General features: G+C 70.3%; 115 protein-coding genes and 2 pseudogenes (1 of these 117 cut by a window edge). 58 read left to right on the top strand and 59 right to left on the bottom strand.

Features of this window, described 5'->3' with window-relative positions; translation table 11 throughout:
• A protein-coding gene (locus tag POF73_RS25690) for an MDR family MFS transporter (RefSeq protein WP_272119585.1) crosses the window boundary here: on the top strand, positions 1 to 272 show its end. Its footprint begins 1,027 nt before the window's first position; the window shows 272 of its 1,299 coding nt (coding positions 1,028-1,299); the start codon falls outside the window, past its left edge; the stop codon is at positions 270 to 272.
• Between the two features lie 35 nt (positions 273 to 307).
• On the opposite strand, the gene POF73_RS25685 is transcribed toward POF73_RS25690, so the two are convergent.
• Positions 308 to 733 carry a DUF2000 domain-containing protein gene (locus POF73_RS25685; RefSeq protein WP_272119583.1) on the bottom strand — a complete coding sequence of 142 codons (426 nt, stop codon included), beginning with the start codon at positions 731 to 733 and terminating at the stop codon, positions 308 to 310.
• 49 nt (positions 734 to 782) lie between these two features.
• Between POF73_RS25685 and POF73_RS25680 the strand changes: the two genes are divergently transcribed.
• Positions 783 to 1,589: a helix-turn-helix transcriptional regulator gene (locus POF73_RS25680; protein ID WP_272119581.1), complete on the top strand. Its 807-nt coding sequence runs from the start codon at positions 783 to 785 to the stop codon at positions 1,587 to 1,589.
• Here the strand turns inward: POF73_RS25680 and POF73_RS25675 are convergent.
• The 3 genes from POF73_RS25675 to mshA all read right to left on the bottom strand — a co-directional run bounded on the left by POF73_RS25675 (position 1,568) and on the right by mshA (position 5,227).
• Positions 1,568 to 3,274, bottom strand: coding sequence for a glycosyl hydrolase family 28-related protein (locus POF73_RS25675; RefSeq protein WP_272119579.1), 1,707 nt, complete (start codon positions 3,272 to 3,274; stop codon positions 1,568 to 1,570). The two genes, POF73_RS25680 and POF73_RS25675, sit on opposite strands and share 22 nt — an antisense overlap.
• Before the next feature lie 113 nt (positions 3,275 to 3,387).
• Positions 3,388 to 3,897, bottom strand: a complete 510-nt coding sequence (locus POF73_RS25670; protein WP_272119577.1) for a YbjN domain-containing protein — start codon at positions 3,895 to 3,897, stop codon at positions 3,388 to 3,390.
• On the bottom strand, positions 3,890 to 5,227 hold the full coding sequence (gene mshA, locus POF73_RS25665) for a D-inositol-3-phosphate glycosyltransferase (protein WP_272119574.1): 1,338 nt from the start codon (positions 5,225 to 5,227) through the stop codon (positions 3,890 to 3,892). Before mshA ends, POF73_RS25670 begins: the two co-directional genes overlap by 8 nt.
• A gap of 263 nt (positions 5,228 to 5,490) precedes the next feature.
• Between mshA and POF73_RS25660 the strand changes: the two genes are divergently transcribed.
• The 3 genes from POF73_RS25660 (at position 5,491) to POF73_RS25650 (ending at position 9,182) form a co-directional block, all read left to right on the top strand.
• Positions 5,491 to 6,309, top strand: a complete 819-nt coding sequence (locus POF73_RS25660) for a class I SAM-dependent methyltransferase (RefSeq protein WP_272119572.1) — start codon at positions 5,491 to 5,493, stop codon at positions 6,307 to 6,309.
• Positions 6,310 to 6,488: 179 nt separating this feature from the next.
• Positions 6,489 to 7,595, top strand: a complete 1,107-nt coding sequence (locus POF73_RS25655; protein ID WP_272119570.1) for a C40 family peptidase — start codon at positions 6,489 to 6,491, stop codon at positions 7,593 to 7,595.
• Between the two features lie 282 nt (positions 7,596 to 7,877).
• Entirely contained in the window at positions 7,878 to 9,182 is a 1,305-nt protein-coding gene (locus POF73_RS25650) for a PP2C family protein-serine/threonine phosphatase (RefSeq protein ID WP_272119568.1), read from the top strand.
• 112 nt (positions 9,183 to 9,294) lie between these two features.
• Here the strand turns inward: POF73_RS25650 and POF73_RS25645 are convergent, their stop codons facing one another.
• The 3 genes from POF73_RS25645 to POF73_RS25635 all read right to left on the bottom strand — a co-directional run bounded on the left by POF73_RS25645 (position 9,295) and on the right by POF73_RS25635 (position 11,366).
• Positions 9,295 to 9,627, bottom strand: a complete 333-nt coding sequence (locus POF73_RS25645; protein ID WP_272119821.1) for a DUF2516 family protein — start codon at positions 9,625 to 9,627, stop codon at positions 9,295 to 9,297.
• 141 nt (positions 9,628 to 9,768) lie between these two features.
• Positions 9,769 to 10,458, bottom strand: coding sequence for a hypothetical protein (locus tag POF73_RS25640; RefSeq protein WP_272119566.1), 690 nt, complete (start codon positions 10,456 to 10,458; stop codon positions 9,769 to 9,771).
• 209 nt (positions 10,459 to 10,667) lie between these two features.
• Positions 10,668 to 11,366, bottom strand: a complete 699-nt coding sequence (locus POF73_RS25635; protein WP_272119564.1) for a helix-turn-helix domain-containing protein — start codon at positions 11,364 to 11,366, stop codon at positions 10,668 to 10,670.
• 676 nt (positions 11,367 to 12,042) lie between these two features.
• On the opposite strand from POF73_RS25635, the gene POF73_RS25630 reads away from it, so the two are divergent.
• Entirely contained in the window at positions 12,043 to 13,026 is a 984-nt protein-coding gene (locus POF73_RS25630; RefSeq protein ID WP_272119562.1) for a hypothetical protein, read from the top strand.
• A gap of 541 nt (positions 13,027 to 13,567) precedes the next feature.
• Positions 13,568 to 14,308: a VOC family protein gene (locus tag POF73_RS25625; RefSeq protein WP_272119560.1), complete on the top strand. Its 741-nt coding sequence runs from the start codon at positions 13,568 to 13,570 to the stop codon at positions 14,306 to 14,308.
• Between the two features lie 180 nt (positions 14,309 to 14,488).
• Here POF73_RS25625 and POF73_RS25620 read toward each other — a convergent pair whose 3' ends face one another.
• Positions 14,489 to 15,307: a DUF899 domain-containing protein gene (locus POF73_RS25620; RefSeq protein ID WP_272119558.1), complete on the bottom strand. Its 819-nt coding sequence runs from the start codon at positions 15,305 to 15,307 to the stop codon at positions 14,489 to 14,491.
• Positions 15,308 to 15,730: 423 nt separating this feature from the next.
• On the opposite strand from POF73_RS25620, the gene POF73_RS25615 reads away from it, so the two are divergent.
• Positions 15,731 to 16,984 (top strand): ATP-binding protein, encoded by a 1,254-nt coding sequence (locus POF73_RS25615; RefSeq protein ID WP_272119556.1) that lies wholly within the window; start codon positions 15,731 to 15,733, stop codon positions 16,982 to 16,984.
• A gap of 184 nt (positions 16,985 to 17,168) precedes the next feature.
• Here POF73_RS25615 and POF73_RS25610 read toward each other — a convergent pair whose 3' ends face one another.
• Complete coding sequence (locus tag POF73_RS25610) at positions 17,169 to 18,002, bottom strand: NmrA family NAD(P)-binding protein (RefSeq protein ID WP_272119554.1); 834 nt, start codon at positions 18,000 to 18,002, stop codon at positions 17,169 to 17,171.
• Positions 17,999 to 18,427 carry a nuclear transport factor 2 family protein gene (locus POF73_RS25605; protein WP_272119552.1) on the bottom strand — a complete coding sequence of 143 codons (429 nt, stop codon included), beginning with the start codon at positions 18,425 to 18,427 and terminating at the stop codon, positions 17,999 to 18,001. The genes POF73_RS25610 and POF73_RS25605 overlap by 4 nt, the downstream gene beginning before the upstream one ends.
• Before the next feature lie 94 nt (positions 18,428 to 18,521).
• On the opposite strand from POF73_RS25605, the gene POF73_RS25600 reads away from it, so the two are divergent.
• From POF73_RS25600 to POF73_RS25590, 3 genes are all read left to right on the top strand, one after another.
• The gene (locus tag POF73_RS25600) at positions 18,522 to 19,112 is read left to right on the top strand and encodes a TetR/AcrR family transcriptional regulator (protein ID WP_272119550.1); all 591 of its coding nucleotides are present in this window, start codon (positions 18,522 to 18,524) and stop codon (positions 19,110 to 19,112) included.
• 138 nt (positions 19,113 to 19,250) lie between these two features.
• Positions 19,251 to 20,165 (top strand): NAD-dependent epimerase/dehydratase family protein, encoded by a 915-nt coding sequence (locus POF73_RS25595; protein ID WP_272119548.1) that lies wholly within the window; start codon positions 19,251 to 19,253, stop codon positions 20,163 to 20,165.
• Positions 20,162 to 21,106, top strand: a complete 945-nt coding sequence (locus POF73_RS25590) for an RNA polymerase sigma-70 factor (RefSeq protein ID WP_272119546.1) — start codon at positions 20,162 to 20,164, stop codon at positions 21,104 to 21,106. Before POF73_RS25595 ends, POF73_RS25590 begins: the two co-directional genes overlap by 4 nt.
• Before the next feature lie 171 nt (positions 21,107 to 21,277).
• Here POF73_RS25590 and POF73_RS25585 read toward each other — a convergent pair whose 3' ends face one another.
• Complete coding sequence (locus POF73_RS25585) at positions 21,278 to 21,634, bottom strand: winged helix-turn-helix transcriptional regulator (protein WP_272119544.1); 357 nt, start codon at positions 21,632 to 21,634, stop codon at positions 21,278 to 21,280.
• Positions 21,635 to 21,685: 51 nt separating this feature from the next.
• Between POF73_RS25585 and POF73_RS25580 the strand changes: the two genes are divergently transcribed.
• Positions 21,686 to 22,579, top strand: a complete 894-nt coding sequence (locus POF73_RS25580; protein WP_272119542.1) for an NAD(P)-dependent oxidoreductase — start codon at positions 21,686 to 21,688, stop codon at positions 22,577 to 22,579.
• Positions 22,580 to 22,810: 231 nt separating this feature from the next.
• Here POF73_RS25580 and POF73_RS25575 read toward each other — a convergent pair whose 3' ends face one another.
• The 8 genes from POF73_RS25575 to POF73_RS25540 form a co-directional block, all read right to left on the bottom strand.
• A complete protein-coding gene (locus POF73_RS25575) occupies positions 22,811 to 23,434 on the bottom strand; it encodes an RraA family protein (RefSeq protein WP_272119540.1) in 624 nt (207 codons plus the stop codon).
• Between the two features lie 79 nt (positions 23,435 to 23,513).
• Complete coding sequence (locus tag POF73_RS25570; protein WP_272119538.1) at positions 23,514 to 25,532, bottom strand: HelD family protein; 2,019 nt, start codon at positions 25,530 to 25,532, stop codon at positions 23,514 to 23,516.
• 79 nt (positions 25,533 to 25,611) lie between these two features.
• Entirely contained in the window at positions 25,612 to 26,232 is a 621-nt protein-coding gene (locus POF73_RS25565; RefSeq protein WP_272119536.1) for a TetR/AcrR family transcriptional regulator, read from the bottom strand.
• A gap of 9 nt (positions 26,233 to 26,241) precedes the next feature.
• Positions 26,242 to 27,318, bottom strand: a complete 1,077-nt coding sequence (locus tag POF73_RS25560) for an aminoglycoside phosphotransferase family protein (protein ID WP_272119534.1) — start codon at positions 27,316 to 27,318, stop codon at positions 26,242 to 26,244.
• Entirely contained in the window at positions 27,275 to 28,060 is a 786-nt protein-coding gene (locus POF73_RS25555; protein WP_272119532.1) for an HAD family hydrolase, read from the bottom strand. Before POF73_RS25555 ends, POF73_RS25560 begins: the two co-directional genes overlap by 44 nt.
• A complete protein-coding gene (locus POF73_RS25550; protein WP_272119530.1) occupies positions 28,050 to 29,273 on the bottom strand; it encodes a phosphotransferase family protein in 1,224 nt (407 codons plus the stop codon). Before POF73_RS25550 ends, POF73_RS25555 begins: the two co-directional genes overlap by 11 nt.
• Before the next feature lie 74 nt (positions 29,274 to 29,347).
• Positions 29,348 to 30,169, bottom strand: a complete 822-nt coding sequence (locus POF73_RS25545) for a GntR family transcriptional regulator (RefSeq protein WP_272119528.1) — start codon at positions 30,167 to 30,169, stop codon at positions 29,348 to 29,350.
• Between the two features lie 406 nt (positions 30,170 to 30,575).
• Positions 30,576 to 31,454, bottom strand: coding sequence for a GntR family transcriptional regulator (locus POF73_RS25540; protein WP_272119525.1), 879 nt, complete (start codon positions 31,452 to 31,454; stop codon positions 30,576 to 30,578).
• Between the two features lie 174 nt (positions 31,455 to 31,628).
• Here POF73_RS25540 and POF73_RS25535 point away from each other — a divergent pair, with 174 nt between their 5' ends.
• Positions 31,629 to 31,817: a hypothetical protein gene (locus POF73_RS25535; RefSeq protein WP_272119523.1), complete on the top strand. Its 189-nt coding sequence runs from the start codon at positions 31,629 to 31,631 to the stop codon at positions 31,815 to 31,817.
• A gap of 11 nt (positions 31,818 to 31,828) precedes the next feature.
• Here the strand turns inward: POF73_RS25535 and POF73_RS25530 are convergent, their stop codons facing one another.
• The gene (locus tag POF73_RS25530; protein WP_272119818.1) at positions 31,829 to 32,668 is read right to left on the bottom strand and encodes a winged helix-turn-helix domain-containing protein; all 840 of its coding nucleotides are present in this window, start codon (positions 32,666 to 32,668) and stop codon (positions 31,829 to 31,831) included.
• A gap of 261 nt (positions 32,669 to 32,929) precedes the next feature.
• On the opposite strand from POF73_RS25530, the gene POF73_RS25525 reads away from it, so the two are divergent.
• A complete protein-coding gene (locus POF73_RS25525) occupies positions 32,930 to 33,115 on the top strand; it encodes a hypothetical protein (protein ID WP_272119522.1) in 186 nt (61 codons plus the stop codon).
• A 155-nt stretch (positions 33,116 to 33,270) separates the two neighbouring features.
• On the opposite strand, the pseudogene POF73_RS25520 reads toward POF73_RS25525, so the two are convergent.
• Positions 33,271 to 34,283, bottom strand: a pseudogene (locus POF73_RS25520) (sterol carrier protein domain-containing protein).
• Between the two features lie 155 nt (positions 34,284 to 34,438).
• Complete coding sequence (locus POF73_RS25515; protein WP_272119520.1) at positions 34,439 to 35,056, bottom strand: RsiG family protein; 618 nt, start codon at positions 35,054 to 35,056, stop codon at positions 34,439 to 34,441.
• 158 nt (positions 35,057 to 35,214) lie between these two features.
• Here POF73_RS25515 and dtd point away from each other — a divergent pair, with 158 nt between their 5' ends.
• On the top strand, positions 35,215 to 35,640 hold the full coding sequence (gene dtd / locus POF73_RS25510; RefSeq protein ID WP_272119518.1) for a D-aminoacyl-tRNA deacylase: 426 nt from the start codon (positions 35,215 to 35,217) through the stop codon (positions 35,638 to 35,640).
• Positions 35,641 to 35,662: 22 nt separating this feature from the next.
• Here the strand turns inward: dtd and ygfZ are convergent, their stop codons facing one another.
• From ygfZ to POF73_RS25495, 3 genes are read right to left on the bottom strand one after another with little or no spacing between them, the layout of a single operon-like run.
• Positions 35,663 to 36,628 (bottom strand): CAF17-like 4Fe-4S cluster assembly/insertion protein YgfZ, encoded by a 966-nt coding sequence (ygfZ, locus tag POF73_RS25505; RefSeq protein WP_272119516.1) that lies wholly within the window; start codon positions 36,626 to 36,628, stop codon positions 35,663 to 35,665.
• A gap of 10 nt (positions 36,629 to 36,638) precedes the next feature.
• The gene (locus POF73_RS25500) at positions 36,639 to 37,076 is read right to left on the bottom strand and encodes a Fur family transcriptional regulator (RefSeq protein ID WP_272119515.1); all 438 of its coding nucleotides are present in this window, start codon (positions 37,074 to 37,076) and stop codon (positions 36,639 to 36,641) included.
• A gap of 16 nt (positions 37,077 to 37,092) precedes the next feature.
• On the bottom strand, positions 37,093 to 37,668 hold the full coding sequence (locus POF73_RS25495) for an FABP family protein (RefSeq protein WP_272119513.1): 576 nt from the start codon (positions 37,666 to 37,668) through the stop codon (positions 37,093 to 37,095).
• Between the two features lie 229 nt (positions 37,669 to 37,897).
• On the opposite strand from POF73_RS25495, the gene POF73_RS25490 reads away from it, so the two are divergent.
• Positions 37,898 to 38,260, top strand: coding sequence for a DsrE family protein (locus tag POF73_RS25490; protein WP_272119511.1), 363 nt, complete (start codon positions 37,898 to 37,900; stop codon positions 38,258 to 38,260).
• An 85-nt stretch (positions 38,261 to 38,345) separates the two neighbouring features.
• Here the strand turns inward: POF73_RS25490 and POF73_RS25485 are convergent, their stop codons facing one another.
• From POF73_RS25485 to POF73_RS25455, 8 genes are all read right to left on the bottom strand, one after another.
• Positions 38,346 to 38,612 (bottom strand): DUF3099 domain-containing protein, encoded by a 267-nt coding sequence (locus tag POF73_RS25485; RefSeq protein ID WP_272119509.1) that lies wholly within the window; start codon positions 38,610 to 38,612, stop codon positions 38,346 to 38,348.
• 114 nt (positions 38,613 to 38,726) lie between these two features.
• Positions 38,727 to 39,017, bottom strand: coding sequence for a DUF1416 domain-containing protein (locus POF73_RS25480; RefSeq protein WP_043502058.1), 291 nt, complete (start codon positions 39,015 to 39,017; stop codon positions 38,727 to 38,729).
• A 62-nt stretch (positions 39,018 to 39,079) separates the two neighbouring features.
• Positions 39,080 to 39,919, bottom strand: coding sequence for a sulfurtransferase (locus tag POF73_RS25475; RefSeq protein WP_272119502.1), 840 nt, complete (start codon positions 39,917 to 39,919; stop codon positions 39,080 to 39,082).
• A 128-nt stretch (positions 39,920 to 40,047) separates the two neighbouring features.
• Positions 40,048 to 40,155 (bottom strand): Ms5788A family Cys-rich leader peptide, encoded by a 108-nt coding sequence (locus POF73_RS46300; RefSeq protein WP_351714517.1) that lies wholly within the window; start codon positions 40,153 to 40,155, stop codon positions 40,048 to 40,050.
• Between the two features lie 207 nt (positions 40,156 to 40,362).
• The gene (locus POF73_RS25470; RefSeq protein ID WP_272119816.1) at positions 40,363 to 41,100 is read right to left on the bottom strand and encodes an LmeA family phospholipid-binding protein; all 738 of its coding nucleotides are present in this window, start codon (positions 41,098 to 41,100) and stop codon (positions 40,363 to 40,365) included.
• A gap of 180 nt (positions 41,101 to 41,280) precedes the next feature.
• On the bottom strand, positions 41,281 to 42,558 hold the full coding sequence (locus POF73_RS25465) for a hypothetical protein (RefSeq protein ID WP_272119500.1): 1,278 nt from the start codon (positions 42,556 to 42,558) through the stop codon (positions 41,281 to 41,283).
• 2 nt (positions 42,559 to 42,560) lie between these two features.
• A complete protein-coding gene (locus POF73_RS25460) occupies positions 42,561 to 42,815 on the bottom strand; it encodes a MoaD/ThiS family protein (RefSeq protein ID WP_272119498.1) in 255 nt (84 codons plus the stop codon).
• A 37-nt stretch (positions 42,816 to 42,852) separates the two neighbouring features.
• Complete coding sequence (locus POF73_RS25455) at positions 42,853 to 43,767, bottom strand: alpha/beta hydrolase (protein ID WP_272119496.1); 915 nt, start codon at positions 43,765 to 43,767, stop codon at positions 42,853 to 42,855.
• 171 nt (positions 43,768 to 43,938) lie between these two features.
• Here POF73_RS25455 and POF73_RS25450 point away from each other — a divergent pair, with 171 nt between their 5' ends.
• Positions 43,939 to 44,718, top strand: a complete 780-nt coding sequence (locus POF73_RS25450; RefSeq protein WP_272119495.1) for a winged helix-turn-helix transcriptional regulator — start codon at positions 43,939 to 43,941, stop codon at positions 44,716 to 44,718.
• A 127-nt stretch (positions 44,719 to 44,845) separates the two neighbouring features.
• Positions 44,846 to 45,868 (top strand): LacI family DNA-binding transcriptional regulator, encoded by a 1,023-nt coding sequence (locus tag POF73_RS25445; protein ID WP_272119494.1) that lies wholly within the window; start codon positions 44,846 to 44,848, stop codon positions 45,866 to 45,868.
• Between the two features lie 15 nt (positions 45,869 to 45,883).
• Here POF73_RS25445 and POF73_RS25440 read toward each other — a convergent pair whose 3' ends face one another.
• The 5 genes from POF73_RS25440 to POF73_RS25420 all read right to left on the bottom strand — a co-directional run bounded on the left by POF73_RS25440 (position 45,884) and on the right by POF73_RS25420 (position 50,005).
• Complete coding sequence (locus tag POF73_RS25440) at positions 45,884 to 47,956, bottom strand: pectinesterase family protein (RefSeq protein WP_272119493.1); 2,073 nt, start codon at positions 47,954 to 47,956, stop codon at positions 45,884 to 45,886.
• Between the two features lie 123 nt (positions 47,957 to 48,079).
• A complete protein-coding gene (locus POF73_RS25435) occupies positions 48,080 to 48,448 on the bottom strand; it encodes a hypothetical protein (RefSeq protein WP_272119491.1) in 369 nt (122 codons plus the stop codon).
• Between the two features lie 59 nt (positions 48,449 to 48,507).
• Entirely contained in the window at positions 48,508 to 48,951 is a 444-nt protein-coding gene (locus POF73_RS25430) for a hypothetical protein (RefSeq protein ID WP_272119490.1), read from the bottom strand.
• 154 nt (positions 48,952 to 49,105) lie between these two features.
• Positions 49,106 to 49,630: an AAA family ATPase gene (locus POF73_RS25425; protein ID WP_272119489.1), complete on the bottom strand. Its 525-nt coding sequence runs from the start codon at positions 49,628 to 49,630 to the stop codon at positions 49,106 to 49,108.
• A 30-nt stretch (positions 49,631 to 49,660) separates the two neighbouring features.
• On the bottom strand, positions 49,661 to 50,005 hold the full coding sequence (locus POF73_RS25420) for a hypothetical protein (protein WP_272119487.1): 345 nt from the start codon (positions 50,003 to 50,005) through the stop codon (positions 49,661 to 49,663).
• 428 nt (positions 50,006 to 50,433) lie between these two features.
• On the opposite strand from POF73_RS25420, the gene POF73_RS25415 reads away from it, so the two are divergent.
• The 8 genes from POF73_RS25415 to POF73_RS25380 all read left to right on the top strand — a co-directional run bounded on the left by POF73_RS25415 (position 50,434) and on the right by POF73_RS25380 (position 59,195).
• Positions 50,434 to 51,252 carry a helix-turn-helix domain-containing protein gene (locus POF73_RS25415; protein ID WP_272119485.1) on the top strand — a complete coding sequence of 273 codons (819 nt, stop codon included), beginning with the start codon at positions 50,434 to 50,436 and terminating at the stop codon, positions 51,250 to 51,252.
• A 2-nt stretch (positions 51,253 to 51,254) separates the two neighbouring features.
• On the top strand, positions 51,255 to 51,458 hold the full coding sequence (locus POF73_RS25410; protein ID WP_272119483.1) for a DUF397 domain-containing protein: 204 nt from the start codon (positions 51,255 to 51,257) through the stop codon (positions 51,456 to 51,458).
• A 53-nt stretch (positions 51,459 to 51,511) separates the two neighbouring features.
• Positions 51,512 to 52,240, top strand: a complete 729-nt coding sequence (locus POF73_RS25405) for an ABC transporter ATP-binding protein (RefSeq protein ID WP_272119480.1) — start codon at positions 51,512 to 51,514, stop codon at positions 52,238 to 52,240.
• 92 nt (positions 52,241 to 52,332) lie between these two features.
• On the top strand, positions 52,333 to 53,379 hold the full coding sequence (locus POF73_RS25400) for an ABC transporter permease (protein WP_272119478.1): 1,047 nt from the start codon (positions 52,333 to 52,335) through the stop codon (positions 53,377 to 53,379).
• Positions 53,380 to 53,784: 405 nt separating this feature from the next.
• Positions 53,785 to 55,320, top strand: coding sequence for an aminotransferase class V-fold PLP-dependent enzyme (locus POF73_RS25395; protein WP_272119476.1), 1,536 nt, complete (start codon positions 53,785 to 53,787; stop codon positions 55,318 to 55,320).
• A 38-nt stretch (positions 55,321 to 55,358) separates the two neighbouring features.
• Entirely contained in the window at positions 55,359 to 57,098 is a 1,740-nt protein-coding gene (locus POF73_RS25390; RefSeq protein WP_272119475.1) for a benzoate-CoA ligase family protein, read from the top strand.
• A 1-nt stretch (position 57,099) separates the two neighbouring features.
• Positions 57,100 to 58,395, top strand: coding sequence for a wax ester/triacylglycerol synthase domain-containing protein (locus POF73_RS25385; protein WP_272119473.1), 1,296 nt, complete (start codon positions 57,100 to 57,102; stop codon positions 58,393 to 58,395).
• Positions 58,392 to 59,195 carry an SDR family oxidoreductase gene (locus POF73_RS25380; protein WP_272119471.1) on the top strand — a complete coding sequence of 268 codons (804 nt, stop codon included), beginning with the start codon at positions 58,392 to 58,394 and terminating at the stop codon, positions 59,193 to 59,195. Before POF73_RS25385 ends, POF73_RS25380 begins: the two co-directional genes overlap by 4 nt.
• Before the next feature lie 21 nt (positions 59,196 to 59,216).
• Here the strand turns inward: POF73_RS25380 and POF73_RS25375 are convergent, their stop codons facing one another.
• From POF73_RS25375 to POF73_RS25355, 5 genes are all read right to left on the bottom strand, one after another.
• On the bottom strand, positions 59,217 to 60,683 hold the full coding sequence (locus tag POF73_RS25375; protein WP_272119469.1) for a sensor histidine kinase: 1,467 nt from the start codon (positions 60,681 to 60,683) through the stop codon (positions 59,217 to 59,219).
• A complete protein-coding gene (locus tag POF73_RS25370; RefSeq protein WP_272119467.1) occupies positions 60,680 to 61,417 on the bottom strand; it encodes a response regulator transcription factor in 738 nt (245 codons plus the stop codon). Before POF73_RS25370 ends, POF73_RS25375 begins: the two co-directional genes overlap by 4 nt.
• Positions 61,418 to 61,496: 79 nt before the next feature.
• Positions 61,497 to 61,703: a hypothetical protein gene (locus POF73_RS25365; RefSeq protein WP_272119465.1), complete on the bottom strand. Its 207-nt coding sequence runs from the start codon at positions 61,701 to 61,703 to the stop codon at positions 61,497 to 61,499.
• Positions 61,704 to 61,739: 36 nt separating this feature from the next.
• A complete protein-coding gene (locus tag POF73_RS25360; RefSeq protein WP_272119463.1) occupies positions 61,740 to 62,843 on the bottom strand; it encodes a S1C family serine protease in 1,104 nt (367 codons plus the stop codon).
• A gap of 97 nt (positions 62,844 to 62,940) precedes the next feature.
• A complete protein-coding gene (locus POF73_RS25355) occupies positions 62,941 to 63,564 on the bottom strand; it encodes a TetR/AcrR family transcriptional regulator (RefSeq protein ID WP_272119461.1) in 624 nt (207 codons plus the stop codon).
• 91 nt (positions 63,565 to 63,655) lie between these two features.
• Between POF73_RS25355 and POF73_RS25350 the strand changes: the two genes are divergently transcribed.
• Entirely contained in the window at positions 63,656 to 64,993 is a 1,338-nt protein-coding gene (locus POF73_RS25350; protein ID WP_272119458.1) for an alpha/beta fold hydrolase, read from the top strand.
• A 259-nt stretch (positions 64,994 to 65,252) separates the two neighbouring features.
• Positions 65,253 to 66,029, top strand: a complete 777-nt coding sequence (locus tag POF73_RS25345; RefSeq protein WP_443049651.1) for a carbonic anhydrase — start codon at positions 65,253 to 65,255, stop codon at positions 66,027 to 66,029.
• Positions 66,030 to 66,066: 37 nt separating this feature from the next.
• Here the strand turns inward: POF73_RS25345 and POF73_RS25340 are convergent, their stop codons facing one another.
• From POF73_RS25340 to POF73_RS25315, 7 genes and pseudogenes are all read right to left on the bottom strand, one after another.
• Positions 66,067 to 66,465 carry a hypothetical protein gene (locus POF73_RS25340; protein WP_272119456.1) on the bottom strand — a complete coding sequence of 133 codons (399 nt, stop codon included), beginning with the start codon at positions 66,463 to 66,465 and terminating at the stop codon, positions 66,067 to 66,069.
• Positions 66,462 to 66,749: a hypothetical protein gene (locus POF73_RS25335; protein ID WP_272119455.1), complete on the bottom strand. Its 288-nt coding sequence runs from the start codon at positions 66,747 to 66,749 to the stop codon at positions 66,462 to 66,464. Before POF73_RS25335 ends, POF73_RS25340 begins: the two co-directional genes overlap by 4 nt.
• Positions 66,750 to 66,827: 78 nt before the next feature.
• Positions 66,828 to 67,388 (bottom strand): annotated as a pseudogene (locus tag POF73_RS46295) (ATP-binding cassette domain-containing protein); the annotation flags it as partial.
• A gap of 166 nt (positions 67,389 to 67,554) precedes the next feature.
• Entirely contained in the window at positions 67,555 to 67,707 is a 153-nt protein-coding gene (locus POF73_RS46290) for a hypothetical protein (RefSeq protein ID WP_443049650.1), read from the bottom strand.
• A 101-nt stretch (positions 67,708 to 67,808) separates the two neighbouring features.
• Positions 67,809 to 67,940: a hypothetical protein gene (locus POF73_RS25325; protein WP_272119453.1), complete on the bottom strand. Its 132-nt coding sequence runs from the start codon at positions 67,938 to 67,940 to the stop codon at positions 67,809 to 67,811.
• A 179-nt stretch (positions 67,941 to 68,119) separates the two neighbouring features.
• A complete protein-coding gene (locus tag POF73_RS25320; protein ID WP_272119452.1) occupies positions 68,120 to 69,349 on the bottom strand; it encodes an LmeA family phospholipid-binding protein in 1,230 nt (409 codons plus the stop codon).
• A gap of 92 nt (positions 69,350 to 69,441) precedes the next feature.
• Positions 69,442 to 71,256, bottom strand: coding sequence for a bifunctional metallophosphatase/5'-nucleotidase (locus POF73_RS25315; RefSeq protein WP_272119450.1), 1,815 nt, complete (start codon positions 71,254 to 71,256; stop codon positions 69,442 to 69,444).
• Positions 71,257 to 71,456: 200 nt separating this feature from the next.
• On the opposite strand from POF73_RS25315, the gene mshD reads away from it, so the two are divergent.
• The 12 genes from mshD to pstB all read left to right on the top strand — a co-directional run bounded on the left by mshD (position 71,457) and on the right by pstB (position 84,180).
• On the top strand, positions 71,457 to 72,383 hold the full coding sequence (gene mshD, locus POF73_RS25310) for a mycothiol synthase (protein WP_272119448.1): 927 nt from the start codon (positions 71,457 to 71,459) through the stop codon (positions 72,381 to 72,383).
• A 104-nt stretch (positions 72,384 to 72,487) separates the two neighbouring features.
• Entirely contained in the window at positions 72,488 to 72,874 is a 387-nt protein-coding gene (locus POF73_RS25305; RefSeq protein ID WP_272119446.1) for a GntR family transcriptional regulator, read from the top strand.
• Positions 72,871 to 73,758, top strand: a complete 888-nt coding sequence (locus POF73_RS25300; RefSeq protein ID WP_272119444.1) for an ABC transporter ATP-binding protein — start codon at positions 72,871 to 72,873, stop codon at positions 73,756 to 73,758. The genes POF73_RS25305 and POF73_RS25300 overlap by 4 nt, the downstream gene beginning before the upstream one ends.
• Complete coding sequence (locus tag POF73_RS25295) at positions 73,755 to 74,759, top strand: ABC transporter permease (protein ID WP_272119442.1); 1,005 nt, start codon at positions 73,755 to 73,757, stop codon at positions 74,757 to 74,759. The genes POF73_RS25300 and POF73_RS25295 overlap by 4 nt, the downstream gene beginning before the upstream one ends.
• Positions 74,756 to 75,649, top strand: a complete 894-nt coding sequence (locus POF73_RS25290) for a hypothetical protein (protein ID WP_272119440.1) — start codon at positions 74,756 to 74,758, stop codon at positions 75,647 to 75,649. The genes POF73_RS25295 and POF73_RS25290 overlap by 4 nt, the downstream gene beginning before the upstream one ends.
• A 150-nt stretch (positions 75,650 to 75,799) precedes the next feature.
• Positions 75,800 to 78,175 (top strand): RNA degradosome polyphosphate kinase, encoded by a 2,376-nt coding sequence (locus tag POF73_RS25285; RefSeq protein WP_443049649.1) that lies wholly within the window; start codon positions 75,800 to 75,802, stop codon positions 78,173 to 78,175.
• The gene (locus POF73_RS25280; RefSeq protein WP_272119436.1) at positions 78,156 to 79,346 is read left to right on the top strand and encodes a CHAD domain-containing protein; all 1,191 of its coding nucleotides are present in this window, start codon (positions 78,156 to 78,158) and stop codon (positions 79,344 to 79,346) included. Before POF73_RS25285 ends, POF73_RS25280 begins: the two co-directional genes overlap by 20 nt.
• Before the next feature lie 55 nt (positions 79,347 to 79,401).
• Positions 79,402 to 79,827 (top strand): NUDIX hydrolase, encoded by a 426-nt coding sequence (locus POF73_RS25275; RefSeq protein ID WP_272119434.1) that lies wholly within the window; start codon positions 79,402 to 79,404, stop codon positions 79,825 to 79,827.
• A gap of 246 nt (positions 79,828 to 80,073) precedes the next feature.
• Positions 80,074 to 81,195 (top strand): phosphate ABC transporter substrate-binding protein PstS, encoded by a 1,122-nt coding sequence (pstS, locus tag POF73_RS25270; protein ID WP_272119432.1) that lies wholly within the window; start codon positions 80,074 to 80,076, stop codon positions 81,193 to 81,195.
• 101 nt (positions 81,196 to 81,296) lie between these two features.
• Positions 81,297 to 82,301: a phosphate ABC transporter permease subunit PstC gene (gene pstC / locus POF73_RS25265; protein ID WP_272119429.1), complete on the top strand. Its 1,005-nt coding sequence runs from the start codon at positions 81,297 to 81,299 to the stop codon at positions 82,299 to 82,301.
• The gene (gene pstA, locus POF73_RS25260) at positions 82,298 to 83,356 is read left to right on the top strand and encodes a phosphate ABC transporter permease PstA (RefSeq protein WP_272119427.1); all 1,059 of its coding nucleotides are present in this window, start codon (positions 82,298 to 82,300) and stop codon (positions 83,354 to 83,356) included. Before pstC ends, pstA begins: the two co-directional genes overlap by 4 nt.
• 47 nt (positions 83,357 to 83,403) lie before the next feature.
• A complete protein-coding gene (gene pstB / locus POF73_RS25255) occupies positions 83,404 to 84,180 on the top strand; it encodes a phosphate ABC transporter ATP-binding protein PstB (protein WP_272119425.1) in 777 nt (258 codons plus the stop codon).
• 111 nt (positions 84,181 to 84,291) lie between these two features.
• Here pstB and POF73_RS25250 read toward each other — a convergent pair whose 3' ends face one another.
• Positions 84,292 to 84,471 carry a hypothetical protein gene (locus tag POF73_RS25250; RefSeq protein ID WP_272119423.1) on the bottom strand — a complete coding sequence of 60 codons (180 nt, stop codon included), beginning with the start codon at positions 84,469 to 84,471 and terminating at the stop codon, positions 84,292 to 84,294.
• 126 nt (positions 84,472 to 84,597) lie between these two features.
• Here POF73_RS25250 and POF73_RS25245 point away from each other — a divergent pair, with 126 nt between their 5' ends.
• The gene (locus POF73_RS25245) at positions 84,598 to 85,437 is read left to right on the top strand and encodes a hypothetical protein (RefSeq protein WP_272119421.1); all 840 of its coding nucleotides are present in this window, start codon (positions 84,598 to 84,600) and stop codon (positions 85,435 to 85,437) included.
• 110 nt (positions 85,438 to 85,547) lie between these two features.
• Entirely contained in the window at positions 85,548 to 85,736 is a 189-nt protein-coding gene (locus POF73_RS25240) for a hypothetical protein (protein WP_272119419.1), read from the top strand.
• A 23-nt stretch (positions 85,737 to 85,759) separates the two neighbouring features.
• On the opposite strand, the gene POF73_RS25235 is transcribed toward POF73_RS25240, so the two are convergent.
• Complete coding sequence (locus POF73_RS25235; RefSeq protein ID WP_272119417.1) at positions 85,760 to 86,137, bottom strand: metal-sensitive transcriptional regulator; 378 nt, start codon at positions 86,135 to 86,137, stop codon at positions 85,760 to 85,762.
• A gap of 236 nt (positions 86,138 to 86,373) precedes the next feature.
• On the opposite strand from POF73_RS25235, the gene POF73_RS25230 reads away from it, so the two are divergent.
• From POF73_RS25230 to POF73_RS25220, 3 genes are all read left to right on the top strand, one after another.
• Positions 86,374 to 86,994 (top strand): DUF47 domain-containing protein, encoded by a 621-nt coding sequence (locus POF73_RS25230; protein ID WP_272119415.1) that lies wholly within the window; start codon positions 86,374 to 86,376, stop codon positions 86,992 to 86,994.
• Between the two features lie 9 nt (positions 86,995 to 87,003).
• Positions 87,004 to 88,002, top strand: a complete 999-nt coding sequence (locus tag POF73_RS25225; protein WP_272119413.1) for an inorganic phosphate transporter — start codon at positions 87,004 to 87,006, stop codon at positions 88,000 to 88,002.
• Between the two features lie 343 nt (positions 88,003 to 88,345).
• Complete coding sequence (locus tag POF73_RS25220; protein ID WP_272119410.1) at positions 88,346 to 89,920, top strand: FAD-dependent oxidoreductase; 1,575 nt, start codon at positions 88,346 to 88,348, stop codon at positions 89,918 to 89,920.
• Between the two features lie 234 nt (positions 89,921 to 90,154).
• Here the strand turns inward: POF73_RS25220 and POF73_RS25215 are convergent, their stop codons facing one another.
• From POF73_RS25215 to POF73_RS25200, 4 genes are all read right to left on the bottom strand, one after another.
• Positions 90,155 to 90,865 (bottom strand): phosphatase PAP2 family protein, encoded by a 711-nt coding sequence (locus POF73_RS25215; protein ID WP_272119408.1) that lies wholly within the window; start codon positions 90,863 to 90,865, stop codon positions 90,155 to 90,157.
• Positions 90,866 to 91,061: 196 nt separating this feature from the next.
• The gene (locus tag POF73_RS25210) at positions 91,062 to 92,006 is read right to left on the bottom strand and encodes a C40 family peptidase (protein ID WP_443049652.1); all 945 of its coding nucleotides are present in this window, start codon (positions 92,004 to 92,006) and stop codon (positions 91,062 to 91,064) included.
• A gap of 113 nt (positions 92,007 to 92,119) precedes the next feature.
• Positions 92,120 to 93,847, bottom strand: coding sequence for a serine/threonine-protein kinase (locus POF73_RS25205; protein ID WP_272119404.1), 1,728 nt, complete (start codon positions 93,845 to 93,847; stop codon positions 92,120 to 92,122).
• Between the two features lie 22 nt (positions 93,848 to 93,869).
• Positions 93,870 to 94,679: a trypsin-like serine peptidase gene (locus tag POF73_RS25200; RefSeq protein WP_272119402.1), complete on the bottom strand. Its 810-nt coding sequence runs from the start codon at positions 94,677 to 94,679 to the stop codon at positions 93,870 to 93,872.
• Positions 94,680 to 94,847: 168 nt separating this feature from the next.
• Between POF73_RS25200 and POF73_RS25195 the strand changes: the two genes are divergently transcribed.
• The 4 genes from POF73_RS25195 (at position 94,848) to POF73_RS25180 (ending at position 98,134) form a co-directional block, all read left to right on the top strand.
• Entirely contained in the window at positions 94,848 to 95,096 is a 249-nt protein-coding gene (locus POF73_RS25195; RefSeq protein WP_272119400.1) for a DUF397 domain-containing protein, read from the top strand.
• A complete protein-coding gene (locus POF73_RS25190) occupies positions 95,093 to 96,646 on the top strand; it encodes an RNA polymerase subunit sigma-70 (protein ID WP_334313619.1) in 1,554 nt (517 codons plus the stop codon). Before POF73_RS25195 ends, POF73_RS25190 begins: the two co-directional genes overlap by 4 nt.
• A 143-nt stretch (positions 96,647 to 96,789) precedes the next feature.
• Complete coding sequence (locus POF73_RS25185) at positions 96,790 to 97,611, top strand: SDR family oxidoreductase (RefSeq protein ID WP_272119398.1); 822 nt, start codon at positions 96,790 to 96,792, stop codon at positions 97,609 to 97,611.
• Between the two features lie 175 nt (positions 97,612 to 97,786).
• Positions 97,787 to 98,134 carry a DUF1330 domain-containing protein gene (locus tag POF73_RS25180; protein WP_272119396.1) on the top strand — a complete coding sequence of 116 codons (348 nt, stop codon included), beginning with the start codon at positions 97,787 to 97,789 and terminating at the stop codon, positions 98,132 to 98,134.
• A gap of 80 nt (positions 98,135 to 98,214) precedes the next feature.
• On the opposite strand, the gene POF73_RS25175 is transcribed toward POF73_RS25180, so the two are convergent.
• Together POF73_RS25175 and POF73_RS25170 are read right to left on the bottom strand one after the other, a co-directional pair.
• Positions 98,215 to 98,982 carry a PIG-L family deacetylase gene (locus POF73_RS25175; RefSeq protein ID WP_272119394.1) on the bottom strand — a complete coding sequence of 256 codons (768 nt, stop codon included), beginning with the start codon at positions 98,980 to 98,982 and terminating at the stop codon, positions 98,215 to 98,217.
• A gap of 80 nt (positions 98,983 to 99,062) precedes the next feature.
• Positions 99,063 to 100,010, bottom strand: a complete 948-nt coding sequence (locus POF73_RS25170; protein WP_272119391.1) for an oxidoreductase — start codon at positions 100,008 to 100,010, stop codon at positions 99,063 to 99,065.
• 90 nt (positions 100,011 to 100,100) lie between these two features.
• On the opposite strand from POF73_RS25170, the gene POF73_RS25165 reads away from it, so the two are divergent.
• The 7 genes from POF73_RS25165 to POF73_RS25135 all read left to right on the top strand — a co-directional run bounded on the left by POF73_RS25165 (position 100,101) and on the right by POF73_RS25135 (position 108,358).
• The gene (locus POF73_RS25165) at positions 100,101 to 100,703 is read left to right on the top strand and encodes a TetR/AcrR family transcriptional regulator (RefSeq protein ID WP_272119389.1); all 603 of its coding nucleotides are present in this window, start codon (positions 100,101 to 100,103) and stop codon (positions 100,701 to 100,703) included.
• Between the two features lie 398 nt (positions 100,704 to 101,101).
• A complete protein-coding gene (locus POF73_RS25160) occupies positions 101,102 to 101,410 on the top strand; it encodes a hypothetical protein (protein WP_055624817.1) in 309 nt (102 codons plus the stop codon).
• 189 nt (positions 101,411 to 101,599) lie between these two features.
• Entirely contained in the window at positions 101,600 to 102,430 is an 831-nt protein-coding gene (locus POF73_RS25155; protein WP_272119382.1) for a hypothetical protein, read from the top strand.
• Entirely contained in the window at positions 102,420 to 103,745 is a 1,326-nt protein-coding gene (locus POF73_RS25150) for a hypothetical protein (protein WP_272119380.1), read from the top strand. Before POF73_RS25155 ends, POF73_RS25150 begins: the two co-directional genes overlap by 11 nt.
• Positions 103,742 to 105,298, top strand: coding sequence for an SCO6880 family protein (locus POF73_RS25145; protein ID WP_272119378.1), 1,557 nt, complete (start codon positions 103,742 to 103,744; stop codon positions 105,296 to 105,298). The genes POF73_RS25150 and POF73_RS25145 overlap by 4 nt, the downstream gene beginning before the upstream one ends.
• Before the next feature lie 6 nt (positions 105,299 to 105,304).
• Positions 105,305 to 106,720: an ATP-binding protein gene (locus POF73_RS25140; RefSeq protein WP_272119376.1), complete on the top strand. Its 1,416-nt coding sequence runs from the start codon at positions 105,305 to 105,307 to the stop codon at positions 106,718 to 106,720.
• A gap of 18 nt (positions 106,721 to 106,738) precedes the next feature.
• Positions 106,739 to 108,358, top strand: a complete 1,620-nt coding sequence (locus tag POF73_RS25135; protein ID WP_272119374.1) for a type IV secretory system conjugative DNA transfer family protein — start codon at positions 106,739 to 106,741, stop codon at positions 108,356 to 108,358.
• A 7-nt stretch (positions 108,359 to 108,365) separates the two neighbouring features.
• On the opposite strand, the gene POF73_RS25130 is transcribed toward POF73_RS25135, so the two are convergent.
• The gene (locus POF73_RS25130) at positions 108,366 to 108,929 is read right to left on the bottom strand and encodes a GNAT family N-acetyltransferase (RefSeq protein ID WP_272119373.1); all 564 of its coding nucleotides are present in this window, start codon (positions 108,927 to 108,929) and stop codon (positions 108,366 to 108,368) included.
• An 86-nt stretch (positions 108,930 to 109,015) separates the two neighbouring features.
• On the opposite strand from POF73_RS25130, the gene POF73_RS25125 reads away from it, so the two are divergent.
• The gene (locus tag POF73_RS25125) at positions 109,016 to 110,275 is read left to right on the top strand and encodes a sensor histidine kinase (protein WP_272119370.1); all 1,260 of its coding nucleotides are present in this window, start codon (positions 109,016 to 109,018) and stop codon (positions 110,273 to 110,275) included.
• Positions 110,272 to 110,949 (top strand): response regulator, encoded by a 678-nt coding sequence (locus POF73_RS25120; protein WP_272119368.1) that lies wholly within the window; start codon positions 110,272 to 110,274, stop codon positions 110,947 to 110,949. The genes POF73_RS25125 and POF73_RS25120 overlap by 4 nt, the downstream gene beginning before the upstream one ends.
• Positions 110,950 to 110,986: the final 37 nt, after the last annotated feature.

The following is a 110,986-nucleotide window of genomic DNA, read 5'->3' as shown; positions in this document are numbered from 1 at the left end:
GCTACCAGGGCATGTACACCCTGTCCTGGTCCGTCGCCGCCCTCGTCGCCCCCCTCATGTCCGGTTACGTCATCGACCACTACGGCGCCGAGTGGCTGTGGGGCCTGTGCGCGGTCGTCGGGACGGTCGCGGCGGTCGGATACGGCGCCCTGATGCACCGCCTGCCGGCCGAGGCCGAGGCGGGGTCGGAGGCATCGGCCGACGGGGGCGCATCCACCGCGGCCAAGGCCAAGGCCAAGCCCGAGGCCGAGGCCGAGGCCAGCCCCGCCTGAACAGGGGCGGCGTCCCTCACGGGTGCATCCCCGCATCACGGATGCATCCGCGCCCCCTTCATCACCTTGTCCACCGCGTTCCTCGGCCCGTACACCGCCAGCCCCACCAGATCCAGCTCCCCCGTGCCCACGGCCCGCACCGCCGCCCGGTTGTCGCGGTCGTTGCCCGTCGTGAACAGGTCGGAGGTGAACACCGCGCGCGGGAGGGAACGGGACAGCACGCGCGCGTGGGCCGTCGTCAGGGTCTCCTTCGTGCCCTCGAAGACCAGGACCGGCTGGCGGAACATCGGCAGGTAGGGGACGCCGTCCGCGTCCTCGTAGGGGGCGCCGATCACTTCAGGCAGCTGCGTGCCCAGGCCGCTGACCAGGAACGCGGTGACGTTCAGTCGCTGCCAGGTCTCCAGGTCCTCGCGCAGCAGGACGGCGATCTTCGTGTCGAAACGGATGGGTTCAGTGCTCATGGGACGAGACTGCCGACCGCTGTCCGACACCGTCTTGTACGTTCTTTGCATGGCCGCCGCTCGGAACCGCCGGGAAGTCTCCGCGTGGCGCCCCTCCGTCCCGGGCGTCACCGAGGTGTTCCACGCCCACTTCACCGAGTACGCGTATCCAATGCACGTCCACGAGGCCTGGACGCTGCTGATCGTCGACGACGGCGCCGTCCGCTACGACCTCGACCGGCATGAACACGGCACCCCGCACGACACGGTCTCCCTGCTCCCGCCGCACATCCCCCACAACGGCTCCCCCGCCACCCCGCACGGCTTCCGCAAGCGCGTCCTGTACCTGGACGGCACCCGGCTGGGCGACGATCTGATCGGCCCGGCGGTCGACTCCCCCGACCTGCGCGACCCGGTGCTCCGGCGACGCGTCGGCCGGCTGCACACCGCCCTCGCCCACCCCGGTGACGAGTTGGAGGCCGACAGCAGGCTCACCCTCATCGGCGACCGGTTGCGCACCCACCTGCGGCCGAGGACGGTCACCGACGTCCCGCGCCGCGACCCGGCCCTCGCCCGCCGGCTGCGCGAACTCCTCGACGAGCGTGTCGTACAGGGCCTCGCCCTCGACGAGGCGACCGGGCTGCTGCACGCCCATCCCGCCCATCTCGTACGGTCGTTCAGCACCGCGTACGGCATCGCCCCGCACCAGTACCTGATGTCCCGCCGCGTCGACCGCGCCCGTCGGCTGCTCCTGGAGGGCCGGTCGCCGGCCGAGGTGGCAACGGCGACCGGGTTCTACGACCAGTCCCATCTCACCCGGCACTTCCGGAAGTTGGTGGGGGTACCGCCGGGGCGCTATCGCGACAGCGCGCGCTGAGCGTCGTACAGATTGCGCGGGCGTACGGCGTCCGTGGTGCCGTACAACTCCAGGCGGGAGTGGAGGTCGCCGGGGAGGTCGGGTACGTCGATCTGGTCGAAGTCCGTGACCTCGTTCAGGCCCACGGTGGCGGAGTACGGTGCCAGGCCGTCGAGGCGGATCATGCCGGCCCGGCCGTTCGTCACCCGGACGTTCCAGTGCGTGAAGCGCGCGCCGAACAGCGGGCCCGCGCTCGCGTCGCCGCCGTGGCGGCCGTCGTTGTGCACGGTGATGTCGGTGCGGACGTTGGCGAACGGCAGGCCGCGGTGGCTGTCGAAGGTGCCCATGCGCATGTCGCCGCGTGACCAGACGTTGCGGGAGGACAGACCCTCGACGTTGATGCCGTGGAGCTGAGTGTTCGAGGGGGCCGGTGTCGTGCGGGCCTCGATCGTGAAGTCCTCGATCAGGTTGTCGTGCGAGCCCTCGCGGCAGAAGTAGGGGTGGTGGGCGCCGCGGCCCGCCACGCGCGTGTGCCGGAGCGTACAGGCGGAGGCCGCGACCAGGCCGAAGCCGTTGTCGACGTGGCGGACGGTGACGTCGTCCACCCAGCAGTCGTAGGCGCACTGGAGGACTACGCCGTTGTGGCCCTTGTCGAGGAGGTGGGGCTGTTGGGGAGTCTCCACTGCCTCCAGGGTCAGGCCCTCGACGCCAGATCCCGTCAACTCGGGGGTGTGGGTTGTGAGTTGCGGGGTCCACTCCGGGCGCAGGTCGAGCGGGAGCGGGCGTTCGAGGGTGATCTCGCGGCCGTTGATCCGGGTGATGCGGACCGGCCATTCGTAGGGGACGTATGACGTCAGCTTCGTCTTGTCGTCCCAGGTGTACGCCTCGGGTCCCGGGCCGCCGCCGCACATGTGCTCCAGGAGGGTGTGGCCCGCGTCGTCGGCGAGGCGGAGCAGGACCAGGGCGCCGGGGCGCAGCGTTGCAGGGAGCGGCGAAGTGGGCGGGACCGTCACGGTCCTGTCGCCCTGCCGGGCGGGGGCCAGCGTCGCGAGCGGGCGCCACTCGTCGCGTCGGTTGCCCGTCCAGCCCTCGAAGGGCCAGGTCTTCGCCCTGATCGCGGCGACGAGGGAGTTCCAGCGGGCCTCGGGGGCCAGCCAGAGCAGGCCGCCCGCCCAGGACCAGGCCGACTTGTCGCCGCCGTAACGGGAGCCGTAGGGGCCTATCAGGTCGGTGAGGCTGTGCGTCGCGTGGAGCTTCGTGCGGGTGCTGCCCGCGCCGCGGAGGACCACGTTCGAGTGGCCGACGCGGATCACGTCGTCGATGCGGAACGTGCCGGGCGGGATGGTCACCGTGCCACCGCCTGCCCTTCCGGCGGCGGCGATGGCACGGTTGATCGCGGGGGCGGAGTCGGTCGCGCCGTCGGGGGTGGCGCCGAAGTCGCGGACGTCCGCGATGACGCGGCGGCGGGGGAAGCGGCGCGCTCCGCTGCGACAGCCGGCTCGGCCGACGTAGGGGATCTGGGGGTGGGTGAAGGGGGCGCGGGTGAACTCGTGCCAGAGGGGCGGGACTTCGGTGCGGTGGGGCGGGACTTCGGCGGCAGCCGCGCGGGACGTGCCCGTCGTCGCGCCGAGTGCCACGGCTGTGGCTCCGCCGAGCAGGGTTCGTCTGGTGAGATGCGCGTTGCCCATGTCCGTACGCCCTTCCATGCGGCTCTTCATGGATGTGAACGACGTTCAGAAGTGCGGTGGCCGTGAGCATGCCACGGCACCTCGGGGGCGTGGAAGGGGTTGCGCGGGGTGAGTTGGTTCGGACTTTTACGTCACTCGGAAGGACGTTGGGTCAGGTGAGTGAACGCGTCCAGGTTGCGTGTCGACTCGCCGCGTGCCACCCGCCACTCGTACTCCTTGCGGATCGCGGAGGCGAAGCCGAGTTCGAGGAGGGTGTTGAAGGCGCCGTCCGCCGCCTCCAGGACCTGACCGAGGAGGCGGTCGATCTCGTCGGGGGTCACCGCGGCGAGCGGGAGTCTGGCGGTGACGTAGACGTCGCCGAGCCGGTCCACCGCGTAACTGACGCCGTACAGCTTGAGGTTGCGCTCCAGGAGCCAGCGGTGGACGCCGGGTTCGTTCTCGTCGGGGTGACGGATGACGAAGGCGTTGAGGGAGAGGGAATGGCGGCCGACGATCAGGGAGACCGTGGTCGACAGCTTGTGCGTGCCGGGGAGCTTGACGACGTAGTTGCCGGGAGCGGGGCTCTCCCACTCCAGGTCGGCGTCCTTCAGGGCTCCCTCGACGACCTGCGCCGTCTTCTGTACGTCGGGTGCGTCAGCCATGGTGGGAGCGTACGCGACGCCGGTGGGCATGAACTGCGGCGATGTAGACGTCCGCGGTGGCGGCGGCCGAGGCGTCCCAGCCGAAGGACTGGGCGTGCCGGGCGGCCGCGTCGCCCATGCGCGGGGACAGGTGCGGGTCGTCGGCGAAGGCGTGCAGCACGCGCGCGTACTCGGCCGGGTTGTGGCCCTGGACCAGGAATCCGGTGTGTCCGTCCCGGACCGCGACGGGCAGGCCGCCGACCGCTGCGGCCAGTACGGGTGTGCCGGCCGCTTGCGCCTCGATGGCCACCAGGCCGAAGGACTCGCTGTACGACGGCATGACCAGCAGTGATGCCGCCCTGAACCAGTCCGCGAGCTGCTCCTGGCCGACGGGTGGGCGGAACCGTACGACGTCCGCGATGCCCAGGCGGGCGGCGAGCTTCTGCAGGCCCTCCGGCTTGGCGAGGCCGCTGCCGCTGGGACCGCCGACGATCGGGACGAGGATGCGGGAGCGCAGCTCGGGGTGCTCGTCGAGGAGGACCGCCACGGCTCGGAGGAGGATGTCCGGGGCCTTCAGGGGCTGGATGCGGCCCGCGAAGAGGGGGATCAGGGCATCCTGGGGGAGGCCGAGGCGGGCGCGGGCCGCGGCTCGGCCGTCGGCGGGCGCGAAGCGGGTGAGGTTTACGCCGGGGTGGACCACGGCGACCTTGTCGGGGGTGGCCGCGTAGTGGCGTACGAGTTCGTCCGCCTCTTCGGCCGTGTTGGCGATCAGGCGGTCCGCCGCCGCGACGATCTGGGTCTCGCCGATCACCCGGGCCGCCGGTTCGGGGGTGTCGCCGTCCGCGAGGTTGGCGTTCTTGACCTTGGCCATGGTGTGCATCGCGTGCACCAGCGGGACGCCCCAGCGCTGGGCGGCCAGCCAGCCCACGTGGCCGGAGAGCCAGTAGTGGGAGTGGACCAGGTCGTAGTAGCCGGGGCGGTGGCCGGCCCAGGCCTGCATGACGCCGTGGGTGAAGGCGCAGAGCTGGGCGGGGAGGTCCTCCTTGGCGAGGCCCTCGTAGGGGCCCGCGTCCACGTGGCGGACCAGGACGCCGGGGGACAGCTCGACCACCGGGGGGAGGTCGGTGGCCGTTGTGCGCGTGAAGATCTCGACCTCGATGTTGATCGCGGCGAGGCGCTGTGCCAGCTCGACGATGTAGACGTTCATGCCGCCCGCGTCGCCGGTGCCGGGCTGGTGGAGGGGTGAGGTGTGCACGGAGAGCATGGCTACGCGGCGGGGGCGGCGGTGGAGCCTGAGCCGCGGGTGGGCGGCCGGGGAGCGTCGCCCGAGCCTGCTTACGTACTGGCTCACGTGGCGTTCCTCCTTGGCTGCGGGCATGCCTGGCGGAGGGTGTGGGGCCCTCCACGGGGGTGCAACAGTGGAGGGAGGGGTTCCCATTCCGGGCGGGGTGGTTTTTGCCTAGGAATTACCGGGGGTCGCTCAACTGTTCGGACGCGAGGTGCGTTGGGGTTGCGTTGGGGTGCCTGGGCTTGCATGCCTTCGGTGGCCTGCCGCCCTTCGGTGGGGGTTCGCGTTGCGCTTTGCGGTCAGAGGGTGCGCATACCCTCGTGTGTATGACAGCCCGCGCCTCCGCCCGCCCCGTGGGAACGGTTACGCGCGGGACCACCAATCCCAATCGGCTGCGCCGGATGGATCGGTGGATCGCCCATGTGCATGGGGCCGAGCTTCGGCGGGCCGTCGATCCCGTTGCCATTGATCTTGGGTACGGCGCCGCCCCTTGGACGGCCGTCGAGCTGCTCGGGCGGCTACGTTCCGTCGCGCCCCGCGCGCGTGTCGTCGGCGTGGAGATCGAACCCGCTCGGGTCGCCGCCGCGAAGCCGTATGAGCGGGAAGGGCTTGTCTTTCGGCACGGGGGGTTCGAGATTCCGGTTTCTCGGCGGCCGGTGCTTGTGCGGGCCGCGAATGTTTTGCGGCAGTACGAGGAGGGGGAGGTCGCCGGGGTCTGGGAGCGGTTGTGCGGCCGGCTGGCGCCTGCTGATCCGGGGAGTGGGTCGCGTGGAGGGCTGCTTGTCGAGGGGACCTGTGATGAGGTCGGGCGGCGGCATGTGTGGGTCGCGCTGGGGCCGGAGGGGCCTCGGACGGTGACCTTCGCCGCGCGGCTGGGGTCGTTGGGGCGGCCGTCGGATCTTGCCGAGCGGCTGCCCAAGGCTCTTATTCATCGCAATGTTCCCGGTGAGCCCGTGCATGCGTTTCTGCGTGACTTCGACCGGGCGTGGGCCGCTGCCGCGCCCTATGCGTCCTACGGCGCCCGGCAGCGCTGGATACGGGCGGTGCGGGATCTCGCGGGCGACTGGCCGGTGGCGGACGGGCCCGGACGGTGGCGGCAGGGGGAAGTGACCGTGCGGTGGGAGGCGTTGGCACCCCGGGCCTGACGCTGTGAGCTGCGGGGAACGATCTCCGCGAGTCGTTCGTCACAAAGGCGGGGAGTTCGGCGTACGACGGATGGAATGGGGGAGGGAGTCACTGCCTCTGTCGTTTTGCGCCACGGCATGGCACGATCCCCCAGGCGTCCGCATGTTACTGACGGTAAATCAGGTTTGGGGGCAGGGGTATGGGACCGGACAGGCGCACCCTCTCACTGGGCAGGCGCAGCGTCCTAGTGGCCGTGACCGTCGTCTGCGCGGTCACCGTGCTGGCGGCGCCGGGTACGGCGTTCGCGGCACCCGAGCCCAGCCCCTCACCGAGTGCGTCGCCCGCCAAGTCCCCGACTCCCGTGTCGAACAAGGACCTTGAGGCCGTCCGCGAGAAGCTGGAGAAGCTCTACCACTCCGCGGCCGTCGCCACCGACGAGTACAACGCCGCCGAGGAGGCGGCCGACAAGCAGTCCGCCCAGATCGTCGCGCTGGCGAAGAAGATCGTCCAAGGGCAGGAGCGGCTGGCCGAGTTGAAGAAGCGGGCCGGCGCCGCGGCCGCCGCCCAGTACCGCTCGGGCGGGCTGTCCGACGAGACCAAGCTGATGCTCAGCGACGATCCGCAGGAGTTCCTCGAAGGCGCCGGCCGGGTGCTGCAGGGTGAGCGCGCGACCAAGGGGCTGCTGGGCGAAATGACCCGCACCCAGCAGGACTTGGAGCAGTACGCCAAGGACGCCTCCGCCCAGTGGCAGAAGCTGGAGGCGGGCCGCAAGACGAAGGCTGCCGCCCAGAAGAAGATCGAGAAGCAGATCAAGGCGGCCGAACAGCTCGAATCCCGGCTGGAGAAGGAAGAGAAGGAGCGCCTCGCCGAGCTGGAGAAGGAGGCCGCCCACAAGGCGCAGACCGCCTGGCTGGACTCCGGCATCCTGGACGACATCAAGGGCAAGGCGTCCGAAGAGGGACGCAAGGCCGTCGAGTACGCCACGGAGCAGTTGGGCAAACCGTATGAATGGGGCGCCGAAGGGCCCAAGACATACGACTGCTCAGGGCTGACGTCACAGGCCTGGGCCAGCGCCGGGCAGGGGATTCCGCGGACCTCGCAGGAGCAGTGGAAGCAGCTGAAGCGCATCGACGTCGAGGACATGCGCCCCGGCGATCTCATCATCTACAACGCCGACGCCAGTCATGTGGCCATGTACATCGGCGACGGCGCCATCATCCACGCCCCGCGCCCCGGGCGGACGGTGACCGTCGCGGGGGCCGGGTCGATGCCGATCCTCGGGGTGGTTCGGCCCGATGCGGGGTGATTCAGGGGGGCTTGTGATGGGCGAATGGTGACTCGCGCCACGTGACCCACCCCACGCCTCATCCCTGTGCAAACCCGGCGTGGACGTGACGTTCGTCATCCCGACCCCTCGGCCACCCTGTCCAACTGCGGTAGGGAACGCGGCATATGACAGCGGCTGGTGTCCAGGCGGCGTGCCTCACACCATTCCGTTGCGGCGCCGACTACCGCTATGGTCCCCGTCGGTGGATCGAGGTCCCTCGTTGCCACCACGCCCTCAGGGGGAGGGAAGGAACTCAAGACGATGCCCCTACCCATACCGCGGCAGAGAGCCATCCCGGCCGTGGAGAGTGGTCAGGCGCCGGCCGCGTCCCCAGGCGGCACCTCCAAGGAAGAGGCTCCGCGTAAGGACGAGACGGTCGAGAACACCACCCACACCAACCTGACGCTGCTGCTGATCGAGGACGATCCCGGCGGATCCGCGCTCGTGCCCGAGATGCTCGACTCGACCGGCAAGCCGATCCGCGTGCGCACCGCCCGCAACCTCACCGAGGCCGAGCGGCTGCTCACCGACGACGTCCACTGCATCCTGCTGGACCTGGCACTGCCGGCGGCCGGCCGAACCGGTGACGAGGACGAGCTCGGCGTGCTCAAGCACGTCCTGGAGCTCGCGCCCCGGCACGCCGTCCTGGCCCTCACCGCCTCCGGCGACGCCGAGCGCGGCGCCGAGGCCGTGCGCGTCGGCGCGCAGGACTACCTCTTCCGGGACGAACTGGACGCACGGCTGCTGAGCCGTGCGATCCGCTACGCCGTGGAGAGGAAACGTTCCGACACGGCCGAGCGGCGCCTTGCCGAGGGCCGGATGCGGGCCCAGGAGAACCGGCGTCTGGAGCGCGGGCTGCTGCCCACGCCCCTGCTGGAGGGCTCGTCGCTGCGGTTCGCCGCGCGGTATCGGCCGGGGCGCTCGCGTGCGCTGCTGGGCGGAGACTTCTACGACGTCGTCCGTACGGCCGACGGCACCGTGCACGCCATGATCGGTGACGTCTGTGGGCATGGGCCCGATGAGGCGGCCCTCGGCGTGGAGCTGCGGATCGCCTGGCGGGCGCTGACCCTGGCCGGGCTGTGCGGGGACGAGCTGCTGGGGACGCTGCAGAAGGTCCTTGAGCACGAGCGTGCCGACGACGAGATCTTCGCGACCCTGTGCACGGTGGACATCGCACCGGACGGCCGACGGGCCGGGCTGTGCCTGGCGGGGCATCCGTCGCCGCTGCTCGCCCGGGCCGGGCGGCCGGCGCAGCTGCTGCCGTACGACAACAACGGTCCCGCACTCGGTCTGCTGCCCGGCGCACGCTGGCCTCGTATGGAGGTGAAGCTGGGGGCGGAGTGGAGCCTGATGCTCTACACCGACGGCTTGATCGAGGGGCGTGTCGGCGAGGGGCGGCGGGAGCGGCTCGGGCAGGACGGCATGGTGGAGATGGTCCGCCGCCAGCTCTCCGAGGGGTTGAGCGGGGAGGCGCTGCTGCGGGCCGCTGTCAATGAGGTGCGGGACCTCAATGGTGGTGAGCTGACGGACGACGTGGCCGTGCTGCTGCTCGACCGTGGGGCATGAGGCGGGGACTCGCCGTTGGAGGTTCCTGCCTGTATGCCGTCTGCGGGTGCGTTGTGGCTGGTCGCGCAGTTCCCCGCGCCCCTTGAGGGGCGCTGCCGTGCAGCGGCACTGATCAGCGGCCGCCGTTCCACGGGCCGTACGGGCCGTCGCTGCTGGAGCCTCTCCGGCTGCGGCCGCCGCCCGGGAGGCTCTTGATCGCGGGGCGGACGTCGACCATGTACACGATCGTCGCGATGAGGCCGATGATCGGCAGGAACGACAGGATGTTGAAGATCAGGTTCACCACGAAGGCGATGCCGAGGATGATCATCCAGAACGGCTTGGTCTGCTTGTCGGCCGCTCGGTAGGCGTCCTCCCGGCGCATGGCCGCGTCGATCAGCGCGAAGCCGCTGAAAAGGATCAGGGCCATGCTCAGCAGCCACATGAACCCCGCGAAGCCCTGCATCAGCACAACGTCCACCACCCGATTCGGCTCGTACCTACGCGGTCACCGTACCCGCAACCTCAGGACCGCTACCCGAACAACGGGCCGAGCACTCCGTAAGTGCCCGGCCCGTGTCGAACAGCCCCGTTTCACCCGTACGTGCTACTTGGCGGGCGGCGTCGTCTTCTTGGCGGTGGTCTTGCGGGCCGTGGTCTTCTTGGCGGTGGTCTTCTTCGCCGGAGCCTCGGCGGCGGGCTTGGCCTCGGCGGACTGCGGCCCGGCCTTGTCCTCCTTGACCTCGACCGGCTCGGCCTTGGGCTCGACGGCCACGGCCAGCTCCTCGATCTCCTCGGCCGCCTCGCCGCGCCAGGTCCTCACGGCCTGCTCGCCGTGCTCGGCGACCTTCTCGTAGGTCTCGCGGGCCTTCACGGCGTACTCGGCGGCGACGCCGACACCGCGCAGCGCGATGTCCTGGGCGGTCTCGCCGAGCTTCTTCAGGTCGGCGTCGAGGCTGCTGCCGAACTTCTTGAAGTCCGCGTCGAGGCTGCTGCCGAGCTTCTTGATGTCGGCGTCCAGGCTGGTGATGAACTCGTTGACCTTGGTCTGGATGCTCTCCTGGGCCTCCTTGGCCTTGGCACCGGCCTCCTTGGCACGGGCCGTGGCCTTCTCCTGGACGGCCTTCGGGTCGGTGCCGCGAACGGCCTCGATACGAGCCGGCGCCTCGGCGCGCAGCTGCTCCACCAGACCGGGCACCTTCTTGGCCTGCTGGTAGGCGAGGTCGGCCGTACCGGCGGCGAAGTAGAGCGGGGTCGGGTCGCTGAGGGTCTTACGCAGGTCGTCGGCGATGGCCATGGTGATGGTCCTCCCGGGTTGCTTTCAGGTGAGGGTTTTGGATCCCGCGGTCGGCCGGACGGGTACCCGAACAACGCCGGACGAGTGCCGTGCGGCTGCTCGCCGATGCGCGCCGGTCGGTGCCGGTGCGTGCCGTGCATGCCATTCGAGCCATGCGTGCCGTGCGTCCGTTGTGCGGTGGCACTGGGCGCGCGTACGGCGGTGCATCGTCAGCCGGCCGACTGCTGTGGGCTGGTCGGGTTCTCCGGGTCGGCGTCGCTGCCGTCGGACGTACCGGTCGTGCGGGTCTTGCGGGTCTTGCTCGTGTTGCCGGTCTTGCTGGTCTTGCTCGTCTTGCTGGTGGTGCGGGTGCGGCGCGTGGCGGACTTGCGGCCGCCGTCGGCCGCGCCGTTCGTGCCGTCCGCGCCATCCGTGCGGGCTGTACGGGTCGTGCGGCCGCGGCGTACGGCGGTGTCGCCGCCCTGGGCGTCCACCGCTCCGTCGCGGTGGTCATCGCTGTCCCGGGTGCCCGGTTCCGAGCCGAGGGTCTCGGCCGGCACGACTGCCTCGGGGGGTATCCCGAACCCGTTCTCCTTGCGGAAGGATTCGTAGATCTGGAGCAGCACCTGCTTCTGCCGCTCGTTCAGCGTGGGATCGGCGAGGATGACGGCGCGCGTCTCCACCTCGTCCCGGTCCCGCTCGGCGTCGAGGATGCCGGCGCGCACGTACAGCGTCTCGGCGGAGATCCGCAGCGCCTTGGCGACCTGCTGCAACACCTCCGCGCTCGGCTTGCGCAGCCCGCGCTCGATCTGACTCAGATACGGATTGGACACCCCGGCGGCATCGGCGAGTTGCCGCAGTGACAGCTGCGCGTTGCGCCGCTGCTCACGCAGATAGTCGCCGAGATTGCCGACGTTGAGCGATGCCATGCCTCTACCTTGCCGCACCCTCGCTAACTATTGCAAGCACCCGCTTGCAAAAGTGCGCCACGCCACGACCGCACGGCCGCCCCGTAAACGACTTCAACGCCGCCTGCTTGCTCGCCCGCGAGCACGGGCCTGCTCCAGAGACCGAGCGGACGTGTGGGAAACGTTCGCCCAAAACGTTTCCCACACGTGCCCTACTTGCCCGCACTCCCGATCAGGCACGTGACCTGCATGCCTACCTTTCGACCCCCAGACAAGTCTCGCGGTGGCCGGAAACTGACCACTCGCGAGAGTGGTTGAGCCGGTGAGCCGTTTTTCGCAATTGAGGCAGGGGAGCCTGCACCGGTCCTGACCGTCTCCCATGAGCCAGTCCTCCCTCTTGCGTCCAGGAGGCCTCCTGCGCTCCATCCCATCCGGCGTCTGCGGCCGACCACGGCCTCAAGGTCCAGGTGAGGTGGGCCTCGCTTTCTCTGCACCAACATGCTGCCCCCACCCGCGGGGCCCCGCCCTGGTGGCGGGCTCGGCGCCGCGAGCACGGGCGTCCGGGCCGGACCAGCGGTTTCCGGCACCGCACGACAACATCACCGACCCCAGGAGAGAGATCATGACGCCTCAGCATGCGACACCAATCCCTGACATCCCGGGCGGCACGAGATTTGCCCGTCCGGTCGTCTCAGCAGTGGCAACCATCGCGATGGCCGGTGCACTGCTGGTGCCCCTGGGGCAGTCAGCGGCGTACGCCGCTGACTGTGCCAAGACCTACACCACTCCTGGCACGTACAGCTGCACCATCCCGCAGGGCGTCACCGAGGTCACCGTCAACCTCGTCGGCGCCGGTGGCGGTGGCGGCGGGGCCGGAGGCTGGGGGCAGGCCGGCGCCAATGGTTCCTCCGCCATCGGGGGAGGCGCCGGCGGGGCCGGCGGCGGGGGCGGCAGCGGAGGCTATGTGTACAGCTGCGTGATCGATGTGTCCAGCAACAAGTCGCTGACCGTCATGGTAGGTGCCGGTGGCTCAGGCGGCGGCGGAGGCCAGAACGGTGTCCGGGGCGGCAAAGGCGGAGCGTCGGCGCCACGCGTCGGCGGCATGACCAGGATCAAAACCCCTGACGGCACCGAGTTGGCCACCGCATACGGAGGCGGCATCGGTGCCGGCGGCGGAGGCGGCGCCCCCGGCGTCGGCGATCAGACCGGTACAGGAGGGGGCGCAGGCGGCGGCAGCAGCCCCGGCAGCCCTGGCACGGAAGGTGTGGCGGGCAAGGGCGGCGAAGGGTACAGCGGCGGCGGTCACGGCGGCACCGGACAGAGCTCCAGCGACGGTGTTACCCACGGCGGCGCCCGCGGAGATGGTCTGGGCGTCGACGTATACGGGGCTAATTGCAGGGGCAAGAGCGGCAGCGGGACCCCGGGCAATCGAGGCGGCGACGGTGCTGGGTACAGCGGCGTCAACCCAGGCGGCGCCGGTGTCAGCCCTGGCAACTCCTACGCTCCGCCCATCCCCGCGCAGTGCAGCGGCTTTGGAGGCGGTGGGGGCGGCGGAGGCGCCGGCGGCGCCGGCGGCAAGGGCGCCTCCGGCGGCACCGACGGCCAAAGGGCTGGCGGGGGAAGCGCCTTCGGCGGCGCGGGCGGATCCGGCGGCAACGGCTGCGCCCTGCTGTCCTGGTGAACACAAGGCCGACCTGCTGAGCGCAACACCGCTTCCTCCAGCAGATCACCGATTCGCATGCCCGATCCGGACCGTGAGGGGGTGCCCGTACAGGCGCCCCCTCACCCGCGCGGGTAGGTAGTACCTGGGTTCTTCTCCGGCGCGACGGCTTCGCCGGGTATCGCCCTCTCACGTCAACTCGACGCCATCGCCACCCTTCTCGACAACCGTCTCCAGGCGGTGAGCATCCGCAGACAAGACGGACGGCCGGCCATCACCATTCACGCGCTCGACAGCCCGCCGCCGGAGGCTGCCACCAGCGCGGCCTTGATCGCACTGGCTTCCCAAACCCTCACCGCTCCCCAGGCCGCCAAGACCATGAACGAGCCAGCGTCATCCACTCACTGCGGGCCACTGCACTGAGCGAGTACGCCTCCAGGCTCGCCACCTACAGTGACGAGGATCTCCTCGCCAATTGAAACGCTCACCCGCCAACTCAAGCACTCATCCGCCAACTCAAGCGCTCAGTCACACCACGTCGCGGGTGCCTAGGATCGTCGGCATGGCGCTGCGACCCGTGCATGTGATCATCAAGGCCCTCGATGCCGCGGCGGTCGGCCGGTTCTGGGCGGAGGCGCTCGGCTGGAGTGCCCACAGCCCCGGCGTGACCACCTACGTCGGGCCCGCCGGCGGGCTCGTCTGGCCGGATCCGGTCGTCATCGGCATCGATGTCGTTCCTGTCCCGGAACCCAGGACAACGGCCAAGAACCGTATGCATCTCGACCTCGCCACCACCTCCGCGACCCATCAGGCGGAGTTGGTCGCACGTCTGGAGGCCCTCGGTGCGACGCCCGCCGACGTGGGCCAGGGCGACGTACCGTGGACGGTCCTCGCCGACCCCGAGGGGAACGAGTTCTGCGTGCTGGAGCCTCGGGAGATCTACCGGGACACCGGGCCGGTCGCCGCGGTGGTGGTCGACTGTGCGGATCCGCGGGCCATGGCGCGGTTCTGGGGCGAGGCGCTGGACTGGGCCCTGCACGAGGTGGCCGACGAACACGCGTCGTTGCGCTCCGCCAAAGGGGTCGGCCCGTATCTGGAGTTCCTCCGCACGCCCGGTGCGGAGACCGTGCCGGACCGCGTCCACCTTGACCTGCTGCCGTACCCCGGTGACGACAAGGCGGCGGAGGTGGCCCGGCTGCGGGCCCTCGGCGCCACCGACCTCGACGTCGGCCAGGGCGACGTCCCGTGGACGTGCCTGGCCGACCCGGAGGGCCACGAGTTCTGCGTCCTCGCCCCGTCCTGACGCGGGTCCTCGACGACACCCCGGCACCCCGACGCCCCAACACCCCGACGGCTGAACGCATGCGCCTCGACCGGCGCCCAAACACCTTGTGCCGACGGCGACGGCGACGGCGACAGCGACAGCGACAGCGACAGCGACAGCGAAGGCGAAGGCGAAGGCGCGTCAGTGGCGTCGTCGGCGTCAGTGGTGGTTGCCGTGTCGGCCGAGGGTCTGTACGGGGGTGGCGCCGGGGCGGGTCCACTGGGGGACGGGGCGACTGGTCGGGCCCCAGGCGGCGTTGGCGTCCGCGTCCGAGCGCCAGTACCAGCAGATCGGTGCGCCGTGCCCACCGACCGGGGCGCCGGCCTCAGGGGCCTCGGGCCAGCCCTCGGGGTCGTCCTCCCACGCCTCGCGGCGGCCGTAGGGCGTCATGTCGAGCAGGCCGAGGGAGCCGTTGGCGCACTCGTTGCCGCGGCCGGTCGTGGAGTAGGTGAGGAAGACGCGGTCGCCGTCGCGCAGGTAGCAGGTGAGGTAGCCCATGTCGCCGCCGGCCGGTCCGTCCACGCCGCGCACCGAGTACCAGGGCTGGGTGTAGCCCATGAACTCGACATAGGAGGCCACCTCGTTCCAGGCGCCCGTGGTCAGGATGGCGAACGAGACGCCGCGGGCGTTGAGGTAGACGGCGTCCTTCAGGTGCCAGGCCGTGGTGGTGCAGCCCTCGCACTGGCCCTGGTGCGGGGCGCCGTCGTACCACATGTGCTTGTAGACCACGAGCTCGTCGCGGCCCTGGAACAGGTCCAGGAACGGAACCGGGCCGTCGGGTCCGACGACCTCGACCGTCCCGTCGAACTCCACCATCGGCAACCGGCGGCGGGCCGCGGCGATGGCGTCGCCCTCCCGGGTGTGGGCCTTCTCCCGGACCAGCAGCTCGTCACGGGCTGCCTGCCAGGTGGCCAGGTCTACGACGGGCGGGCGGCCGGGCAGCGCGGCGGCGTTGGGCTCGTCGGGCGTGGGCGTCATGGCTTCCTCCGTGGTGTGCTTTGTGGGCGGCGTCTTGTACGTCGTGTCGGGCAGCGCGCTGACGACGTCCCGTGACGTCCTTCAACTTCGTACGACGTCCCACGACGTCCTACAGCGGTCCATCACTACAGACTCGCGCCCCCGCCCGAACTCATCGGCCGACTCGCTGTGAGGGCGCCTGCCGCATGCCGGAATCGGCGGCCTCAGGGGCGTCCGGAACGGGGGCGTACACGGCCTCGGCGGGGCATCGGGGGCCGCTTCGGGTGTGGTGCGTGCTCGTTGGTCGGCCATCCCCCGGCAGGGCCTCAACCGCCCGTCCACGGGCTCAGCGAAACGGCCCTGACCTGGCGTTTTCCTGAATTCTTTCTAGGCTGGGGAGATCTGCCGGACGCCATGGGAGGGGTCTTCGTGAGTGGGGATGGCATGGAGTACGACGCTGCCCGGATCGAGGTGCTGGAGGGGCGGGAGGCCGTTCGCAAGCGGCCCGGGATGTGGGTCGGCTCGGTCACGGAACGCGGCCTGCATCAGCTGGTGTTCGAGGTCGTGGGCCGGGCGGTGAACGAGGTGTCGGCCACGGGTGCCGGTCGCGCGGGAGCCGGTCGCGTCGACGTCACACTCATGTCCGACGGCGGTGTGCGGGTCGCCGACGACGGGCCGGGGGCCGCCTTCGAGGCCCCGGCCGCCGGGGACGTCGGCAGCCCGGGTCTCGAAGCGCTGCTGACCAGCATGTGCGCCGGGTCCGAGCCCAGTGGCCAGCACCTCGTAGGCGTGGGCCATTTCGGTGTGGGGCTCTTCGTGGCCAACGCGCTGTCGAGCTGGCTGACGGCGGAGGTGCGGCGCGAGGGGGTCCGGCGGACGCAGGAGTACGCGCGCGGTGTCGCTCTCGCCCCGCCCGCTCTCATCCCGACCGCCCTCACCCCGCCCGCTCTCACCCCGACCGCTCTCACCCCGCCCTCCGCCACGGGGCCCGCGACCGGCAGTGGGACCACTCTCGCCTTCTGGCCCGATGCCGGGATCTTCGAGACGACGTCGTGCTCGTTCGCCGTGCTGGCAGAGCGTTTCCGGCAGGTGGCCTTCCTCAACCGGGGGCTGGAGATCTCGCTGACGGACGAACGCCCGGCGGGAGGGGCCCGGGTGGTGCGGTTCCGGTTCCCGGACGGGGTACGGGACTTCGTGTCCGCCCTCGACGCGGAGGCGGGGGCGTCCCTCCATCCGGACGTCATCGGCTTCGAGCGGGAGGACCCGCGGATGGCGGGGACGATGGAGGTGGCCTTCCTGTGGAGCGGTACCCGCTGGAACGGTTCCCGCGAGGAGCGGGTGCGCGGCTTCGCCAACAGCCGGGCCACGCCCCAGGGCGGCACGCACGTGGACGGCTTCCGCGACGGGGTGGCGGCCGCGGTCACCTCGTACGCGCGCAAGCGGGGGCTGCTGACGGCGGTGGAGGTGGGTCCCGGTCCCGTGGCCGACCGGATCGGCGAGGGTCTGACGGCGGTCGTGTCGGTGAAGCTGGACCGTCCCGAGTTCCTCGGCGCCACCATCGGCCTGCTGGGCAACCCCGAGGTGCGCGCCTGCGTCGGGGAGGCCGTACGGGAATGTCTCGACGGCTGGTTCGAGGAGCACCCGGAGCGGGCCGCCGAGATCGTCGACCGGATCGCCCGGGGCACCACCCAGGACTGAACAGCGGCGGTGAGCAGCGGCAATGAACAGCGGCAATGAACAGCGGCGGGCGACCCGGCCTTCCAGCAGGAGCCTTCACCGGCGTCCGAAAGGCCCCACCCGCACCGAACCGCACCACCACCCGCACCGCACCACCCCCGCACCGCCTCTCACCCGCACCGCCTCTCACCCGCACCGCACCTCCTCACACGCGACCCGACGGCCGTCCGGTCACCTGCTCCACATGAGTACGGAAGCTGCGCGGCGGGCGGCCCGTGACGCGGAGGACGGTGTCGGTGGTGCGGTCCTCGGCTCCTTCGGCGATGGATCTGTCCATGCCCGCGAGCATGGCCGCGAACTCGGGAGGCATCGACCGGGCGAGCTGATCGCGGAGCTGTTCGTACGTCAACTGCCGGTGCGTGACGGTGCGGTCGGTCACCTCGCCGAGGATGGTCGCGACGTCGGTGTGGCTGAGCGCCTCCGGGCCGGTGATGACCAGATCGGTGTTGGGGGCGTGGACGTCGGTGAGCGCGTGCGTGGCCACGGCCGCGATGTCGTCGGCGTCGACGAAGGCCACGCGCCCCGCGCCCGCCGCCGTCCGGATCGTCCCCTCCTCGCGGATGCTCCGGGCGTGCAGATGGTCGCCGGTGAAGTTCTGCATGAACCAGGACGGCCGTAGTACCGCCCACTCGTCGAACAGGGCGGGCAGCGCCTGGTGCACCTGGCCCACGGCCGGGCCTCCGGCGGGGATCGCCGAGGAACTGAGCAGTACGGCTCGGCGCACTCCGCAGGCCCGGGCCCGCTCCAGGAAGGGAAGCATGATGTCGGCCGGGGTCGCGGAGGCCAGGGGCGGGACGAGGTAGACGTGATCCGCGCCGGTCAGGGCCTGTTCATGGGTCGAGCGGTCGAACCAGTCGAAGCGGACGTCGAGTCGGGCCGCCTTGACCCGGTGCCCTCGGGCGGCGACGCCCCGGGCCACCCGGCTGCCGGTGGTGCCGGTGGCCCCGAGGACCAGGACGGTGACGGGCGGCATGGTCATCGGTCCCCCCGCGTGAAGCCGGCGGCGCCGCTCTGGGGAATGCCGAGCGGGTTCCAGTAGTCGCGGTAGTGCGTGATACGGCCGTCCGCGACCGAGACAACGGCGACGTAGGTCATGTCGAAGGGGTCACCGCTGGGGACCAGCCGCCCGACCCCGCGCATCTCGACCACGATCGTCTCCGGGTCGAGGGTCTGGTGGATCTTCAGGTCGGGGAAGTCGTGAAGGTCGATGTGGTCGGGGTAGTCGCGCATGTAGTCGAACACGGCGGCCTTGCCCTCCAGCCGCCGCGGCCACCCCTCGGGAGCGAACGGGAACTCGAAGACACCGTCCTCGTCCCACAGGTCGACCCAGGCGGGGATGTCCTTGTCGAGCAGCAACTGCAGGCCGTGGCGGTACAGGTCAGCCGGTTGCGCGAGCGTGGGCATGCGGGCTCCTTCCGATACGATACGGACCACGGGTCCGCTTAACGCTTCGCCACGATACGGACCCCGGGTCCGTTTATGCAACCGGAGGAACACCGTGCCCGAACGCAAGCCCCGCGCGGACGCCGTACGCAACCGTGAGGCGGTTCTCGCGGCCGCCGACCGGCTCTTCGCGAGCTGCGACCGGCCCGAGCAGGTGACCATGGCCGACATCGCGGTCGCGGCCGGCGTCGGCAAAGCGACCCTCTTCCGCGGCTTCACCGATCGCACCGGACTGATCCGCGCGCTCTACGAAGCCCGGCTCGAACCCATTCGCCAGGCCATCACGGACGGCCCGCGCCCGCTCGGACCGGACACCCCGCCGATGGAACGCGCCCTCGCACTGCTCGACGCGGTCCTGTGCTTCAAGCTCGACCACCGGCACCTCTCCCTGGCACTGGAAGCGGCGGGCACCGACAGCCCCTACAGCGCGGAGCACTACGACTGGTGGCACGGCACACTCCGCCGCGTACTGGAGCGGCTCCCCGGCTTCGACGGCGGCGACTTCGCGGCACACGCCCTGCTCGCCGCCGTCCGTGCCGACCTCGTCGACCACCTGGTCGACCGAGAGCACATGCCCCGCGAGCGGCTGCGAGCCGACCTGGCCGCCTTCGTGACGCGGGTCCTGACCACCGCACCATCCCCGTGACCGACCGCCACACCGCCCCCGTGACCGACCGCCACACCCGCCGGTGACCGACCGCCACACCACCCTCATGTCACAACCGCCCGCCCTGTCTCGTCCCAGGTTTCAGAGACAGACTTCGGCATCGGGAAGGTGAGGGACATGCGGGTGTTCGTGGCAGGAGGGACCGGGGCTCTGGGCAGGCGGCTGGTGCCGCAGCTCGTGGCGCGGGGGCATCAGGTGACGGCCACCACGACGAGCGCGGCCAAGCTGGGGCTGCTGGAGGAGCTGGGCGCACAGGGCGTGGTGATGAACGGGCTGGACGGGATGTCGGTCGGTGAGGCCGTGGCCGCGGCGCGGCCGGACGCGATCGTGCATGAGATGACCGCGATCTCCGGCAAGGCCGACATGCGGCACCCGGACCGGTCCTTCGCCACCACCAACCGGCTGCGCATCGAGGGGACGGACCATCTGCTGGCCGCCGCCGAGGCAACCGGGGTATCCCACGTCGTCGTGCAGAGCTTCGCGCAGAGCTACGGGCCCGGCACCGGGCTGCTGACCGAGGAGGACCCGATCGACCCGGGCACGGGCACGATGGCGCAGCGGATCTCGGCGGGTGTCCTGCACATCCAGGACGTGGTGACCAAGGCCGGCGGCACGGTCCTGCGCTACGGCGGCTTCTACGGGCCGGGCGCCAGTGACGACGTGGTCGAGTTCGTGCGCAAGCGGAAGTTCCCGCTCGTGGGGGACGGCAGCGGCTGGAACTCGTGGGTGCACCTCGACGATGCGGCGAGCGCCACCGTCCTCGTCGTGGAACAGCAGGCGAGGGGCGTGTTCAATATCGTCGACGACGAGCCCGCGCAGGTCCGCGACTGGCTGCCGTATCTGGCCGCGGCCGCGGGGGCGAAACGGCCGATGCGGGTTCCCAGGTGGCTGGCCAAGCTGCTGGCCGGGGAGTTCGCGGTGACCCTGATGACCGAGGGCCGCGGCTTCTCCAACGCCAGGGCCAGGCGGGAACTCGGCTGGGAGCTGCGCTACCCGTCGTGGCGCCAGGGTTTCAAGGAGGAACTGACGTGACCCGAACAGAAGAAGGCGTCTCCCGGACCCAGGAGTTCGAGGAGCTACGGCCGATGCTGTTCGCGATCGCCTACCGCATCCTCGGCAGCGTCAGTGAGGCCGAGGACGCCGTCCAGGAGAGCTGGCTGCGCTACGAGACCTCCCCGACCCGGCCCGCCTCGCCCAAGGCGTTCCTCTCGGCCGTGGTGACCCGGATCTCGATCGACGTGCTGCGCTCGGCCCGCGTCCGACGGGAGACGTACGTCGGGCAGTGGCTGCCCGAGCCGCTGCTCAGCGACCCGTACGAGGACCCGGCGCGCTCGGCGGAGCTGGCCGACTCGGTGTCGATGGCGGCCCTGCTGCTGCTCGAACGGCTCAGCCCGCTGGAGCGCGCGGTCTTCGTGCTGCGCGAGGTGTTCGGGTTCGGCTTCCCCGAGGTCGCGTCGGCGGTGGACCGCTCGGAGGCGGCGTGCCGTCAGCTCGCGGTACGGGCGCGACGGCACATGGCCGCCGGGCGCCCCCGTTTCGAGGCGGACCGGCGGGAACGGGAGGAGCTGGCGGCACGGTTCTTCGACGCGCTGCGGGAGGGCGACGTCGACGGGCTGCGGGCGCTGCTCTCCGCCGACGTCCAGCTGGTCGGCGACGGCGGCGGCAAGGCACCGCAGCTGGCCAGGAGCATCTTCGGCGCCGACAACGTGGCCCGGGTGCTGGCCTCGAACTTCCCCTTGCTGATGCGGATCGACGTGACGATGGAGCCGCACGAGGTCAACGGCCAGCCGGGCGCCGTACTCCGCGACCGGGACGGCAAGGTGGTCAACGCCTTGGCCCTCGATGTCCTCGACGGCCGTATCCAGATGGTCCGCTCGGTGCAGAACCCCGACAAGCTGGGCCATGTGGGCCCGGTCGCGGACCCCTGGGCGGTCGCCCGCGAGGTGAAGGAGGCCCGCCGGCCCAGGACTTGAGCACCACCGGCACACCCGGGGGCCCACGAGTACCCACTTATTTGTGGGTACTTGGCACCGGCCGCCAAACGTCCGAACCTGGATGCGGGTGATCGACAAGGCACCCGCACCGCATCAGTACACACACCCCATCAGTACACACACCCCATCGGACGGAGGTGACCACCCGGATCAGGCCGACCGGCTCTCGCCCTCGCTCTCGGCCATCCTCTCCAGACGTCGATGCCCCCACTCCGACAGCGGAGCCACGGCCTCGGCCAGGTCGCGGCCGAAGTCGGTCAGGGAGTAGACGGTCTTCAGCGGCAGGACGTCGTACACCTTCCGGTGCACCAGCCCGTCCGCCTCCATCTCACGCAACGCCTGCGTCAGCACCTTCTCGCTGAGGCCCGGCAGCCGACGGCGCAGTTCCGCCGGACGGCCGGGGCCGTCCTCCAGCAGCCACAGCAGCGACGTCTTCCACTTGCCGTCGATCACGGCGATCGCGGCGGTCACCCCGCACACGTTCGGGTCATGGCGTCGATGCGACATTTCCCCACCCCTTTTGTCATCAATTATCGCCACCTTACAAGGAGTTGAGTCATGCCCACCCACGACCACGAATCCGCCGTCACCGTCCTCGGTCTCGGCCCGATGGGCCGCGCCCTGGCGGGTGCGTTCCTGGACGCGGGGCTGCGGGTCACCGTCTGGAACCGCACGCCCGGGCGGGACGGGGAGCTCCTCGACCGTGGTGCCACGTCGGCCGCGTCCCCGGCGGAGGCGGTCGCCGCCAGCGCGCTGACCGTCGTCTGCGTGGTGAACTACGACGCCGCCGACGCCGTTCTGCGGCAGGACGCGGTGACCGACGCGCTCAAGGGCCGTACGGTCGTGAACCTGACCGCCGACACCCCGGCCCGCGCCCGGGACACGGCCGAGTGGGCCGCCGCGCACGGCGTCCGCTACCTGGACGGCGCGATCATGACGCCGACCACGACGATCGGCACGGCCGACGGGGTGTTCATCCACAGCGGCCCCGAGGAGCTCTACCGCGAGCACCGGCCCGTCCTCGACGCGCTCGGCGGCACCCACACCCACCTCGGCGAGGACATCGGCCGCGCCGCCGCCTACGACATCGCCCTGCTCGACATCTTCTGGACGGCGATGGCCGGCTACGCGCACGCCGTGGCCGTGGCCCAGGCCGAGGGCATCACCGCGCGGGAACTCGCCCCGTTCGCCCAGGGCATCAGCGCGATCCTGCCGGCGCTCTTCGAGGAGTTCGCGGGCGACGTCGACGACCGCACCTACTCCGGCGAACTCAACCCCATCACGTCCGCCGTCTCGACCATGGCCCACATCGTCGAGGCCTCCGAGTCCCACGGCATCGAGGCGAACGTGATCCGCGCCGCCGAAGGCCTGGCCCGCCGCGTCGTCGCCCTCGGCCACGGCACGGACGGCTACATGCGCGTCGTCGAACTCCTGGGCCGCGCCCGGCGATAGCCCACTCCTCCAGGGCGGCCAGGTGCCGGCCGGTGAGGGCCGCGCCCGCGTCATCCCCCAGGTCCGCGGCCCACACCGGCCACCTCGAACCCCCAGGTCCGCGGCCCACACCGGCCACCTCGAACCCCCAGTCCTCGAACCCCCCAGTCCTCCCCCTCCAGTCCTCGCCCCCCAGTCCTCGAACCCCTCAGCCCTCCCCCTCCAGTCCTCGCCCCCCAGCCCTCGAACCCCTCAGCCCTCGAACCCCTTCTCCGCGAGGATCTTGTCGATCCGCGCCCGATGCGCCGCTTCCCAGTCGTCCAGGGTCTCCGCGGCCTCCTTGGCCAGCTTGGCCCGGGCCGCCGCGAGCACCTCGTCCCGGCGGGCGGCCGGCACGACCACGACGCCCTCCTCGTCGGCCACCACGATGTCCCCGGCGTCGACCGACACGCCCCCGCACCGCACCCGCTCGTTCAGCGGCCGTACGACGGACTTGCCGCCCGGGATCGGGATGACGCCGCGTGCGAACACCGGGAACTCGATCTCCCGTACCTCCGCCAGGTCCCGGATCAGCCCGTCGGCGACGAACCCGGCGACGCCACGGCGGTGGGCGACGGCGCAGACGTTCCCGCCGGCCAGCGCGTAGTCCAGGTCGCCCGACTCCACCACGACGACCGATCCGGGCTCGGCGCGGTGGATGGCCGCGTGCAGCATCAGGTTGTCGCCGGGCGGGCACCGCACGGTGAACGCCGGCCCGGCGATGCGCGGCACCGGGTTCCACAGCGGACGCATCCCGATGTCCATCACCTGCTCACGGCCCAGCAGGTCGGCGAGGGTGGTCGTGGGGATCTCCTGGAATTCGTTCATGGCAGTCATACAAGGAAAGTTACCGTCATGACCATGACCGCCGGGGCGGCGGAGGATCCGCGCCGGAACCCGCCGCCGCCCCGAAAGGTCACCACGGCAACGGCCTCCCGTGCACCACCTCCAACCCCGCCACCGCCCGCGTCACCACCACATACAGCCGGTGCAGCCCCCGCTCCTCCGCCTCCACGATCGCCGCCGGCTCCACGGCGACGACATGGTCGTACTCCAGCCCCTTCACCACACTCGCCGACACGACCGCCACCCGCGCCCCGAGCTCGTCCGCACCCCCCACCTGGATCCCGGCCGCCCCCAGCGCCGCCCGCACCCGCCCCACATCCCCGTCGGCCGCGACGACCCCCACGGATCCCTCCCGGCCCAGCGCGTCCCGTACGGCGCCCACGACCGCGCCCGGCAGATCGCCCCCGGCCTCCCGGAACCTCAACTCCCCGTCGCCGCGCAGCGAACGGGCCTCGGGCACCTCCACGTCCAGCCGCTCCAGCAGCCGGTTGGCCAGCGCCAGCACCGCCCCGGGCACCCGGAACCCGGTGGTCAGCGGCACGACCGCCGCGTCCGGTTTGCCGAGGTGCCGTAGCACCGTCCCCCACGACCGCGCGGCCCACGGCGTCGTCCCCTGCGCCAGATCCCCGAGCACGGTCACCGACCCGAACGGCGCCCGGCGCGCGATCGCCCGGCACTCCATCGGCGACAGATCCTGCGCCTCGTCGACGACGACATGGCCGTACCCCTGCGGATGCTCGATGAGCCCGGCCACCTCGTCGAGCAGCACCAGGTCGGCGGCCGACCAGCGCGCCGACTTCCACGACCGCGGCGGCTTGGCCCACAGCAGCGCCTTCTGCTCCTCGCCGTCCAGCACCCCGTCGGCGGCGGCCGCCAGCACGGCCGGCTCCCCGAGCAACGCGGCCACCACCTCCTCGGGCCGAACCCGCGGCCATACGGCGTCGACGTACGCGCCCACCGCCCGCGCCCCCGAGATCCTCCGCACCCACGCCGCGCTCTGCGGCCCCGCCCGCCGTTCGGCCTGCTCCTGGATGCGCCGCACCACCCGCGTACGCACCCGCTCCCGCCCGACGCCGTACGGCGGCTCCTCTCCCCGCACCCCCGCGACGATCCGCCCCAGCTCCTCCGCCGAAACCCGCCACCGGTACGAACCGTCCGGCACGACAAGGGAGTCGACGGCCCCGCCCCGGCCCCCCACCCGGGCGTACAGCGCCCGGCGCAGCACCTCCGCCATCCGGACGTCGTGCTTCAGGACACCCGCGCGCTCGCCGTCCACCCCGCGGACCGGACATCCGGCGATCTCCTCCCCGAGCGTCGACTGCCGCACGCCCGTCTCGCCGAGGGCCGGGAGGACCTGGGAGATGTACGACAGGAAGGTCCGGTTGGGTCCGAGGATCAGCAGGCCGCCGCGCCGGATGCGCTGCGGGTGGGTGTAGAGCAGATACGCGGCGCGGTGCAGTCCGACGGCGGTCTTGCCGGTGCCGGGCGCGCCCTGCACGCACACCGACATGGCCAGCTCCCCCCGTACGAGATCGTCCTGCTCGGGCTGGATGGTGGCCGCGATGTCCCGCATGGGCCCGACACGGGGCCGCTCGATCTCCCGGGCGACGATGTCGCTGACGCGCGACTCGCCCCGGTCGAGGTGCTCGTCCTCCAGCCCGGTCAGGTCGGCGGAGTCACCGCGGCTGCCGGGCGCCCAGCCGAACCGTCGGCGTACGGAGACGCCCTGCGGATCACGGGCCGTGGCCTGGTAGAAGGCGCGGGAGACGGGGGCTCGCCAGTCGACGACGAGGGGCGGCTCGGCCGGGCGCTCGGTGATCCGCAGCCGCCCGATGTGCAGGCTCTGCCGACCGGCCTCCAGCCGCCCGAAGAACAGGGGCCCTTCGGGGAGCTCACGCATCGCCTTCGCATGACTGCGCAGCTGGTACCCCAGCACCTCGGCATCGGCACCGGAGGCGGAGACGTCCGCACCGGTGACGACGTGCTCCTGGGCCCCGTCGACCATGGCGGAGAGGGCGGTCCGGCAGCGGTCGTGGTGAGCGCGTTCCTGGACGAGGGCGTGGTGGAGGGCGGGTTCAGGTGACGTCATTCCATGGAGCGTACCGAAAATTCGTAACCGAGTTAAATTTTTTACTCAGGCACTCAGAACCATCGGCTGCTGCTCAGCATCACTGGCTGTCGTGCGCGGCCAGCCACGGCAGCCCCGCCTCCAACAGCCCGAACGCCCGCTCGGCCGCCGCCACGGCATCCGCCTTCACCTTCGCGACGGGCTCCCCGCCGGCGATCCGCCGCCAGTTCTCGTTCGCGAGGATCCGCTGTACGGCGACGATCTGCCCGGCGGCCAGCCGTGCGTCCAGATCCCCGCCGAGCGCCTCGGCGAGCGCGGCCTCCGAACGCTGCTGAAAGGTGTACGCGCGGGCGACGAGGGACGGGGTCCCGTACAGCAGCGAGTGAAAGGCGAGCACCTCGGGATGGTCGTTCAGGCCGGTCACGGGATCGCACCGGTCCAGCCCGTCCAGAAAGTGCCGCCGCAGCGCCGCGACCGGCGAGGGCCCCTCCCGTACGACCCGCGCGGCCTCGTCCTCGTGGTCGGCGAACCGGTACAGGACGAGGTCCTCCTTCGCCGGGAAGTACCGGAAGAGCGTCGGCTTGGAGATCTCCGCGGCTGCGGCCACCTCGGCGACGGAGACGGCGTCGAAGCCCTTCTCCAGGAAGAGGCGGATGGCGGTGTCCGACAGGGTCTGGTACATCCGCCGCTTCTTGCGCTCGCGCAGGCCGATCTCGCTCATGGGGCGAGCCTACGCAGCGGCGCCGGCGGCGGAGGCACGCTGCCATGCGGCCAGGCTCGCCGCGATCTGGCGCCGGGACGGAACGGACGCCATGCCCAGCGGTTCGGCCCCTCTTTCGAGGACCTGGCGCAGCTGCCCTGCCGCCCGGACGACCGACAGGGCATCGGACCGCAGGGTGAGGGCCTGCCTGATGACGTCGGTGAAGACGGACTGGGCCCGCTTGAACGCCAGGATGACGGGGAGATCCTCCGCCGCCCCTCGGGACATACCGGTCCGTACGGCCTCGACGGTAGCCGCCCAGCGAGCCGTCACCTGATGTGCCTGCCAGCCGGGATAGCGCATCAGATACAGATGAGTGGCCAGGTCGTACAGCGGGTCGCCGAGCATCGCCAACTCCCAGTCGATGACCCACAGCCGCCCCTCGCGGTCGACGATCAGGTTCTCCCGGTGCAGGTCGCAGTGGAGCAGGCAGAACGGCCGCGGAGCGAGGCCCGCGACCGACTTGCGCAAGTACTTGAAGGCATCGTCGTCGATGCCGAGGGACCGGAAGAGTGCCCCGAAGCTGTCCAGGTTCTCCTGATAGACCCGCTCCTCGACGAAGCAGACCAGCCTTTCGAGAAATCCGGCGCTGTCCCCCTCCTCCGGCCGGTCCTCCCTCTGACAGCGGCGCTCGACGCGCAACGTTCCGCCGGTGATCGCCGCCAGTTGACGAAAGGTATGGACGAGCTCGTCTACACAGGAACCCGGAATCGCGGTGCCCCGCCGGTGCCCCGCCCCCAGAGTCCGGCCGTCGATGAACCGCTGCAACGTGGCAGTGCCGACACCGATCATCTCCGGCACGCACTCGACCCGCCCGGCAAGTGCGGCGAGCAGCTCGTCCTCGGACGCGAAGCACCTCCGGTCGAACCACAGGACGGCCCGCCGAGGTTCACGGCACTTCCAGCGCGCACCGCCCGAGAACCCGTCCGGCAGCGCTATAACATACGTCTCGTTGTAGTAGCCCGCCAGCGGCCCCTCGACCGCAGACGCGTCCCCCGACAGCTCAACGGCACGCAGTCTCGTCCACGAGGCGGTCTCCTGGCCCACCGGCACTCCTCTCCCCCGCCTGGTCGAGCAGCGGAGCGTACTCCCCCAGCACGATATCCGCGTCGGCATTGCGCAGCCGCGTCCGTTTCAGCTCGTTCCTGCCATACCCGATGAACCGGACGCCCGCCGACCTGGCGGCCTCGACGTCCGTCGGGGTGTCGCCGATCATCACCGCGTTCGTCGGTGGGACGCCCAGGTCCCCCAGGGCACGGAACAGGGTGTCGGGGTGCGGTTTCATCAGGTCGAGGTCGGTGGTGCGGCCATGGATGACCTTGAAGTACCGGCGCAGACCGCGGATTCGAAGGTAACTGTCCGCCGCGATCCGGGAGTTGTTGGTGACGACAGCGAGGAGCAGTCCTTGTCCGGCCAGTTGCCGGATGAGTACGTCCGCCTTCGGTGTGAGCGGTGCCGGACGCCTCACCGCTTTCAACTCACCGCTGGTCACGCACTTTTCGAGCGCCCTGACGAGGTCACCGCGAGCGGCGCCGCGCACCCGGCGGGCAGCGCGCAGCAGCAGATGTGGATCCTTGCCGGTCCGCTCCTCCCCGATCAGTACGTCCACGACACCGAAATCCGCCATCACCTTCCGGACCTCGTCGGCCAGGGGCCTCGACGAGTCGTCGGGAAACAGCTGGCAGATCGGGCCGTCGAAGTCGAAGAGGACGCACCGCACCCCCGAGCCGTCCGCAACGGGCGAGAGGAGCTTCCGCGCGCCGACGATGTCATCCAGTTCAACAGCCATGCCGCTCCAAGCGTTCCGCTACCGCGCCGTTGCCGGGGTGGCTTCCCCGAAGGTTCTTCCCTTTTAGATCATTTTGCCCCGCATTCCTGTTCCGGTGTCGGCCCATCGACACGCGCCCGTCGGAGGCGTACCAGCGACGCAGCGCCTCCTCCGCCGTGCGTTCGTCCGGCGGCTCGTCCACGAGGCACAGTGCCGCCCAGGCCCGCCGCACCGCCCGGCACACCTGACGGGCGGCGACGGCGAAATGCAGGTCGGTGGGGCGCTCCGGCAGACCGGCCGCGGCCCGCATCACGTCGGCGAACACCGACTGCGCGTATTCCAGGGCGAGATACACCGGCAGGTCGTGACGCATCCCGGTGGTCAGTTCCGCATGTCCGGCTCGCAACATCGCGTCGGCCCACAGCTGGACCATCTGCTCGTGTTCCGTCCGGCCGTAGTTCATCCGAACGAGATGTGTGGCCAGGTCGTGGAGCGGGTCACCGATCATCGCCAGCTCCCAGTCGATGACGACGGGCCGCTCCCCGCCCGGCCCCGGCGAGAGCACGATGTTCGCGCGGTGGACGTCCGTGTGGAGCAGTACGAAGGGCCGTGAGGTGAGCGGTCGCGCGGAGTCCAGGAACCGCTCCATCGCGTCCTCGGGAATACCCACCGCTTCGAAGAGCTCTCCGAAGCGCCCCTGGTTGGCCCGGTGGACGTGCTCCCCGGTGAACCGCGCCTGCCAGGCCAGAAAGCCCTGGCTGTCGCCGTGCTCCGGCCAGTCGGCCGGCGGCGGCGAAAGACCGTCGAGTGGCACCTCGGCCAGGGCGGCGAAGAACTCGGCCAACGCCGCCAACCGGTCCGCGCCCACCGTGCCCTCGGCTGCCACGTCGGACAGCACACGGCCGGGAACGTGGGTGTGCAGGGACCAGTTGTCGTGGTCCACGAGGCAGCGCGGGGTGTCCGCGCCGAGCCGGATCCGTACGGCATCCAGTACCTGCGACTCGCGCCGCCAGATCCGCGGCACGACCTCGATCGTCTCCATGGGCGTACGGAACTTGGCGAGGGCACGGCCGGAACCGGCTCCCAGCAGGAAGGCCAGCGGCTGCCCCAGGGGCAGGACGGTGTTGCTGTTGTGGTGGCCGATGACCACCGTTCCGCCGGGGCTCCTGCGCCGGGCCTCGGCGAGGAGACGCACCAGGCGCCGGTGTGTCCGGCGAGACAGTTGGGGGGACATGAAGGCGCAGATTAGCCCGCCGTGAGAGCTTCGTTCTCCCGTACCGCCTTTTGGGCGCAACTGAAGACATTCGGTCAGTTCCCGACACCGGGGGTGCCCAGTTGGTCCCAGACGGATTCGAACCAGTCCTGCATGCTGGAGAAGAACACCGAATCGTGTGACTCCGCGTCCTCTTCCCGCTGGTGGAAGGTGAGGGGCGATCTCAGACCGAGGACGTCCAGGGCCGGGACGGCATCGCCACCGACCGGGATCTCCAGGCGCACCGGTACGTAGGGGCCGAACAGCATCTCCGAGTCGTTGAACACGTACAGCTTGAACTCCGGGATCAGGGGCACCTTGCGGATCTTCACTGCGACCTCGATGCCGGGAGGAAACTGCGCCAGCAGGTACCGCATCTCCTCCTCGCGCTGCTGGGCGATGTCCCGGAACCGGTCCCACACCCTGTGGTCACCCGGCTCCACGGCCCGGGGATACGGGCGGGGCTCGTCCGTCGACGGCAGCATCATGCGCACCGTCACCCGCTCCGGAGTGATCTCGCGGGCCATGATGCGCTCGGCCTGCACCCTGATGTGGCCGACCAGCGTCTCGGCGGTCAGGGTGTAGACGTCCAGGGACACCGCCGGGCTCTCGAACGCCTTGCGGATCACCGGGCCGAGCGTCCTCCGGCCCGGGCGTCCCGGCGACGGCTCCGGGGTGACACCGCTCGCCGCCCGCAGCACCTTGATCCCGCTGCCTTGGCGGGAACTGACCAGCCCCTCTTCGACGAGTGGCTTCAGGGCCTTCTGCACGGTGTCCCGGGAGACGCCGAATATGACCGCGAGCTCCCGCTGCGGCGGAAGCGTGTCGCCCGGCCCGTAGGTCCCCTCCGACAGCCACTCGCGCAGGTCGTTCTCCACGCGCGAAGCCCTGCCTCCGCTCTCGCCCCTGCCTGCGCTTCCCGAGGTGACCACAGGCCGAACCTACCGCCATCCGTCCATTACCACACCACTTCTGACCAAAATCCCCTACCGATTGGACTATTGGTTAGTCGATCAGTCAGTCCGGGAACAGCCATATCAAGGCAAGCAGTCCAATTGGCCGAACAAGGTCAACATAAGTCGGCAAGTGGAACGATCGGAGGCGAGGGCTGTGACAGACGCCAACATGCGATCTCGGTCAACTCGCCCTGGTGGCAAGCCACTTGGCAGGCAGGGTCTCCGGGTCACCAGGTCGGACAATCCGCCGGCTGCGGGAAATTGGCCTGAAAATGTGGAAGGGAAGCCCCCACATGTGGCCGCCCGATGCCACCGCACGCGTCCGGCGTCAACCCAGCTTCAGATCCGTGGTGATGGTCTCCCAGAGGGCGTCGAACCACTTCTGGGACTCCTCCACGAACGCGGTGTCGCGCTGCCCCACCTTCTTCTCGAAGGAGAAGAGCAGGGACTCGGTGCCCAGGACGTCGTACATGTCCAGCGCTCCGCTGTCCGAGACCTCCTCGCGGCGCGCGATCAGGTAGTACGCGATCAGCGCCTCCGTGCCGTTGAGGAGGTACAGCTTCACCGGCGGCGTGAAGGGCAGGGCGCGGAACGTGACACGTACGTCGATGCCGTGCGTGCCGCGCAAAGCACGCAGGTTGTGCCGCAGGACCTGACCCTGGGCGTTGCGCTGGGCCAGCCAGCGCTGGTGAACCGGGTCGTCCTCGCCGCGGCCCTCGACCGGGACCGGGAAGGCCAGGTCGACGTCGCGGCTCGGCAGCAGGATGCGGACGCCGATCGACTCGGGGCGGACACGGCCCTCGTGGATCTGCCGGATCGGCTCACCCAGCGCCATCATGAGCGTCTCCGCCGTCAGACAGACCACGTCGATCCGCACGTGCTGTGCCGCGAACGCCTCCGTGAGCCGCGGTGCCAGTCCGACCATCGTCGGCTGGGGCTCCGCCCGGTCCGAGGCGGGCTCGGCGATCCGCGGGGGGCTGCCCTTGCTGACGTTGCTGAGCAGGCCGTCCTCCTGGAGCGCCCGGAGGGCCTGCCGCACAGTGCCGCGCTCCACACCGAACTCCTCGGCGAGTTCGGCCTGGGTGGGCAGGCGGTCTCCCGCCCTGAGCTCCCCGACGCGGATTCGCTCCCGCAGAGCGTCGGCGATCTGCTGGGGCGAACGTCTCCTGCTGCCGTTCACTGCCATGTTCTCCTCGGCCACGACCAAACGCTACGACCCCATCCCGATTCAGGGGAGTTCTTCGGAGGCTGTTTAGGGCTACCCACCAAGTTGGTACAAGATAACCAGAGTTGGTCACCAACTTCGACCAACTCGGCGGAGTTACAGCACACTTCCCACCGAAGGGGGACTTCTTCCTTCCCGCCCCAAGGAGACACCGTCGTGGAAATCACCCGGATCGTCACCGCTGCCATGGGCCTCACCGCGCAGGAGTTCCTTCGGTGGAGGTACGGCGCGCCGGGCCTCCTCGCGCTGGCACTGCTCATCGTCGGCATCAAGGTCCGCAACCAGACGTGCAGCGCCATCGGCGCCATCGCACTCGCCCTGCTGGTCTCAAGGCCGGCGCTGTGAGCCGCCGGCGATCAGGTCAGCGACAAGTCGCTGCTGATGGTCTCCCACAGTGCGTTGAACGACAGGTGGGACTGCTCCACGAACGCGGTGTCCTGGCACCCGGCCCCGCGCTCGAAGGCGAACAGCGGAGACCGCGTGCCATCGGCGTCGTACGTCTCCAGATACTGGTCGTCGATCTCCACCTCACGGCGCGTCAGCGTGTAGTAGGAGAAGAGCACCTCCGCGTTGTTGAGCACGTACAGCTTCACCGGCGGAGTGAACGGCAGCGCACGGAAGCTGACCCGCACATCGATGCCGTGCGTGGCACGCAGCGCCAGCAGATTGTGCTGGAGCACCTGCCCCTGGGCATTGCGCCGGGCGAGCCAGTGGCGCCGCAGCTGTTCGTCGGCGCCGTCGGCCGAGTCGTCCACCGGTGCCGGGAACGCGAGCGGGATGTCGCGGCTCGGCAGCAGGACCCGGACGTCGACCTTGGCCGGTTTCAGCTGCCCGGCGTGGATCTGGCGGAGCGGTTCGCCGAGGGCGAGCGTGAGCGAGACCGAGGTGAGGCACAGGGCGTCGATCTCGACGTGCGGGGCCGCGAAGGCGGCGGCGATGCGCGGGGCGAGGGCGACCATGGTGGACTGCGGCGGAGCTCCCGGGCCGGCCGGCGCTTTGCCGAGGTCGGGGGCGACGGTCGCCGGGGCCCCTTTGGACACGTTGGTGAGCAGGTGCTCGGACTGAAGGATGCGCAGGGCCTGCCGTACGGCTCCGCGCTCGACGCCGAACTCGTCGGCCAGCTTGGCCTGGGTGGGCATGCGCTGACCAGGTCGCAGCGCACCGGACCTGATCCGGCGGCGCAGCTCATCCGCCACTTTGCGGGGCGACGGCGCACCCTTCTTACCCCTGTCGAGGGCGGCGTCCTTCACGTTCACACCGGAAGATTACAACTTTGCGCCATCTCAGGGCAGTTAACCGGCAGATGGTTACCAGACACTTCCAAGACAGCGCAACTCACGGTAAGTTGGTCGCCAACTTACTCAACATGGTTGCACTTTCCGATGGTTGGTCGCTCTGACGCCTTCAGCACCTCACATCGGCGGGGTCCCCTCCGCCCACTCGGAAGGATGGACCTCATGCCGATCGTCTTCCTCTTCGTCGCCGCCCTGGCGGTCGGGTTCGAGCAGCTGCTCCAGGTCAGGTACGGCGTGATGGGCATCATCGCCTTTCTCGCGCTGACCCTGGGGATCAAGGCCAGGAACACCATGATCGGCGGCATCGGAGCGGTCATCCTCGTGATGCTGCTCACCCAGTCCGGCTGACCGGGCTCCCTTCCGGAGGGGAGCCGGGAGCTCGGTCAGTCAGCACCAACAGCACAGTCACAACTCAACATCGACAACTGAACAACGACATCGCACAGCCACAACTGAACAGCTCGCTACGGATGAGCAGACCTGTCGCCGGCCGAGAGGAGGGATCAGAACTGGTCCGGGCACCGAGGTCGCCTGGACGTACGAAGCAGGGCGTCGGCCACCAGGGCGGCGCCCGCTCGTTCTTCCCGCACCCGGCCCAGCGCGGCAAGCCGTACGGCGGACTCGTCACCGAGCCACAGACGGCTCAAGTCGCCGATGTCGAGGGTGAGTTCGGCGGCAGAAGTGGTCGGCGTGCTGGAGGCCCCGTCCGCCGTCACCTCCAGCCGATAACGCCCACCGGCCAGCCCCGCCGCGTCCACGACATCGAGCACCAACACACCCTCCCCCCTCGTACGTCCGCGCCTCCAGAGCCCGTACGACATCCAGGATCCGCACCCACAACCAATCCCTGAGCGTCGTGATCCGGGCGGCCCGCGGGTCCGGGAGTTGGAAGGGCGACAGGTCGTCGGGGGCCCGCCAACCGCTGTTCACGGTCGTGATCCAGTCGATCGAGCACAGATGACGCCACCGCGCGCTCCGCGTCCGGTATCGACGTGACCAGCCAGTTCACGGTCGCCGTGTTCAACGGCTGCTTGCCGTCGCCCCAGTGGTCGTCCGCCGTGTACGACACCAGCCCCTCGACCTCGCCGCCCGACGAGCGGTACACGGCGAAGAAGGGATCGATCCACGGGACCCTGCCCAGGTGCAGCGCCCCGGTGTTGATCTGCCACCAGCGGCCGTCGCGGTCGACGGCACCCGGCTGGGCGCGACGCACCCGCTCGTACAGCTCCGGGCCGATCTTGCGTACGTCCGCCCCGTCCACGATGTCGATACGGCCGCCCTTCTCCGGGCCGGCCCACCTCGGGTCGAGGCCGGTGCGGGGGACGTCCACGGTCCACTGGGCCGACCAGGTCGCGGGACCGAAGCCGTGGCGGCCGTAGATCGGGTACTCGGCGGCGATCTCCGCCTCGGAGACGTCGGGGGTGCGCAGGAAGCCGGTGTGCAGGGCCCGGGTCCAGTCGGGGATGTCGGCCTGGGTGATCGGGCAGACGTCGATGTGGGGGCCGGGGCGGGTCATGGGGTCACGGTAGGCGGGCGCCGTGGCAGGAGTCGTCGCATTTTCCTCGCCCCCGCCGGACGGGCTGAGAACCAGCCCCTCCGGCGTTTGAGAAGCGGGGGTCCAGGGAGCGGAGCCCCCTGGCGGGTCGAAGGGAAAGCGCCCCTTCCCTTCGGCTACGTCAAGAGGTCGTCCACCTGGGCCTCGCCGTCCCGGTACCGTCGTGCGATCTCCGCGCTGCAGTCGTCGGCCGTCCGCTGCAACCGCTGGCGGCGCCGCGACACCTGCTGCTCGTAGCGCACGAGCCGCCCCATCGCGGTGTTCAGCTCGACGTCCGTACGTGCCTCCAGGTCGGACAGTTCGACCTCCGCCAGCATCTCCGCCGCCAACCGCCGGTACTCCTCGCTCTGCGGGGTGCCCAGGGTCACATGGCGGGCCGAGGAGCGGTGGCGGGCCGGTGCGTCGGTCAGGATCTCCGGGAGACGGTCCACGACGGACGCCGCCCCGGCCGGGGAGCGGCGTGCCAGCTCCGCCCGCAGGATGTCGATCCGCCCCTGCAGCAGACGTCGTACATAACTCAGGTCCGCCTCGTCGCGCTGGGCGTCGCGGCGCAGGGTGCGCAGCTCCGGCAGGCTGAGTACGGTCAGATCGTGCTCGGGCGGTTCCACGGGCAGCCGTGGGCCCGGACCCGGGTCGTCGGCGGTGCGTTGTGTGGGCGGGCGGATGCCGTCCAGGTTGGCCGCCTGGTTCAACACGACAGCCGCAGGCGGCTGCCCGGTACTCGGTGTGCTCATGTGCCTCTACCGTCCCCTCGACCGGCGCGTGGAAGCATGGTGCCATCCCAACTGGCCGCTATGTGACCGAGTGCCCACGAACAGCCCCAGATGGGGGGTTAAGGAAACAAAAAGAAGCCCCTTACGAGGCACTCCCGCGCACACGGCATGATGGCGGCATGCGAGCTGTGGTGCAGAGAGTGGACGGCGCGAGTGTCGTCGTGGACGGTGAGACGGTCGGGGAGATCAGCGGCGAAGGGCTGTGCGTCCTGGTCGGGGTGACCCATGAGGACACCAAGGAGAAGGCCGCCCAACTCGCCCGCAAACTCTGGTCGATCCGCATGCTGCACGACGAGCGCTCGTGCAGCGACATCGACGCCCCGCTCCTGGTCATCAGCCAGTTCACCCTCTACGGCGACGCCCGCAAGGGCCGCCGCCCCACCTGGAACGCCGCCGCCCCCGGCGACGTCGCCGAGCCCCTGGTCGACGAGGTCGTCGCCCAACTCCGCGCCCTCGGCGCGACGGTGGCGACGGGCCGCTTCGGCGCCAAGATGCGGGTGTCCCTGACGAACGACGGCCCGTTCACCGTGCTGCTGGAGATCTGACTGCCGGAGATCTGGCGTACGCCTACGGCTCGACGACCACTTCCTGCGCGGCCGCCGTCTCTCCGGCCACGAGCCTCGCGTCCAGCGGCACGTTCCGCTTCACCAGCGCGAGCGCGACCGGGCCGAGCTCGTGGTGGCGTACGGACGTCGTGATGAAGCCGATCTTGCGGCCGTCCGGGTCCTCGTCGGCCAGCCGGATCTCGGTGCCGTGCGCCGGCACGTGGACCTCGCTGCCGTCCAGGTGCAGGAAGACCAGCCGGCGCGGCGGCTTGCCGAGGTTCTGGACGCGGGCCACGGTCTCCTGGCCGCGGTAGCAGCCCTTCTGCAGATGCACCGCGGTGCCGATCCAGCCCAGCTCGTGCGGGATGGTGCGGTGGTCGGTCTCGAAGCCGAGACGCGGGCGATGGTGCTCCACCCGCAGCGCCTCGTGGGCCAGGATCCCGGCCGGCGGGCCCGCCTTCTCGGCGTACGACTCCAGGTCGGCCCGGGGCAGGAAGAGGTCACGGCCGTACGCCGTCTCACGTACCGCGGCGCCCTCCGGCACCTCGGCGATCGAGCCGGCGGGCAGGTGGACGACCGCGAAGTCGGCGGTGCGGTCGGCGACCTCGACCTTGTAGAAGAACTTCATCGACTCCAGGTACGCGATCAGCGCCTCCTGGGTGCCGGGCTCGACATGGGCCCAGACCGTCGTCCCGTCGTCCACCAGATACAGCGCGTGCTCGATGTGGCCGTGCGCGGAGAGGATCAGCGCCTCGGTGGCCTCGCCGGTCGGCAGGTCGCTGACGTGCTGGGTGAGCAGCAGATGCAGCCAGCTCAGCCGGTCCTCGCCGGAGACGGTCACGACCCCGCGGTGCGAGAGGTCGACGAATCCGGTGCCGTCGGCGAGGGCACGCTGCTCACGGAACAGATCGCCGTAGTGGGCGGCGACGCCTTCGTCCACACCCTCGGCGGGCACGGCTCCGGGCAGGGACAGCAGAGGGCTCTTCATATGACTAACCCTACGACTCGGTAGTTGAACTCTTCAGCGCACAGTCCTTGCACCGGCCGAAGATCGCGAAGTGCTTCATGTCCGTGTCGAACCCGAAGGTCTGCCGCAGTTTGGCCGTGAACTCCGCGGCCACCGACACATCGGCCTCGATCACGTTCTGACAGTCGCGGCACACCAGATGGATGTGATGGTGCCGGTCCGCCAGGTGATACGTCGGCGCGCCGTGCCCGAGATGGGCGTGGCTGACCAGCCCCAGCTCCTCCAGGAGCTCCAGGGTCCGGTACACGGTGGAAATGTTGACCCCCGACGCCGTCTTCCTCACTTCCACGAGGATGTCGTCGGGGGTCGCGTGCTCAAGGGTGTCCACGGCTTCGAGCACGAGTTGCCGCTGCGGCGTCAGCCGGTAGCCGCGCTGCCTGAGGTCGCTCTTCCAGTCGGTGCTCACCACACCGACGAGTGTAGAACTACTTGAAGAACGCGATCCCGTCGTCCGGCATGTCGTCGGGCAGAGCCTTGGCCCAGCGCTCGACGTCCTCCGGGGTGACGACCTTCTTCAGGTGCGCCGACATGTAGGGGCGCAGCTCGACCTCGGGGGTCTGCTTCTCGCCGACCCACATCAGGTCGCTCTTGACGTAGCCGTACAGGCGCTTGCCGCCGCTGTACGGGCCGGAGGCCGCCGTACGGGCCACCGCGTCCGTGACCAGGTCGATCTGCGGCTTCTTCTCGGCCATCTCGCCGTACCAGATCTCGACGACGCCGTCGTCGCGGACCATCGTGACCTCGACCTTGCGGTCGGCGTCGATGCGCCAGAAGCCGTGCTCGGACTCCAGCGGCCTGACCTTGTTGCCGTCGTTGTCCAGGACCCAGGTGTGGGACTGGTACTCCAGGAAGTCACGACCGTCGTGCGTGAAGGTGACCTCCTGCCCGAAGTTGCACTTCTCGGACCCGGGGAAGTCGTGCACGCCCGCACCCGCCCAGTTGCCGAGCAGGAAGGCGAGCGGAACCAGGTCCTTGTGGAGGTCGGACGGAATCTCGATCATGAGCAGCTCAGAAGTCTCGTAAGTCGGTGTTCGCGGCGATCCGGGTCAGCGCTGGCCCTGGTACAGCTTCTTCACGGTCAGGCCGGCGAATGCGAGGACGCCGACGCAGACCAGTGCCAGCAGTGCTTCGAAGAAGATCTCCACAGGGTGCTCCTTGGTGAGCGAGGGTGCGGTTGCACAAGGCCGTGGCCAAGCTTACGCGGGCGCCTGCGGCACTACGATTCCGGCTATGGCGAAGAAGCTCGTGATCAAGGTGACGGCGGGGGCCGATGCCCCCGAACGCTGTTCGCAGGCGTTCACGGTGGCGGCGGTGGCCGTGGCGAGCGGGGTCGAGGTGTCGCTGTGGCTGACCGGCGAGTCCGCCTGGTTCGCCCTGCCGGGCCGCGCCGCCGAGTTCGAACTGCCGCACGCCGCCCCGCTGCCCGACCTGATCGACGCGATCCTGGCCGGCGGCCGCCTCACCCTGTGCACCCAGTGCGCGGCCCGCCGGGACATCACGGAGAAGGACCTCATCGAGGGCGTACGGATCGCGGGCGCGCAGGTCTTCGTACAGGAAGCCCTGGGGGACGAGACACAGGCGCTCGTCTACTGAGACGGAGGGCACGCCCCTACTGCGACCGAGGACACGCCCCTACTGCGATCGGGGACACGCCTCTACTGCGACCGGGGGCGTACCTCTACTGCGACCGGGGGCGTTTCTTGCCGTCCAGCTCGTCCCACCACTCGTCGGACTGGGGATCGCCGGACGGGTCGTCCCACCAGCGGTCCTCCGGGCCCCGCCGGTTGGCGACCATCGCGGCGAGCGGCGGGATGACCATGGCGACCACGCACATCCCGACGGCCACCGGGACCGACCAGAGGCGTACGACGCTCCACGCCAGGACGAAGAGCGTGATGCACGTCCCCATCATGGCGAAGTACCAGTGACGTCGCCGTGCGTACATGACTCCAGGGTAGGCCCGTAGCACCGGGGCGCGGCATGACGAAGGGCCGCATCCCTGGCGTCCAACCCGTGGGATGCGGCCCCTCTTCGACAGCTGTTCGGCTGTCGGCCTCGCTCAGACCGCGATGGCGACCTCGGCGAGAGCGCCCTTCTCGGCGACGACGACCGTGCGGTCGGCGGTGCCGCCGGGAACCAGGGCGCGTACGGTCCAGGTGCCCTCGGCCGCGTAGAAGCGGAACTGGCCCGTGGCGGAGGTGGGGACCTCCGCGGTGAACTCGCCGGTCGAGTCCAGCAGACGGACGTAGCCCGTCACCGGCTCGCCGTCGCGGGTCACCTGACCCTGGATCGTGGTCTCACCGGGCTTGATCGTCGAGGCGTCGGGGCCGCCGGCCTTCGCTCCACACATGTCTTTCTCCAAGAGGGGTCTGACCGGAAGGAAGGCCGGTCGGGGGTTACGAGAGGGTTGGGTTACTTGTTGGCGCCGAGCTCGATCGGAACGCCGACCAGGGAGCCGTACTCGGTCCAGGAGCCGTCGTAGTTCTTGACGTTCTCCACACCGAGCAGCTCGTGCAGCACGAACCAGGTCAGCGCGGAGCGCTCACCGATGCGGCAGTAGGCGATGGTGTCCTTCGCCAGGTCCACCTGCTCCTCGGCGTAGAGCTCCTTGAGCTCGTCGTCCGACTTGAAGGTGCCGTCGTCGTTGGCGTTCTTCGACCACGGGATGTTGCGGGCGGACGGGACGTGGCCCGGGCGCTGCGACTGCTCCTGCGGGAGGTGGGCCGGGGCGAGCAGCTTGCCGGAGAACTCGTCGGGCGAGCGGACGTCGACCAGGTTCTGCGAACCGATGGCCGCCACGACGTCGTCGCGGAAGGCGCGGATGGCGGTGTTCTGCGGCTTGGCCTTGTAGACGGTCTCGGCGCGCTGCGGGACCTCCTCGACCAGCTCGCGGGCGTCCAGCTCCCACTTCTTGCGGCCGCCGTCGAGAAGCTTGACGTTCTCGTGGCCGTAGAGCTTGAAGTACCAGTAGGCGTACGACGCGAACCAGTTGTTGTTGCCGCCGTAGAGGATCACCAGGGTGTCGTTGGCGATGCCCTTCGCCGACAGGAGCTTCTCGAAGCCCTCCTGGTCGATGAAGTCGCGGCGGACCGGGTCCTGAAGGTCCTTGGTCCAGTCGATGCGGATCGCGTTCCTGATGTGGTTCTTCTCGTAGGCGGACGTGTCTTCGTCCACCTCCACGATCGCGATGTTGGCGTTGTCCAGGTTGTCCTGGACCCAGTCGGCGTCGACGAGGACGTCGCTGCGGCTCATGCTCTTCTCTCCTCCGGGGCAGTTGCGGCGGGGCGTGCGAGTGCGGTGGGGGTGCGCGCGCTCATGCCGAGACGGCGCACCTGTGCCCTGGGCAGGGCGTGGGGAAACGCAGAAGTCGGAGCTTCCGCTCAGAAGGGGCGACAGAGCATGGCGGCGACGCGGCACAGGTCTACTGCCCGCCGCTTCGTGAGATCCGCCTGTCCCCGCGACCGGAGGACGCTTGTCTGACACTGCATGGGCTCGATCGTAGGGACGGACAGGCGGGCGTGTCACCGGCGTGTCGCATCCTGAGACGGGATCGTCCGGGATGTGGGATCGAATAACCACCGAAGGCGCACGGAGGTGTCCTCCGCGCGCCTGTTTCGACGATCACATCTACGGTACGGACAGCGCCGTCTCGCCAGTCGGACACACGGCGTTCGAGCGGTGTGTCGGCGTGCGTACTACCCCGCGAGGCGGACGTTCGAACCCCGCACCGTGATCTCGACGCCGGTCTTCGCCGCCTGGACCCTGTCGAGCTGGATGCCGCCGGGCAGGCCCTCGATGTTCTGCTGGAAGTCGGTGATCGCGCGGGCCTTGGCCTCGGCGATGTCGACGCCGCCGAAGTTGGGCAGCGTGTCGGCCTTCACCCGCACGGTGTCGCCCTGCGCGGTGACGGAGCTCAGGACGTAGACCGGCTCGGGCAGCTTGGTGCCGAGGACGGTGGCCTCCACGGCGACCTTGATCTTGCCGTTGCCTCCGTCGGAGAGGCCGATGACGCTGGCGGTGACGCCGGGGGCGACCTGGGTGGGCTCGGACTTGGCGGTCTTCAGCAGCTCGGCGTAGGTGATGGACGCGGTGCCGGTGGCGGTGGCCGCGGTGGCGGAGCTGTAGTCGCCGGAGAACTCGACGCCCTTCATGTTCGCCTTGAGGTCGTCGATCCGGATCGTCTTGCCGTTGGTGCCGGCGGTGGCCTCGTAGTCCTTGATGCCGACCTCGACGTCGTCCAGCGTGCCGCTCGCGACCTGGGTCAGGAACGGGAAGCCGTTGATCGACACGTCGGGCGCCGTGGCGAGGTTCTCGGTGTTCTGGAGCTTGCCGGCCGCCTCGTCCTCGGCGAACCCGACGGCGAGCCGGTCGGCCAGTACGAAGAGGCCGCCGAGTATCACGACGATGATCAGGAGTATCCGCAGGGCGCGCATGTTGTGGTGTTCCCCCACCTTGGCGGTCATCAACGACATTGGTCTTGACGGTCATGACGGTCAATCACGGCTGGTGGCCGTCATGCGTGAGGGTAACGCCGCGCCGGGGGTTGACCGGCGAATTGTCGATCATCTGTAACAGGTGCCGGGGCGGGGAACCCCTGGCATTCAGCCCAGCGCTCAGACCAGCGCGCGACCCAGCACGTACACCGCCGGTGCCGCCGCCGCCAGCGGCAGGGCGACGCCCGCCGTGAAGTGGACGAACCTCGACGGGTAGTCGTAGCTCGCCACCCGATGGCCGATCAGCGCGCACGCCGCGGCGCCCGCCCCGAGCAGCGCCCCGCCCGCACCGACCCCGGTCATGGCGCCCCCGGCGACTCCCGCCCCGGCCGCCGCGAGCAGCGAGACCACCACGGAGGCCGGCGTCGGCAGCGGCAGTGCCCGGGCCAGGACGGCCACCGCGACCGCCAGCGCCCCGACGGTCACCGCGTCCGCCTCCGCCGCGAGGAATCCGCCCGCGACGATGGCCAGCGCCGCCGAGACGACCGTCGCCATCAGGCCGTACATCCGCTCGTCCGGATCGGCGTGCGAGCGCAGCTGCAGGACCAGCGACAGCAGCACCCACACACCCAGCGTGCCGAGGATCGCGGCCGGCGCGCGGCCGGACGCCAGCAGCGCCACGTCCGCCGTCACCGCCCCCGCGAAGGCCAGCGCGATGCCCTGCCGGGCGGGCCACATGCCGTTCAGCCGGAACCAGCCCGCCGCGGTCAGCGCCTGGAGGGCGACCAGGGGCAGCAGGAGGGCGTACGACCCGACCGCCGCCGCCCCCGCGAGCAGCAGCCCCAGCAGCGCCGTGAGCGCGGCCGGCTGCATCCCCGGCTCGATGATCGGGGAACGGCCCTCCAGCCGGGCCCGCTGGGCGTCCGTGATGCGGGCGTTGCCGGAAACCGTCGCGGGACCGTAGCCGTCGGCGTCCTCGCCCGACTGAACGTCCGCAGCCGCATCCGTGTCCGTGTCCCTGACCGGCGCGGGGGCCTGAATCCGCGCCCCGCTCTGCACCTGCGCATTTGGCTGGAACTGAGCCTGAGCGTGGGAGTGAGGGTGAGGGTGGGCCTGCGCCTGCGCGGGAGGCTGCTGTCGTCCCTGCGCCCCGCCGTCCCAGCCCTGCTGCCCGGACCATGCCTGCGGCGGCGCGGACTGCTGCTGCGGGTACGACGGAGTCTCCGCGGCCGGGCCCGTCGTCATCGGCGGCTGCACCTGGGTCTCCCAGGTCTGTCCCTGCCAGTGCTGGGTGTACTGCTGGGCGGCCTGCGCGTCGTCGTGCGGCTGCTGCTGCCCGGGCCATGCCTGCGGCGCGGCCTGCTGCTGGGTATACGGGTCGTACCCGTCGTACCCCTGACCCTGCCCGTGCCCCTGGCCCTGTCCGTGACCCTGTCCCTGATACGGCTGGTCGCTCATCGTCACCCTCCTGCGAACGGCGGGAGCACCTCGACCGTGCCGCCGTCGGCCAGCCGTACCGTCTCATGTTCGCGGGTGCCCACGGGGTCACCGTCGACGAGGAACGAGCATCGCCGCAGTACGCGCGTCAGTTCCCCGGGGTGTCGCTCGCGCACCGCGTCGAGCGCCTCGGCGAGCGTGGCCGCGTCGAACGGCTCCTCGGCGATCCCGGCCGCGGCCTTCGCGGCGGCCCAGTAGCGCACCGTGACCTTTGGCATCCGGTTCCTCAATCGATCGGCTGTGTACCCCGTCAGGCTAGCCGCCCTGTGCGACGGCCCAGTCCCCGATGCGGTCCAGCAGCGCGTCGGTGGCGGCGTGCTCGGCGTGCCCCATACCGGGCTCCAGCCAGAGTTCCCCGTGGTCACCGGCCGCCTCGGCCAGCATGCGGGGGTGGTCGAGGGGGAAGTAGCCGTCCTGGTCACCGTGCACGATCAGCAGCGGCGTGGGCGCGATCCGGGGCACCGCCTCGACCGGGGACATCGGTACCGGGTTCCACTCCTGGTGGTGGATCCGCGTACGGAGGCCGTAGCGGCCCACCAGGCGCCCCTCCGGCCGGGTCACCAGCCAGTGCAGACGGCGCATAGGGGGCGTGCCCCGGTAGTACCAGCGCGCCGGCGCGCTCACGGACACGACGGCATCCGTACCCGCCCCGCGCTCCCCGGCGTTCTCCCCTTCTCCTTCTCCCTCTCCTTCTCCCTGCTGCCCCTCCACCGCACCCGCACCGCCGTACAGCGCCGCATGCCGCAGCACCACGGACCCGCCCATGGAGAAGCCGATCGTCGCCACGCGTGTGTGCCCGAGTTCCCGCGCCCAGCGCACCGCGGCCGCCAGGTCCAGCACCTCGCGGTCGCCGACCGTCGACCGGCCGCCCGACGCGCCGTGCCCCCGGAAGGAAAAGGTGACGACGGCGCCGTGCCGGGTGAGGGCCTCCGCCACCCGTCGAACGTGCGGCCGATCGACGTCGCCCGTGAAGCCGTGGGCGACGACGAACACCAGGTCACCGGCAGATGCACGCGAGGAGTCGTATACGACCGCACCCGGGTCGTATACGGAATCGATCGTCACGTCGTCGTCGGTGTGCAGAAACGTCCGCAAAGGTGTACGTCTGGATGTCTCAGAGTGCGGACGAACCGTGGATCGTGCCACATGACCTGCCGGACCGATGCTCATGTGGGCTATTCTGCTGGGCAGAGGACTCGGGCAGCGTAGCCCCCGGGTCCTTTTGTGCTTTCGGAAGCGTTGTATACGACGCGGGAAACCGCAGGTGTACGGGGCCTTCGGGATCGCAGAGCAGTTCCGTACCGCACATGTCCTCGCAGGGACCGAGGAGGAACCAGACGTATGAGTTCTCTGCTGCTCCTGACCAACGCCCTCCAGCCGTCGACGGAGGTGCTCCCCGCTCTCGGCCTGCTGCTGCACAACGTGCGCGTGGCTCCGGCGGAGGGTCCCGCCCTCGTCGACACCCCGGGCGCCGACGTCATCCTCATCGACGGCCGGCGCGACCTGCCCCAGGTGCGCAGCCTGTGCCAGCTCCTGCGCTCCACCGGCCCCGGCTGCCCGCTGATCCTCGTCGTCACCGAGGGCGGCCTCGCCGCCGTCACCGCCGACTGGGGCATCGACGACGTCCTGCTGGACACCGCGGGTCCCGCCGAGGTTGAGGCCCGGCTGCGGCTCGCCATGGGCCGTCAGCAGATCGTCGCCGACGACTCCCCCATGGAGATCCGCAACGGCGACCTGTCCGTGGACGAGGCCACCTACAGCGCCAAGCTCAAGGGCCGGGTCCTCGACCTCACCTTCAAGGAGTTCGAGCTCCTGAAGTACCTCGCCCAGCACCCGGGCCGCGTCTTCACGCGCGCGCAGCTGCTGCAGGAGGTCTGGGGCTACGACTACTTCGGCGGCACCCGGACCGTGGACGTGCACGTACGACGGCTGCGCGCCAAGCTCGGCCCCGAGCACGAGTCGCTCATCGGGACCGTCCGGAACGTCGGTTATCGATTCGTTACCCCGGAGAAGGCCGACCGGACCGCCGAGGAGCCGAAGGCCAAGGCCGACCAGGCAAAACCGGAGGATACGGACGAGACGGCCGTCCTGGACGGCGTCGAGGTCAGGGCCGAGGCGTAGCAGGACCCGACGGGCGCCCGGGCAGGGCGTCACCGGCGTCGCATTCGCACAGCGGAGTGACAGCCGGGCGACAGCGAAGCTCCTTCACGCCCTGCCCAGAGCGGGTCCATCCGCGTAGACTCCGCGCGTGGCCAAGGTGACTCGGGATGACGTGGCGCGGCTGGCGGGGACTTCCACTGCCGTCGTCAGTTATGTCATCAACAACGGACCCCGGCCGGTTGCCCCGGCCACGCGCGAGCGTGTCCTCGCCGCGATCAAGGAACTGGGCTATCGGCCCGACCGGGTCGCCCAGGCGATGGCCTCGCGCCGCACGGATCTCATAGGCCTGATCGTCCCGGACGCGCGCCAGCCCTTCTTCGGGGAGATGGCGCACGCGGTCGAGTGGGCCGCCGCCGAGCGCGGAAAGATGGTCCTCGTCGGCAACTCCGACTACGTCGGCGAGCGCGAGGTCCACTATCTGCGGGCGTTCCTCGGAATGCGCGTCTCGGGGCTCATCCTCGTCTCCCACGCACTGAACGACCTGGCCGCCGCCGAGATCGAGGCCTGGGACGCCCGCGTCGTCCTCCTCCACGAGCGGCCCGAGGCCATCGACGACGTCGCCGTCGTCACCGACGACCTGGGCGGCGCCGAGCTCGCCGTACGCCACCTCCTGGAGCACGGCTACGCGTACGTCGCCTGTATGGGCGGCACCGCGGAGACCCCTGCGGTCGGCGACCCGGTCTCCGACCACGTCGAGGGCTGGCGGCGGGCGATGGCCGAGGCCGGGATCTCCACCGAGGGCCGGCTGTTCGAGGCGCCGTACAACCGCTACGACGCGTATCACGTGGCGCTCGACATCCTCTCCGGGCCGAACCGGCCGCCCGCGGTCTTCTGCTCCACCGACGACCAGGCCATCGGTGTGCTGCGGGCGGCGCGTGAACTGCGGATCGACGTGCCGGGGGAGCTGGCCGTCGCCGGGTTCGACGACATCAAGGAAGCGGCGCTGACGGATCCGCCGCTGACCACCATCGCCTCGGACCGGTCCGCCATGGCCCGGGCCGCGGTGGATCTGGTCCTCGATGACGGGCTGCGGGTCGCCGGGTCACGGCGCGAGCGGCTGAAGGTGTTCCCGTCGCGGCTGGTTCCGCGACGGTCCTGCGGGTGTGCCTGAGAGCGGTTCCGGGACTCAGGACGCCGAGGGCGTCCAGCCGGCCAGCCAGTCCGCGACCTCCTGGTCTGCGGCCTGGGCGTCGGTCAGCTGAGGCCGGTTGGAGCTCGCCGAACCCGACCCCGGGCCGGTGTTCTTGTACTCCGCGAAACGGTCGTCCTTCCAGGAGAAGCCGCTCATGTCGGTCCACGGCGTGGACTTGACCGCCGCGCCGAGGGTGGTGTTGCGGACCGTCGTCTGAGGGTCGAGGGTCGCGTCACCACCCGCGTGCCAGGGTCGGCCCAGGAAGAAGCTGGACGCGGAGACGTCGCCGCCCACGGACGAGTTGGCGATCAGGATGCCCTTGCGATTGGCGGCCGTGCTGGGCGCGGTGACATAGCCCGCCGACGTTCCGTCCCAGCGCTTCTTCAGGGTGATGACCGAGCGGTCGATCACGGCCGAGGCCCTGCCGAAGATGAAGTCGACGTTGCCGATGACGTAGGAGTTCTTCACGTACACCCGGCCGAGCCGGTCCTTGGCCGCCGTGTCCAGCAGCAGGGTGTCCTGGTCGCCCTCGGTGATGATCCCGTCGAGGAACACCTGGTCGGCGGCGGTACGCAGGGCCACGGCCTGGTGGCCGCTGAGGTTCTGGTTCGCCTTCTCGTCGAAGTCGTTGGAGATGGTCAGGTTGCGGGCCTGGAAGTCGTCGGCCTCGACGGCGACGGTGGCGCTGCCGCCGGTGCCGTAGGTGCCGCCGCCCGGCTTGGGCGTGCCGGCCGCGTTGTTGTAGACGATCACGGTGTCCTTGCGGCTGCCGCCCGTGCCCTGGATGGTGATGTGCGGCTTGTTGGACGGGACCTTCACCGTCTCCCGGTACGTGCCCGGCTTGACGGCGATCACGACCCGGGAGGCGTTGTTCGCGGGTACGGCGTTCACGGCCGCCTGCACGGTCGCGTACTGCCCGCTGCCGTCCTTGGCGACGGTGAGGGTGGTGGCGGCCGCCTTGGCGCCCGCCGTCGCACTCGAAGTCCCTATGGAACTCCTCGGCCCCGCACCGGACTTGAGCAGAGCGGGCACATCGGCGGTCTTGTCGAGCGTGTAGCTGTAGAAGCTCTTCGGGTCGAAGGCGGTGCCACCGCTCTCGTTGCGCCCGCTGGTGCCGGCGAACGTGTTGCCCTTCTGGACGAGGGCGGCCGTGCTGTCCTTGGTGACCGGGTTGTTCATGCCCTGGAAGTAGGAGTTCTCCAGGACCATCTTGGTCCTGCCGCGCGAGTAGTTGCCGTAGGAGGACTTGATCGTCGTCCCGGCCACGTCCTCCAGGAAGTTGTTGTAGAGGTGCGCGTGGGCGGCGTTGTCGGTGGAGGGGTTGCGCTGCTCGGTCTCGCGGAACCAGTTGTGGTGGACCGTGATGTCCGTCTTGACGTTCTCGGTCCAGCCGATGCCGAAGGTCTTGTTGTTGTCGCTCAGCTTGTTCCAGGAGACGGTCACATTGGTGCTGTCCTTGCGGACGTCGATGAGCCCGTCGGCCATGTGCCGCAGATCGTTGTGGTCGATCCACACGTGATGCGCGCCGTCCATCTGAACGGCGTCGAAGTCGTGGTCCTTGTCGTTCCAGACGCCCTGGTACGAGTCCCGGATGGTGAGGTTCCGGATGATCACGTTGTGCACGCCGGACCCGAGGAAGAACCCACCGCCGACGATCTGCCCGGCGGTCCCGGCCCCGACGATGGTCTTGTCCGACTGGACCTTGATCTCTTTCCCGACCGGGTTCATGTCGATGGTCCCGGCGACGACGATCACGTACGGTTCCGCGGCCGTTGCGTACTTCTCCAGGTCGGCCTGCGTCTTCACGGTCACGATCTGTCCGTCGCGACCGCCGTAAGTGCCGTTCTGGCCAAGGGAGTTGACGGAGGCGAAGCCGTCGGCGGCGGCGGTGGCCCAGGAGGGGGCGGCGGTCGTCGCGGCGGACGCCCGCTGCTGGGCGTCCGCCCCGAAGAGCCCGAGGTCCGTGCCGTAGGCGAGGGTTCCGGCGGCGGTCAGGGCCAGCGGGACCCCGACGGCCAGGGCCTTGCGGCTTCTGCGGTGCCGGGGCTTGCTGTGCTGCTCACTCATACGGTGATCCGTTCCGTGCGGGGGGTCGGTTGCTCCGAAGAGCGGTTGCCGCCCCGCACGGAAAAGTTGCCGTCGTGAGTGCCCCCGCGGGCTACGAGAGGCCCACCGGGCCTACTTCATGGCCTAGTTGGTGCAGGTGCCGGGGTCCGGCTTCTCCTCGATCTTGTCCTCGCGGCCGTCGGGCTGGCCGCCCGGCAGGACCTTGTCGGAGACACCCTCGATGTAGTAGCCGTACGAGTAGATCGTCTTCCAGCTCGCGTCCCGGCCGCGCCAGGTGTGCGCGGTGACGTCGCCGTCGCCCTTGTTCCACTGGTAGTCCTCGATCTGGAAGACCGGGTTCACACGGAACAACTCCCACGGTCCTGCGGGCTTCCACAGTCCGAAGACGTCCCGCAGGTACTCGTCCTGCGTCTTGAACTCGCCGGTGTCGACGTTGAGGGCGCCGTAGACGCCGGTCAGGCTGCCCTCCTGGTTGCAGAGCCGCTCGATCATCAGGTCGGTGCTGCCGGGGTCGACGCCCCGCGGTCGGTGGGTGCGTCTGTCAGGTTTTATCAGGGCTCGTCCGTCGCCGCGGCGCTGCGGTTGTTCTGCCGACTGATGTTGATGGCGTGGAGCAGGGTGCCGACCGCCGCGGCGCCGCTCAGCAGGGAGCCGCAGGCCGAGATCAGCGTCGTGGGACCGTCGCCGCCATCGCCGCCGCCGTTCTCGGGAACCGAGATGACGGTCTTGGTCACGACGGGTGCCGGGGACGGGGGTTCGCTCGGGCCGCTCGGTTCCGAGGTGCCACCCTGGCCGGGATCCGTCGGCGCCATGGTCGGCTGCGGGGGCCGCGTGGTGTACCAACTGGTCGACGGGGCGGACCCCGAGCTGCCCCCCTCGTCGTCCGACCCCGGCCACGACTTCACCGCCAGAACGAAGAGCGAGACGGCACCGGCCGCGAACACGAGGCACAAGGCGATCCAGAGGACGGTTTTCCGTTGCGAGTTCTTCAGCATGGCTCCCCCTCGCCTCAAGCGTAGGGGGAAGCGGCCGGGAAGTGGATCTCCTTCCCGGCCGGTTTGGAGGGGCCAACCCCGCCAGGCAGAAGCCGAGTTGGCCAGGTCCTGCCCGGCGGACAAGAGCCGAGTCACACCGTGTGGGCCGAGACAGTCACGCGAACGACGGCCACCGGTCGGCGGCCCATTCCCTCCAGTCCGCCCAGCCGGGGGGCGGGCCGGCGGCCCCGCGGCCTCCCAGCTCCGCCACGTCGGGTTCCTCGAAGTGCGCCTGCCCGTGCAGGATGTCGGCCTCACTCATCGGGAGCGTCTCCTCGGGGGCGGTGGCCCGGCGATGGGCGATCCGGGCGCGTTGGGTCTCATCGCTCACCGGCAGGTAGACCATGTGGAAACACGCGTCCTCGGCCTCCACCAGCCAGCGGATCGCGGACCGTTCGTCCCGGGACCAGCAGCCGTAGTCCACCACCACGTCGGTGCCCAGCTTGACCGCCTCCAAGGCGAGCCAGAGCATGCGCCCTTCCAGCACGTCGCGCTTGCCGTCCGCCTCCGCCTTGCCGAACAGGGGAATCATCCAGTCGTCGGGGGTCAGGCGCAGCGCGCCGTGCTCCTCGGCGAGCTGTCGAGCCCGCGTGGTCTTTCCGGCCCCTGGCAGGCCGACCATCAGGAACAGCGTGGTCACACCCAGATCGTGTCAGGGTGATCGGGCGGCCTACCACTGTTTTCTCTGCCCGATCACCTCCTGAGCCACATGATCCGCCGACAGTGCCCAAGCAGTCGTACGGCCGCCGCCGCGGCTGACCGCGATGCGGATGACGTCCTCCAGGGCCTCCGTGGCGCGCGTGAGCGCGAAGCGTACGGCGCGTTCGCCGGCCTTGGTGTCGGTGAGGACGGCTCTGGCTCCGGCTAGTACCTGTTCGCCCGAGTCCAGTTGGGCCGCCTCCATGTCGTCGGCGAGCCGGGAGAGTCTGCTGTCCTCCGTGTCGGTGCTGAGGTAGCAGGGATTGCCGTCGGGGGTGGTCCAGGGGAGGAGGCGGAGTTCTTCGGGGGAGCTCATACGGAGACCTCCGCTGCGTGGGGTCGGCGCGGGGCGGCGTGGGTGCCGTAGGCGACGGCCCAGTGGGCGCGACGGCGCTGCAGGATGCGTTCGCGCTCACAGCGGCATGGTGCGGCCAACTTTTGTTTGGGGGGCGGGGGTTGGGGCGGGGCGGCTGCTCGGTGTTGGCCCCGGCCGGGAAGTAGTACTCGTACGAGTGCAATCAGTAGCGATTCGATGAGCAGGGCGGTACGTTCGCGCATGTCGGCGTTCCTTGGGATAAGCGTCGGCCACGGCCCCCGGACCGAGCACCATCGGTCGCGGGGGTTTGTCGTGGGGGTGGTCTGACGAGCGGTGATTACCGTTCGTGCCTCGATCGTCACAGGTGCGACGTACGCTGCGGAAGAGGTTCGGTGTTGTCTGGCGCGCAGGCAACGGTGAGGGGTGACGTGAGCGAGAAGGTTGACGCGGAGCCGGTTTCCGGGCGGGCGATGCTGGGGCAGACACTGAAGGTTCTGCGGGAGAAGGCCGGGAAGTCACTGGGGCAGTTGGCCGACGAAACCGGGTACGAGAAGAGCTATCTGAGTCGGCTGGAGTCCGGGGAGCGGCTGTCCAAGGTGACGGTCATGGAGGACTTGGACGGGTACTACGGCACCGGTGACCTGCTCTTAAGCCACTGGAAGGCGGCTCGGCTGGACGCGTTCAAGGACCAGTACAAGGAGTACATGGCGTTGGAGGCGACGGCGCGGATCATGTGGGTGTTCTCGCCAGGGATTCCAGGACTTCTGCAGACCGAGGACTTTGCTCGGGGGGTGTTGTCTGGGGCGCAGACAACGGCTGATGGCGACGAAGCCATCGAGGAGCAAGTAGCGGCTCGGCTCGGGCGGCAGTACCTGCTGAGGCAGAAGCCGGAACCCGAAGTCCGGATCATCATGGACGAGTTCGCGCTCAGGCGCCCTGCTGCCCAGGGCAAGACATGGCGCGACCAACTACTTCGTCTTGAAGCTGCGGCGCTGTGGCCCAACATGACGCTTCAGGTACTGCCGTTCTCGGCAGGAGCGCACCACCATATGGTCGGGTCGTTGACCCTGCTCTGGCAGAGGGGCGGAAGTGCCGTTGCCTATAAGGAAGGCAACGGTTGTAGCCGGTTGATCGAGGATGCGGACGAGGTGCTGCGGCAGCGGTTGTCCTACGATCGGCTCCGCGACCTGGCGCTGTCCCCGTCGGACTCGCTCGCGTTCATCAGGGACGTACTGGAGGAGCACTGATCATGACGCGCACCCTCGACCTCAGTACCGCCGTGTGGCGAAAGTCGAGCTACAGCGAAGGGGGAGCCAATGACTGCATCGAGGTCGCCGACAGCTACTCCGGCATAGTCCCCGTCCGCGACAGCAAGGTCCCCGCAGGCCACGTACTGATGCTCTCGGCGTCGTCCTGGGCCGCCTTCGTGCAGGGCGTGAAGGGGACCGCGTAATACCGCTCCCGGGCCCCGCCTGAACGGATCGTTCCGGGATACCGTCGATCGTTATGGCCACAGATGCGATCACAGTCGAAGGACTGCGCAAGTGGTACGGGGATGTAAAGGCTGTCGACGGGGTCTCGTTCGAGGTCAGGGACGGCGAGTTCTACGGCATTCTCGGACCGAACGGCGCGGGCAAGACCACCACCCTGGAGATCATCGAGGGGCTGCGCGAGCCCGACGCCGGCACCGTCACCGTGCTCGGCGAGTCGTCCTGGCCGCGCAACAAGGCGCTGCTGCCCCGGATCGGCGTCCAACTCCAGTCCTCCGCCTTCTTCGAGAAGCTCACCGCCCGTGAGCAGATCCACACCTTCGCCTCGCTCTACGGCGTCCCCCGGGCGAACGCCGACGCGATGCTGGAGAAGGTCGGCCTGACCGAGAAGGGCGGCGTCCGCGACGACCGGCTCTCCGGCGGCCAGGCACAGCGGCTCTCCATCGCCTGCGCGCTCGTCCACGACCCGGAGCTGGTCTTCCTCGACGAGCCGACCACGGGCCTCGATCCACAGGCCCGCCGGAACCTGTGGGATCTGCTGCGCGACATCAACGCCGAGGGCCGCACCGTCGTCCTGACCACCCACTACATGGACGAGGCCGAGACGCTGTGCGACCGGGTGGCGGTGATGGACCACGGCAAGGTCCTGCGCGTCGGCCCGCCCCGCGAGTTGATAGTCGAGCTGGGGGTGGACTCCCTTGAGGACGTCTTCCTCCAGCTGACCGGACGGGAGTACCGCGAGTGAGGACGAGGAAGGCGACGGGGACGGCGACCGGGACCGGGACCGGGACCGGGACCGGGACCGGGGTTCAGGCCTTTCGCAGCCTCAGCAGGGCCATGACGCTGGGCCTGCTGCGCGACCGGTCAGCGGTCTTCTTCATGCTGATCTTCCCCTTGATGTTCCTGCTGTTGCTCGGCACCCTCCTCAAGGACGCCGGTGTCTCCGAGTCGAAGGTGATCCAGGTCGGGGACGTCGCCGTTCTGGACGAGATGCCGGACAAGGATCGCGAACAACTCCGTGACGTGCTGCGGATCGAGAAGACGGACGGCTCGGCGGCCGCCCTCGCGGACGCCCTGGAACAGGTCCGCAAGGGCGACGCGGACGCCGCGGTCACCCAGAGCGCGGGGAAGGTCGAACTGCGCTTCTCGGCGGGCGACCTGGTACGCGCGGGGAACGTGCAGGGCATCCTGAACTCGATCGTCCAGCGGGCCAACCAGGCCGCCACCGGTCAGCCGCCCGCCTACACGCTGACGGCTGGGCAGGTCGAGGACGAGTCGACCAAGCCGATCCAGTTCCTCACGCCCGGACTGCTCGGCTGGGCGGTGGCCATGGGCGCGGTGTTCGGCACCGCGCTCAACCTGGTCAACTGGCGCAAGAAACGCATCCTGCGCCGGCTGTGGCTGGCGCCCGTCAACGCCGGATCGGTGATCGGCGCCCGTATCGGCGTGAATCTGACGCTGGCGCTCGCTCAGACGGTGATCTTCCTCGGAGTGGCCACCCTGCCCTACTTCGGTCTGCGGCTGACCGGCTATTGGTGGCTGTCGTTTCCCCTGATCCTGAGCGGCACGCTGGCCTTCATGTCCATCGGGCTGGTCGTCGGCGCCTGGGCGAAGTCCGAGGAGGCCGCCAACGGGTTGGCGCAGATCGTCACCCTGCCGATGGCGTTCCTGTCCGGTTCCTTCTTCCCGCTCGACTCCGCACCGCAGTGGGTCCGTACGGTGTCGGAGTTCCTGCCGCTGAAGCATCTCGGCGAGGCGATGCAGGGCGTACTGTCCCGAGGCCAGGGCTGGTCCGCGGCCCTGCCCGTCATAGCGGGACTGCTGGCCTTCGCCGCCGTGCTGACACTGATCGCCGCCCGCCTGTTCCGCTGGGAGGAGGCGTGACGGGAAGCAGGGACGGACGTGGGTTCGGTTCGGTCATGGTGTCGTCATGGCAGAAGGACGGAGCCCAGCGAGTGACCGACGAGTTCATGTGACCGCCGTGCCAGATGGACTGGAGGTTCGACGCCCTCGCTACACGCGACGCGCTGCCTGACCAGGTGCGTGAGATCGTCGACGGGTCCGCCTGGCCGCCGAGCACTGGGACTCTTCCCGGACGGCCCCTGTCCGAACGTGCTGGAGGCAAGCGCTGGAAGCACTCCCGCGCTCTGCATCTAGTCCTATGAATACATGTGCACCGCGCGCGTCCGTTGTGCGCGTGCTCCCCTTCCGCGCGCTCTTGAGCCTCTTGACTCGTCCGCCCGAGCATCGGATGGAGGTGGAACTACGGCCTGCGACGGGGTGAGTCGGATGCGTGTGGACCGTCATCGTGAAGAACCCGGCTTCGGTGGAGCGTCTCCCCGTCTGCGCAGGGAGTTCCCGGCCCTCGCCCACAAGACCTATCTCGACACCGCGTGTATCGGTGTGGCCCCGTTACGGGCCGTGCGCGCGGTGACCGAGCTGGTGCAGGGCATGCAGTACTGCGCCGGGGAGTCCGGGACGCAGATGCACGGCCGGCTCAACGAGCTGAGGGACTCGGCGCGTCCGCTCGCGGCACGGCTGATCGGGGCGGAACCCGGTGACATCGCGCTGGTGGAGAGCACCACGCACGGTCTGAAGATCGCCGCCGAGTCCCTGCCGTTGAACGCCGGGGACCAGGTGCTGATGCCCGACCTGGAGTTCGTGCAGATGGGGCTCGTGTGGCGGCAGTTACAGGACCGCGGGGTCGGCGTCCGCACTGTTCCGCACGACGCGTCCGGCGGCGTGGGCGTGGATGCCGTACAGGCTCTGCTGACCCCGGACGTCAAGGTGCTGGCGCTGAGTTCGGTGCAGTGGACCAACGGGTTCCGGGCCGATCTCGCGGCACTGTCCGAACTGTGCCGGCAGCGGGACGTGTGGCTCGTCGTGGACGCGGCGCAGCACCTGGGGGTGCTTCCGCTGAGCGTCCGGCAGACGCCGGTCGACATCCTCGTGTGCGGGGGCCACAAGTGGCTGTGCTCGCCGTTCGGCACGGGATTCATGTACCTGGCCCCCAGGGCGCGTCCACGGCTGCGGCGGCCGATCGCCGGGTTCTTCGCCGCGAGACCGCCGGCCCGTACCTGGGGTGAGGCGTTCGAGCGGATGGACGTCGCTCCGCTGCAGGAGTGCGAGTTCACCGACGAGGCGTATGCGTGGGAGACCGGCGGGACCGGCAACTTCCCGGGAGCCGTGGGGCTTTCGGCGGCCCTTTCCCTGGTGCTGGAGCTGCGGCCGGAGCGGATCGAGGCCCATGTCCGGGCGCTCACCGACTACTTGGCGGAGGGACTCGACCGGCTGGGACTCGGCATGGCCGGTCCACTCGATCCACGCCACCGGTCCGCGATCCTCACCTTCGGCACCGGACGCGCCGCCACCGACGTGGCGCTCATGCGGTCGCTGCTCGCGTCCGGAGTCGCCGTGAGCGTCCGCTTCACCTCCGGCGTGGGCGGTGTCCGCGTCAGCTGTCATCACTACAACACCTTCAGGGACATCGACCGGCTGCTGGAGGCGGCCGAGGAGTGGCAGCGCCGGCCGCAGCGAACCCGGCGGCCGGACAACGGCACGCGGCACGGCAGCGCCCTCGCCGCACAGGCCCGGATCGGGCGGCAACGGGCCCTGATCGACGCCCTCGACAACGACCTGATGAATCTGCTGAGCGCCCGTGACGGGGTCTCCCGGAGCATCCGCGTCTCCCGGCTGCACGGCGGCATGCCCCGGACCGACCTGGCCCGGGAGCGGGAGGTGGTCGAGCGTTTCCACGATCGGCTCGGCCCGAACGGCACCCGGCTGGCGCTGGAACTCCTGCGGATGAGCCAGGGCGACACCTGATCGACGTCCACCCCGTCCTCACCTCCCTTGGAGACCCCATGAGCGACTCCGGGACATCCGGCACGGGCCCCACGAGCCCCCCAAGCACCACCACCCCCATGGACGCCCTGTTCAACGCGGCCGTCTACCTGGTCGACCGTCAGATCGCCCGCGGTCTCGGCGACCGCCCCGCCCTCGTCGGCCCGCGCTCCACGACGACGTACGACGAACTGGCCGTGCAGGTCGCCCGCGCGAGCGCCGGCTGGCGGGCACTGGGCGTCCGCCCGGAGGAGCGGGTGGTGATCCACGCCGCCGACACTCCGGACACGGTCGTCGCCCTGCTGTCGCTGCTGAGGATGGGCGCCGTTCCGGTGCCCGTGTCCACCATGAGCACCGCCCGCGAACTGACCGCGCTCCTGGGCGACTCCCGGTGCCGCCACCTGGTCGCCGGTGCGGACTTCTGCGAGCGTTCGCAGACGGCCGTATGGAATGTGGCGGCCGTGCCCGATCTGGCGGGCATAGTCGTGCTGGACGACGCTCCCGTGGAGCCCCCGCCCGGTGTCGTACGGGTCAGATGGGAGCACCTGCTGGCGGCGGGCGAGGCGTCCGGACCCGGCGACCGGGCGCCGGACCGCACCACCGAGGACTCCCCCGCCCTGTGGCTGTACACCTCGGGCACGACCGGCGACCCGAAGGCCGCGATGCACCGGCACGGCAGCATCCGCTACGTCGCGGAGCACTACGGAGAGCAGGTGCTGGAGCTGACGCCGGAGGACCGCTGTCTCTCGGTGGCGAAGCTGTTCTTCGCGTACGGCATCGGCAACTCCTGCTTCTTCCCGCTCGCCGCCGGAGCCACCGCGGTCCTCGACCCGGCGCCGCCCACGCCCCGCTCCATCGCCCGGCGCCTCGCCGAGGACACCCCCACCGTCTTCTTCGGCGTGCCCACCTCCTACGCGGCCCTGCTGCACGACCGCCGCATCCCCGACGACGCCTTCCAGGGCGTACGGCTGGCCGTGTCGGCCGGGGAGCCCCTGCCGCCGGAGCTCCAGCACCGTTTCCGGGCCCGCTTCGGGGTCGACCTGCTCAACGGGATGGGCTCGACCGAGGCCCTGCACATCTTCCTGTCCAACCGCCCCGGCCACTGCCGGCCGGGTTCCCTCGGCACCCCCGTACCCGGCTACGAGCTGCGCCTGACGTCGGCGGACGGTACCGAGTCACCGCCCGGCGAGCCCGGCGTACTGAAGGTACGGGCGCCCTCGGCCGCCACCGGCTACTGGTGCCGTACCGCCGCGACGCACACCGTGTTCCAGGGGCCGTGGCTGAACACCGGTGACCTGTTCACGCGGGAGCCGGACGGCGAGTACGTCTGCCACGGGCGCGCGAACGACATGATCAAGAACGGCGGCATCTGGGTCTCCCCGGCCGAGGTCGAGAACCGTCTGCTCGCCCATCCCACCGTGGCCGCGGTGTGCGTCGTGGCCGTGCCCGACGCCGACGGCCTCGACCGGCCCGTGGCCTGCGTGGTCCCGGCGTCCGGGGACCCGGTGGACGCGGCTCTCGACCCGGCCGCGCTGACCGCGTTCTGCCGTGCGGCGCTGGCCCCGCACAAGTGCCCGCGCCAGTTCCTGTCCTTCGCCTCCCTGCCCACCACCGGCACCGGCAAGGTCAACCGCCACCGGGTGCGGCAGGAGGCCTGCGCTCGGCTGCAGGAGCTGGGGCACGGTCCTCGTGTTCCCGATCAGGGCTCAGCCCCGCTGGAGGCCCCGGCCCCGTCCGTATCCCCGCCTGGAGGCGACTGACATGCCCGTCCTCACCTCGGTCATCGCTCCTCCCGCCCCCAACCCGGTCGACCTGCTCTTCCACGCCGCAGGCCAACTGGCCTCCCACCCGGAGGCCGTACCCAACGTGGCAGTCGTCGCGCACCTGACCGGCACGGCCCCTGACCTGCCCGAACTGCGCGCGTCCATCGGCCGCCGACTGCACCTCCTGCCGTGCCTCACGCATGTGCTCACCACCGACGACGACTGCCCACGCTGGTCCCCGCACGCCCCCGACCTCGAAGAACACGTCTTCGCACACCTCGTCCCGGCCGGGCCCGACCGCCTCGACGAGACCGTGCGCGAGCTGCTCCGAGGCCCCCTGCCCGCCGGCGCCCCGGCCTGGCGTCTGGTCCTGCTGTCGGGCCACGCGCCGGGGAAGTACTGCCTTGCCCTGTTCTCCCACCACGAGGTCCAGGACGCCGCGAACCTCGTCACGGTCCTGGAAACCCTGCTGGGTCCGGAGGACATCGCGGACCCGTCGGCCGCCGCCTTCCCCGGGCCGGTCCCCTCCCCGGAACCGCGCTGGTTCCTCGACACCACGGCCTTCATCTGGCGCAACACACGCCCCCACGGCCTGTGGAACACAGCGCGGCGGCCACTGTCCGGGCGCCGCCACATCCTGTGGACGGAGGTCCCCAGCCGCCTGATCGAGGAGACCGGCCGCGCGTACGACGCCACGGCCAACGACGTCCACATGGCCGCGCTCGCCCACGCGATCACCCGCTGGGCGGGCGAGCACCACCCCGAGGCGGCCTCGGATCCGCTGCCGCTGATGCTCCCCGTCAACCTGCGCACCCGCGCCGAGACCGGCCTGCCCGGCAACCGGTTCTTCCTCGCCCGCCTCGATCTGCCCGGCGGCTCCATGACCGCCGCCCGCCGGCTGGGCCGCACATCGGCCGCCACGGCCGTACTCAAGGACCCGGCCTACAAGCAGACCCTCCACCGCATCACCCAGCGGGAGCCGAAACAGACGTACCACCAACTGGTCGCCCGCACCGCCGCCCCCGACCGGCTCACCGCGGTCGCCTCGATCTTCCGCGTCCGTCAGCCGCTCGCGTACCTCGGCGACCCGGTCGAGCGCGTCGTCCCCGTCATCTGCTGCCCCGACGGCTTCCCTCTCACCTCGGCCCTCTTCCTCTACGCCGAGACGTCCACCGTCTGCTTCCAGATCGACCGGGCCCTGCCCGGCGCGGAGACGATCCCCCTCCTGTGGCGCCGGGCCGTCGACGACATGGCCACCTGTGCCGACACCACACCGAAAGCAGGCGGCCGATGACCGAGCAGTTGTTCGACGGACAGGTGGCTCTGGTGGTGTCGGCCAGCCGGGGCATGGGCTACGCCATCGCCGCCGAACTGGCCCGTCAGGGCGCGTCGGTGGCGCTGACCGCCCGCAACGAGGAGCCGTTGCGGCAGGCGGCCAAGAGCATCCGCGCGGAGACCGGCCGCCGGGTCCTTCCCGTCAGGGCCCACAGCCGCCTGGACGCCGATCGCAGGGCCGCCGTCGACGCCGTCATGGACACCTTCGGGCGGCTGGACCTGCTCGTCTACACCACCGGTGTCAACCCCGCGCTCGACACCCCGGTCATCGACCTCGACCTGGACTGCTGCCGTCGCATGTTCGACACCAATGTGCTGGGCGCGCTCGGCTACACCCAGCTGGCCTGGCGGTCATGGATGAAGGACCACGGCGGGTCCGTCCTGATGCTGAACACCATCTCCGCCACCAGCGTGTGCCGGATGCCCGCCTACAGCGCCACCAAGGCCGCCCTCCACCGCCTCACGAAAGACCTCGCCGACCAACTCGCCCCGCGCGTACGGGTCAACGCCATCGCCCCCGCCTTCATCCAGACCGCGTTCATGGACCCGCTCGCCGTCCTGCCGCCGGAGACCATCGCGACCAGCTACCCCCTGGGCCGCCTCGGCGAGGTCGAGGACATCGCGCCCGCCGCGGCGTTCCTTCTCTCGCCCCACGCGGCATGGATCACCGGCACCACCTTGACCATCGACGGCGGAAAGTCGGCCGCCACCATCACCCACGACCGCCCCCACCCCGCCCCCGGCCAGCCCGTCCTCTGACCTGCTGCGACCTGCTGCGACCTACTGCGGCTCGGCGGGCGGAGGCGTGGGCGCCCCCGGCAGACGTACGGTCGCCACGGTGCCGCCGCCCTCCGCGCGGGCCAGGGACACCTGCCCGCCCGCCTGCTCGACCGTACGGACCACGATCGACAGGCCCAGCCCCGAGCCCGGCAGGGCGCGGGCGCTCGGGGAGCGCCAGAAGCGGTCGAAGACGTGAGGGAGTTCCTCGGCGGGGATGCCGGGGCCGTGGTCGCGGACGGTGAGGACGCCGTCGGCGAGTCGCACCTCGATCGTGCCGCCCTCGGGGCTGAACTTCACCGCGTTGTCCAGGACGTTGACCACCGCGCGCTCCAGGGCCGTCGGTTCCGCGCGGACGTACCAGGACTGGAGGTCGGCGTTGATCGTCAGCTCCGGTCCGCGCAACCGTGCCCGGCGCAGGGCCGCCTCCACCGTGTCCTCCAGCGAGATCACCTGGACGCGCTCGCCCCGCTGACTCTCCGCACGGGACAGTTCCTGCAGGTCGCCGATCAGGGACGCCAGTTCCGTCATCTGCGCCTTCACCGAGGCGAGCAGGGCCTTGCGGTCCGCCTCCGGGATCGGGCGGCCGGTCTCCTCGCTGCGGGAGAGGAGTTCGATGTTGGTGCGGAGGGAGGTGAGGGGGGTGCGGAGTTCGTGGCCGGCGTCCGCGATGAGCTGCTGCTGGAGTTCGCGGGAGCTGGCCAGGGCGGAGGTCATGGAGTTGAAGGAGCGGGAGAGCCGGGCCACCTCGTCCTCGGAGTCGTCCTCGACCGGGATGCGGATGTTCAAGTCCTCGGTGCGGGCCACGTGTTCGACGGCCTCGGTGAGTTTGTCGACGGGGCGCAGGCCCGCACGGGCCACCGCCAGACCGGCGGCGCCTGCGCCGAGCACTCCGACGCCGGAGACGAAGAGGAGGATGAGGGCCAGTTCGTTGAGGGTGGACTCGGTGCTCTTGAGAGGGACGGCGATCATGAGGGCGGCGTCGGGGTACAGCTGACGATCGGAGCCCATTCCCTGAGCGTTGACATACAGAGGCGTGGTCAGCACCCGTACGGAGTTGCCGTCCTCGTCAGTGCCGTTGCGGGTGCTCGTGCTGTTGCCCGCGTCGGCGACGACCTGCTTGTCGGAGTTGGTGGTCCTGACGGTTCCCTCGGAGTTCGAGGAGACGCACGCCGTGCCGTCGGCCTTCACCAGCTGGAGGTAGATCGTGTCCCGGGCCCCCAGCGTATTGCGGTTCTCCTGCGGTTTCTTGGGGCACTCGGTGAGCGTGGCCACGACTCCGGGCAACGGCTGCGGCTTCTCCGCCACCTGCTCCAGGTTGTCGTCGAGCTGCCCGTAAAGCTTGCCCTGCACGATGAACCAGCACGTCACCGACACAGCCGCCACCGCGAACGCCACGGCCGCCGCCACCAGCAGCGCCAGCCGTGACCGGATCGGCAGCGAGCGGTACCGGCGCAGAGCCCTTCTCACTCCGCCCCGCCCTGTCGCAGTACGTACCCCACACCCCGGACCGTGTGCACGAGCCGCGGCTCGCCGGCCGCCTCGGTCTTGCGGCGCAGGTACATGACGTACACGTCGAGGGAGTTGGACGACGGCTCGAAGTCGAAGCCCCACACCGCCTTCAGGATCTGCTCCCGGGTCAGCACCTGGCGCGGATGCGCCAGGAACATCTCCAGCAGCGTGAACTCCGTACGGGTCAGCTCCACCGGCCGCCCACCCCGCGTGACCTCGCGCGTCGCGAGGTCCATGCGCAGGTCGGCGAAGGTCAGCGCCTCGTCCTCCTCCACCGCGCCGGAACCGGCCGCGGCCGCGTAGGAGCTGCGGCGCAGCAGCGCGCGGACGCGGGCGAAGAGTTCGTCCAGTTCGAAGGGCTTGACCAGGTAGTCGTCGGCGCCCGCGTCCAGCCCGGTCACGCGGTCGCCGACCGTGTCGCGGGCGGTCAGCATGAGGATCGGCGTCGTGTCACCGGCTCCGCGGATGCGGCGCGCGGCGGTGAGACCGTCCATGCGGGGCATCTGGATGTCGAGGACGACCAGGTCGGGCCGGTAGGCGGTCGCCTTCTCCAGGGCGTCTGCGCCGTCGACCGCGACCTCGGTGTCGTACCCCTCGAAGGCGAGGCTGCGCTGGAGTGCTTCACGCACGGCCGGCTCGTCGTCGACGATCAGGATGCGCTGGGGGTCACGGTCGCCATCGGCGGGGCTCATGGTCTCGGGATCCTCGGGTGCGGTGGGACGGAGGGCTGAGCGGCTGGACGCCTTCAGCCTCGCATGATTGTCGGCCTTCTCAGCCTCGTACGGTACGGCGACGGCTGCGGGACGGGGCGGCCCGGCGACCCGCGCGCGGGCGGGACGTCGCCAGCTCGGGCGCCCGGGACGGGGCCGTCGGCGGGTGCAGGGCGCCGGCGACGGCGAGGGCCAGGGTGATGTCGGCGGCGTCGGTGGCGACGGCGGTCATGGCGCCGGGCACGGTGTGCTCAACCTGCGTGATCATGACGTACTCCTCTTCTGTCGGCCGCGTTCTGCCGGTTCAGTTCTGCGAGCCGGAGCGCAGCTTCGCCAGGTCGGACTTGACGGTGTTGACGGGGATGGCGAAGCCGAGGCCCACGCTGCCCGCGTTGGACGAGCTCGAACCGGCGGCCGAGTACATCGCCGAGTTGATGCCGATGATGTTGCCGTTCATGTCGATCAGGGCGCCGCCGGAGTTGCCGGGGTTCAGGGAGGCGTCCGTCTGGAGCGCCTTGTACGTCGTCGTGGACGACCCGGTGTCGCCGTTGAACTGCTGACCGCCGAACTCGAACGGCCAGCCGCCGCCCTGCTGCTGTTGCTGCCGGCCCTGGCTCTCGTCCGTGGAGACGGTGACGTCACGGTTGAGCGCGGAGACGATGCCGCTGGTCACCGTGCCGGTGAGGCCCTCGGGGGAGCCGATCGCCACGACCTCGTCGCCGACCTTGACCCCGTCGGAGTCGCCGAGGGTGGCCGGGGTCAGCCCGGAGGCGTTCTGCAGCTTGATCAGGGCGAGGTCCTTGCTGCTGTCGGTGCCGACGACCTCGGCGGTGTACGTCTTGCCGTCGCTGGTCTTCACCTTGACCTGCGAGGCGCCGGAGACGACGTGGTTGTTGGTGATGATCTCGCCGTCGCTGGTGATGATCACGCCGGAGCCGGTGGAGGACCCGGCGTTGGACTGGGCGTTGATCTCGACGATGCTCGGGCTGACCGCCTTGGCGACCCCGGAGACCGTGCCCTTCTGGCTGGAGGGGACGACGTTGGTGCTGGTGGAGCTGGCGGAGGCGACGGTGTCGTTGCCGGTCAGCTCCTGGATGCCGTACGCCGTGCCGCCTCCGATCGCGGCGGCGACTATCGCCACGGCGGCGAGGAGGGCGACGGGACCGCGGTTGCGGCGCCGTGCCTTCGGCGGGTGGGCGACGGGTTCGGTGAGGAGAGCGGTGGGGGCTCCGCCGGCGGTCCCGGTGGGGGCGCCGGTGGCGGTCCCGGCGTGGGCCTGGGCCGTCGGCTGGTGCGCCGGCGGGGGCGGCCACTCGGGGTTCACGGGGGAGGAGGCGTGCTGCTGGGCGCCCCGGTAGGGGTTCGTGTACTGCTCGTACTCGCCGTCGCGGCGGAAGCTCTCGGTCATGCCAATGAGCTTGTCGCCCGACCATGAGAGCTCCCTGAGTGCTCCCTGAGAAGCCCGGCAGAAGCTCGTATGCCCGATGTAAAGGCCCTTCTGGGGGCTACGGCCGGTTTCTCAGAAAGGCCTCATGGAAGCTCGCGGGGGTCATCCAGCCGCGCAGCGTGGCGTGGATCGTCGACCGGAACGCGGCATCGGCCGTGGGGGCGTCGAAGGCCCCGGCGAGTTCGAGGGTCACCAGCCCGTGCAGGGTCACCCAGAGCGAGACGGCGATCGGCGTCGCCTCGCCGTCGAGGACGGACTCCGTCACAGCGCGGTCGATCGCCGCGACGAGGGGCCGGACGGGGTCGCCGGTACCGATCGCTCCCGCCGCTCCCGACGGCTTGAAGGACTGCACCCCACCGAACAGCACGGAGTACAGGTGGCTGTGTTCGCGTCCCCATCGCCGGTACGCGGCGGCCAGCGCGTAGAGGTCGGCGAGGGGATCCGCCGTGGCCGGCACCGCCGTCACGGTCCGGAACAGGCTGGCGACGGCCTCGTCGCGCACCGCTGCGATCAGCCCGTCCTTGCCGCCGAACAGGGAGTACACCGCGGCCGTGGACGTCCCGGCGGCCGTGGCCACGGCGCGGACCGTGACCGACGCCTGGGGGTGGGTGGCGAGCATCTCGGTCGCGCACTCCACGAGCCGGTCTTTGACGGTCTCGTCGTTCGTCTTCGGCCTACCCATGGCGAGAAGCCTACCTTTCTTTGATAACGTCGTTTTGAAACAGTGTTCTGAAACGTCGTTCGGAAACTTGGTTCCGCACCGGAGGTCCGCCGTGTCCACGTTCGCCATACGCCTCGCTCGCTCGACCGGGCGCTTACTGCTCGCCCTGGCCGCCGTCGCGGCGCTGGTCGTCGTCTTTCTCGCCCTGATCGTGCTCACGGACGGGGCCGGATCGGGGGTCGGCGCATGGCTGGCGGCCCTTGGGGTCGGGGTTGTCGCCGCACTGTGGCGGCGGCGTCGGCGCCGTACCCGGGCGGCGCGGCTCGTGCCGTTCGTACCGGTGGTCATCGCGGCGGCGTTGACGGCGTCGGTCTGCGTCCCGACCACGCCCATGGCCCGGCGGTACCCGCCCCACCTGCCCTTCGTGGCCACGCAGCACTGGAGTCTGGACACCGGCAGCCGGGTCGCGGTGTACCACTACCCGCCCGCGAAGTCCGCCGTCCGCCATCCCGTCCCGCTCGTGTACCTCAACGGCGGCCCGGTCCGCGGCATCTCGCTGCTCGACCACCGGTTCCTGCGACTCCTGGCACGGCAGGGCCACGACGTCTACGCCTACGAGCAGGCGGGCGGCGGGCGAAGCGATCTGCTCCCCATGAGCCAGTACACGATCTCCAGGTCGGTCCGTGACCTCGGCGCCGTCATCCGCCGGCTGGACAAGGGCAAGGCCGACGTCCTCGGCTTCTCGTCGGGCGGAGTCGTCCTCACCCGCGCCCTCGCCGACCCCGGCGTCGCCGCGCGCCTGCACCGGGCGATCGTCGCCGAGCCCGGCCCGATGGACGGCCCCACCGCGCGGATCGCCGGGCACAAGGGGCGGGAGTCCGCGCGCGGCCTCGCGCCCGCCATGACCGGGCCGCGATCGACGTACGTCCCCCGGTACGCCGTGGCGTTCGGCCTCATGCGACTCGGGCTCCTCACCCCCGACAGCGGGCTGATCGGACAGGCCGAGGGTGTCAACGCGTTCACCGCCGCCGACCTCGGCAGCGACACCGCGTCCGCCTACTGCGCGCGGGACGCCCACCGCATCCCGGTCGAGGACAGTGCGCAGAACTTCTCGTTCAGCCCCGCCGCCAGCCTCCGCGTCCAGCGGACGGTGCGGGACTCACCCTCCATCGCCGCGCAGCTGAGGCGCTCCCGGACGCCCGCGATGCTGATGATCGCCGAGTGCTCCTCCCAGGTCCGCCAGTGGGCGACCGCCGTCCTCGCCGACGACCCCGCCGTGCGGCGTACGCAGTACATGCCCGGAGTCGGCCACCACATGTGGAACGGCCTGGACGGCAACAACGACCGGGCCGCCGCGGTCATCACGGCGTTCCTGCGGGACAGGCCGGCACCGGTGCCGAACCATCCGACGCGGGATGAGATCCCGGAGTTCTTGCGCGACCAGCGGTGAATGCCGTGCGGTCGGCCGAGGCGGGTGGCGTCGACTGACGTCGGCTGGGGCGCCTTCGCCGACGGCCGCACGGTGACAGCCCGTCTGACCGGCGGTCAGCTGCCCGCGGAGGACGTCATCTGCCGTTCGCGAGGAAAGGTCAAGCCGGGTACGGGAGAACACCAAGAGCGGCCCAACGCTCGATCATGAGTTCCCCCCGCCCGGCCATGATTCAGCAAGGGGAAAATGTATTTGAAGTTTCGAGCGTACGTTCCACCCCGTGAATTCAGACAGATCAGCCGGCCCCACTCCGGCCGCCACCGCCCACCAGCGGTTCACTCTCCCCTCGCCCGCCCGCCGCGCACTCCTGCGGTTCGGGCTGACCGGGGCCGCGGCGCTGGGGACCACCGCCGCACTCGGCACCGCGACCGCCTCCGCCGCGGCCCCCGCCACCCCCACCTCCGCCCGCCGGCCCGGCACCCCGGACGAGGCCCTGCGTGAACTCGCGGCGGGCAACCGGCGCTGGCGCACCTTCCGTGAGCGGCACCCCGACGAGTCGCCCGCGGTGCGGCAGAGTCTGACGTCGGGTCAGCACCCGTTCGCCGTGGTCCTCGGCTGCATCGACTCCCGCGTCCCGCCGGAGCTGGTCTTCGACCAGGGCCTCGGCGACCTGATGACGGTGCGCTCCGCCGGTGAGGTCCTGGACGAGGCCGTACTCGGCAGCGTCGCCTACGGCGTGCTCGAACTGGACATCCCGCTGGTCGTGGTGCTCGGTCACCAGTCGTGCGGCGCGGTGAAGGCCGCCGTCGCGGCGGACGAGTCGGGTGAGCGGCTGCCGGCCCACATCCAGTACATCGCCGACCAGATAGCACCGAACATAGACCGCACCCAGCAGGGCGACGCCCGCGTCGACTCCACCATCGACGCCAACGTACGGGCCGTCCGCGCCCGCCTCGCCGCGGAGCCCGACCTCGCGGCGAAGGTGACCTCGGGCAAGCTGGCGATCGTCGGCGCCCGCTACGAGCTCGACGCGTATCGCGTCCACAGCGTCGTCTGACACCCACGAGCGATGGGGGAACCCGGCGTGCCCGGCCTCAGTGGAAGCCGAGCATGCCGGGGGAGTCGATGTCGACGGTGACCACTCCGGGCGGGTAGTTCTGCTCCCGGTCGGTGAGCAGGATCGACATCCCGGTGAACTCGGGGCGCGGCAAGGCGCAGTAAAGGGCGTGGCAGGTGTCGGCGCCACCGAAGCCGTCGCGGATCATCGTGCCGACGCTGACCGATGCCACGGTGTCCAGGGGATCGACGACGACGGAGGAGAAAGCGAGCACCCGCCGTGCGGCCCCCGTGTCCTCCGACTCCGCCTGCATGAGGCAGAGGGCCGGAACGCGGAGGAAGTCCCCCGGGGTGCGGGCCATGTTCCCGGCGAGAAGGTTGAGCGTCTTGTGCCCATCAGCGAGGGCACGAGTGGCGCCGGTGTCGAGAATGATCACGCAGCCGCTCCACGCGCCACGCGGACCTTCTCGGCGGCGATCCGGTAGATGTTGCCCAGCACGTCGGGTGCCTTGTCGAACTCCTCGTCGCTGATGTCGAGACCGATCACGTCACGGACGACCTGCCGGTCGGCCGCCACCCGCTCCGCGATCTGCTCCGCCGTGGGCTGTTCCGAGGCCAGCTGCTCGACAAGCTGCCCCAAAGTCATCCCCCGCTCCTTGGCCACCTGGGCAAGATGGTCACGGGCCTGCCGGGACACCTGGATAGTCGTGGTCTCTGCCATGACATCACCATAGCCACACCACAGCGCCTGGGTATTCGTATTGCCGCCGACTCACCCAAACGTGCAAATCCGCAGCGATCAACGCCTGAGAACCAGCGTCTCCTCCGTCAACGCCCCCGGCGTCGGCCCCGCCAGCCGCGCATACGCCCCGCCCCGAGCCACCAGTTTCGTGTGTGTGCCCGCCTCCACCAGGCGCCCGTCGTCCACGACGAGGATGCGGTCGGCCTCCGGGGCCAGGCTCAGATCGTGAGTGATCATGATCGTCGTACGGCCGGACATCAGCCGTCGCAGGGGCCCGACGACCTGACGCGCGGCCACCGAGTCGAGGCCGGCCGTCGGTTCGTCCAGGAGCAGGACGGGGGCGGGGCGCAGCATCGCGCGGGCGATCGCGATCCGCTTCAGTTGACCGCCGGAGAGAGCCGCCGTGCCGGGGGCGATGTGCGTGTCGTAGCCCTCGGGGAGCCCGGCGACGAAGTCGTGCGCCGCCGCCGCGCGTGCCGCCCGCTCGATCTCCTCGTCGCTCGCGCCGGGCCTGCCGCACTCGATGTTCTCGCGGATGGTGCCGTTGAGGATCAGCGTCTCCTGGGGCAGCAGGGCGACGTTCTCGCGCAGGAACTCCAGGGGTACGTCGGTCAGGGGGGAGGTCCTGCACATGCCGGAAGGCCTTCGCGCGCAGGCGCAGCACGAATCTCTCGGCGGTCCAGGTGGCCAGCGAATTGCCGAAATACCCCGACGAGCGCGCCCAGTACCGCGACGCCCAGCCAGGCCGCCGCCGGACCCCAGAAGGCCGCCAGTGAACCGGCTTTCAGCGCATTGTCGGTGAGCTCGGCGAACAGCAGATCGAGGCGGTAGCGGCCGGCGCGGCGACGACGACGCAGACCACGACGGCCACCAGCCACTTGCGATCACCGCACGTCAGCGGCCAGAAACGCCGGAAGGCCGTACGCACTTCCCTCATGTTCGACTCCCTTGCGGTCCAGGGCCCTTACCGGGCCCGGACATGACGGAGGCGGGGCCCCGGAGCCCGAGCGCTCCGGGGCCCCGCCTCACCCGCCGACGTCAGCCCTGGTGCCCGACCGGGCGACGCTTCGGAGCGGCCTTCCTCGGAGCACCGGGGGCCTTGTGCTTCTTGGCGGCCGGGGCACCGGTCCTGCAGTTCTTCTTCACGGGGGCGATCTTGTGGAAGCTCATGCGGATTTCCCTTTCCTGTGAATTGCCTTCTTCACTTTCGCGTCGTTCTTCGCTTTCGACATGGAAAACATCACGGGACGCCGGCGGCAGAAAAAGCCAAATCCGCTTAGGCCTTGATGAATTGAACCTGAGACGGTTTTTCAGAGAAACCCGGGACCAAGCGCTGATTCACACAGGTTTCATTTCCGGCCCACCGCGAGGCCCGACCCCTCCAACCGCACCCTGATCCCGTCCTTCTCCACCCGCACGTCCCGCAGCCGCAGCTGCCCGCTCGGCGGTTCGGGCAGGCGGAAGCCCAGGGACAGCTGGTCGGCGAGGACTGGGCGGGTGAGGCGGGGCAGGGCGTCGAGGAGGGCGGGGTCGAAGCCCAGGAGCTTCAGGATCTGAGGGTGGTCGAGGGCCAGGTCGATGAGGTTCAGGCGCATGGCCTGGCGGATGAAGTGCGGGGTGCCGGTCAGATCGCTGAGCTTGGACTCGTTGCGCAGGGCCTCGCGGACGACGGAGTCGGGGACGCCCAGGCGCCGTACGACCGACGGGATCGACAGCAGCGCCTTCGCCTTGCGGGCCTCGTGGGCGAGGCGGTCCACCGACTGCCGGCTCAGATGCAGGCCCTCGGAGGTGTGGGCGCCTGGCCGGTACGTGGCCAGGTCGCCGATGTCCAGGCGCATTCCGCCGATGTGCGTCGCGATGCCGCTGTCGCCCTCGCGCAGGATGCGGGCCTCGGCACGCAGCCGGAGGTTGTGCCCGGCGACCGGCAGGGTGCCGCGCGCCCGGACCCGGTCGTGGCCCTCGCCGGTGAACGTGACCTGGGAGGCGCCGAGTTCGCGGTTCAGGTCGGCGAAGGAGAGCAGGACGTCGCCCTCCAGCCGGGGGACGTCGGCGCCGCGCACCGACAGCGCGCCGTCGGTGTCCAGTCGTACGTCCCGCGCGGTGGCCGTCACCTGCGCGAGCGAGACCCGGGCGGCGGCGACGTCGGGGACGGTCACCTTGACCGAGTCCAGCCGTTCGTCGGCGAGTTGGGTGAGGAAGGGGAAGCCGTCGATCTCGACCTCGGGGGCCGCCGTCAGATGCAGACGGCTCTTGAGGGTGTCCGCGGCTCTGCGCTCGGCGTACAGCAGGGCCCAGCGGTCGGCGAGGGTGAGGAAGGCGGCCAGGACGACGATTCCGACGACCGCCTTCATCGCGAGCGGCAGTCCCGCGAACCGGCCGCGACGCCGGCGACGCCCGCTGCGGCGGTGGTTGGGCGGGGCCCAGGGATCATCCTGGGCCTCCGCCTCCTCCTGCTCGTCGGGCAGGTCCTCGACGAGGAACTCGTCCAGCGGACCGTCGTCCAGCCGGCCGAGTTCCTCGTAGGGACTTATATAGCGGTTCGTATAGGGATGCGCCGTTATGTGGTGGGGGGAACGCATCGGCCCATCCGACCATGTACACGCCCCCCACCCGCAACCTCTACCGGAGGTTTGCGATCCAGTTCACGCCACTACACGTTCCATTCCAGGACCTACTTCACGACCGTGATCCGGTTCGCCGCCGGTGGTGCGATCGGGGTCGTGGCCGAGGAGTTGGCCGTCAGATACTTCTCCAGGGCCGTCAGGTCGTCCGAGCCGACGAGGTCGTTGGTGCCCTGACCCAGGGTCGGGAAGCCGTCGCCGCCGCCCGCGAGGAAGCTGTTGGTGGCGACACGGTAGGTGGCGGTCGGGTTGATCGCCGCACCGTTCAGCTTGATCGAGTCGGTCAGCACGCGGTCGGCGCCCGACTTCGTCAGGTCCAGCGTGTACGTCAGGCCCGAGGAGACCTGGAGGACCTTCGGCGAGGCCGCGTTCGTGCCGCTCACCTGCTCCTTGAGCACCTGGATCAGCTGCGCGCCGGTGAAGTCCTGGAGGTTCACGGTGTTGGAGAACGGCTGCACGGTGAAGCCCTCGGCGTACGTCACCACGCCGTCGCCCTCCGCGCCCTTGGCCGCGTAGGTGAGCGGTGCCCGGATGCCGCCCGGGTTCATCAGCGCCAGGTCCGTCTCCGGGTCCAGCTCCTTGCCGTGCGCCAGCTGCGCGTCCGCGATCAGGTCGCCGATCGGGGACTCCGTACCGGTGTTGGAGATGTCGGCCGAGATGTAACCGATCGCGCGGTTGCCGATGGGCGCCGCGAGGGTGTTCCACTTCGAGATCAGCTCGGTCATGTCGGGCGCCTTGGCGACGTCCCGGGTGACCACGCGGTTCGCCGACTTCACGGCCGTACGGGCGATGTCGCCGGTGAAGCGGTCGTACGTCAGCGTGGTGTCGGTGTAGAGGCGGCCGAAGGACGCGGCCGAGGTGACCATGCGGGGCTTGCCCGACGGGTCGGGGATCGTGCAGACGTAGGCCGCGTGCGTGTGGCCCGTCACCAGCGCGTCCACTGACGGCGTGATGTTCTTGGCGATGTCGACGATCGGGCCGGAGATGCCGTCGCCCGCGCCGGGGGCGTCGCAGTTGTAGTTGTACGAGCCGGACGCCGGCTGCCCGCCCTCGTGGATCAGCGCGACGATCGACTTCACGCCCTGGCGCTGGAGCACCTTGGCGTACTTGTTGATCGTCTCGACCTCGTCCTTGAACTTCAGGCCCTTGACGCCGTCGGCGGAGACGACTCCCGGGGTGTCCTCCAGGGTCACGCCGATGAAGCCGATCTTGACGTCCTTCTTCTTCCACACCCAGTAGGGCTTGAGGATCGGCTTGCCGGACTTCTCGTCCAGGACGTTCGCGGCGAGGTACGGGAAGTCGGCGCCCTCGAACTCCTCGCCCTTGACGTAACAGCCGGCCGTCGGGTGGCAGCCACCCTTCTGCAGGCGGGCCAGTTCCCTGGCGCCCTCGTCGAACTCGTGGTTGCCGACCGAGGTGACGTCGAGGTCGAGCTTGTTCAGCGCCTCGATGGTGGGCTCGTCGTGGAAGAGGCCCGAGATCAGCGGGGAGGCGCCGACCATGTCGCCGCCGGCCGCGGTGATGGAGTACTTCTTGCCCTCGCGGGCCTGACGCAGATGCGTGGCGAGGTACTCGACGCCGCCCGCGTCGATCGTCTTCGTCGTGCCGTCCGCCTGCAGCTCGGTGACCCGGCCGGAGGAGCCCGCCGGCGGCTCCAGGTTGCCGTGCAGGTCGTTGAAGGACAGCAGCTGGACGTCCTGGTAACGGCTGAAGTGCTGGCCGCCGCCGTGCTTCTGGGAGCTCTCCGCCGACGCCGTGGCGGGAAGCGCCGCGGCCAGCGCGCCCGCGGTGGCGAGGGATGCGGCTGCCGCGACGAGCGCGTACGTACGGCGTCTGCGGCGGTGCTGGTCGGATATGGCTGACATACGCCCCCCTGTGGGTCGTGGAAGATCCGGTGAGTCCTGAATGACCCGCGAGTCGTGAATGACCTGCGAGTCATGAGTGACATGGCCCCGTCGGGCGGCAGCCTAGAGTCAACGCGCGTAGCGCGACAGGGGGTTCGTGGTTACACCTTGGTTGCTTCTGTGCCGGGACTTTGCCGGGGCCTCCCCTTACCCTCGTACGCATGACCAGCGACGACACCGCACATCCCCTCCCCTCCCGTTCCATCGAGACCCACTTCGCGCTCTCCCCCGAGCAGACCGAGGCCGTACTGGAACTGCTCGCGGAGGCCGCCCGGAACGACGGGCAGCAGGCGGTGTCCGAGCAGGGCCGGCTGCAACTGCGCGGCAGGCAGCGCGAGGGCGTGTCGCATCTGCTGCTGACGGTCGCCGGGGAACTCGTCGGCTACGCCCAGCTGGAGGACACCGACCCGGTGGAGGCGCCGGCCGCCGAACTGGTCGTCCACCCCGCGCACCGCGGCCACGGGCACGGCCGCGCGCTGGGCTCGGCCCTGCTCGCCGCGTCCGGAAAGCGGCTGCGGGTGTGGGCCCACGGCGGCCACGCCGCCGCCCGCCATCTCTCCCAGGTGCTCGGTCTCACGCTCTTCCGCGAACTGCGCCAGATGCGCCGCTCACTGGCGGACCTCAACCTGGCGGACCCGGTGCTCCCCGCGGGCGTGACGGTCCGCCCCTTCGTGCCCGGCCAGGACGACACGGCCTGGCTCGCGGTGAACGCCGCCGCCTTCGCGCACCACCCCGAGCAGGGCTCCCTCACCCAGCGCGACCTCGACGACCGCAAGTCCGAGCCCTGGTTCGACCCGGCGGGTTTCTTCCTGGCCGAACGCGACGGCGAACTCGTCGGCTTCCACTGGACGAAGGTCCACGCGGCGGAGGGCCTCGGCGAGGTCTACGTCCTCGGCGTCCGCCCCGGCGCCCAGGGCGGCGGCCTGGGCAAGGCCCTCACCACGATCGGCCTGCGCCACCTGGCGGCCCAGGGGCTGCCGACGGCGATGCTCTACGTGGACGCCGACAACAAGGCGGCGGTGTCGGTGTACGAGCGGCTGGGGTTCACGACGTACGAGACGGACCTGATGTACCGCACGGAAACCTGACCCAGAAACCCGACATAACTCCCGCAAGGGGCGGCGACCTTGACGCCGCCCCTTCTTTTCCACCACCCTTTCACTATTCAATTAGTGAAAGGGTGGTGGAACGGATGGTCGAGTACCGCATCGACCGGCGCTCCGGCGTCGCCGCCTATGTGCAGATCGTCCAGCAGACCAAACAGGCCCTGCGGCTCGGCCTGTTGGAGCCGGGCGACAAGCTGCCCACGGCCCGTGAGGTCGTCGAGGCCACCGCCATCAACCCCAACACCGTGCTCAAGGCCTACCGCGAACTGGAGCGCGAGGGCCTGGTCGAGGCGCGACGCGGCCTCGGCACGTTCGTACGGCGCGGGCTCGGCGCCGCCCCCGCCGACTCGCCCCTGCGGGCCGAACTGGACGAGTGGGCCGTACGGGCCCGCGAAGCCGGGCTGGACCGCGACGACGTGGACGCCCTCTTCACTTCGGTACTGGACACGCACTTCAAGGGAGACGAGTCATGACCGACACCGCCATCGAGGCGGCCGCGCTGGGCAGGAGGTTCGGCCGGCGCCGCAGGATCGCGCTGGACGGCTGCTCCTTCCGGCTCCCGGCCGGCAGCGTGTGCGCCGTCGTCGGACCGAACGGCGCCGGCAAGTCGACCCTGCTCTCCCTCGCCGCCGGACTGCTGCGCCCCACCGACGGCACGATCACCGTCCTCGGCCAGACTCCGGCGAGCGCGCGGGAGCGCCTCGCGTACGTCGCCCAGGACAAGCCCCTGCACCTCCAGCTCACCGTCGCCGACACCCTGCGGCTGGGGCGGGAACTCAACCCCCGCCGCTGGGACATGGCCGTCGCCGAGCGGATCGTCACCGAGGGCGACCTCGACCCGAAGGCCAGGGTCCGCACTCTCTCCGGCGGCCAGCGCACCCGCGTCGCGCTCGCCCTCGCCCTCGGCAAGCGCCCCGAGGTGCTGCTCCTGGACGAGCCGATGGCCGACCTCGACCCGCTCGCCCGGCACCAGCTGATGGCCACGCTGATGGCCGACGCCGCCGAACACGGCACCACGGTTGTCATGTCCTCGCACGTCGTCGCCGAGCTGGACGGCTCCTGCGACCACCTCCTGCTGCTCGGCGCCGGCCGTGTCCGCCTCGCCGGCCCGCTGGACGACCTGCTCGCCGCCCACCGGCTGGTGACGGGGCGGGCCGACACCGCCCTGGACCCGCACCTCGTGGTCGAGTCCCGCACCACGGGCCGTCAGCTCACCGCGCTGATACGGCCCGACGGCCCCCTCGGCGACGGCTGGCAGACCACCGCCCCCACCCTGGAGGAGCTGGTCCTCGCCCACCTGCGCGCCCCCGGGGCACCGGCCCTGCGCCTCGACACCGCGCGGGAGGCCGCCGTATGACCGCCACCCTGCCCGCCGAGCGGGCCACCGCCGTCGCACCCTCGCGGGGTCCGCGCGGGCTGGTCTGGGCGATGCTGCGGGTACACCGCTGGGCGCTGTGGTTCTGGGTGCTGCTGGTGGCCGTCGGCACGGGAGCGATGCTGTGGGCGTACGGTCCCGGAGCGGACGCCGCCTGGGCCGAGTACTACGGGATGCACTGCGACACCGTGACGCCGGGCGACCTCGCCTGCGACTACACCGGCCCCGCCTACGGCCGCTACGACGACATCGTCGGTGCCGGCACCACGCTCATCGGCCTCGTGCCCTTCCTCGCCGCCGCGTGGGCGGGTGCCTCGCTCATCGGGCGCGAACTGGAGAGCGGGACCGCCCAGTTGGCGTGGACGCAGTCGGTCTCCCCGGTGCGCTGGCTGGCCGCCAAGCTCGCCGTCCCGGCCGCCCTGCTGGTCGCCGGCACGCTCCTGCTCTCGCTACTGCACCGCACGCTGTGGTCGGCGGACGGCGCGCTGCGGCAGGTGAACAGCTCGCGGCGCTGGTACGAGGGCGCCACCTTCGAGGCCAACGGCACCCTGGCCACCGCCTACGTCCTCCTCGGCCTCGCCGTCGGCGTCCTCGCGGGCCTGCTCCAGCGCCGGGCGCTGGCCGCGCTCGGCAGCGCGGTCGTCGCACTGATGATCCTGGTGCTGGCACTCGGCTCGCTGCGCCCGTACCTGTGGCCGGTCGAGACGCTCACGGCCAAGGACGAGTACCCCCCGTTCATCGGCATGGTCGTCGACGAGGGCGCCCTCACCTCCACCGGCGCCCGCGTCCCGGACCCCATCTGCGTCGACGACGCCAAGTGCCTCGCCGAGCACGACATCGCGGGCTTCTACCGCGACTACCACCCCTCCGCCCACTTCTGGCCCCTGCAACTAATGGAGACGGGCATCGCCCTGGCCGTCGCGGCCCTGGCGGTCCTGATCGCCTTCCGGCTGCTGCGCCGCCGTACCGGAGCCGCCGTATGACCGCCCTCTCCGCGACGGCCGCCTCCCCGGCCCGCACCCCGTCCGGCCCGCGCGGCGGCCTGTTCCGGGCCGTCCTGCGGCTGCACCGCACGGCCCTGGTCCTCTGGAGCCTGGCGCTGGCCGCCGCCACGGCGTGCCTGATCTGGCTGCACACCATCGGGGACGAGGCCCGCAGGGGCACCAGCGCGTGCGCCATACCGGCGTCCGACGGCCTGCCCTCGTGCACGGCGGTCGACGCGATCACCGCCGACGAGACGTACAGCACCGGCATCGCCCTGGTCACCACGGCCCTGTCCTACGTGATCTTCCCGGTGGCCGCCTGGGCGGGCGGCGCGCTGATCGGCCGCGAGCTGGAGAGCGGCACCGCCCAGCTGGCCTGGACCCAGTCGGTCACCCCGACCCGCTGGCTGGCCGCCAAGCTCGCCGTCCCGGCCGCCCTGCTCACCGCCGGCACCGGCACGCTCGTCCTGATCAACCGCTGGGCACAGGGTGACGGCAACCCGAACCTGGTCGGTGACTGGTACTTCGAGGACGTCTTCCTCGGCATCGGACCCACGACCGTCGGGTACGCCCTGGCCGGCCTCGCCCTCGGCACCCTCGCCGGGCTGCTGCTCCGCCGGGCCCTGCCCGCCGCCGGGGTGGGCTTCGCCGCCGCGTTCGTCCTCTACAACCTGCTGGAACGCCACCGCGAGAGCCTCTGGCCGACGGCCGGCCGCAGCCCGACCCACAGCTCCGAGCTGCCGCGTTCGGCCTGGCAGACGAGCAGCGCGACCTTCCACCCCCGGTCCCACTTCTGGCCCCTCCAGTACGCCGAGACCGGCATCGCCGTCGCCGTCGCCGCCGCCGCGACCCTCGCCGCGTTCTGGCTGCTGCGCCGCCGCACCCCCTGAGACCTCCGGTCCGTACGTCCCTCCACGGGGGGAGGGACGTACGGACCGGACATACCCGCGGGGATGTGGACGCCCGCGAGCCGCCCCCCGATTTCCCACACGCCATGTCTCCGTAACCATTGGTTCAGACGGACTTGCGACGCTCACTCAATGACCGCCGCCGTGCCAGCGCCTTCGCCGCCGCCGGAGGGGAACGCGAGGAACGGGGATGCCCGACGCCTCCCCGCGACGCTCCCGCCCGCGCTCTCCGACGCGCCCATTGGTCTGGATGCGCGGAACAATGGACATATGAGCCAGCCCACAAACGCCCAGGCCAAGGTCCAGCACGCGCAGCCCTCCGTGGGCTCCATAGCGGCGCACCGCCCGCACACGGTCACCTCGGCGGTCGTCTCCGACCTGGAACCCGACATCGACGCCGACCTCGACGCGTACGAGGTCACCGAGATCGAAGGTGTCCAGCTGCCCCAGGGCCGCTTCCTGGACCGGGAGCGCAGCTGGCTTGCGTTCAACGAGCGGGTGCTCGAACTCGCCGAGGACCCGAACACCCCGCTCCTGGAGCGGGCCAACTTCCTGGCCATCTTCGCCAGCAACCTGGACGAGTTCTTCATGGTCCGCGTGGCCGGACTGAAGCGCCGCATCGCGACCGGTGTCGCCACCCGGTCCGCGTCCGGCCTCCAGCCCCGCGAGGTCCTGGAGATGATCTGGGCCCGCTCCCGCGAGCTGATGGCCCGGCACGCCGCCTGCTACCACGAGGACGTCGCCCCCGCCCTCGCGGAGGAGGGCATCCACCTGGTCCGCTGGAGCGAGCTGACGGAGAAGGAGCAGGCCCGCCTCTTCACCCTGTTCCGGCACCAGATCTTCCCGGTCCTGACCCCGCTGGCGGTCGACCCCGCGCACCCGTTCCCGTACATCTCCGGGCTCTCCCTGAACCTGGCCGTACGGGTCCGCAACCCCGTCACCGGCACCCCGCACTTCGCCCGCGTGAAGGTGCCGCCGCTGCTCTCCCGCTTCCTGGAGAGCTCTCCCGGCCGGTACGTCCCGATCGAGGACGTCATCGGCGCGCACTTGGAAGAGCTGTTCCCGGGCATGGAGGTCCTGGAGCACCACGCCTTCCGGGTCACCCGCAACGAGGACCTGGAGGTCGAGGAGGACGACGCGGAGAACCTGCTCCAGGCCCTGGAGAAGGAGCTCATGCGGCGCCGGTTCGGGCCGCCGGTGCGCCTTGAGGTCGAGGAGAACATCAACCAGGAGGTCCTGGACCTGCTGGTGCGCGAGCTGAAGATCAGCGAGGCCGAGGTCTACCCGCTCACCGGCCCCCTGGACCTCACCGGCCTCTTCCGTATCGCCTCGATCGACCGACCCGAGCTGAAGTACCCGAAGTTCGTCGCGGGCACCCATCGCGATCTCGCCGAGGTCGAGTCGGCGTCCGCGCCGGACATCTTCGCCGCGCTGCGCAACCGGGACGTACTGCTGCACCACCCGTACGACTCCTTCTCCACCTCCGTGCAGGCGTTCCTGGAGCAGGCGGCCGACGACCCGGACGTCCTCGCGATCAAGCAGACCCTGTACCGCACCTCGGGCGACTCCCCGATAGTCAACGCGCTCATCGACGCGGCCGAGGCCGGCAAGCAGGTCCTCGTCCTGGTCGAGATCAAGGCCCGCTTCGACGAGCACGCCAACATCAAGTGGGCGCGCAAGCTGGAGGAGGCCGGCTGCCATGTCGTCTACGGCCTCGTCGGCCTGAAGACGCACTGCAAGCTGTCCCTGGTGGTCCGCCAGGAGGGCGAGACGCTACGGCGCTACAGCCACGTCGGCACCGGCAACTACCACCCGAAGACGGCGCGGCTCTACGAGGACCTGGGCCTGCTGACCGCGGACCCGCAGGTCGGCGCCGACCTGTCCGACCTGTTCAACCGCCTGTCCGGCTACTCGCGCCGGGAGACCTACCGGCGGCTGCTGGTCGCGCCCAAGTCCCTGCGCGACGGTCTGGTCTCGCGGATCAACAAGGAGGTCCAGCACCACCGTGCCGGACGTCCCGCATATGTCCGCATCAAGGTCAACTCGATCGTCGACGAGGCGCTCATCGACGCCTGCTACGGCGCGTCCCAGGCGGGCGTGCCGGTCGACATCTGGGTCCGGGGCATCTGTGCGATCCGCCCGGGCGTGACCGGACTGTCGGAGAACATCCGCGTCCGCTCGGTCCTCGGCCGCTTCCTGGAACACTCCCGGATCTTCGCCTTCGGCAACGGCGGCGAACCCGAGGTGTGGATCGGCAGCGCCGACATGATGCACCGCAACCTCGACCGCCGTATCGAGGCCCTGGTCAGGGTCACCGACCCGGCCCACCGCGCCGCGCTCAACCGGCTCCTGGAGACCGGTATGTCAGACACCACCGCCTCGTGGCACCTCGGCCCGGAGGGCGAGTGGACCCGGCACGCGACGGACGCGGACGGCCAGCCCCTGCGCAACGTCCAGGAGATGCTCATAGACGCCCGGAGGCGCCGGCGTGGCACAGCAACACCTTGATCCGACGGACCCCACGGCCGGGGCTGTGACGGGGGACGCCCTGGCGGGCTACCTGCGCGCCCAGGCCACGGAGTTCCTCCGAGCCCTGCGCCTGCACCGGGAGACCGGCGGCGGTGCGTCCAACGGCTCGGAGGAGTCCGTCGACGCGGCCCGGGCGCTACGCCGCTCGGCCCGCCGTGTCAGCGCCAGCCTGCACACGTTCCGCCCTCTGCTGGACGCCGACTGGTCGGAGGCCATCCGACCGGAGCTGGCCTGGCTCTCCGGCACGCTGGCCATGGAACACGCGTACGCGGCCCGGCTGGAACGCCTGCTGCTGGCACTGCACCGGCTGTCGGGGGCGACGGTGCTGCCGGGGCAGGCCGGTGGTTCCGACGCCGGTGGCGTCGCCGACGTGGCCGGCGTGGCCTCGGGCAGCCGCTCGGCCGACGCGACCGCCGGCGTGGCCGCGGGCGGTCGTACCGGTGGCGGGGCGGCCGTTCCGCAGAAGGCGGCAGCGCCGCACACGGGGCCCGCTGCCGCGACGGCCACCCCCGAGCGCGGCAACCTCACGGTGGGCGCGGCCAAAGCGGGCGCCCTGCTCGAACGCCAGCTCACGCTCGCCCGGACACGGGCGCACAGCACCGCCCTGCAGGCCCTCGGCTCCTCCCGCTTCCACGCCGTGGCCGACACCATCGCCGTACTGGCCAGCGAGGTCCCCCTGACCTCCGCCGCGGCCACCGCCGACCTGCGTCCCCTCGCGGCCGCCGCCGAGGAGCGGCTCACCGACGCGGTGGCGGCGCTGCCGCTGGTGACCGCGGGCCACCCCTACAACGCCGAGGCCCTGATCCACGGCCTGTCCCCGGACCCGGCACCGCATCCGCAGGACGCCCCCTGGCACCAGGTCCGCCTGCTGCTGCGCCTGCACCGCTACGCCCGCGAGGTCCTCCTCGGCGACGACGGCCCGGTGGACGTACGGCTGCTGGCGGCCGGCCAGTCCCTGAACCGGCACCGCGACGCCTCCGAGGCGGCCGCCGCCGCGGCCCAGGCGGCCCGCACCCCCCGCATCGCCCCGGCCACGGCGTACGCCCTCGGCGTGCTGCACGCCGACCAGCGGCACGAGGTGGAGGCGGCGCGGTTCGCCTTCCAGCAGTCCTGGCAGATGAAGACGGTGGGCGGGCCTCAGCGACCCTGAGGTCCGCCCTGGGAACCCCTGCACCACAGGTACTCCCGAAGGAGGCACTTTCCCGGTGACTCACCCGAACCAAGACCTCACCGTCCATGCGGCCGGCTGCGTCCTGTGGCGACGTTCGCCGGTGGACGGTGAGCTGGAGATATGCCTGATCCACCGACCGAAGTACGACGACTGGTCGCATCCCAAGGGCAAACTGAAACGTGGCGAGGACCCCCTCGAAGGCGCTCTGCGCGAGGTCGCCGAGGAGACGGGCCACCTGGCCGAGCCGGGCGCCGAACTCCCGACGCAGCGGTACATCGCCAACGACCGCCCCAAGGAGGTCCGGTACTGGGCGGCCGAGGCGGGTCCGGGCCGCTTCGTTCCCAACGCCGAGGTGGACCGTCTGCTGTGGCTCTCGCCCACCGCCGCACGGTGCCGTCTCAGCCAACCGAGGGACCGCCCACTCGTGGACGCCCTACTGGAGTCGCTGCGGCCGGCCTAGTCCGAAGCAACCCGCACAAAGTGTCGGCATACACCCGTGTCCTCGACGTAAGCGTTCCGTTACCTCACCGCACCGTCCCCAGGGGTTCACCCCCCGTTCATTCACGCCCTTCGGCGGCTTCACCTGTTCTGCCTAATTTCAGCCGTGCACGATGACGGACCGCGCCCCGGGGGGACGGGTCCGCGTCACCCATTCTTCGCACGCCGCCGGAATTCAGGACGGCGGCTCCCGGAAGGAACTCCCTCAGTGAAGCTTCAGCGCAAGAACCGGCGCGTCCTCGCTCTCGGCGCTCTCGCCGTCTCCGGCGCCCTGGCGCTCACGGCGTGCGGCTCCGACGAGACCGGCAACGGCGGCGGCGACGCCTCCTCCAGCGCCGGCGCCAGCAACATCAAGTGTGACGACGCCTCGGGCCAGGTGCTCGCCGACGGCTCCTCCGCGCAGAAGAACGCCGTCGACGCCTGGGTCAAGCAGTTCTCGTCCGCCTGCAAGGTGGAGATCAACTACAAGGCCGGCGGTTCCGGTGCCGGTGTCACCGCGTTCACGCAGGGCCAGATCCCGTGGGCCGGTTCGGACTCGGCGCTGAAGCCCGAAGAGGTCGAGGCCTCCAAGAAGGTCTGCTCCGGCGGTCAGGGCATCGACCTGCCGATGGTCGGCGGCCCGATCGCGCTCGGCTACAACGTCCCGGGTGTGGACAACCTCGTCCTGGACGCCCCGACGATCGCCAAGATCTTCAACGACAAGATCAAGAACTGGAACGACCCGGCGATCGCGAAGCTCAACCCGGGCGCCAAGCTTCCCGACCTGAAGATCCAGGCCTTCCACCGCTCCGACGAGTCCGGCACCACGGACAACTTCACCAAGTACCTGATCGCCACCGCCAAGAGCGACTTCCCCTACGAGGGCGGCAAGGCCTGGCAGGCCAAGGGCGGCCAGTCCGCTCCGCAGTCCTCCGGCGTCGCCGCGCAGGTCAAGCAGACCGCCGGCGCGATCGGCTACTTCGAGCTGTCCTACGCCAAGAACGGCATCAAGGCCGTCTCCATCGACACAGGCGCCGGCAAGCCGGTCGAGGCCACCGTCGAGAACGCCACGAAGGCCATCTCGGACGCCAAGGTCGTCGGCACCGGCAAGGATCTCGCCCTGGAGCTGAACTACGCCACCAAGGCCGAGGGTGCCTACCCGATGATCCTCGTCACCTACGAGATCGCCTGCGACAAGGGCAACAAGGCCGAGACCCTGCCCGCCGTCAAGGCCTTCCTGCGCTACGCGGCCTCCGAGGACGGCCAGAAGATCCTCGCCGAGAACGACTACGCGCCGATGCCCGAGGACATCATCGCCAAGGTCCGCACGACCGTCGAAAGCCTGAGCTGACCTGAGAGTGCGGTCCGGTCTCCAGGGACCGGACCGCACCGTCCGGTGCACCGCCGCCAGGGGCCGCACACCACGTGCGGTTCCGCAGACCGGAGAACCCGATGGACACAACACAGATAGCTGACGCACCTCCCCCCACCCCCCAGCCGTCCGCGACCGAGCAGAAGCGCGCGGCCCGCGGTGCCACCCGACCCGGAGACCGGATCTTCCTCGGCCTCTCCCGCGGTTCGGGCATTCTGCTGCTGGTGATCATGGCCGCGATCGCGGGCTTCCTCACCTATCGCGCCGTCCTCGCCATCAGCAAGGACGAGGGCAACTTCCTGACGACCTTCGAGTGGAACACCGGTGTCAACCCGCCGGTCTTCGGCATCGCGGTCCTGGCCTACGGCACGATCATCTCCTCGATCATCGCCATGGTCATCGCGGTCCCCGTCGCGGTCGCCATCGCGCTGTTCCTCACCCACTACGCCCCGCGCCGGCTGAGCGGTCCCATCGCCTACGTGATCGACCTGCTCGCCGCCGTGCCGTCCATCGTCTACGGCCTGTGGGGCGCCCTCATCCTCGTACCGCACCTGGGCGGCCTGTTCGGCTGGCTGGACGACTACCTCGGCTGGACCGGCATCTTCGAGTGGCAGGGCGGCGCCGCGCGCTCCATGCTCACCGTCGGCATCCTGCTCGCGATCATGATCCTGCCGATCATCACCAACGTGAGCCGCGAGGTCTTCCGCCAGGTCCCGCAGACGCACGAGGAGGCGGCCCTGGCGCTCGGCGCCACCCGCTGGGAAGTGATCCGCATGTCGGTCCTCCCCTTCGGCCGCTCCGGCGTGATCTCCGCCTCGATGCTCGGCCTCGGCCGCGCCCTCGGCGAGACGATGGCCGTCGCCACCGTGCTCTCCCCCGACTTCCAGATCCACGCCAGCCTGCTCGACCCGGGCGGCGGCACCTTCGCCCAGAACATCGCCAGCAAGTTCAGCGAGGCCACCGAGTTCGGCCGTGACGCGCTGATCGCGTCCGGTCTGGTCCTGTTCGTCATCACCCTGCTGGTCAACGGCGCGGCCCGCGCGATCATCGCCCGCCGCAAGGAGTACTCGGGGGCCAACGCATGAGCACCGCACCCACCCTCGCCCCCAAGCGCCGCAGCACCCTGCGCGGCGGCCAACTGCCCAAGTGGGCCCCGTGGGCCATCGCCGCCGGATCCGTCGCCCTCGGGCTCGGCATCAGCGCCGCCGCCGGCCTGAACAGCAGCATCCAGTGGCTGCTGATCGCCGCGATCCTCCACATCCTCGGTACGTACACCATCGCGGCCAAGGTCGAGAACCGCCGCCAGGCCAAGGACCGTGTGGTCACCTCGCTGGTGTGGGTCGCCTTCCTGCTCGCCGTGGTGCCGCTGGCCTCGCTGGTGTGGTCGACCGTCCAACGCGGCGTGAAGGTCCTCGACGGCTACTTCCTGAGCCACTCGATGGGCGTGGTCGCCGACTCGGAGCCGGGCGGCGGCATCTACCACGCCATCCTCGGCACGCTGGAGCAGGTCGGCCTCGCCACCCTGATCGCCGCGCCGATCGGCGTGCTCACCGCGATCTACCTGGTGGAGTACGGCCGCGGCGGCCTCGCCCGCGCCGTCACCTTCTTCGTCGACGTCATGACCGGCATCCCGTCGATCGTCGCCGGCCTGTTCATCCTCAGCATCATGCTGATCTTCGAGATGGAGCCCTTCGGCTTCGCCGGCTCGCTGGCTCTCGCGATCCTGATGATGCCGGTCGTCGTCCGTTCCACCGAGGAGATGCTCAAGCTCGTCCCGAACGAGCTGCGCGAGGCCTCGCTGGCGCTCGGCGTGCCCAAGTGGCGCACCATCCTGAAGGTGGTCCTGCCGACCTCGCTCGGCGGCATCATCACGGGCATCATGCTGTCCATCGCCCGTATCGCCGGTGAGACCGCGCCCGTGCTGCTGCTGGTGTTCGGCAGCAAGTTCATCAACTCCAACCCCTTCGAAGGCGCCCAGGCGTCGCTCCCTCTGTACATCTACCAGCAGTACGGATCGGGCGAGGCTCCGGCGTACGACCGCGCGTGGGCGGCGTCGCTGACGCTGATCGCGTTCGTGATGATCCTCAACCTGGTGGCCCGCGGCATCGCCCGCTGGAAGGCCCCGAAGACGGGCCGCTGACGCGGCCAATGACGACAGTCAGCGACCCGAAAGAAGCAGTGATTCCCATGGCCAAGCGCATTGATGTCAGCGGCCTCAACGCCTACTACGGCTCCTTCCTCGCCATCGAGGACATCTCGATGACCGTCGAGCCGCGCTCCGTCACGGCCTTCATCGGCCCGTCCGGCTGCGGCAAGTCCACGTTCCTCCGCACCCTCAACCGCATGCACGAGGTCACGCCGGGCGGCCGGGTCGAGGGCAAGGTCATGCTCGACGACGAGAACCTGTACGGCACCGGAATCGACCCCGTGGCCGTGCGCCGCGAGGTCGGCATGGTCTTCCAGCGCCCGAACCCCTTCCCCACGATGTCCGTCTACGACAACGTCGCGGCCGGCCTGCGGCTGAACGGCTCGCACAAGAAGTCGCAGCTGGACGACATCGTCGAGAAGTCCCTCAAGGGCGCCAACCTCTGGAACGAGGTCAAGGACCGTCTGAACAAGCCGGGCTCCGGTCTCTCCGGCGGCCAGCAGCAGCGTCTGTGCATCGCGCGGGCGATCGCGGTCGAGCCGAAGGTCCTCCTCATGGACGAGCCCTGCTCGGCCCTCGACCCGATCTCCACCCTCGCCATCGAGGACCTGATAGGCGAGCTGAAGGAACGGTTCACGATCGTCATCGTGACCCACAACATGCAGCAGGCGGCGCGTGTCTCAGACCGCACGGCCTTCTTCAACCTGGCGGCCGTCGGCCAGCCCGGCAAGCTGATCGAGATCGACGACACGGAGCGCATCTTCTCCAACCCGTCGGTCCAGGCCACGGAGGACTACATCTCCGGCCGCTTCGGCTGACAGACCCCTCGCGGTGCTGCATGGCGGTGCCACCGCGAGGCAGATAAAGGGCCCGCCCCCCGGCTCCCGGGGGGCGGGCCCCTGTCTGTGTCCGGGGGTGCGGCCGAACTCTCACGCACTCACATGACCCTCGGCATCCGTTCTCGCCAAGCTCCGGGCGCGTCTGGCCGGCCCCCGCCATCCGCACGTGCAGCGAGCGGTGCAGAAGGGGCCCTTCTCCACCATCGACGTGCGGTGCTCCTCGGGGTCGCGGTGCTTTCGGTGTGCCGTCGGTCCGTCCTGCTGCGCCACATCGACAACGTTACCCAGGGCAAGTAAGCGCAACGCCCCCGGGCGCCGTGACGAGGGCACCTACCCGTCGTTAACCGGAACGACAGGGGGCCCGTGACGGACGTACCGGCTGGGGGTAGGCAGGCGATGACGGAGCGGCAGCAGCACAGGCGGCGGCACGGGGCGGGCGTTGCGGCCGGGGTCCTTTGTCTCTGTCTGACGGGCAGCGGGTGCGCGAAGAACGGCACGGCGGCGGAGGACTCACGCGGGCGGGACTCCGTGGAGGTCGTGCGGCGCGCAGCAGACGCGCTCGTCGGGGCCCGGAGCTCCAAGACCCGTACGTCCATGGAGATGGCCACCGGCGGCACCCGCGTCACCATCCGCGGCGAGGGCGTGTACGACTTCCGCAAGCAGCTGGGGCAGCTGAAGGTGCTGCTGCCCCAGGACCCGGCGGGCGCCACCGCGCACCGGCCGATCATGGAACTCCTCGCTCCCGGCGCCCTGTACATGAAGAACCGCGGCGCCGGGGTGCCCGCCAACAAGTGGGTGCGGGTCGACACCCGGTCGCTGTCGGACGGGAACCTCGTCACCGGCGGGGCCACCGATCCGTTCGCCGCCGCCGAGGTGCTGCGCGGGGCGCGGACGGCGACGTACGTGGGAGAGGAAGACGTCGCCGGTACCTCGGTGCGGCACTACCGGGGGACGGCGGACCTCGGCTTCGCCGCTCAGGACGCGTCCGACGGGCACAAGGAATCCCTGGCGGCAGCGGCGAAAGGGTTCGCCACGGATCAGGTGCCGTTCGACGTCTATCTCGACGAGGCCGGCCGGATCCGCAAGATCCGGCACCGGTTCAGCTTCGTCAACGGGCAGCAGGGCGACGCCGTCGCGGTGGCCTCGACGACCCTGCTGTACGACTTCGGCGCCCCCGTCGACGTACGTCTGCCGGACGGCGACGACATCTACGCCGGCAAGATCGCGGAGGAGTGAGGGCCGGCGTATGCGTGCGTGACGGGCGTCAAGAACTAGCCCGTCCGTGCCATGCGCGGTGTGTAGGCCGCTCCCTACTCTAGGAAGTTGGTAACGGCAGAGAAGAGGTGATGCGCGTGGCTCCGGTCGGCGGTACGGCAGTTCAGGACCACGTGGCCCTCGCCGAGATCGAGCTGTGCGGAGAGCTGATCATCGCGGCCTCGACCGCCCGTGAGGACCGGCTCAGCCTGGAGAGCATCGACGAGGTGCTGAGAGTCGCGGAGGAGCGGGCAGCGGAGCGTGACGCGTCCGACGAGTGAGCTCGCTCTCACATCAGGGCGGGTCAGGTCCTCAGCAGTCGGCCGATCGCCTTCGTCGCCTCCTCCACCTTCGCGTCGATCTCCGCACCGCCCTTGAGGGCCGCGTCGGCGACGCAGTGCCGGAGGTGTTCCTCCAGCAGCTGGAGGGCGAACGACTGCAGGGCCTTGGTGGAGGCGGACACCTGCGTGAGTATGTCGATGCAGTAGACGTCCTCGTCGACCATCCGCTGCAGACCACGGATCTGGCCCTCGATCCGGCGCAGCCGCTTGAGGTGTTCGTCCTTCTGTTTGTGGTAGCCGTGGATGCCCCGGTCGTGGTCCGTCACGACCTCGGCGACGGCCGGTTCTGTCGCCTCTTCAGCGCCGGAGGGCGCATCCGCGCCGGCCTCGGTGGTCGTCATCGCGTCCTCCAGACAGAAACCGCTTCACATACCCCTACTGGGTATATCGTACCGAACTTTGCTGGGTATAGGGCCTGTGGCCGATACCGCGAACGGCCGCTGGACTGGACCACTGGGCAGCCCCTGTGCCGACCACTGTCCCTGATGGGCGACACTGGAGGACGGCCCATTAGCCGTGGCCGGATGATGCGCCTAGCATCAGCCTGACCGAAACCGATGCTTCCTGAGGACCCCACGTGCGATTTCGTCTGACCCCCCGGGAGACGAGCTTCTACGACATGTTTGCCGCGTCCGCGGACAACATCGTCACGGGCTCGAAACTCCTGATGGAACTGCTCGGGGCGGACAACGCCGGCCGGGCCGAGATCGCAGAGCGTATGCGGGCCGCGGAACACGCGGGTGACGACGCCACACACGCGATCTTCCACCAGTTGAACTCCTCGTTCATCACGCCGTTCGACCGCGAGGACATCTACAACCTCGCATCGTGCCTCGACGACATCATGGACTTCATGGAGGAGGCCGTCGACCTGGTCGTCCTCTACAACGTGGAGGAACTCCCCAAGGGCGTCGAGCAGCAGATCGAGGTGCTGGCGCGTGCGGCCGAGCTGACGGCCGAGGCGATGCCGAACCTGCGCACGATGGACAACCTCACCGAGTACTGGATCGAGGTCAACCGGCTGGAGAACCAGGCCGACCAGATACATCGCAAACTCCTCGCACACCTCTTCAACGGCAAGTACGACGCCATCGAGGTCCTCAAGCTCAAGCAGATCGTCGATGTGCTGGAGGAAGCGGCGGACGCCTTCGAGCACGTGGCGAACACGGTGGAGACCATCGCCGTCAAGGAGTCCTGAGGCCCGTCCATGGACACCTTCGCGCTGGTCGTGACCATTCTGGTCGCGCTCTTCTTCACGTACACCAACGGCTTTCACGATTCTGCGAACGCGATCGCCACGTCCGTCTCGACGCGGGCACTGACACCGCGGGCCGCGCTGGCGATGGCCGCGGTGATGAACCTCGCCGGTGCCTTCCTCGGCTCCGGTGTCGCCAAGACCGTCAGTGAGGGCCTGATTCAGACACCCGAGGGCTCGAAGGGGATGGGAATCCTCTTCGCGGCACTGGTGGGTGCGATCACCTGGAACCTGATCACCTGGTACTTCGGCCTGCCGTCCTCGTCCTCCCACGCCCTGTTCGGCGGCATGGTGGGCGCGGCGCTGGCCGGTGGGACGACGGTCTACTGGGACGGCGTACTGGACAAGGTCGTCATCCCGATGTTCGTGTCGCCGCTGGTCGGACTGTGCGCGGGCTATCTGGTCATGGCCGCGATCATGTGGATCTTCCGCCGCGCGAACCCGCACAAGGCCAAGCGGGGCTTCCGTATAGCGCAGACGGTGTCGGCCGCCGGTATGGCCCTCGGCCACGGCCTCCAGGACGCCCAGAAGACGATGGGCATCGTGGTGATGGCCCTGGTCATCGCCGACGTCGAGGACTACGGCGACCCGATCCCGGTGTGGGTGAAGATCGTGTGCGCCGTGATGCTGTCCCTCGGCACCTACGCCGGCGGCTGGCGCATCATGCGCACCCTCGGCCGCAAGATCATCGAACTCGACCCGCCGCAGGGCTTCGCCGCGGAGACGACCGGCGCGTCGATCATGTTCACCACGGCCTTCCTCTTCAAGGCCCCGATCTCCACGACCCACGTCATCACCTCGGCCATCATGGGCGTCGGCGCCACGAAGCGCGTGAACGCCGTCCGCTGGGGCGTCGCCAAGAACATCGTCCTCGGCTGGTTCATCACGATGCCCGCGGCCGCGTTGGTGGCGGCGGGGGCGTTCGGGGTTGTGAATCTGGCGTTCCTGTAGGGGGTGCGGCTTCAGCCCGCGGTCAGCCCGCGCGGTCTTTCCTTTCAGCCCGTCCGGTCTTTCCTTTCCGCCCGCCCGGTCTTTCCTTTCCGCCCGCCCGGTCTTTTCTTTCAGCCCGTCCGGCGTTTGAGGACAAGGCCCCTTAAGGGCCGGAGCGGGGGTCTGGGGGCGGCAGCCCCCAGAAGGCCGCGGGGTCGAAGGGGCAGCGCCCCTGAGGGATGGGACGGGTAGGGGCGGCGGGGGCGAGAATCTCCCGGTCCGCAGCCGGAGGATCACCGCACCACGGATGGAACCCCGATCCCCACCACCCCGTCTCGTTCCACGTAACCCCCCAGGAGGCGACATGGAACGGCGTACCTTCATCGGCGGCGGCGCAGCAGCGCTCACCGCCCTGGCAGCAACCGCCTGCAACGGCAACACCGGCTCCGACACGGGTGCAGGCGCAGCCACCCGCACGGAAACCACCAGCAAATCCGTGCCCGCCTCCCGCCCCCCGGTCACCGCCGCCGCCAATTGGACCGCCCTCGCCCAGGACCTCGACGGCCGCCTCATCCGCCCCGGCGACGCCGACTGGAAGTCCGCGCACCAGCTCTACAACACCCGCTTCGACTCCCTGAAGCCGGCCGCGGTCGCCTACGTCGCCCACCCCGACGACATACGCACCACCCTCGCCTACGCCCGCGCCCACCACTTCCAGGTCGCCATCCGCAACGGCGGCCACTCCTACGGCGGCTGGTCCTCCGGCAACAACCGCCTGATCATCGACGTCTCCAAGCTCAACCGCATCCGGGCCTCGGGCAACGCCGCGGTGGTCGGCGCCGGCTCCAAGCTCATCGACGTGTACCGCGCCCTCGCCGCGAAGGGCGTCACCATCCCCGCCGGCTCCTGCCCCTCCGTAGGCGTCTCCGGCCTCACCCTCGGCGGCGGCCACGGTGTGACGTCCCGCGCCTACGGCCTGACCTGCGACAGCCTCACCCAGGCCACCCTGATCACCGCCGACGGCAAGCAGGTCACCGCCAACGCCACCACCAACAAGGACCTCTTCTGGGCCCTGCGCGGCGCGGGCAACGGCAACTTCGGCGTCGTCACGGAGCTGCAGTTCAAGACCCACCCCGCCCCCCAGGCCGTAACGGCATACCTGACCTGGCCCTGGTCGAAGGCGACCGCGCTGATCAAGGCATGGCAGACCTGGGGCCCCAGCCAGCCCGACGAGATCTGGTCGGCCCTGAGCATCTCGAACCACGCCGGCGGCACCCCCACCATCTCCCTCGCCGCGTTCTCCCTGGGCACCTACGGCGAACTCCAGAACGCGCTGGACCGCCTCGCCGACGGCCCCGGCGGCCCCGGCCCCGCCAGCAACGTCGTCCTCAAGCGCCGCTCGTACAAGGAGTCGATGGAGCTGTACGCGGGCTGCTCGTCCTTCGCCTCGGACGCCCAGTGCCACCTCCCCGGCACCACCCCGGGCCGCGCCCCGCAGGGTGCGCTGCACCGTGAGACATACGCCGCGAAGTCGGACTTCTTCGACCGTTCCCTCTCCGCGGCGGGCATCCAGACCCTGCTGAGGCAGATGCAGTCGGTCCGCGGCGGCTCCGGCAGCATCGCCCTCACGGCTCTCGGCGGAGCCGTCAACCGCGTCTCCCCGACGGCAACGGCCTTCGTACACCGCCGCTCCCGCATGCTGGCCCAGTACATCGGCTCCTGGCGCGCCGGCACGACGGGCTCCGAGGTCCAGTCCTGGCTGGCCTCGGCCCACAACGCCATGCAGCCGTACGCCTCGGGCGCCGCGTACCAGAACTACTCCGACCCGGGCCTGACGGACTGGCGCAACGCGTACTACGGGGATGCGGCGACGCGCCTGACGAAGCTGAAGAAGCAGTACGACCCGAAGAGGTTCTTCACGCACCCGCAGGCACTGTAGGGGTCCGGACGGGTGAGGCCGGCCGCCGGGCGGGGGCGGCCGACCGCCGGGCGGGGGCGGCCGCAGCGGGCAGAGGCGGGCGGAGCTGCGGATGCCGCGGAAACCGACACCCGGCACCCGGCACCCGGCACCCGGTACCTGGCACTGGCACTGGCACTGGCACTGGCACTGGCACTGGCACTGGCACTGGCACCCGACAGTAGGCCCTGAACCCTGAGCAGGCCGGGCCCCGGCCTAGGCGGCCAGATCCCGCTCCTCAGCCTCCGCGGTCTCCTTCCGTGCCCCCGGGATCAGCGCGTCCTGCCCACCCACCCGGGACCGTCCCCGCGACTTGATCAGCCACCCGCCCCTCGGCGACCGCTCGATGGCGGACATCAGGGGCGTCAGCAGGGCCATGGCCAGCGGCGACAGCAGCAGGGCGACGGCCGTGCCGAGGGCGAAGCCGCCGACGACGTCGGTCGGGTAGTGCACGCCCATGTAGATGCGGCAGAACCCTTCGAGAAGTGCGAGGCCGATGCCGGCCAGCCCGAACTTCCGGTTGGCGACGAACAGTCCGACGCCGAGGGCCATGGCGATCGTCGCGTGGTCGCTCACGAAGGAGTAGTCGGTCTTGCCGGTGACGAGGACTTCGAGGCCCTGGTGATCGTTGAAGGGACGGGGCCGCTCGACGAATCCCCGTATGGGCACGTTCACCAGGACGGCGATCGCGGCGGCCAGTGGTGCCCACACGAGCGCGGCGACGGACGAGGCGGCGTCCTCCGCGCCCTTCCTCCGCACGGACCACCAGCACCACACGATGAGCAGGATCAAAGCGAGCAACAGCCCGTACTCACCGACGTATCCCATGACCCGGTCGAACCAGCGCGGCGCGTCCTTGGCCAGGCCATTGATGTCGTAGAGCAGCTCGACGTCGGGGTTCGACCCAGATTCTGCGAGTCCAGCCATGATGCCGCGGCCCCTTCATCTACTCTCCGGCGTATCTTGCGTACGCCGCTCCGCCCACCCCCGTGGTTGTGATCCGGCTACGTCAACAGGAACGCATGGCCCCTCTTGATACGTTCCACACTCCACTGAATGATCACGCAGACGTTATCGAAGAGAGACCCATCGCCGCAGCTCAGGGGGAGGGTTCACGCTATGCCTAAACCGTTGTGGGCAGCGCTTTCGCGCCATCCTCGGTCACCCGGGTGGCCCCGAAGTAGTCGGGGGTGTCGATCGGGTCGAACCGGATCACAGCACCTGTTCTCGGTGCGTCGATCATGTACCCGCCGCCGACATAAATCCCGACATGCCGGATGGCCCGGGAGTTGTTGAGGTCGTCCGAGAAGAACACGAGGTCCCCGGGCAGCAGTTCGTCCCTGGCCGGATGCGGCCCCGCGTTCCACTGGTCGTTGGCGACACGCGGCAACGAGATCCCGACACTTTCGTACGCCGCCTTGGTCAACCCCGAACAGTCGAACCGCCCACCGTCCTCGGCGGTACCGTCACCGCCCCAGAGGTAGAGGGTGCCGAGCTTCTTCTGGGCGTAGTAGATGGCGCCGGCGGCCTGCTTGGAGGGGTCGATGCGGGTCGTGGGCGCGGCGAAGCTCTTCTCCAGACTGCGGATCCGGGTGACGTAGTTCTGGGTCTCGGTGATGGCCGGAACCCCGCCCGCCCTTATGACGCGGTACGCGCCCGCGTTGTAGGCGGCGAGCATGTTGTCCGTGGTGTCGCCGGGGACGTCCTTGACGTACTTGGCGAGTTCGCAGTCGTACGACGCGGCCGACGGGATCGCGTCGTTCGGGTCCCAGATGTCGCGGTCGCCGTCGCCGTCGCCGTCGACACCGTGTGTGGCCCAGGTGCTCGGGATGAACTGGGCGATGCCGCGGGCGTCGGCGTGGCTGACGACGTCCGGGTCCCAGCCGCTCTCCTGGTAGAGCTGGGCGGCGAGCAGGGCGGGGTTGAGAGCGGGGCACAGGTTGCCCCACTTCTGCACGAGCGCCTTGTACGCGCCGGGCACGGACCCCTTGGCCAGGCCGACGCCGCCCTTGCCGACGCCGTTGACCAGGTTCCCGGCGACGATGTACACCCCGACGACGAGCAGCATCACGAAGCTCAGGCCGAGCGCGACCGCGACACCACCGGCCACCCATACTTTTCGCACGGCTCAACCCTCCCCCATATCGCCGCTGTTCAAGACCCTTTCCGGTGAGAGTGGCGTTATTTCACCGTGAAGCCCCGGCAGTCGATGCTGGCGTACTGCTTCGGACCGGTGACGTGAAGGAAGAGTACGGTCCAGTCCCCCGGGTCGTTCTCCACCGGGATGGCGTCGCCGTACTTCTTGCCGTTCACGACCTTCTCGAAGTCGTCGGGATATGTCAGCTCCACCCCGGCGTGGTTCTGGTCGGTTCGGTAGAGCTCATAGAGGTCGACGGGCTTGCTGGTGTACCCGAGGTCCAGGTTCTCCTGGAGCCCTCCTGCGAACGGCTTGCCCGTGTCCGGGTCGATCTCGTGCGGAGGCTTCACCGCTACAGCGACGTGGTACGTCTCACCGGCCTTCGGGGCGGCGTATCCCAGCCGCAGGGTGATCCGGCCCTTGCCGGACGTGTAGGGCGCGTTCGAATCGGCGGCGGCTATGGAGGTCTGGAAGTGCTCGTTGCGCTCCTCCGCCGGAAGCTGGCACTCGCCTTCTCCTCGCTGCGAGTTCTCGGCCGCGGTCCAGAAGTCGCGCGAGGGGTTCGTCTGTTCGACGTACGCGGGCGTTTTCACTTTCGTCCCGTCGTTCGCCGAAGTCGTGGGCGGCGTCGACGTGATGCCCGGTGTCGCCCCCGCCCCCTTGTCTTCTCCCTCGTTGTCTCCGGGCAGCAGCACGAGAGCGGTGACCGCCGCCACCCCCAGGGCAAGCCCCGCTGCTCCCGCGACCATCCAAGGCACGGAGCGAGGCCGTCGGACAGCTGACGGGGGCCGGCTCACCTGCGTGGGTGTATAGCCGTACGACGCCCCGGCCGTCGGCAATTCGTGCGTCCCCAGCGGCGGATGCGCCGGAGGCGTTGGCAGCGGGGCCCCGGCCTGTCCGTTCGGCGGCGTCTGTGGCACCGCCTCGGCCAGTGAGCCGAGCCCCGCGTAGAACGGGTCTTCGACGAGCGCCGCCCGCACTCCGCACCGTGCGATCACCTCACCGAGGGCCGGTCGCGCTGCCGGGTCCTTGGCAACGCACGCTTCGACCAGGGCGGCCAACTCCGGCTCCACGCCCGCGAGGTCGATGGGTTCGTGCACGGCCCGGTAGCTCACGCCGGCGGGCTCGCCCATGCCGAAGGGCGCCCGCCCGGTCACCGCGTAGGCGAGTGTCGCGCCCAGCGCGAACACGTCAGCCGCCGGTCCGACCGCGTTGTGCAACAGCACCTCGGGCGCGGTGAAACCTGGCGTACCCGGCGCGAACCCGACCTCGGTGAGCGCCGTCTGACCGACCCCGCGCGCGATCCCGAAGTCGATGAGCTGAGGCCCCTGGGCGGCAAGTATCACGTTCTGAGGCTTGAGGTCCCGGTGGGTGACACCGTGCGCGTGTACGGCCGCAAGCCCTTCGGCGAGGGCGGCGAACACCCCACGGCAGGTGTCGGCCGGAAACGCCCCCCGCTCCCCCACCGCCCCACTCAAAGTAGGCCCCGACACATACTCGGTCGCCAGCCAGTACGGCGCCGCCTCCAACGAGGCGTCGATCAGGTTCGCCGTATACGCACTCCGCACCGCCCGCACCGTCTCCACCTCACGCCGGAACCGGGCCAGCGCCTCCGGATGGTCGGTGATCTCGTCCCGGATGACCTTGATCGCGACGAGCCGCCCACCCGGCGAGCGAGCCAGGTAGACCTGTCCCATACCGCCCGCCCCGAGCCGCGCGAGCAGCGTGTACGCGCCTATGTGCGCGGGGTCCCGATCCTTGAGTGCGTCCACCGAACCGACCTTGCCACAGAGATCAGTTCGACGCGGAGTCCCTTTCCGCTTCGTGGTACAGCCCCGCCGCCTCCGCCCCCAACACCACGCTGTACGACACGTCCGCGGTGTCCCCACCCCCGTCGTGCCCGCCCAGCACCCCGACGACCGCCCCGTCCCCGTTGATCCACGGGCTGCCACTCGTCCCCGCGCTGAAGCCGGGACAGACGATGCGCTGCTGCGCGTGGTCGTGCAGGCCCGGCTTGTTGGTGCAACGCACCGGAGTCTCCCGGGTGTCGGGGTACCCCAGCACGGTCACCGCCGTGGCCCCCGTCGCCATCCCCGCGACGAACCGATTGCCGCCGACGACGTCCTCGACCCCTTCCCCACTCTCATCGGCGACGACGGCGAACGCCACGTCGCTGTCCTCGTCCTGCCCCTTGACCCACCCGTCCGGCCGGAACTGCCTGCCGACCGTCCACACCCCGTACGGCGCCTCCCCGTCCCGGTACCCGGGCACGAAGACCAGGTCCCCGTCGTCGGTCCCTTCCAGGCAGTGCGCGGCGGTGACGATCAGATCGCGCCGCGCGCTCTGCACAACGGACGCGGTGCAGAAGTGACCGCCCCGCAGACGGGCGCGGCGATCTGCGGGGAACAGCGCCCCGACCCGGGCGGACGGCGGAGCGGCGATCGCCGTGACGGTCACCCCGAACGGCCCCGGCCCGTCGCCCGCGGCCGCCGCAGAGGCCGAGGTGAGGGCGAGGAGGAGGCTGGTGGCGTAGAAGGGGAGACGGGACGGGTGGGAGGGGTGGGGACGGCTGGATGGGCTGGAAGGGCGGCTTCGTCGCTTCATCGGGGGTCACTGTGGCCCATGAAGGTGAGAGAAGCGTCAAACGTCCTTGCCGTTGGAGAGGAGAATCCCGGTGAGTCCGAAATCTGTGAGCCGAGAATCTCCATCGGCGACCCGAGATCCGTGAACTGCGATCCGTGAACTGCGATCCGTGGAAGGAAGACAAGCCCCGTGGCTGACATCCCCCCGAACCTCACCTGGGAGCGAGCCGCCCCGCCCGACGCCACCGGCCCGGGACCCTGGATCGAGATCGCCTTCGGCGAGGGCGAGGGCGACGACGGTGAGGCGCCCGTCTATCTCCGTGAGACCAGCGACCCGGACAACGTGGTCACCACCAACCGCCGCAAATGGGACGCCTTCGTGCTCGGTGTACAGGCGGGTGAGTTCGATCACTTCGTCGAGTTCGTAGAGGACGCGTGACCACCACAGCGCACTGCCAGGCCTGCGGGCGCCCGATCGAGAACTCCGGCGGGCCGGGCCGCACCGCCTCGTACTGTTCGCAGGCCTGCCGGCAGCGTGCCTACCGGGAGCGGCGGAAGCCGGCCGGCCTTCCGGTCAGGGAGCTGGTCTCGGACCTCGGGGACCGGCTGGCCCGGTTGCGCGTCGAACCGGCCGTCTCCTTCCACGCCGACGTCGAGGCCCTCTCACCCCGCTTCGCCCAGCTACGACGACTCGCCCGCGAGGCACGGCTGGACGGGCAGGCCAGACAGGGAGCCCAGGGCGCCGAAGCCGAGACCCAAGCCGAAGCCGAAGCCGAAAACGTCACACCCCCCGACGTGACGAATCCCGGCGTGGCAGAGCCCTGCGTGACGGAGCCCTGCGTGACGGAGCCCTGCGTGGCAGAGCCCGGCGTGGCAGAGCCCTGCGTGGCAGAGCCCGGCGTGGCAGAGCCCGGCGTGGCAGAGCCCGGCGTGACGGAGCCCGGCGTGACGGAGCCCGGCGTCACAACCCCCAGCGTGACGAATCCCGGCGTGACGAATTCCAGCGAGGACGCCCTCACCGGCCTCATCGAGGCCCACCGACACGAACTGCGCGTCCACTGCTACCGCCTCCTCGGCTCGTACGACGAAGCCGAGGACCTCACCCAGGAGACGTTCCTACGGGCCTGGCGCGCCCGCGAGGGCTTGGACGGCGTCGACAACCCGCGCGCGTGGCTGTACAAGGTCGCCACCAACGCCTGCCTGGACTTCCTGCGCAAGCACAACCGGCGTCCGAGCACCTACGAGCCGATCCCCGGCATGGACTCGGGCGACGGTCCGCCACCCCCGCGCATGCCCTGGCTGCAGCCCTTCCCGGACGACCAGCTGCCCGACACCCCCGCCCCTCACCAGCGGCAACCGGACGACGAGGCCGTCGCCGGCGAGACTCTCGAACTCGTCTTCCTCACCGCCATCCAGCAGCTCCCGCCCCGCCAACGCGCCGCCGTGATCCTGCGCGACGTCGCCGGCTGGTCGGCCCAGGAGACCGCCGACCTGCTGGACACGAGCGTGACCGCGACGAACAGCGCCGTACAGCGCGGGCGTTCGGCGCTGCGGCAGGCCCTGCCGGGGCCGCGTGAGGGCTGGTCGGTCGTGGCGCCCGGCGCCGAGGACCTCGCCCTGCTCCAGCGGTACCTGGACGCGGCCGCCCGGGCCGACTTCGACGCCCTGGCCGAGCTGGTGCGGGAGGACGTGGTGCTCACGATGCCGCCGAACCCGTTCTGGTTCACCTCGCGCGAGGCGATGCTCGCGTTCGTGCGGCCCAGCCTGGACCCGGCGTCGCCGATGTTCGTCGGTCACTGGCGCCACCTTCCCGTGCGCGCCAACGGCCAGTTGGCGGTGGCCGGCTACCTTCAGCGGCCCGGGACCAGCGTGTTCCGGGCACAGCTCATCGACGTCCTGCGGGTGGTGGAGGGGCGTATCGCCGAGATCACGACCTTCGAACCGCACCTGTTCCCCGCGTTCGGACTGCCGATGACGCTTTCGGACTGACGCTTTCGGACTGACGCTGTCGGGCTGACGCTGTCGGGCTGACGCTGTCGGGCTGACGCTTAGAGGAGCGATGAGTTCGCCGCCGCGGCACGTCTCATGGGTGTCGGGCGCACACGGCGCCCCCACCCAGGAGGCGAACAGCCATGCAGAACAACACGCTGACGGGCAAGGTCGCGATCGTCTACGGCGGTTCCGGTTCCCTCGGCGCCGGGATCGCGAAGGCCTACGCGGCCGCCGGCGCACGTGTCTTCCTCGTCGGCCGTACGGAGGCCACGCTGGCGAAGGCCGCCGCCGAGGCCGGTGCCGAAGCCGATGCAGCGGCCGGTACCGAAGCCGACGCCGTTGTCGCGTACGACGTCCTCGACGCCCGTGACGAGGAGGCCGTCGAGGCACACGCGGCGTCCGTCGTCGAGCGGGCGGGCCGGATCGACATCTCCGTCAACCTCGTGCCGCGCGGCGACTGGCACGGCGTACCGCTGACCGAGATGTCGGTCGAGCAGTACACGCGTCCGGTGGTGCAGGGCATCGCCTGCCAGTTCATCACCGCGCGGGCGGCGGCGCGCCGGATGACCGCGCAGGGCTCGGGCGTGATCCTCTCCCTGGACAGCGGCTCGGCCAACGGCAGCCCGATGATGGGCGGCACCGCCGCGGCGGACGGCGCGATCGACGCGCTGATCCGGCAGTTCGCGCAGGAGGTCGGACCGGCGGGTGTGCGGGTCTGCGGTATCTGGACCGCCGGCGTCACCGACAGCCTCACTCCCGAGAAGCTGGCGTCCACGGGCGCCCCCGGCCTGGACGAGGCGGGCGTGGCGGGCATCCGCTCCCACCTGGACGGCCTGCGGATGACGAAGCGTTCGCCACGGATCGCGGACGTCGCCGCGCTGGCGACGTTCCTCGCCTCCGACGCCGCCGTCTCCGTCACGGGCACGTGGATCAACGCGACGGCGGGCATGTTCGCCGACTGACCCCACCTCACCGGCATTACTTCCCACGTCATCGCGTCCGGCGGGCACGCCTGCCACGATCGTGACCGGAGGAGCCCGACCGACTGAACCGGCTGGATCGACTGAACCGGCTGGATCGGCTGGATCGGCTGCCGACTGGACCGACTGGACCGGCTGGACCGACTGAGAGGACACCATGCCCGCCTACGCGATAGCTCATCTCCGGAACGCCGCCCCGCACCCGGAGGTCGCCGAGTACATGGAGCGCATCACCGCCACCTTCGAGCCGTACGGCGGCCGCTTCCTCGTGCACGCCACACCGCACGAGACGAAGGAGGGCAGCTGGCCGGGGCACGTGGTGCTGATCGGCTTCCCCGGGATCGAGGAGGCCCGGTCCTGGTGGGACTCACCCGCCTACCAGGAGATCGCTCCCCTGCGCTCCCGGCACATCGAGGGCGACATCATCCTCGTCGAGGGAGTCCCCCAGGGTTACGACCCGGCGATCACCGCCAAAGCCCTAAGGGACGGACTCGCGACCGAGTAGCAGTACTCGGCACTCGGCACTCGGCCCTCCCGCCTCGCCCTCCCCCCTCCCCCTCCCGCTGCCACTGCCACTGCCACTGCTCAAGCCGTCAGTTCCACCAGGCCGGCCGACACCTGCCGGACGACCGGGTCCCGCCGGATGTACCACTCGGTGCCGAGGATCCCCTCCCGGACGGCCTCCGGGAGACCGGCGAGCAAGCCGGGCGCGGAGGTTCCCCGTTTCACCTCGGTGCGATGAGCCAGTACGGCGGCCCACTTCTGCTTCAGCCAGGGGCCGACGTCGACGGTCGCGGTGACCCACTCGTCCGGGACCGTGTTCATGCCCTTGCCCGCACGGGCCAGTTCGTTCAGCGAGGCGAGGGCCGAGTGCGGGTGGGTGGCCAGGTAGAGGGCGCTCGGCTGCCAGGGGGTACCGGCGTGCGGGTAGAGGCGTTCGAAGCCGGCCGCCTCGACGGCGAGCGTGGTGACGCGGTGGGTTTGCACATGGTCGGGATGGCCGGTCAGGCCGCCGTACGCGTCATGGGTGACAACGATCTCCGGGCGGAACTGCCGGATATGGGCCACCAGCCGCCCCACCGCCTCATCGAGCGGTGCCTCGTACAGACGAGGGCTGTCCGGAGCGGACGACGGCACCCCGGCATCGGCGTATCCGAGCATCCGCGGCTCCCCGGCGCCGAGAATCCGCAACGCCTCGGCGAGTTCGGCGCCACGGCGCGTGTCCGGCGTCCAGGTCGCCGTCACCACGGCGGTGCGGGCGCCCCGGGCGGCGTGCCGGGCGAGGACTCCGCCGGAGAACAGGGACTCGTCGTCCGGGTGGGCAAAGACCGCGAGCAGGCTCGGCAGGGTCATCGAGCGTCACCTCCGCGTACGTCCTACCCCTGGGTGCGAGAGCTCAGGCGAGCGGACACGAGGAGTCGGAGGCGGCCGGACTACGCACCGACGACCGAGTCCCCCACCCGCCAGGCAACTCCCGTCAGCTCCTCCGACACCGTCCACAACCGCCGCGCCACCCCCGCGTCACTGGCCGCCGCCGACCGCCCCACCAGCGTCGGCACGCCACGCATCTCGCCGACGCCGTCCGGGCCGACGTAGCTCGCGCCGGGCAGATCCTGGGTCGCCGCGTACAGCGTGGGCAGCGCGCCCGCCCTGTCGTCCTGGGCGAGGAACCTGTTGCCGATCTTCATGAGCCCGCGCATCAGCGGGTTGGCCGCATGGCTCTGGAGGTTGGTGGCGGCGTAGCCGGGGTGGGCGGCCAGGGCCCGGACACCGGAGCCGGACTCGGCCAGGCGGCGCTGGAGTTCCAGGGTGAAGAGGAGGTTGGCGAGCTTCGACTGGGCGTAGGCGCGCTGCGGGTCGTAGCCGGAGGTGAAGTCGAGGTCCTCGAAACGGATCCGTGCGTCGCCCCAGCGATGGGCGCCGGACGACACCGTGACCACGCGGTCGGTGATGTACGGCAGCAGCAGGTTCGTCAGCGCGAAGTGGCCGAGGTGGTTCGTGCCGAACTGCATCTCGAAGCCGTCCGCGGTCCGCTGCTGGGGCAGCATCATGACGCCCGCGTTGTTGATCAGCAGGTCCAGCGGCCGCCCCTGCCAGCCGTCCGCGAACTCCCGAACCGACGACAGGTCCGCCAGGTCCAGGCGCCGCACCTCGGTACTGCCGTTCACCGTCGCCGCTGCCGCCCGGCCCCGCTCCGGATCCCGTACGGCGAACACGACGTGCGCACCCGCGCGGGCCAGCGCGTCGGCCGCGGTGAGGCCGATTCCGCTGTTGGCCCCGGTGACGACGGCCGTGCGGCCGACGAGATCGGGAAGCCGGGTCGCGTCCCACGCACCGCTCTTGCCCTTGCTCCTGCTGTTGCTCTGTGTGTTGTCAGCCATGCTCCCGAATGTAGGCGCCGCCAACAATGCTGTCAATGACAACAAAGGTGGCAATGCCAACAATGATGGCGCCGCCAACATCAAGCTACGATGGTGCGCATGCCCGAGAGCCGCCCCTACCACCACGGAGACCTGCGCGCCGCCCTGCTCGCCGCAGCGGAACGCACCCTGCGCGAGAAGGGCACCGGCTCCCTCTCGCTGCGGGAACTGGCCCGCGAGGTCGGCGTCAGTCACGCCGCACCCGGCCGGCACTTCAAGGACAAGCAGGCCCTGCTGAACGCCCTGGCCCTGGCCGGGTACGAGCGGCTGGCCCAGACCCTGAACGCCGCCGAGGACCCCGCACTCCCCCTGGAATCCCGGCTCACCGCCCTGGCCCGGGCCTACCTGCGCTTCGCCATCGACAACGCCGAGCTCCTGGAGGTCATGTACGCCCGCAAGCACGACCCGGACGCCTCGGAGCAGATGGCCGTCGCCGTCGAGCGGACGATCGGCAGCCTCGAACACGTCATCGCGGACGCCCAGAAGCGCGGCGAGATCATCGCGGGCAACCCCGAGGAACTCAACCTCGTCACCGGCTCCGCCCTCCACGGCGTGGCCGCCTTCATCGCCGCGGGCTGGCTGACCCCGGAAGCGGCACTGGCCGGCGTGGAGGGACTGGTCCACCACCTGCTGCACGGCTTGAAGCCCCGCTGACGACAGGGGGCGCCCCTTCCGGACTGACGCTCCGTCACCACTCCTGACCGCCACGGACCGAGGCACCCCGGCGCCGCCCGTTCACCATCCCGGGATAGCCTTCACCCGCAGAACACGGGCACGATCAGTCACCCGACAGGCTCACCCGACCGGCCGCCAGAAACGGCACCCGGCGTGAAGGGGGCTAACGACGGAACCACACGACAGGTTCCGCTCAGGCCTCATTGCCCGGCGTGACCTGCCGTGATACACAGAGTGACCGTACGAGCTATTCGTACGAATCCCGCCCATCAATGACGCCAAGTCGACATACGACGGCGACAATGTCGGCGAGAATGATGCTGACCTCTGCGTGGCGCAGGGGACTGCGGAACTACCCAACAGGGGCGGTGACTTACATGTTCTTTGCGGCCGACAAGGGCGACATCAACACCATCATCGGCGGGATCGCTCCGGACTGGGGTCCCTTCGGGGCACTGGGGAACGAAGCGAAGACGATGATCCAGGTCGTCATGGCGGTCGCCATCCTGATCTGCCTCGGCATCGCCATCTGGGGCGCGGCCAAACAGCGCATCGGCGCCACGGCGCTGCGCGACACCTTCAGCGCCGAACAGGGCAAGGGACTGATCGTCGCCGGTCTGACGGGCGTCTTCATCATCGGCTCACTGGGCACGCTGTTCACCATCGTGTACGGCATGGCCGTCTAGCGCCCGCTCGCTCCTCCGTCCGTTCCGGGCGCGCCCGGTCCCCCTAGTCCCCCACCCACCCGTCGTGCCCACCGGCTGAGGTTGCGTTTCCCTGATGTCGAGTCACCACACCGCGCCCATGCGGGAACCAGCACGGCTACCGTCGTACTCCAACGTGTTTTCGTCCGACGCCGAGGGGGCGTACGCGGCATGAGTCTCGGAGACGAGCGGGAGCCCTCCGGCGGTTACGGAGGCACGGGCCAGACCCGGACACGGCTGCCCGAAAGCGGCGGTGACGTGTACGGAGGCGCGCGACGGGGCGGCCGCTCCTCGTCCCGGAGCCTGGTCACCGTGGTCGGCGTCGTCGTCCTACTCATCGCAGCGATCGCCTTCGCGAACCGTGGAAGTGACAACTCCGACTCAACCGGCGGGGACGAAAACCAGCCGAATTCCTCCTCCACAGCAGCAAGCGGCTCCCGGCCGGTACAGGGCAAGTCGGGGGGGATCCCGGCGGGGTTCGCCCAGGACCAGCAGGGGGCTGAGAGCGCGGCGGCCAACTATGCCTCGGCGCTGGGCTCCGACGGCATGTTCTACGCGTCCAGGCGCCACGAGATCGTGCAGACCATCGCCGACCCCAGTGCCCTTGACCGGCTCCAGTCCGGCTTCGACAACGACTACTCCGCGGGCTTGCTGAAGAGAATCGGCCTCAACGAAGACGGCAGTGCTCCTGAGGGCAAGACGTTCGTCAACCGCACCATGCCGGCCGGCACGAAGGTCACCTCCTTCAGTAGCAACACCGCCACGGTCGAAGTCTGGTGCAACGGCCTCTTCGGGCTCGCTGGTGACGACTCGACCAACCCCGTGACCAACAGCTGGTTCACCGTGACGATGAAGCTGAACTGGAGCGGTGGCGACTGGAAGGTCCTTGAGAGCGCCCAGAAGACCGGCCCGACCCCCGTCACCGGAGACAACCCCATTTCCGGGTCCGATGAGATCAGCAAGGCGGTCCAGGAGTTCGGAGGGTTCACCTATGCCCGGTAACCGTCACCGCGCGCTCAAGCTCACCGGCCTGGTCGCCGCTGCACAAGCCACGGCCGTACTGCTGGCCACCCGAGCCGTAGCCGCGCCCACGCCATCCCCCGCGCCGAGCGACGACCCCTGCTCTCTCATCGCAGGCCCTGCCAAGAAGTACTGCGAGCAGGAGAACGGATCCGGCGGCGGCACCGGCACCGGCCGCTCCCTGACCGACCCCACCGCCACCCTCGACCCCCTCTCCTCCCTCGCCAAGGGCTGCGCGGACGCCGCCTCATGGACCGTCAAGCAGCTCAGCGACGCGGTGAAGGAGACGGCGAACGTCGACTTCACGAACACCAAGTTCCTCCAGCAGTACGCGGTCGTCTTCGCGGCCTCGACGATCCTCACGCTCCTCCTCTGGCTCCTGGCCGTCGCCAAGCGAGCAGTCCGCGGCGTCCCCCTCACCACCGCCATCAGCGAAGCGATCGGCTTCCTCTGGCTGACGGTGCTGGCGTCCGCGTTCACGCCGCTGATCCTCTACACGGTCGTATCGGCCACCGACGGCGTCACGGACGTACTGGCGAAGACGACCGGCGACCAAACAGACACGTTCTTCGGCACCTTCGCCGGCGCCCTGGAAAAGGGCGAGGACATCGGCGGCGGCCCGATCATGCTGATCGTCGTCTCCCTGGTGAGCATCCTCGCCGCCGGCATCCTCTGGCTGGAGCTCGTCATCCGAGCCGCCCTGCTCTACGTCGGCGCCCTCCTCGGCACCGTCGTCTACGCGGGCCTGGTCGACAAGAACCTGTGGGGCCACGTCCGCCGCTGGGCCGGCATCATGATCGCCGTCATCCTGGTCAAGCCGGTCATCGTCATAGTCCTCGGCCTGGCCGGCGCGCTCTCCGCCGACGACGGCCCCAACGCCTTCTCCGCCGTCGTCTCGGGCCTCGCCATCATCCTGCTCGCCATCTTCGCCAGCGCGATGATCTACCGCTTCGTACCCGGTTTCGGCGACGAACTCGCCGGCTCCCGCAACAACCGCATCATGCGCGGCGCCGAAGGCAAGGCCGCAGCCGTCATAAGCTCCCCGGCCACCCTCGTCGCCCAGGGCATCAAGACGCACAGCTCCCGCGCGGACAACAACGGCGGAGGCCAGTCCGGCGCCGCCCGCCCCTCGAACCCCGCCAGCGGCGGCGTCGCCGCACACAGCTCGCGCTCCTCGACCGGAGGCGGCGGATCTGTCCCCTCCGCCGCACCCGCACCCCGGTCGAGCAGCCCGGTGAACACCCCCCACGCCAGCAACACCCGCAACAGCAATCGTTCAGGAGGTGACGGGCGTTGACGACCGAGTCCCACGTGTCCCATCCGGTCACGCCCCGCCGTACGTATCTGATCGGCCGCGCCCGGCCGAACGCGGTCGTCGGCCGCAACCGCGAGACCGGCGAGATCTCGCTGATCATCGTGGGCGCGTTCCTCGGCATGATGTGCGGGCTCCTCGTCCCCGTCCTGTCCCTGCGCATCGCGCTGCTCACGGGCTTCCCGCTGCTCGCGCTGGCCGCGGTCTACGTGCCGTACAAGCACCGGACCTTCTACAAGTGGTTCGAGATCAACCGCAGCTACAAGCGCAGCCTGCGCCAGGGCACGGCCTACCGCTCGGCCGCCATCGAGGCCGGCACCCACATCGACGGCCGTGAGGTCGAGGTCGGCCCGCCGCCGGGCATCGGCCGCATCACCTGGCTCGCCGCCCCGTTCGGGCCCGACGAGATCGCCGTACTGCTGCACGCCGACCGCCGCACGGTCACGGCCGCGATCGAGATCGAGGGCCCCGGCGTGGGCCTGCGCGACTCCGAGGACCAGGAGGCCCTGGTCGACCGCTTCGGCACCCTGCTGAAGCATGTCGCCAACGGCGACGGCTTCGTGACGCGCCTTCAGATGCTCGCCCGCACCCTCCCCGCCGACCCGGACGCCCACGCCAAGGACGTCGCCATCCGCGGCGACGAGCGGTCCCTGGGCTGGCTGCAGCAGTCGTACGACCAACTCCAGTCGATGGTGTCGACGAGCAGCGAGCAGCACCGGGCGTACCTGGTCGCCTGCATGCACTTCACGCGCGAACTGGCCGCCGAGGGCATGGCGATGGCCCGCGCGGCCCGTCCGCACGGCGGCAAGGTGGACCGGGACGCCGGTCTCGCGGTCGTCATGGCGCGCGAGCTGACCGACATCTGCTCGCGCCTCCAGGAGGCCGACATCCGCGTCCGGCAGCCGCTCGGGCAGGGCCGTCTCGCCTCGCTCATCCACTCCATGTACGACCCGGACCACCCGATCGACCACATCCAGGCGATGACGAAGCGCAACGCCTGGCCGGCCGAGCTGGACGCCATGGAGCCCACGTTCCTCCAGGCCAAGACCCGGGAGTCCTCCACGCGCGCGCCCTGGTGCCACGCCACGGCCTGGGTGAAGGAGTGGCCGATGACCCCGGTGGGCGTCAACTTCCTGGCCCCGCTGCTCGTCCACACCCCGGACGTCATCCGTACGGTCGCCGTCACCATGGACCTCGAACCCACCGAGGTCGCCATCGAGCGCATGCTGACCGAGAAGACCAACGACGAGGCGGAGGCCAGCCGCGCCGCCAAGATGAACCGCACCGTCGACCCCCGTGACGTCGCCGCCCACAACCGTCTCGACCAGCGAGGCGAGGACCTCGCGAGCGGTGCCGCCGGGGTCAACCTGGTCGGCTACATCACCGTCTCCTCCCGCACCCCCGAGGCCCTGGCGCGCGACAAGCGGACCATCCGGGCGTCAGCCGGAAAGTCGTATCTGAAGCTGGAGTGGTGCGATCGGGAGCACCACCGGGCATTCGTGAACACGCTCCCCTTCGCCACCGGCATTCGGAGGTAGGACCTGATGCGGGACCCGCTGTCCGTCCTCACCGACGCCTTCACGTCCTTCCTCTTCGGGAAGGTCGAGACGACCCGGCTCCCGGTGCGTACGTCGACGGGCCAGGCCCAGGCGGTCTACCTCCCGACCGCCGCCCCCGGCCTCGGCGACTCGGGCGTCATCATCGGCCGCGAGGTGTACTCCGGGAAGGGCTACATCTACGACCCCTTCCAGCTGTACGGCCAGCAGCTCCCCGCGCCCCACTGGCTGGTCCTCGGCGAGTCCGGCAACGGCAAGTCGGCACTGGAGAAGACGTACGTCCTGCGCCAGCTGCGTTTCCGGGACCGCCAGGTCGTCGTCCTGGACGCCCAGGGCGAGGACGGCGTCGGCGAGTGGAACCTCATCGCGCAGGAGCTGGGGATAACGCCGATCCGACTGGACCCGACGGCGGCCCTGGACATGGGGATCCGGCTCAACCCGCTCGACCCCGCGATCACGACGACGGGCCAGCTGGCCCTGCTCCGCACGATCATCGAGGTCGCGATGGGCCACGGCCTCGACGAGCGCTCCGGCTTCGCCCTGAAGGTCGCGCACGCCTACGTCAACGAGACCATCATCGAGCGCCAGCCGGTCCTGACCGACATCGTCGAACAGCTGCGGCACCCCGAGCCGGAGTCGGCTGAGGCGATGAACGTCGCCATAGACGACGTGCGGGCGTGGGGCCTGGACGTCGCGCTGGTCCTCGACCGACTGGTCGACGGTGACCTGAGGGGCATGTTCGACGGCCCGACGACGGTCGGTATCGACCTGGACGCGCCCCTCATTGTGTTCGATTTGTCCCACATCGACCGCAACTCCATCGCCATGCCGATCCTGATGGCGATCGTCGGCGTATGGCTGGAACACACCTGGATCCGCCCCGACCGGAAGAAGCGCATCTTCCTGGTCGAGGAGGCCTGGCACATCATCAACAGCCCCTTCGTGGCCCAGCTGTTCCAGCGGCTGCTGAAGTTCGGCCGCCGTCTCGGTCTGTCCTTCGTGGCCGTCGTCCACCACCTCTCGGACGTCGTCGACGGCGCGGCCGCGAAGGAGGCGGCCGCGATCCTGAAAATGGCCTCCACCAGGACGATCTACGCCCAGAAGGCCGACGAGGCGAGAGCGACGGGCCGGGTGCTGGGCCTGCCCCGGTGGGCCGTGGAGATCATCCCGACCCTCACCCCCGGCATCGCGGTATGGGACGTCAACGGCAATGTCCAGGTCGTCAAACACCTGGTCACCGAGACCGAACGCCCGCTGGTCTTCACCGACCGCGCGATGACGGAGTCCTCCGCCGACCTCGACCTGACCGACGACGCCCTGCGCGCCGCCGAGCTGGAGGCCGAGGAGCGGGCGGCGGCCTTCGTGGAACAGCACCTGGGCGACTCCGAGTCGACGGTGGCGTAGGCGCAAGGGGAGGGCAGCGTGAGACCGGACGACCGCCGGGCACACCGGGACAGCCGTTACGGCCGGGACAGCCGGGACAGCCAGGGAGGCATCCCTGACGGCCTGCTGATCGGCATACTCGCCTTCCTTCTCGGCATGACCCTGCTGGTGTGGACGGCGACCGGCCTGGCGGCCCTGTTCGCGCACGGCGCCTGGCCCTCCGGCGTCACCTTCGTCCGCACCCCCCTGGCCATGCGCTACCTGGTCGAGGAGCCCCACGACATCCCGGGCGCCTGGCCGGACACACCGGCGGCCCAGCTGTCGGGGTACGGACTGTTCTGGGGCCTGTTCATCGGCCAGCTCATGGTGCTGGTCGTCCTCACCGTGTTCGTACTGGGGACGGTGGCCAGGTGGCGGGTGGTCAGAGCCGAGCGGCGCACGGGGAAGACGGAGGGCGCGGAAGAGCCGGGGCACCTCCCGGCCGACACCGGGACCGCCGTCTCACCGGCCCCGGCCGACCTGCCCGCGCCGCGGACGGAGCCCGGACCGACGGGGGCGTGGCAGGGCGGACACCAGCCGCAGGGGGCGCTTCCTGAGGCCGGCCGACCGACGACGGTGACGGCGGCCACGGAACACACGGCCACGGAACACAGCGAGGGGGCGGTGACTGAGGCAGTGCCTGCGGCGGAGCCCCACAGCCCGCTGCCCGCCATGCCCGCCGTACCGACGCGCGGGCGGGAAAAGGTCCTCGTGGCCCCGAAGGAAAGCCGCCGGCAAACCGCCATCCAGGCAGTCCTCGACGCCGACGGCCCCACCCTCGTAGTCACGTCGGACCCGGCCCTCTGGCAGGCCACCAAAGACGCCCGCGCCAAACTGGGCCCGGTCCACCTCTACGACCCCACCCACCTCTGCGACACCCCGTCCCGCCTCCACTGGTCCCCCACCACGGGCTGCGAGAACAAGGAAGTCGCCGTCACCCGCGCGGCAGCCCTCCTCGCACCGGTCCGCCCGACCGCCAAACTGGACCAGGCCCTCGCGGCGGCAGCCGAAACGCTCCTGCGCAGCTATCTGCACGCCGCCGCCATCGACGGCCGCACCATCCGCCACGTCCACCGCTGGTCCCAGGGCAACCAGGTCCAGGACGCCGTACGAACCCTCCGCACCAACCCGAAGGCCGCCCCGGGCGCGGCGGGCGAACTCGAAGCGGCCCTCACCGCGCACCCCGAACGCCGGGACATGGCCCAGGAGTTGACGACCCGGGCGCTCTCCGCCCTCCACACCGTCAACATCCGAGAGGCATGCACTCCAAACCGAACTGATGCGCTCGCCTTGGATTCCTTCATCGATGAAGGGGGCACGCTTTATCTGGTGGGTGAATCCATCGAGGACCCCCGAGCCAATCCGGGCGCCATGCCACTCCTGACGGCCCTCGCCGCAAGCGTGGTCGAGCGCGGCCGGCGCATGGCCGAACGGTCATCCTCCGGTCGCCTCGACCCACCAATGACGCTCGTCCTGGACGACGTCGCCGCCGTGGCTCCGCTTCCCCAGCTCCCGGAGCTGCTGGCCACCGGAGCGGACCGGGGTATGCCGACCCTGGCCCTGCTCCGGTCCCGGGAACAGGCCCGCTCCCGCTGGCCGCACGACGAGCTCCCGGTGTAGCCGAGCCCTACGGCCGCTCCAGCACGAACTCCAGCTCCGTCTCCTCCGGCCTCGCGGGCAACGGCACGACAAGGCCACTCGGCACGAACCCCGCCCGCCGGTAGAACCGCTGCGCCCGCCCGTTCTCCTCGTGCACGATCAGCCGCACCCGCTCGGCACCCCGCGCCCATGCCCACTCCAGCCCGGCATCGAACAGCACGTCGGTCAGCCCGCTGCCCCGCTCCTCGGGCCGCACGAACACCCCGACGACATGCCCCTGCTTCCGCTCCACCGGATACCCGGCCCAGTCGGGCACGCCCGGCTCCTCGACCAGCACGGTCAACGTCCCGACCCACCTGCCGTCCGGCCCCTCGGCGATGATCTGCTGCGCCCCGTCGGCCCCCTCACAGGCCCCGGCGGCCCGCCCCTGCCAGAAGGAGTCCGGCCGGGCCAGGGCCTCCTCGTATGTCTCAAGAAAGGCAAGCGACGCGACCGGATCCCGCAGCGCGGCAAGCCGCAGCTCCTTGGCGGCGGGCCACTCGTCGGCTCGTATGGACCGGATGACGTAGGACCCGGAGTTCAAGGTGCTCATGACGGCAACCGTAGTACCCGGGTACGACATCACTCACCCGGAATACTGCCCACGGCTCTGGGACAGCCGGGGAAGGAACCCGCACGATGGACCGCGTGACGCAAGAGCGAGCGACCGAACCCCTCACCCAGCACGTCCAGCGCGTCAGCCGGCGCATCCGCGCCTTCGACCAGCGCCACCCCCTCGTCTGGGACCTGCACCTCACCGGCTTCTGGGTGACGGCCGCCCTGATCGACTACTACGGCGGCGGCTGGCTCAACGTCACCCGGGACCCCGACAACCCGGGTTGGCTGGTCCTCGCCCTGAGCCTCGGCCTCTCCGTCCCCCTGCTCCGCCGACGCGCCCACCCCCGCGCCGTACTGCTCGTCATAGCCCCCTTCTCACTGGTCAACGCCTGGACCGGCATCGCCCTCCAGGCAGTCCTGCTCCAACTCCTGATCGTCTTCCACATCGCCCTGCGCCGCCCCACACGGAACCTGTGGTGGGCGACGGCCCTGATCACCACGCCCATCGCGCTGATGGCCGCCCGCCACCCTCAGGGCGGCATGGACAGTGACATCGTCCCCGTGCTGATGTCCATCGCCGTGGCGGCGGCGATCGGCATCACCGTCCGCACCCGCCGCGACCACACCGAGGCCCTGGAGGACCGCGCCCGCCGCCTGGAGATCGAACGCGACCAGCAGGCCCAACTCGCCGCCGCCGCCGAACGCGCGCGTATCGCCCGCGAGATGCACGACATCATCGGCCACAACCTCTCGGTCATCACCGGCCTGGCCGACGGCGGCCAGTACGCGGCCGCCAAGTCCCCCGACCGCGCCGCCCAGGCCCTGCACGCCATAGCCACCACCAGCCGCCAGGCCCTCGGCGAACTACGCCGCCTCCTCGAAATCCTCCGCGACGAGGACCACCCCGACACGCCCCACCCCGAACTCACTCCCCAACCCACCCTCACCGACCTGGACCACCTCATCAACGGCGTCCGCACCGCGGGCCTCCCCGTCCACACCACCGTCCAGGGCACCCCCAACCTCCCCCCGGGCCGCCAACTCACCGTCTACCGAGTCATCCAGGAAGCCCTCACCAACACCCTCAAACACGCGGGCCCCGGCACGACCGCGCAAGTACTGCTGTCCTACGAGGAGAAGGGCGCCGTCACCGCAACGGTGACGGACACCGGCAGAGGCGGCCCGCTCCCCGGCCCTACACAGCCCTCGGGCGGCCGCGGCCTACCCGGAATGCGCGAGCGAACAGCCCTGTACGACGGAACACTTGAGGCCGGCCCACGCCCGCACCCCGAACAGGGCTGGCGCGTCCACCTTCACCTCCCGGAGGAACCCCCGCAGTGACCACCGTCCTCATCACCGACGATCAGCCCCTCCAGCGCTTCGGCTTCCGGATGCTCCTGGAGAGCCAGGACGACATGACGGTGGCCGGCGAGGCGTCCAACGGCAGCGAAGCGGTCCGCATGACCGCGGAACTGAGCCCCGACGTGGTCCTGATGGACGTCCGCATGCCCGGCCTCGACGGCATCGAGGCCACCCGCCGCATCACCGCCGCCGGCGACCGCACCCGGGTCCTGATCCTCACCACCTTCGACCTCGACGAGTACGCCTACGCCGGCCTCCGCGCCGGCGCCTCCGGCTTCCTCGTCAAGGACGCCCAGCCGGAGGAACTCCTCTCCGGTATCCGCGCCGTGGCCACGGGCGACGCGGTGGTCGCCCCAAGCCTGACCCGCCGCCTCCTGGACGCCTACGTCCACCACCTGCCGACCGAGAACCCCACCGACAGCCCCGAACCGACGCCCCTGGACACACGCCTGACCACCCTCACCGACCGCGAGCTCGAAATCCTCACGGTGATCGGCAGGGGCTGGACGAACACGGAGATAGCCGAACGCCTCCACCTCGCCGAATCGACGGTGAAGACCCATGTGGGCCGCATACTCGCGAAAACGGTCTCACGGGATCGAATTCAGGCGGTGATCCTGGCGTACGACGCGGGACTGGTGAAGCCGTCCTGAAATGCGAAAAGGCCCACACCATAAGGTGTGGGCCTTT

It is taken from the genome of Streptomyces sp. HD, from assembly GCF_028369295.1.
In the GTDB taxonomy this organism is placed as follows: Bacteria; Actinomycetota; Actinomycetes; order Streptomycetales; family Streptomycetaceae; genus Streptomyces.
This window is presented reverse-complemented; position numbering and strand designations above follow the sequence as displayed.

Coding starts and splice junctions, on each gene's coding strand:
- dtd (WP_272119518.1), top strand. CDS start 35,215: ATGCGAGCTGTGGTGCAGAGAGTGGACGGCGCGAGTGTCGTCGTGGAC.
- POF73_RS25610 (WP_272119554.1), bottom strand. CDS start 18,002: ATGACCATGCCGCCCGTCACCGTCCTGGTCCTCGGGGCCACCGGCACC.
- POF73_RS25380 (WP_272119471.1), top strand. CDS start 58,392: ATGACCGAGCAGTTGTTCGACGGACAGGTGGCTCTGGTGGTGTCGGCC.
- POF73_RS25525 (WP_272119522.1), top strand. CDS start 32,930: ATGCCGATCGTCTTCCTCTTCGTCGCCGCCCTGGCGGTCGGGTTCGAG.
- POF73_RS25290 (WP_272119440.1), top strand. CDS start 74,756: ATGACCGCCCTCTCCGCGACGGCCGCCTCCCCGGCCCGCACCCCGTCC.
- POF73_RS25640 (WP_272119566.1), bottom strand. CDS start 10,458: ATGGCCATCGCCGACGACCTGCGTAAGACCCTCAGCGACCCGACCCCG.
- POF73_RS25685 (WP_272119583.1), bottom strand. CDS start 733: ATGAGCACTGAACCCATCCGTTTCGACACGAAGATCGCCGTCCTGCTG.
- POF73_RS25245 (WP_272119421.1), top strand. CDS start 84,598: ATGACGGAGCGGCAGCAGCACAGGCGGCGGCACGGGGCGGGCGTTGCG.
- POF73_RS25565 (WP_272119536.1), bottom strand. CDS start 26,232: ATGAGCGAGATCGGCCTGCGCGAGCGCAAGAAGCGGCGGATGTACCAG.
- pstA (WP_272119427.1), top strand. CDS start 82,298: ATGAGCACCGCACCCACCCTCGCCCCCAAGCGCCGCAGCACCCTGCGC.
- POF73_RS25480 (WP_043502058.1), bottom strand. CDS start 39,017: ATGTGTGGAGCGAAGGCCGGCGGCCCCGACGCCTCGACGATCAAGCCC.
- POF73_RS25165 (WP_272119389.1), top strand. CDS start 100,101: ATGGTGCGCATGCCCGAGAGCCGCCCCTACCACCACGGAGACCTGCGC.
- POF73_RS25460 (WP_272119498.1), bottom strand. CDS start 42,815: ATGCCAAAGGTCACGGTGCGCTACTGGGCCGCCGCGAAGGCCGCGGCC.
- POF73_RS25420 (WP_272119487.1), bottom strand. CDS start 50,005: ATGAGCTCCCCCGAAGAACTCCGCCTCCTCCCCTGGACCACCCCCGAC.
- POF73_RS25620 (WP_272119558.1), bottom strand. CDS start 15,307: ATGACGCCCACGCCCGACGAGCCCAACGCCGCCGCGCTGCCCGGCCGC.
- POF73_RS25680 (WP_272119581.1), top strand. CDS start 783: ATGGCCGCCGCTCGGAACCGCCGGGAAGTCTCCGCGTGGCGCCCCTCC.
- POF73_RS25385 (WP_272119473.1), top strand. CDS start 57,100: ATGCCCGTCCTCACCTCGGTCATCGCTCCTCCCGCCCCCAACCCGGTC.
- POF73_RS25455 (WP_272119496.1), bottom strand. CDS start 43,767: ATGAGCATCGGTCCGGCAGGTCATGTGGCACGATCCACGGTTCGTCCG.
- POF73_RS25570 (WP_272119538.1), bottom strand. CDS start 25,532: ATGACGTCACCTGAACCCGCCCTCCACCACGCCCTCGTCCAGGAACGC.
- POF73_RS25325 (WP_272119453.1), bottom strand. CDS start 67,940: ATGAGCTTCCACAAGATCGCCCCCGTGAAGAAGAACTGCAGGACCGGT.
- POF73_RS25365 (WP_272119465.1), bottom strand. CDS start 61,703: ATGATCACGCAGGTTGAGCACACCGTGCCCGGCGCCATGACCGCCGTC.
- POF73_RS25575 (WP_272119540.1), bottom strand. CDS start 23,434: ATGACTGCCATGAACGAATTCCAGGAGATCCCCACGACCACCCTCGCC.
- POF73_RS25550 (WP_272119530.1), bottom strand. CDS start 29,273: ATGTCCCCCCAACTGTCTCGCCGGACACACCGGCGCCTGGTGCGTCTC.
- POF73_RS25170 (WP_272119391.1), bottom strand. CDS start 100,010: ATGGCTGACAACACACAGAGCAACAGCAGGAGCAAGGGCAAGAGCGGT.
- POF73_RS25410 (WP_272119483.1), top strand. CDS start 51,255: ATGACGCGCACCCTCGACCTCAGTACCGCCGTGTGGCGAAAGTCGAGC.
- POF73_RS25605 (WP_272119552.1), bottom strand. CDS start 18,427: ATGCCCACGCTCGCGCAACCGGCTGACCTGTACCGCCACGGCCTGCAG.
- POF73_RS25235 (WP_272119417.1), bottom strand. CDS start 86,137: ATGACGACCACCGAGGCCGGCGCGGATGCGCCCTCCGGCGCTGAAGAG.
- POF73_RS25390 (WP_272119475.1), top strand. CDS start 55,359: ATGAGCGACTCCGGGACATCCGGCACGGGCCCCACGAGCCCCCCAAGC.
- POF73_RS25395 (WP_272119476.1), top strand. CDS start 53,785: ATGCGTGTGGACCGTCATCGTGAAGAACCCGGCTTCGGTGGAGCGTCT.
- POF73_RS25320 (WP_272119452.1), bottom strand. CDS start 69,349: ATGCGTTCCCCCCACCACATAACGGCGCATCCCTATACGAACCGCTAT.
- POF73_RS25625 (WP_272119560.1), top strand. CDS start 13,568: ATGGCGCTGCGACCCGTGCATGTGATCATCAAGGCCCTCGATGCCGCG.
- POF73_RS25335 (WP_272119455.1), bottom strand. CDS start 66,749: ATGGCAGAGACCACGACTATCCAGGTGTCCCGGCAGGCCCGTGACCAT.
- POF73_RS25490 (WP_272119511.1), top strand. CDS start 37,898: ATGGCGAAGAAGCTCGTGATCAAGGTGACGGCGGGGGCCGATGCCCCC.
- POF73_RS25435 (WP_272119491.1), bottom strand. CDS start 48,448: ATGATCGAGCGGCTCTGCAACCAGGAGGGCAGCCTGACCGGCGTCTAC.
- POF73_RS25175 (WP_272119394.1), bottom strand. CDS start 98,982: ATGACCCTGCCGAGCCTGCTCGCGGTCTTTGCCCACCCGGACGACGAG.
- POF73_RS25475 (WP_272119502.1), bottom strand. CDS start 39,919: ATGAGCCGCAGCGACGTCCTCGTCGACGCCGACTGGGTCCAGGACAAC.
- POF73_RS25130 (WP_272119373.1), bottom strand. CDS start 108,929: ATGAGCACCTTGAACTCCGGGTCCTACGTCATCCGGTCCATACGAGCC.
- pstC (WP_272119429.1), top strand. CDS start 81,297: ATGGACACAACACAGATAGCTGACGCACCTCCCCCCACCCCCCAGCCG.
- POF73_RS25555 (WP_272119532.1), bottom strand. CDS start 28,060: ATGGCTGTTGAACTGGATGACATCGTCGGCGCGCGGAAGCTCCTCTCG.
- POF73_RS25140 (WP_272119376.1), top strand. CDS start 105,305: ATGCGGGACCCGCTGTCCGTCCTCACCGACGCCTTCACGTCCTTCCTC.
- POF73_RS25225 (WP_272119413.1), top strand. CDS start 87,004: ATGGACACCTTCGCGCTGGTCGTGACCATTCTGGTCGCGCTCTTCTTC.
- POF73_RS46300 (WP_351714517.1), bottom strand. CDS start 40,155: ATGCAGTGTCAGACAAGCGTCCTCCGGTCGCGGGGACAGGCGGATCTC.
- POF73_RS25495 (WP_272119513.1), bottom strand. CDS start 37,668: ATGATCGAGATTCCGTCCGACCTCCACAAGGACCTGGTTCCGCTCGCC.
- POF73_RS25585 (WP_272119544.1), bottom strand. CDS start 21,634: ATGTCGCATCGACGCCATGACCCGAACGTGTGCGGGGTGACCGCCGCG.
- POF73_RS25185 (WP_272119398.1), top strand. CDS start 96,790: ATGCAGAACAACACGCTGACGGGCAAGGTCGCGATCGTCTACGGCGGT.
- POF73_RS25595 (WP_272119548.1), top strand. CDS start 19,251: ATGCGGGTGTTCGTGGCAGGAGGGACCGGGGCTCTGGGCAGGCGGCTG.
- POF73_RS25465 (WP_272119500.1), bottom strand. CDS start 42,558: ATGAGCGACCAGCCGTATCAGGGACAGGGTCACGGACAGGGCCAGGGG.
- POF73_RS25440 (WP_272119493.1), bottom strand. CDS start 47,956: ATGAGTGAGCAGCACAGCAAGCCCCGGCACCGCAGAAGCCGCAAGGCC.
- POF73_RS25515 (WP_272119520.1), bottom strand. CDS start 35,056: ATGAGCACACCGAGTACCGGGCAGCCGCCTGCGGCTGTCGTGTTGAAC.
- POF73_RS25220 (WP_272119410.1), top strand. CDS start 88,346: ATGGAACGGCGTACCTTCATCGGCGGCGGCGCAGCAGCGCTCACCGCC.
- POF73_RS25405 (WP_272119480.1), top strand. CDS start 51,512: ATGGCCACAGATGCGATCACAGTCGAAGGACTGCGCAAGTGGTACGGG.
- POF73_RS25430 (WP_272119490.1), bottom strand. CDS start 48,951: ATGCTGAAGAACTCGCAACGGAAAACCGTCCTCTGGATCGCCTTGTGC.
- POF73_RS25370 (WP_272119467.1), bottom strand. CDS start 61,417: ATGAGCCCCGCCGATGGCGACCGTGACCCCCAGCGCATCCTGATCGTC.
- POF73_RS25210 (WP_443049652.1), bottom strand. CDS start 92,006: ATGCTGCTCGTCGTCGGGGTGTACATCGTCGCCGGGAACCTGGTCAAC.
- POF73_RS25355 (WP_272119461.1), bottom strand. CDS start 63,564: ATGGGTAGGCCGAAGACGAACGACGAGACCGTCAAAGACCGGCTCGTG.
- POF73_RS25215 (WP_272119408.1), bottom strand. CDS start 90,865: ATGGCTGGACTCGCAGAATCTGGGTCGAACCCCGACGTCGAGCTGCTC.
- ygfZ (WP_272119516.1), bottom strand. CDS start 36,628: ATGAAGAGCCCTCTGCTGTCCCTGCCCGGAGCCGTGCCCGCCGAGGGT.
- POF73_RS25160 (WP_055624817.1), top strand. CDS start 101,102: ATGTTCTTTGCGGCCGACAAGGGCGACATCAACACCATCATCGGCGGG.
- POF73_RS25675 (WP_272119579.1), bottom strand. CDS start 3,274: ATGGAAGGGCGTACGGACATGGGCAACGCGCATCTCACCAGACGAACC.
- POF73_RS25305 (WP_272119446.1), top strand. CDS start 72,488: ATGGTCGAGTACCGCATCGACCGGCGCTCCGGCGTCGCCGCCTATGTG.
- POF73_RS25580 (WP_272119542.1), top strand. CDS start 21,686: ATGCCCACCCACGACCACGAATCCGCCGTCACCGTCCTCGGTCTCGGC.
- POF73_RS25200 (WP_272119402.1), bottom strand. CDS start 94,679: ATGAAGCGACGAAGCCGCCCTTCCAGCCCATCCAGCCGTCCCCACCCC.
- POF73_RS25615 (WP_272119556.1), top strand. CDS start 15,731: ATGGAGTACGACGCTGCCCGGATCGAGGTGCTGGAGGGGCGGGAGGCC.
- POF73_RS25125 (WP_272119370.1), top strand. CDS start 109,016: ATGGACCGCGTGACGCAAGAGCGAGCGACCGAACCCCTCACCCAGCAC.
- POF73_RS25650 (WP_272119568.1), top strand. CDS start 7,878: ATGCCCCTACCCATACCGCGGCAGAGAGCCATCCCGGCCGTGGAGAGT.
- POF73_RS25360 (WP_272119463.1), bottom strand. CDS start 62,843: ATGACCGAGAGCTTCCGCCGCGACGGCGAGTACGAGCAGTACACGAAC.
- POF73_RS25295 (WP_272119442.1), top strand. CDS start 73,755: ATGACCGCCACCCTGCCCGCCGAGCGGGCCACCGCCGTCGCACCCTCG.
- pstB (WP_272119425.1), top strand. CDS start 83,404: ATGGCCAAGCGCATTGATGTCAGCGGCCTCAACGCCTACTACGGCTCC.
- POF73_RS25670 (WP_272119577.1), bottom strand. CDS start 3,897: ATGGCTGACGCACCCGACGTACAGAAGACGGCGCAGGTCGTCGAGGGA.
- POF73_RS25300 (WP_272119444.1), top strand. CDS start 72,871: ATGACCGACACCGCCATCGAGGCGGCCGCGCTGGGCAGGAGGTTCGGC.
- POF73_RS25660 (WP_272119572.1), top strand. CDS start 5,491: ATGACAGCCCGCGCCTCCGCCCGCCCCGTGGGAACGGTTACGCGCGGG.
- POF73_RS25150 (WP_272119380.1), top strand. CDS start 102,420: ATGCCCGGTAACCGTCACCGCGCGCTCAAGCTCACCGGCCTGGTCGCC.
- POF73_RS25400 (WP_272119478.1), top strand. CDS start 52,333: ATGACGCTGGGCCTGCTGCGCGACCGGTCAGCGGTCTTCTTCATGCTG.
- POF73_RS25315 (WP_272119450.1), bottom strand. CDS start 71,256: ATGTCAGCCATATCCGACCAGCACCGCCGCAGACGCCGTACGTACGCG.
- POF73_RS25180 (WP_272119396.1), top strand. CDS start 97,787: ATGCCCGCCTACGCGATAGCTCATCTCCGGAACGCCGCCCCGCACCCG.
- POF73_RS25470 (WP_272119816.1), bottom strand. CDS start 41,100: ATGCGCGCCCTGCGGATACTCCTGATCATCGTCGTGATACTCGGCGGC.
- POF73_RS25485 (WP_272119509.1), bottom strand. CDS start 38,612: ATGTACGCACGGCGACGTCACTGGTACTTCGCCATGATGGGGACGTGC.
- POF73_RS25645 (WP_272119821.1), bottom strand. CDS start 9,627: ATGCAGGGCTTCGCGGGGTTCATGTGGCTGCTGAGCATGGCCCTGATC.
- POF73_RS25655 (WP_272119570.1), top strand. CDS start 6,489: ATGGGACCGGACAGGCGCACCCTCTCACTGGGCAGGCGCAGCGTCCTA.
- POF73_RS25285 (WP_443049649.1), top strand. CDS start 75,800: ATGACCGCCGCCGTGCCAGCGCCTTCGCCGCCGCCGGAGGGGAACGCG.
- POF73_RS25155 (WP_272119382.1), top strand. CDS start 101,600: ATGAGTCTCGGAGACGAGCGGGAGCCCTCCGGCGGTTACGGAGGCACG.
- POF73_RS46290 (WP_443049650.1), bottom strand. CDS start 67,707: ATGAGGGAAGTGCGTACGGCCTTCCGGCGTTTCTGGCCGCTGACGTGC.
- POF73_RS25240 (WP_272119419.1), top strand. CDS start 85,548: ATGCGCGTGGCTCCGGTCGGCGGTACGGCAGTTCAGGACCACGTGGCC.
- POF73_RS25635 (WP_272119564.1), bottom strand. CDS start 11,366: ATGGCATCGCTCAACGTCGGCAATCTCGGCGACTATCTGCGTGAGCAG.
- mshD (WP_272119448.1), top strand. CDS start 71,457: ATGACCAGCGACGACACCGCACATCCCCTCCCCTCCCGTTCCATCGAG.
- POF73_RS25450 (WP_272119495.1), top strand. CDS start 43,939: ATGAGTTCTCTGCTGCTCCTGACCAACGCCCTCCAGCCGTCGACGGAG.